At 59.6% G+C, this 115,343-nt stretch carries 101 protein-coding genes, 4 tRNA genes and 1 riboswitch (1 of these 106 only partly in view); of the genes, 49 read left to right on the top strand and 56 right to left on the bottom strand.

All coding sequences use genetic code 11. From position 1 onward, the window contains the following. Positions 1-65 precede the first annotated feature (65 nt). The 4 genes from NF676_RS08945 (at position 66) to NF676_RS08930 (ending at position 7,779) form a co-directional block, all read left to right on the top strand. On the top strand, positions 66-1,415 hold the full coding sequence (locus NF676_RS08945) for an NCS2 family permease (RefSeq protein ID WP_252887547.1): 1,350 nt from the start codon (positions 66-68) through the stop codon (positions 1,413-1,415). Between the two features lie 85 nt (positions 1,416-1,500). Continuing rightward, positions 1,501-2,130 (top strand): LysE family translocator, encoded by a 630-nt coding sequence (locus NF676_RS08940; protein ID WP_041479336.1) that lies wholly within the window; start codon positions 1,501-1,503, stop codon positions 2,128-2,130. 193 nt (positions 2,131-2,323) lie between these two features. Further along, positions 2,324-5,845 (top strand): calcium-binding protein, encoded by a 3,522-nt coding sequence (locus tag NF676_RS08935; RefSeq protein ID WP_252887546.1) that lies wholly within the window; start codon positions 2,324-2,326, stop codon positions 5,843-5,845. Positions 5,846-5,940: 95 nt separating this feature from the next. Then, positions 5,941-7,779: a hypothetical protein gene (locus NF676_RS08930; protein ID WP_252887545.1), complete on the top strand. Its 1,839-nt coding sequence runs from the start codon at positions 5,941-5,943 to the stop codon at positions 7,777-7,779. A gap of 125 nt (positions 7,780-7,904) precedes the next feature. On the opposite strand, the gene uraH is transcribed toward NF676_RS08930, so the two are convergent. Then, positions 7,905-8,258 (bottom strand): hydroxyisourate hydrolase, encoded by a 354-nt coding sequence (uraH, locus tag NF676_RS08925; protein WP_041479332.1) that lies wholly within the window; start codon positions 8,256-8,258, stop codon positions 7,905-7,907. Between the two features lie 420 nt (positions 8,259-8,678). On the opposite strand from uraH, the gene puuE reads away from it, so the two are divergent. The 8 genes from puuE to NF676_RS08885 all read left to right on the top strand — a co-directional run bounded on the left by puuE (position 8,679) and on the right by NF676_RS08885 (position 16,821). Further along, positions 8,679-9,605 (top strand): allantoinase PuuE, encoded by a 927-nt coding sequence (gene puuE, locus NF676_RS08920; protein ID WP_252887544.1) that lies wholly within the window; start codon positions 8,679-8,681, stop codon positions 9,603-9,605. After that, a complete protein-coding gene (uraD, locus tag NF676_RS08915; protein ID WP_016773760.1) occupies positions 9,602-10,117 on the top strand; it encodes a 2-oxo-4-hydroxy-4-carboxy-5-ureidoimidazoline decarboxylase in 516 nt (171 codons plus the stop codon). Before puuE ends, uraD begins: the two co-directional genes overlap by 4 nt. An 87-nt stretch (positions 10,118-10,204) precedes the next feature. Next, a complete protein-coding gene (gene alc, locus NF676_RS08910) occupies positions 10,205-11,206 on the top strand; it encodes an allantoicase (RefSeq protein WP_252887543.1) in 1,002 nt (333 codons plus the stop codon). 120 nt (positions 11,207-11,326) lie between these two features. After that, positions 11,327-11,830, top strand: a complete 504-nt coding sequence (locus NF676_RS08905) for an ureidoglycolate lyase (protein ID WP_016773758.1) — start codon at positions 11,327-11,329, stop codon at positions 11,828-11,830. A gap of 51 nt (positions 11,831-11,881) precedes the next feature. Continuing rightward, positions 11,882-13,195 carry a urate hydroxylase PuuD gene (locus NF676_RS08900; RefSeq protein ID WP_212615652.1) on the top strand — a complete coding sequence of 438 codons (1,314 nt, stop codon included), beginning with the start codon at positions 11,882-11,884 and terminating at the stop codon, positions 13,193-13,195. Positions 13,196-13,363: 168 nt separating this feature from the next. Next, positions 13,364-14,716: a nucleobase:cation symporter-2 family protein gene (locus NF676_RS08895; RefSeq protein ID WP_252887542.1), complete on the top strand. Its 1,353-nt coding sequence runs from the start codon at positions 13,364-13,366 to the stop codon at positions 14,714-14,716. Positions 14,717-14,878: 162 nt separating this feature from the next. Next, positions 14,879-15,664, top strand: a complete 786-nt coding sequence (locus tag NF676_RS08890; protein ID WP_252869054.1) for an outer membrane protein OmpK — start codon at positions 14,879-14,881, stop codon at positions 15,662-15,664. Positions 15,665-16,035: 371 nt separating this feature from the next. Further along, positions 16,036-16,821: an outer membrane protein OmpK gene (locus NF676_RS08885; RefSeq protein WP_095180785.1), complete on the top strand. Its 786-nt coding sequence runs from the start codon at positions 16,036-16,038 to the stop codon at positions 16,819-16,821. A 91-nt stretch (positions 16,822-16,912) separates the two neighbouring features. On the opposite strand, the gene NF676_RS08880 is transcribed toward NF676_RS08885, so the two are convergent. Next, the gene (locus NF676_RS08880; protein WP_041479321.1) at positions 16,913-18,085 is read right to left on the bottom strand and encodes a patatin-like phospholipase family protein; all 1,173 of its coding nucleotides are present in this window, start codon (positions 18,083-18,085) and stop codon (positions 16,913-16,915) included. A gap of 35 nt (positions 18,086-18,120) precedes the next feature. Further along, the gene (locus NF676_RS08875; protein ID WP_041479319.1) at positions 18,121-19,053 is read right to left on the bottom strand and encodes a lipid A biosynthesis lauroyl acyltransferase; all 933 of its coding nucleotides are present in this window, start codon (positions 19,051-19,053) and stop codon (positions 18,121-18,123) included. A 117-nt stretch (positions 19,054-19,170) separates the two neighbouring features. Between NF676_RS08875 and minC the strand changes: the two genes are divergently transcribed. The 9 genes from minC (at position 19,171) to NF676_RS08830 (ending at position 28,101) form a co-directional block, all read left to right on the top strand. Next, the gene (minC, locus tag NF676_RS08870) at positions 19,171-19,908 is read left to right on the top strand and encodes a septum site-determining protein MinC (protein ID WP_041479318.1); all 738 of its coding nucleotides are present in this window, start codon (positions 19,171-19,173) and stop codon (positions 19,906-19,908) included. Between the two features lie 169 nt (positions 19,909-20,077). Continuing rightward, positions 20,078-20,890 (top strand): septum site-determining protein MinD, encoded by an 813-nt coding sequence (gene minD / locus NF676_RS08865; protein ID WP_056784017.1) that lies wholly within the window; start codon positions 20,078-20,080, stop codon positions 20,888-20,890. Continuing rightward, a complete protein-coding gene (minE, locus tag NF676_RS08860) occupies positions 20,890-21,144 on the top strand; it encodes a cell division topological specificity factor MinE (RefSeq protein ID WP_003223146.1) in 255 nt (84 codons plus the stop codon). Before minD ends, minE begins: the two co-directional genes overlap by 1 nt. A 169-nt stretch (positions 21,145-21,313) precedes the next feature. Beyond that, positions 21,314-21,949 (top strand): RluA family pseudouridine synthase, encoded by a 636-nt coding sequence (locus NF676_RS08855; RefSeq protein WP_252879698.1) that lies wholly within the window; start codon positions 21,314-21,316, stop codon positions 21,947-21,949. A 152-nt stretch (positions 21,950-22,101) separates the two neighbouring features. Next, the gene (locus NF676_RS08850) at positions 22,102-22,944 is read left to right on the top strand and encodes a protein kinase family protein (protein ID WP_056784015.1); all 843 of its coding nucleotides are present in this window, start codon (positions 22,102-22,104) and stop codon (positions 22,942-22,944) included. A gap of 94 nt (positions 22,945-23,038) precedes the next feature. Continuing rightward, a complete protein-coding gene (locus NF676_RS08845) occupies positions 23,039-24,133 on the top strand; it encodes a hypothetical protein (RefSeq protein WP_252887541.1) in 1,095 nt (364 codons plus the stop codon). A gap of 78 nt (positions 24,134-24,211) precedes the next feature. After that, the gene (locus NF676_RS08840; protein ID WP_016773748.1) at positions 24,212-25,501 is read left to right on the top strand and encodes a M18 family aminopeptidase; all 1,290 of its coding nucleotides are present in this window, start codon (positions 24,212-24,214) and stop codon (positions 25,499-25,501) included. Between the two features lie 192 nt (positions 25,502-25,693). Next, positions 25,694-25,870 (top strand): hypothetical protein, encoded by a 177-nt coding sequence (locus NF676_RS08835; RefSeq protein WP_016773747.1) that lies wholly within the window; start codon positions 25,694-25,696, stop codon positions 25,868-25,870. 74 nt (positions 25,871-25,944) lie between these two features. Next, positions 25,945-28,101 (top strand): mechanosensitive ion channel family protein, encoded by a 2,157-nt coding sequence (locus NF676_RS08830; protein ID WP_041479310.1) that lies wholly within the window; start codon positions 25,945-25,947, stop codon positions 28,099-28,101. A 47-nt stretch (positions 28,102-28,148) separates the two neighbouring features. On the opposite strand, the gene NF676_RS08825 is transcribed toward NF676_RS08830, so the two are convergent. After that, positions 28,149-28,403, bottom strand: a complete 255-nt coding sequence (locus tag NF676_RS08825) for a bacteriocin immunity protein (RefSeq protein ID WP_076566779.1) — start codon at positions 28,401-28,403, stop codon at positions 28,149-28,151. Beyond that, complete coding sequence (locus NF676_RS08820; protein WP_252887540.1) at positions 28,403-30,313, bottom strand: pyocin-S2/colicin E7-DNase domain-containing protein; 1,911 nt, start codon at positions 30,311-30,313, stop codon at positions 28,403-28,405. The genes NF676_RS08825 and NF676_RS08820 overlap by 1 nt, the downstream gene beginning before the upstream one ends. Positions 30,314-30,617: 304 nt before the next feature. Here NF676_RS08820 and NF676_RS08815 point away from each other — a divergent pair, with 304 nt between their 5' ends. Further along, the gene (locus tag NF676_RS08815; protein WP_041479306.1) at positions 30,618-31,952 is read left to right on the top strand and encodes an amidohydrolase; all 1,335 of its coding nucleotides are present in this window, start codon (positions 30,618-30,620) and stop codon (positions 31,950-31,952) included. A 528-nt stretch (positions 31,953-32,480) separates the two neighbouring features. Here the strand turns inward: NF676_RS08815 and phnR are convergent. Beyond that, positions 32,481-33,194, bottom strand: a complete 714-nt coding sequence (gene phnR / locus NF676_RS08810) for a phosphonate utilization transcriptional regulator PhnR (protein WP_236169468.1) — start codon at positions 33,192-33,194, stop codon at positions 32,481-32,483. A 349-nt stretch (positions 33,195-33,543) separates the two neighbouring features. On the opposite strand from phnR, the gene NF676_RS08805 reads away from it, so the two are divergent. From NF676_RS08805 to NF676_RS08780, 6 genes are all read left to right on the top strand, one after another. Next, positions 33,544-34,611: an ABC transporter substrate-binding protein gene (locus NF676_RS08805; protein ID WP_150638735.1), complete on the top strand. Its 1,068-nt coding sequence runs from the start codon at positions 33,544-33,546 to the stop codon at positions 34,609-34,611. Positions 34,612-34,792: 181 nt separating this feature from the next. After that, complete coding sequence (locus NF676_RS08800) at positions 34,793-35,599, top strand: alkaline phosphatase family protein (RefSeq protein ID WP_252869047.1); 807 nt, start codon at positions 34,793-34,795, stop codon at positions 35,597-35,599. 5 nt (positions 35,600-35,604) lie between these two features. Next, entirely contained in the window at positions 35,605-36,441 is an 837-nt protein-coding gene (locus NF676_RS08795) for an ABC transporter permease (RefSeq protein ID WP_162245414.1), read from the top strand. Continuing rightward, positions 36,428-37,228: an ABC transporter permease gene (locus NF676_RS08790; protein WP_016773742.1), complete on the top strand. Its 801-nt coding sequence runs from the start codon at positions 36,428-36,430 to the stop codon at positions 37,226-37,228. The genes NF676_RS08795 and NF676_RS08790 overlap by 14 nt, the downstream gene beginning before the upstream one ends. After that, on the top strand, positions 37,225-38,214 hold the full coding sequence (locus NF676_RS08785; RefSeq protein ID WP_073472631.1) for an ABC transporter ATP-binding protein: 990 nt from the start codon (positions 37,225-37,227) through the stop codon (positions 38,212-38,214). The genes NF676_RS08790 and NF676_RS08785 overlap by 4 nt, the downstream gene beginning before the upstream one ends. Positions 38,215-38,248: 34 nt before the next feature. After that, complete coding sequence (locus NF676_RS08780; protein ID WP_095180777.1) at positions 38,249-38,902, top strand: HAD family hydrolase; 654 nt, start codon at positions 38,249-38,251, stop codon at positions 38,900-38,902. 96 nt (positions 38,903-38,998) lie between these two features. Here the strand turns inward: NF676_RS08780 and NF676_RS08775 are convergent, their stop codons facing one another. After that, complete coding sequence (locus NF676_RS08775) at positions 38,999-39,961, bottom strand: zinc-binding dehydrogenase (RefSeq protein ID WP_252887539.1); 963 nt, start codon at positions 39,959-39,961, stop codon at positions 38,999-39,001. Positions 39,962-40,099: 138 nt separating this feature from the next. On the opposite strand from NF676_RS08775, the gene NF676_RS08770 reads away from it, so the two are divergent. Further along, positions 40,100-42,184 carry a carboxy terminal-processing peptidase gene (locus tag NF676_RS08770; RefSeq protein WP_177434207.1) on the top strand — a complete coding sequence of 695 codons (2,085 nt, stop codon included), beginning with the start codon at positions 40,100-40,102 and terminating at the stop codon, positions 42,182-42,184. A 119-nt stretch (positions 42,185-42,303) separates the two neighbouring features. Continuing rightward, entirely contained in the window at positions 42,304-44,082 is a 1,779-nt protein-coding gene (locus NF676_RS08765) for a bifunctional diguanylate cyclase/phosphodiesterase (RefSeq protein WP_252887538.1), read from the top strand. Between the two features lie 57 nt (positions 44,083-44,139). On the opposite strand, the gene NF676_RS08760 is transcribed toward NF676_RS08765, so the two are convergent. From NF676_RS08760 to bamJ, 7 genes are all read right to left on the bottom strand, one after another. Further along, positions 44,140-44,496 carry a hypothetical protein gene (locus NF676_RS08760; protein ID WP_252887537.1) on the bottom strand — a complete coding sequence of 119 codons (357 nt, stop codon included), beginning with the start codon at positions 44,494-44,496 and terminating at the stop codon, positions 44,140-44,142. After that, complete coding sequence (locus tag NF676_RS08755) at positions 44,496-49,262, bottom strand: RHS repeat-associated core domain-containing protein (protein ID WP_252887536.1); 4,767 nt, start codon at positions 49,260-49,262, stop codon at positions 44,496-44,498. Before NF676_RS08755 ends, NF676_RS08760 begins: the two co-directional genes overlap by 1 nt. 239 nt (positions 49,263-49,501) lie before the next feature. Then, positions 49,502-49,909 carry an SEL1-like repeat protein gene (locus NF676_RS08750; RefSeq protein WP_150741333.1) on the bottom strand — a complete coding sequence of 136 codons (408 nt, stop codon included), beginning with the start codon at positions 49,907-49,909 and terminating at the stop codon, positions 49,502-49,504. Continuing rightward, entirely contained in the window at positions 49,910-50,281 is a 372-nt protein-coding gene (locus NF676_RS08745) for a hypothetical protein (protein ID WP_003223109.1), read from the bottom strand. Then, complete coding sequence (locus tag NF676_RS08740; RefSeq protein WP_056783977.1) at positions 50,278-50,619, bottom strand: helix-turn-helix domain-containing protein; 342 nt, start codon at positions 50,617-50,619, stop codon at positions 50,278-50,280. The genes NF676_RS08745 and NF676_RS08740 overlap by 4 nt, the downstream gene beginning before the upstream one ends. A gap of 112 nt (positions 50,620-50,731) precedes the next feature. Next, the gene (locus NF676_RS08735; protein ID WP_016773733.1) at positions 50,732-51,187 is read right to left on the bottom strand and encodes a YkvA family protein; all 456 of its coding nucleotides are present in this window, start codon (positions 51,185-51,187) and stop codon (positions 50,732-50,734) included. 292 nt (positions 51,188-51,479) lie between these two features. Further along, positions 51,480-52,196 carry a BamJ family beta-barrel-assembly machinery protein gene (gene bamJ, locus NF676_RS08730; RefSeq protein ID WP_016773732.1) on the bottom strand — a complete coding sequence of 239 codons (717 nt, stop codon included), beginning with the start codon at positions 52,194-52,196 and terminating at the stop codon, positions 51,480-51,482. A gap of 269 nt (positions 52,197-52,465) precedes the next feature. Between bamJ and NF676_RS08725 the strand changes: the two genes are divergently transcribed. Both NF676_RS08725 and NF676_RS08720 read left to right on the top strand, forming a co-directional pair. Beyond that, complete coding sequence (locus NF676_RS08725) at positions 52,466-54,277, top strand: di-heme-cytochrome C peroxidase (protein ID WP_252887535.1); 1,812 nt, start codon at positions 52,466-52,468, stop codon at positions 54,275-54,277. Further along, complete coding sequence (locus NF676_RS08720; RefSeq protein ID WP_236169113.1) at positions 54,274-55,443, top strand: catalase family protein; 1,170 nt, start codon at positions 54,274-54,276, stop codon at positions 55,441-55,443. Before NF676_RS08725 ends, NF676_RS08720 begins: the two co-directional genes overlap by 4 nt. A gap of 89 nt (positions 55,444-55,532) precedes the next feature. On the opposite strand, the gene NF676_RS08715 is transcribed toward NF676_RS08720, so the two are convergent. The 4 genes from NF676_RS08715 to NF676_RS08700 all read right to left on the bottom strand — a co-directional run bounded on the left by NF676_RS08715 (position 55,533) and on the right by NF676_RS08700 (position 56,066). Next, positions 55,533-55,609: transfer RNA gene (locus NF676_RS08715), tRNA-Asp, on the bottom strand. Between the two features lie 19 nt (positions 55,610-55,628). Beyond that, a tRNA-Val gene (locus tag NF676_RS08710) sits at positions 55,629-55,704 on the bottom strand. A 190-nt stretch (positions 55,705-55,894) separates the two neighbouring features. Then, positions 55,895-55,971, bottom strand: a tRNA-Asp gene (locus tag NF676_RS08705). Positions 55,972-55,990: 19 nt separating this feature from the next. Next, positions 55,991-56,066, bottom strand: a tRNA-Val gene (locus NF676_RS08700). Positions 56,067-56,225: 159 nt separating this feature from the next. Here NF676_RS08700 and rdgC point away from each other — a divergent pair. The 3 genes from rdgC to sugE all read left to right on the top strand — a co-directional run bounded on the left by rdgC (position 56,226) and on the right by sugE (position 58,689). After that, positions 56,226-57,146, top strand: a complete 921-nt coding sequence (rdgC, locus tag NF676_RS08695; protein WP_024012190.1) for a recombination-associated protein RdgC — start codon at positions 56,226-56,228, stop codon at positions 57,144-57,146. A gap of 143 nt (positions 57,147-57,289) precedes the next feature. Further along, on the top strand, positions 57,290-58,255 hold the full coding sequence (locus NF676_RS08690; protein ID WP_041479525.1) for a bile acid:sodium symporter family protein: 966 nt from the start codon (positions 57,290-57,292) through the stop codon (positions 58,253-58,255). A 119-nt stretch (positions 58,256-58,374) separates the two neighbouring features. Next, positions 58,375-58,689 carry a quaternary ammonium compound efflux SMR transporter SugE gene (gene sugE / locus NF676_RS08685; RefSeq protein ID WP_041479526.1) on the top strand — a complete coding sequence of 105 codons (315 nt, stop codon included), beginning with the start codon at positions 58,375-58,377 and terminating at the stop codon, positions 58,687-58,689. A 103-nt stretch (positions 58,690-58,792) separates the two neighbouring features. Here the strand turns inward: sugE and NF676_RS08680 are convergent, their stop codons facing one another. The 3 genes from NF676_RS08680 to NF676_RS08670 form a co-directional block, all read right to left on the bottom strand. Further along, positions 58,793-60,664 (bottom strand): MFS transporter, encoded by a 1,872-nt coding sequence (locus NF676_RS08680; RefSeq protein ID WP_252887534.1) that lies wholly within the window; start codon positions 60,662-60,664, stop codon positions 58,793-58,795. A gap of 96 nt (positions 60,665-60,760) precedes the next feature. Next, positions 60,761-61,912 carry a TDT family transporter gene (locus tag NF676_RS08675; protein WP_252887533.1) on the bottom strand — a complete coding sequence of 384 codons (1,152 nt, stop codon included), beginning with the start codon at positions 61,910-61,912 and terminating at the stop codon, positions 60,761-60,763. A 115-nt stretch (positions 61,913-62,027) separates the two neighbouring features. Continuing rightward, positions 62,028-63,215, bottom strand: a complete 1,188-nt coding sequence (locus NF676_RS08670) for an MFS transporter (protein WP_236169163.1) — start codon at positions 63,213-63,215, stop codon at positions 62,028-62,030. Positions 63,216-63,318: 103 nt separating this feature from the next. Between NF676_RS08670 and NF676_RS08665 the strand changes: the two genes are divergently transcribed. After that, positions 63,319-63,861 (top strand): TetR/AcrR family transcriptional regulator, encoded by a 543-nt coding sequence (locus NF676_RS08665; RefSeq protein ID WP_252887532.1) that lies wholly within the window; start codon positions 63,319-63,321, stop codon positions 63,859-63,861. A 223-nt stretch (positions 63,862-64,084) separates the two neighbouring features. Continuing rightward, on the top strand, positions 64,085-67,555 hold the full coding sequence (locus NF676_RS08660) for a hybrid sensor histidine kinase/response regulator (protein ID WP_252887531.1): 3,471 nt from the start codon (positions 64,085-64,087) through the stop codon (positions 67,553-67,555). A 589-nt stretch (positions 67,556-68,144) separates the two neighbouring features. Here the strand turns inward: NF676_RS08660 and NF676_RS08655 are convergent. Together NF676_RS08655 and NF676_RS08650 are read right to left on the bottom strand one after the other, a co-directional pair. Then, positions 68,145-69,509 carry a DNA recombination protein RmuC gene (locus NF676_RS08655; RefSeq protein WP_252887952.1) on the bottom strand — a complete coding sequence of 455 codons (1,365 nt, stop codon included), beginning with the start codon at positions 69,507-69,509 and terminating at the stop codon, positions 68,145-68,147. 175 nt (positions 69,510-69,684) lie between these two features. After that, on the bottom strand, positions 69,685-70,008 hold the full coding sequence (locus NF676_RS08650) for an SEL1-like repeat protein (RefSeq protein ID WP_024012181.1): 324 nt from the start codon (positions 70,006-70,008) through the stop codon (positions 69,685-69,687). A gap of 909 nt (positions 70,009-70,917) precedes the next feature. Here NF676_RS08650 and NF676_RS08645 point away from each other — a divergent pair. The 3 genes from NF676_RS08645 to NF676_RS08635 all read left to right on the top strand — a co-directional run bounded on the left by NF676_RS08645 (position 70,918) and on the right by NF676_RS08635 (position 73,314). Next, positions 70,918-71,142, top strand: coding sequence for a hypothetical protein (locus NF676_RS08645; RefSeq protein WP_016773719.1), 225 nt, complete (start codon positions 70,918-70,920; stop codon positions 71,140-71,142). Positions 71,143-71,413: 271 nt separating this feature from the next. Next, positions 71,414-71,896: a hypothetical protein gene (locus tag NF676_RS08640; protein ID WP_041479533.1), complete on the top strand. Its 483-nt coding sequence runs from the start codon at positions 71,414-71,416 to the stop codon at positions 71,894-71,896. Positions 71,897-72,042: 146 nt separating this feature from the next. Beyond that, positions 72,043-73,314: an OmpP1/FadL family transporter gene (locus NF676_RS08635; protein WP_056783953.1), complete on the top strand. Its 1,272-nt coding sequence runs from the start codon at positions 72,043-72,045 to the stop codon at positions 73,312-73,314. A 204-nt stretch (positions 73,315-73,518) separates the two neighbouring features. Here NF676_RS08635 and NF676_RS08630 read toward each other — a convergent pair whose 3' ends face one another. The 14 genes from NF676_RS08630 to cobO form a co-directional block, all read right to left on the bottom strand. Then, the gene (locus NF676_RS08630; RefSeq protein WP_041479535.1) at positions 73,519-74,079 is read right to left on the bottom strand and encodes a glutathione peroxidase; all 561 of its coding nucleotides are present in this window, start codon (positions 74,077-74,079) and stop codon (positions 73,519-73,521) included. A gap of 54 nt (positions 74,080-74,133) precedes the next feature. Next, a complete protein-coding gene (locus NF676_RS27580) occupies positions 74,134-74,256 on the bottom strand; it encodes a hypothetical protein (protein ID WP_256584315.1) in 123 nt (40 codons plus the stop codon). Then, positions 74,253-75,461, bottom strand: a complete 1,209-nt coding sequence (locus tag NF676_RS08625) for an MFS transporter (protein WP_056783951.1) — start codon at positions 75,459-75,461, stop codon at positions 74,253-74,255. The genes NF676_RS27580 and NF676_RS08625 overlap by 4 nt, the downstream gene beginning before the upstream one ends. A 52-nt stretch (positions 75,462-75,513) precedes the next feature. Then, complete coding sequence (locus tag NF676_RS08620; protein WP_252887530.1) at positions 75,514-75,918, bottom strand: MarR family winged helix-turn-helix transcriptional regulator; 405 nt, start codon at positions 75,916-75,918, stop codon at positions 75,514-75,516. A 175-nt stretch (positions 75,919-76,093) separates the two neighbouring features. After that, a complete protein-coding gene (locus NF676_RS08615) occupies positions 76,094-76,816 on the bottom strand; it encodes an adenosylcobinamide-GDP ribazoletransferase (RefSeq protein ID WP_252887529.1) in 723 nt (240 codons plus the stop codon). A gap of 1 nt (position 76,817) precedes the next feature. After that, positions 76,818-77,393, bottom strand: a complete 576-nt coding sequence (cobC, locus tag NF676_RS08610; RefSeq protein WP_236169118.1) for an alpha-ribazole phosphatase family protein — start codon at positions 77,391-77,393, stop codon at positions 76,818-76,820. Further along, positions 77,390-78,445 (bottom strand): nicotinate-nucleotide--dimethylbenzimidazole phosphoribosyltransferase, encoded by a 1,056-nt coding sequence (gene cobT, locus NF676_RS08605; protein ID WP_252887528.1) that lies wholly within the window; start codon positions 78,443-78,445, stop codon positions 77,390-77,392. The genes cobC and cobT overlap by 4 nt, the downstream gene beginning before the upstream one ends. Beyond that, complete coding sequence (gene cobU, locus NF676_RS08600) at positions 78,442-78,963, bottom strand: bifunctional adenosylcobinamide kinase/adenosylcobinamide-phosphate guanylyltransferase (protein ID WP_041479540.1); 522 nt, start codon at positions 78,961-78,963, stop codon at positions 78,442-78,444. Before cobU ends, cobT begins: the two co-directional genes overlap by 4 nt. 120 nt (positions 78,964-79,083) lie before the next feature. Beyond that, complete coding sequence (locus tag NF676_RS08595; protein ID WP_252887527.1) at positions 79,084-80,535, bottom strand: cobyric acid synthase; 1,452 nt, start codon at positions 80,533-80,535, stop codon at positions 79,084-79,086. Beyond that, positions 80,532-81,524, bottom strand: coding sequence for a threonine-phosphate decarboxylase CobD (gene cobD / locus NF676_RS08590; protein ID WP_150741320.1), 993 nt, complete (start codon positions 81,522-81,524; stop codon positions 80,532-80,534). The genes NF676_RS08595 and cobD overlap by 4 nt, the downstream gene beginning before the upstream one ends. Continuing rightward, entirely contained in the window at positions 81,517-82,425 is a 909-nt protein-coding gene (cbiB, locus tag NF676_RS08585; RefSeq protein ID WP_056783933.1) for an adenosylcobinamide-phosphate synthase CbiB, read from the bottom strand. Before cbiB ends, cobD begins: the two co-directional genes overlap by 8 nt. Beyond that, complete coding sequence (bluB, locus tag NF676_RS08580; protein ID WP_024012169.1) at positions 82,422-83,072, bottom strand: 5,6-dimethylbenzimidazole synthase; 651 nt, start codon at positions 83,070-83,072, stop codon at positions 82,422-82,424. The genes cbiB and bluB overlap by 4 nt, the downstream gene beginning before the upstream one ends. Beyond that, entirely contained in the window at positions 83,069-84,451 is a 1,383-nt protein-coding gene (locus tag NF676_RS08575) for a cobyrinic acid a,c-diamide synthase CobB (protein ID WP_252887526.1), read from the bottom strand. Before NF676_RS08575 ends, bluB begins: the two co-directional genes overlap by 4 nt. After that, the gene (gene cobO, locus NF676_RS08570) at positions 84,448-85,059 is read right to left on the bottom strand and encodes a cob(I)yrinic acid a,c-diamide adenosyltransferase (RefSeq protein ID WP_150636720.1); all 612 of its coding nucleotides are present in this window, start codon (positions 85,057-85,059) and stop codon (positions 84,448-84,450) included. Before cobO ends, NF676_RS08575 begins: the two co-directional genes overlap by 4 nt. 83 nt (positions 85,060-85,142) lie before the next feature. After that, a riboswitch (cobalamin riboswitch) is annotated at positions 85,143-85,372 on the bottom strand. A gap of 161 nt (positions 85,373-85,533) precedes the next feature. Between cobO and NF676_RS08565 the strand changes: the two genes are divergently transcribed. Both NF676_RS08565 and NF676_RS08560 read left to right on the top strand, forming a co-directional pair. Continuing rightward, positions 85,534-86,118 (top strand): hypothetical protein, encoded by a 585-nt coding sequence (locus tag NF676_RS08565; protein ID WP_252887525.1) that lies wholly within the window; start codon positions 85,534-85,536, stop codon positions 86,116-86,118. 66 nt (positions 86,119-86,184) lie between these two features. Further along, entirely contained in the window at positions 86,185-87,498 is a 1,314-nt protein-coding gene (locus tag NF676_RS08560; RefSeq protein WP_095180757.1) for a PQQ-dependent sugar dehydrogenase, read from the top strand. A gap of 127 nt (positions 87,499-87,625) precedes the next feature. Here NF676_RS08560 and NF676_RS08555 read toward each other — a convergent pair whose 3' ends face one another. From NF676_RS08555 to NF676_RS08535, 5 genes are all read right to left on the bottom strand, one after another. Further along, a complete protein-coding gene (locus tag NF676_RS08555; RefSeq protein WP_041479547.1) occupies positions 87,626-88,162 on the bottom strand; it encodes a C40 family peptidase in 537 nt (178 codons plus the stop codon). 215 nt (positions 88,163-88,377) lie between these two features. Next, complete coding sequence (locus NF676_RS08550; RefSeq protein ID WP_016773699.1) at positions 88,378-88,995, bottom strand: C40 family peptidase; 618 nt, start codon at positions 88,993-88,995, stop codon at positions 88,378-88,380. 191 nt (positions 88,996-89,186) lie between these two features. Beyond that, complete coding sequence (hda, locus tag NF676_RS08545) at positions 89,187-89,891, bottom strand: DnaA regulatory inactivator Hda (RefSeq protein WP_007919828.1); 705 nt, start codon at positions 89,889-89,891, stop codon at positions 89,187-89,189. A gap of 206 nt (positions 89,892-90,097) precedes the next feature. Beyond that, positions 90,098-91,171: an AI-2E family transporter gene (locus NF676_RS08540; protein WP_095180755.1), complete on the bottom strand. Its 1,074-nt coding sequence runs from the start codon at positions 91,169-91,171 to the stop codon at positions 90,098-90,100. Positions 91,172-91,205: 34 nt separating this feature from the next. Further along, positions 91,206-92,264, bottom strand: a complete 1,059-nt coding sequence (locus NF676_RS08535) for a DUF2066 domain-containing protein (protein ID WP_252887524.1) — start codon at positions 92,262-92,264, stop codon at positions 91,206-91,208. A gap of 373 nt (positions 92,265-92,637) precedes the next feature. Here NF676_RS08535 and purM point away from each other — a divergent pair, with 373 nt between their 5' ends. The 3 genes from purM to NF676_RS08520 are packed head-to-tail and all read left to right on the top strand — an operon-like array spanning position 92,638 to position 95,068. After that, the gene (gene purM, locus NF676_RS08530; protein ID WP_016773695.1) at positions 92,638-93,696 is read left to right on the top strand and encodes a phosphoribosylformylglycinamidine cyclo-ligase; all 1,059 of its coding nucleotides are present in this window, start codon (positions 92,638-92,640) and stop codon (positions 93,694-93,696) included. Further along, positions 93,696-94,346: a phosphoribosylglycinamide formyltransferase gene (gene purN, locus NF676_RS08525; RefSeq protein WP_150741314.1), complete on the top strand. Its 651-nt coding sequence runs from the start codon at positions 93,696-93,698 to the stop codon at positions 94,344-94,346. The genes purM and purN overlap by 1 nt, the downstream gene beginning before the upstream one ends. Before the next feature lie 8 nt (positions 94,347-94,354). Beyond that, positions 94,355-95,068 carry a DUF3108 domain-containing protein gene (locus NF676_RS08520; RefSeq protein WP_056783915.1) on the top strand — a complete coding sequence of 238 codons (714 nt, stop codon included), beginning with the start codon at positions 94,355-94,357 and terminating at the stop codon, positions 95,066-95,068. Between the two features lie 240 nt (positions 95,069-95,308). On the opposite strand, the gene NF676_RS08515 is transcribed toward NF676_RS08520, so the two are convergent. Together NF676_RS08515 and NF676_RS08510 are read right to left on the bottom strand one after the other, a co-directional pair. After that, positions 95,309-96,934: a methyl-accepting chemotaxis protein gene (locus tag NF676_RS08515; protein ID WP_024012161.1), complete on the bottom strand. Its 1,626-nt coding sequence runs from the start codon at positions 96,932-96,934 to the stop codon at positions 95,309-95,311. Positions 96,935-97,072: 138 nt separating this feature from the next. Then, positions 97,073-98,119, bottom strand: a complete 1,047-nt coding sequence (locus tag NF676_RS08510; protein ID WP_435406593.1) for an amidohydrolase family protein — start codon at positions 98,117-98,119, stop codon at positions 97,073-97,075. Positions 98,120-98,248: 129 nt separating this feature from the next. Between NF676_RS08510 and NF676_RS08505 the strand changes: the two genes are divergently transcribed. After that, positions 98,249-98,665 carry an OsmC family protein gene (locus NF676_RS08505; protein WP_122505959.1) on the top strand — a complete coding sequence of 139 codons (417 nt, stop codon included), beginning with the start codon at positions 98,249-98,251 and terminating at the stop codon, positions 98,663-98,665. A 61-nt stretch (positions 98,666-98,726) separates the two neighbouring features. Next, positions 98,727-99,593 carry a pirin family protein gene (locus tag NF676_RS08500; RefSeq protein ID WP_095180750.1) on the top strand — a complete coding sequence of 289 codons (867 nt, stop codon included), beginning with the start codon at positions 98,727-98,729 and terminating at the stop codon, positions 99,591-99,593. Between the two features lie 457 nt (positions 99,594-100,050). Here NF676_RS08500 and NF676_RS08495 read toward each other — a convergent pair whose 3' ends face one another. From NF676_RS08495 to NF676_RS08480, 4 genes are all read right to left on the bottom strand, one after another. After that, entirely contained in the window at positions 100,051-100,779 is a 729-nt protein-coding gene (locus tag NF676_RS08495) for a dienelactone hydrolase family protein (protein ID WP_095180749.1), read from the bottom strand. Positions 100,780-100,848: 69 nt separating this feature from the next. Continuing rightward, positions 100,849-102,753, bottom strand: a complete 1,905-nt coding sequence (htpG, locus tag NF676_RS08490) for a molecular chaperone HtpG (protein ID WP_056786759.1) — start codon at positions 102,751-102,753, stop codon at positions 100,849-100,851. A gap of 82 nt (positions 102,754-102,835) precedes the next feature. After that, positions 102,836-103,288, bottom strand: a complete 453-nt coding sequence (locus tag NF676_RS08485; RefSeq protein ID WP_236169132.1) for a PaaI family thioesterase — start codon at positions 103,286-103,288, stop codon at positions 102,836-102,838. Beyond that, positions 103,285-103,761 carry a PaaI family thioesterase gene (locus NF676_RS08480; protein ID WP_024012154.1) on the bottom strand — a complete coding sequence of 159 codons (477 nt, stop codon included), beginning with the start codon at positions 103,759-103,761 and terminating at the stop codon, positions 103,285-103,287. The genes NF676_RS08485 and NF676_RS08480 overlap by 4 nt, the downstream gene beginning before the upstream one ends. A 158-nt stretch (positions 103,762-103,919) precedes the next feature. On the opposite strand from NF676_RS08480, the gene NF676_RS08475 reads away from it, so the two are divergent. After that, positions 103,920-104,156, top strand: coding sequence for a hypothetical protein (locus tag NF676_RS08475; RefSeq protein ID WP_007959016.1), 237 nt, complete (start codon positions 103,920-103,922; stop codon positions 104,154-104,156). A 62-nt stretch (positions 104,157-104,218) separates the two neighbouring features. Here NF676_RS08475 and NF676_RS08470 read toward each other — a convergent pair whose 3' ends face one another. Both NF676_RS08470 and NF676_RS08465 read right to left on the bottom strand, forming a co-directional pair. Continuing rightward, complete coding sequence (locus tag NF676_RS08470) at positions 104,219-104,620, bottom strand: MAPEG family protein (protein WP_056783897.1); 402 nt, start codon at positions 104,618-104,620, stop codon at positions 104,219-104,221. Continuing rightward, positions 104,620-105,357: a DUF599 domain-containing protein gene (locus tag NF676_RS08465; protein WP_016773682.1), complete on the bottom strand. Its 738-nt coding sequence runs from the start codon at positions 105,355-105,357 to the stop codon at positions 104,620-104,622. Before NF676_RS08465 ends, NF676_RS08470 begins: the two co-directional genes overlap by 1 nt. A gap of 232 nt (positions 105,358-105,589) precedes the next feature. Here NF676_RS08465 and NF676_RS08460 point away from each other — a divergent pair, with 232 nt between their 5' ends. Continuing rightward, on the top strand, positions 105,590-106,819 hold the full coding sequence (locus tag NF676_RS08460) for an NHL repeat-containing protein (protein ID WP_252887522.1): 1,230 nt from the start codon (positions 105,590-105,592) through the stop codon (positions 106,817-106,819). Between the two features lie 95 nt (positions 106,820-106,914). Here NF676_RS08460 and brnQ read toward each other — a convergent pair whose 3' ends face one another. From brnQ to NF676_RS08430, 6 genes are all read right to left on the bottom strand, one after another. Further along, a complete protein-coding gene (gene brnQ / locus NF676_RS08455) occupies positions 106,915-108,228 on the bottom strand; it encodes a branched-chain amino acid transport system II carrier protein (RefSeq protein ID WP_016773681.1) in 1,314 nt (437 codons plus the stop codon). 482 nt (positions 108,229-108,710) lie between these two features. Then, positions 108,711-109,595, bottom strand: coding sequence for a succinate--CoA ligase subunit alpha (sucD, locus tag NF676_RS08450; protein ID WP_016773680.1), 885 nt, complete (start codon positions 109,593-109,595; stop codon positions 108,711-108,713). Further along, positions 109,595-110,761 carry an ADP-forming succinate--CoA ligase subunit beta gene (sucC, locus tag NF676_RS08445; protein WP_016773679.1) on the bottom strand — a complete coding sequence of 389 codons (1,167 nt, stop codon included), beginning with the start codon at positions 110,759-110,761 and terminating at the stop codon, positions 109,595-109,597. The genes sucD and sucC overlap by 1 nt, the downstream gene beginning before the upstream one ends. A gap of 182 nt (positions 110,762-110,943) precedes the next feature. Beyond that, entirely contained in the window at positions 110,944-112,380 is a 1,437-nt protein-coding gene (gene lpdA, locus NF676_RS08440; RefSeq protein WP_016773678.1) for a dihydrolipoyl dehydrogenase, read from the bottom strand. A gap of 108 nt (positions 112,381-112,488) precedes the next feature. Further along, positions 112,489-113,715, bottom strand: a complete 1,227-nt coding sequence (gene odhB / locus NF676_RS08435) for a 2-oxoglutarate dehydrogenase complex dihydrolipoyllysine-residue succinyltransferase (RefSeq protein ID WP_252887521.1) — start codon at positions 113,713-113,715, stop codon at positions 112,489-112,491. A 44-nt stretch (positions 113,716-113,759) separates the two neighbouring features. Continuing rightward, positions 113,760-115,343 carry the 3' portion of a 2-oxoglutarate dehydrogenase E1 component gene (locus tag NF676_RS08430; protein WP_041479560.1) on the bottom strand. It continues 1,248 nt past the right edge of the window, so the window shows 1,584 of its 2,832 coding nt (coding positions 1,249-2,832); its start codon lies off the right edge, out of view; the stop codon is at positions 113,760-113,762.

The raw sequence follows: 115,343 nt of genomic DNA, 5'->3' as shown, positions 1-115,343 counted from the left end.
GCCGCTGCCACCCCTCATGGGTCCGGCCCTGGAAATAACAATAAAACTCTTGAGGAGTACTCGCTGTGGAAAGCCGCAAATCCGAAGCACCGCCGCTCGAGCTCACGCCGCCATTACGCAATGGCCTGCTGGAGCGTCTGTTCAAACTCAGCTTGCATGGCACCACGGTGAAGACCGAGCTGATTGCCGGTCTGACAACCTTCATCACCATGGCTTACATCATTTTCGTCAACCCGAACATCATGGCCGACGCAGGCATCGATCACGGTGCGGCCTTCGTCGCCACCTGCATCGCCGCTGCGCTCGGTTGCCTGTTGATGGGGCTCTATGCCAATTGGCCGGTCGGCCTGGCGCCGGGCATGGGCCTCAATGCTTTCTTCACCTACACCGTGGTCGGCACCATGGGCTACAACTGGGAAACCGCCCTCGGCGCGGTGTTCGTCTCGGGCGTGCTGTTCATGTTCCTGACCTTTTCGCGGATCCGCGAGTGGCTGCTCAACAGTATCCCGGTCAGCCTGCGGTTCGCGATGGGCGCCGGTGTCGGTCTGTTTCTGGGCCTGATCGGTCTGAATACGGCCGGTATCGTCGTCGACAGCCCGGCGACGCTGATCAAGCTGGGTTCGCTGCGTGAACCTGGCCCGCTGCTCGCTGCGATCTGCTTCCTGATGATCGCGATCCTCAGTTACCACCGCGTGTTCGGTGCGATCCTGATCAGCATCATCACCGTCACCCTCGCCGGCTGGGGCCTGGGTCTGGTGCACTACGAGGGCATCATGTCCGCGCCGCCGAGCCTGGCACCGACCTGGATGGCAATGAACGTCGCCGGCGTGTTCAACGTCAGCATGATCAGCGTGGTGCTCGCGTTCCTCTTCGTGCACATGTTCGACACCGCCGGTACGCTGATGGGCGTGGCCCAGCGCGCCAACCTTGTCGCCGCTGACGGTCGCATCGAGAATCTTTCCCGAGCCATGAAGGCTGACAGCGCATCCAGCGTATTTGGCGCCGTGGTGGGGGTTCCACCCGTGACAAGTTACGTGGAAAGTGCCGCTGGCGTAGCCGCTGGTGGTCGGACTGGTCTTACCGCCGTCACCGTGGGTGTGCTATTTATAGCGGCCATGTTTTTCGCACCGCTGGCTGGCATGATTCCCGCTTATGCCACGGCAGGTGCACTGATCTACGTGGCGATGCTGATGATGGGCGGTATGGCCCACATCGAATGGGACGAAGCGACCGACGCCATTCCGGCGATCGTCACGGCGATCATGATGCCGCTGACCTTTTCGGTCGCCGACGGCATCGCCCTGGGCTTCATCACTTACGTCGCGTTGAAGGCCGGCACCGGCAAGTACAAGGAAATTTCCGTCAGCCTGTGGGTGCTCTGCGCGATCTTCATCGCCAAGTTCATCTTCCTGTAAACGCTGCGCGGTTCAGGCTTCAAACCAGCCTCACCCTCACCGGTGGGGCTTTTGCACATCCCGATAACAACAAAGGAGCAATACGATGAGTCTGGAAACCTGGCTGCTGTTCAGTGGCGCTGCGCTGGTGGTGATCCTGATCCCGGGACCGCTGTCATTGCTGATGATCAGCAACAGTCTGAATTACGGTTTGCGCCGGTCGTACCCCGCATTCCTGGGTGGCGTGATCGCCTCGATCTGCCTGCTCAGCGCGTCGGCACTTGGCCTCGGCGCATTGCTAATGGCTTCGGAGCAGTTGTTCAGCGCACTGAAAATAGTCGGTGCGCTGTACCTGTTCTACCTCGCCTGGCAGAGCTGGCAGCAGTCGCGGCAGCCATCGACGGGCGCCGAAGTACCTGAGGCTGCACCGGTGCCGCGCTTTCGCACATTGTTCGGACGCGCCTTTGTACTGGGTGCGAGCAATCCGAAGGACATCCTGTTTTTCGCCGCGTTTCTGCCGCAGTTCCTCCGCGCTGAGCAACCTTTTCTGCCGCAATTGCTGATCATGATCGCGACCTGGGTAGTGCTCGATCTGTGCTGCAAGCTGGCCTATGGCCTGGGCGCCCATGGCGCCGCACGTTATCTGCGCAGCGGCAAGGGCCAGAGTTGGTTCAATCGGGTCAGTGCCGGACTATTTGGTGGTGCTGGCGCCGCGTCGTTGCTTGGCAGCCACTGAAAAGCGCCACTATTGATCATCCTGCCGGAACGGACCTCGGGCGGGATGATGTGTTGTTTTGAATCAATTCAACTCGAACAACATTCAATCTTTGATATGCAATAGATAGCAACAACCCCCCGATATACAGCTCTGGAAAAGCCAACGTAATATTCTTCGCCTTAACGACAATTGCCGGAACAAGGAAGTTCTAATGGCCACACTGATAAGCGAAGCAACAGCACAAACCGACCCTTCAATACATGCGGACCTGCAACCTGTTTCCGATACCGTAATAATCATGGATCTGGGCTATGAAGCCAACGAATACAAGCCCTCAACCATCGATCAGAGCCGAACTAACGAAAAATCGAGTCAGTTGCAAATGGTGGACGAAGTTTTCGGCCCTTTCGAAATTGGCGACATTTCGATTACCCGTACTGCACTCGACGGATTAGGCGCGACCATTGATGGTCATCCGTTGAATGGCGAGAACAGTTTCTTTCGCCGCCCCAAACGCTCTTTTATCAATAGCCTGCAGTTCGACGCCAATAAAGTTGAACACTACCTGAAAACTTCAACGGGCAGCGATAGCTACTTGTTGCCCACGCTCCTGTTTGAAATGGCCAGCCAGCGCCCGCTCACCGCTCCCCGGCTCTTGAGGGAGAGTGCTGCAGATACTGTATCCGGCAATTACCGCGACAAACTTGTCAAACTTCTGAGTGCCGCACAGTCGCTTGATCTGCAACACGTGCACGTCCCCAAACATCATCCCCGCTGGGCCGCATTGACCAAAAGTTACGCGACGCTGGGCTCCAGCGTGGGCATCCAGGGCTTCGGCATCTTTATGGGAATTCGCGGCGTTGTCGATGCGATCAAAGCCGAAAACACTGCTGAAATAGCGATAAACAGCGCAGGCATTGTATCGGAGCTGGGCTCCATCGCGGCCGATGTCGCGGTGAGCAAGATAGCCACGCAGATGCTCACAGCCGGGCAAAGTGCTTATCGGGACTTCGCCAAAACCCGCTTTGCACTCAGATTGGGTCGATCGGGAGGGTTGGTCGGCGGCATGCTGACGCTGCCCTTCGACATCTTTACCGCCGTGAGGTCGATGAACGCCGCTCAGAATGCCACCGGCAAAGAAGCGATGGATCATTACGTCAGCGCTGGCCTGAGCATTACCAGTGCAGCCATGACTGTCATCCTCGGGTCCGCCGCGATGGCCGGGTTCTCGTTTGCCGGCCCTGTCGGACTTGCAGCCGGCGCGATCCTCGCCATTGGCTCACAGGTCTACGGTGCGGTGCGTATCGTTGACGATATAGATGACTACATTGAATTGACTGTCGATGAACGGTGGCGTAGCGGTTGGTTTTCGTTCTGCATGATGGAGGTCGATCAAAGCGTTCAAAACCGCTATATCAAGGCAAAGACGCTGTTGCAGCACTCTCTGCAACTGAAAAAGTCCGCCAGAACGCTGCTCGATGGCCCCTTGAAAGAGACCACCGAAGCCATCGTCAACGGCAAGTTCGATGTGCGTCTGAAACCAACGCGGGTCTGGAAACGAAACTGGTGGACCAAACAGGATGCGTGGGAATCGGTCAATGTCCCTGAAGTGGTAGGCACCGATGACATCATTGATGCACGCGCAGGGGTTACAAAAGATACACCCGGCGCGGAGTTGGGGGTCGCCGCAGAGGGCAAGAACGTTCTCTGGTTCATCAGCGAGGGCAACGACTCGATCAAAGGGGTAGAAAAAAAACCCAACACCTTCCATTACAAGTCAGGAAAAAAACAACTTTCGGGCGGCGAAGAAAATGACCAGTTCCTGTTTGAGAACGCAGCGGACTTCCTTGAAAGGGGTCGCCATGTCGCAGATCATTCGACGCTGAGCGGCGGCGCAGGAAATGACACACTGGTACTCGGCGGCAGCTACTCCTCCCGTAATACCAACAGAACTGGCTATGACGTAGATCTGCTGGCTGGAACATTGCAGATCATCACGAGCGATGTCGATGCCGACAATAACCGGATATTTATCCTGCACAGTTTGCTGGACAGCATCGAAAACGTTGAGACAGTCCATCGCGCGGCAAGCGTGGTAACGGGCTCCGCGCAAAACAACATCATCAAATCCCGGGGCTGCGACAGCATTGAAGCTGGCGCTGGGGACGACCAGATATTTCTCTCCCACGAAAAAGCAAAAGCGTCGGGAGGCGCCGGCACCGATCAATATTACATTGCGCATGTGGCTGGCCGTTTTTCCATTGTCGATGATGGTGAACAGACCAGCTACATCGTCATGAACTGGCGCAAGGAGTTGATTGAATCCTTTGATATCGAGGGTAACGACCTGGTCATCCGCTCAGGTTTCGAAACGTCTGACCACCTCAAAAACGTGTTGACCATTCATGACGCTTATACGAACACCGAACACACTAGAAAGTTGAGCAACAAAAACCTGGTTTTCGTAACCAGCGATGATTTCCATTTCAGACTTGATCTGCCAGACACAATCCCGGACGGCAGCACCGTAGAAATATCGGAAATCTTCCTCAAACGTGGCAAACCAGTAAACCCGATCATTATTTATGCAGCGGAATGCTGGATCCGCCACCGTAAACCCGCTGCCTATTACGTCCCGAGAACCGGCAAGACAACCACTTTTTACGCAGTTTTACGTTCTGATGTCATTACCCGGATATATCTGGATTTCCGCAGCGATGAGCTGACAAAAGCGGAGGCGCATTTTTTCTCGGACAAACCCAAGCCATATCACCTGACTGTTGGTTGCCATCTCGTCTATCACTTCGGCGCGAAAAGCATCAAGCTCAATTATTACTCCGCTGCGCGTAACGAAGACGATCACGACAATATTACGAAGATCCTGCGCACCATGGCTGTTCGTCCGTTCAGCCGTTACGTATTGATTTTCAAGGACGGTGTCGTTGCAGATGCCGAGCTTACAGCGCAAACCGAAATCGCACCTGCCTTTACGGATTTCACGGTATCGCGGGATTGGGTGACCCAGATGAAACTGCCGCTCGAGGTCCGCTCTCAGCGTTACTTTCACAATCTGGCTGAAAAAGCAGCTGAACCGATGGGCCGTACAAGAGTTTGCGCAACGCCGATTCGACTGGCCGTGCAAACCGACATGGACAACTACGAAGGAGAGGGTTCGAGTTATCTCATCCACGTACTCCCGGACATGACCATCAAACTCTCGACTCCCGGCGCACTTGCCGATGCCAAAGTTCGCCTGCCCTATTCATCCACTTGGGAACTTGATGCAACGCAGCTCGGCAAGGTCGAAATAAGGCTGGAAGAAAACCGGCTCTCCATCGGCACCACCACTTTTTATCTGCCGGTCTATGGAAGCGAAGATCTGATAGATCAAATCCGCGTTATTACCACCGGTGGAGTTGTGCACACGGTCGATCTGGTCTTTGATCGCATTTATCTGGATGGGCTTGATGCACGTTTTTTCGAAGAGCCAGACGCCTCAAAAGCGCTCCCGCCATATCTTGCCGCATTGGCCAACGACGAAGTCAAAGTCTGGAACGTTATCTGCGTCAACGACGAAACCGCACGCGTGGGCTACAACCTGGCCGCCCATGGCTGGGTATTGCGTGCCGACAAATCCCGCATCGAAAAGTCTGCGTTAAGAGTAGTGAATCGCTGCAGTCACCAGACCAACATTTTCCGCCCTGTTTCGCTGATGAAAGTGCCTCCCGCGTAATTCGCGGTAACCCGTCAACAAACACCCTTTTTTATCAGCGTACTGTCTACGCGGCACCCGCACGCGTCTGCGCGCTCCTTTTCCGAGTATTTCCCATGGCCAAATCACCCAAAAAAATCCCGACCATAAAATCGCCCGATTCGCCCGATGCCACACATCCCGGATCACCGCCCCTCGTCAAAAATGTGGGCCTGGACATGCCTGACGCCCTGCTCCTGGGCATCGATTCGCCGGCGATCAGCCAAGCGCCAGCCACCTCTGCCGCAGCCAACGCAGTGCCCACGGTCAGCCTTCATGCCTTGCCAGATGCAGCGCATGATTTCAGCGCCACTCGGAACGCAATCGCCTGGCCGCAAGAGCGTTTCCACGAATTAGTGCCGGTGACGCAAAACGATGGCTTGTTCACTGGACCGGATCAGCGCACCTACGCTCAAATCGCCAATGAAGGCCAGTTTGTCGTCGAGCAGGACGGGCAAGGCAACTACCATGTGCCACTGACCTTCGCGCCCGGCGTGCCCGGCCTGCCTCTGACGCGAACCGAGGGTCAGGCGATCTGGCAAATCCAGCGGCCCGCGAGGCCCTCCAACCGGCCTGCGTCCTCCACGCCACACTTGCCCTCATACATCTCGCCGGCCGACGCCATGACGTTGACCAAGCCGGAAATGGCGACAGAAGGCCTTCGTTACAACAGACTCAGGCAGACCTTCGTAACCACGGTAGACGGCACCGTCATGGTGCGCAAAAACCAGGACGGTGAATATCAACAAGCGTTTGCCTCAACGACCAATGCACCCGACGTTTTCTTCGAGCAAATCCCCGGCACCGTGTTCTGGCGGCGAAAAACACCCGGGACGAAGCCATCAGGTACCAAGCCCGAAGCCAGCCAGTCCGACAACGCAGTACCCGGCCCGAGCAAGCGTCCACGACTTGCCGAGGCCACAGAAACGCTAACCGCGTCGAAAGCCACGACTCCGCCTGAGGAGCTGACCCCGTATTTCTGGCTTCCGTGGGGGCACCTGAACAAACCTGTGCACATCGAATCGGTACAGCTTGGCTGGCTGCATTATCCAATCGTCCCTGTCGGCTCGAACACGACACCCAAAGTGTATTTCGTATGTCATCCCGAGTTTGTCCCGACAGATTTCAATACTTTCGAAAGCATGCTGATAAACATGCCCGAGCGACAGCCGGTAGCGACTTTTCGCATCGGCAGTGATCCGGGTGAGGTCCATCCGGGCAAACGCTTTTTTGAAGAGCCGATATCAACGTCCGTCGCTCGCGCGTTCCCCGATTTCTCTGAAGCAACAGCAAGGGCCGTCGCCCGCAGGTTGTTCGAACTCGCTGATCACTCCGAGACGATTACCGGCACCGGATTGATCAATGTCCAGGCCGTTCTGCATCAGTGGAAACAACTGCCGTTTTCCACAGCTCCCGATTTTGCCGACCCGCTGAACATGCTGGCCGTTGCGCCGGACATCGACCTGGGAAGCAAACGGCTTATTCCGATGCCTTCCCAGACCGACAGCGAATTGCAACGCCTGAGCTTCGATCCGCAGCATTTCCCCTCTGCCTGGAATCATTACAAGACCTATCCCTCGGATCTGAATCTGCGGCGATTGCTCGGCGCGTTGCTGGTCGGCTGTGGTTACGAGCTGTTTCCACTGACTTATGAGCACAGAATGCCGACGCTGGTCTTCAAACGAGCCGGTCACGATCAGATCTTCTTTTTGAAACTGGGAGCGATCAGTCAGGCCGGCCTGACTCATGTGCCTGGCAACGAACTGGCGGAACCGGGCTTGCCCGCCAGAATCGGTCAGGACGCCTTCAAGGCACTGACCGATGCAGCCGCGCAGAACAAAGTGGTATGGCTGATCGGGGGCGTATTGAAGGTCGCGTCCACGCCAGATTCGGTATTCATTATCCGCGAGCGCTGAGCCGCTACCCGCCTGCACCGGCAGATGAGCTGTAAACAGGCATAAAAAAAGCCCGCAGTGTGAGCGGGCGAAAGACCAAAGAAGCTATATGCGCAGTCGCTTCCCGGTGGGCAGCTGCTTGGGGGTCAGCTGCCCCGATACGTGGAATAGCTGTAAGGCGAAATCAGCAGGGGCACGTGATAGTGCTCCTGCTCGGCGGAGATGCCGAAACGCAGCACCACCACGTCCAGGAAGGCCGGCTCGGGCAGTTGCACGCCCCGGGCGCGGTAGTAATCGCCGGCATGGAACTGCACCTGATAAACCCCGGTGCGGTAATCATCGCCTTGCAGCAACGGCGCATCGACCCGGCCATCGCTGTTGGTTGTCGCACTGGCGACCAATTCCAGGTGCGAACCTTCAACGCGGTACAGCTCGACCTTGATCGAACTGCCCGGGCAACCGTGTGCAGCGTCCAAAACGTGTGTTGTCAAACGTCCCATTGATTCTGCGCGCCCGGCCGCAACAAGCGGTCAGACCTCGCGCCTCCCGAAGTCAGTTGAAAAGGAGACCGCACCGATTCGGAGCACGAAACGCTGCGGCGAGCGATTGATTAAGACACTTTTCAAAAAAATTGTACACAATAAAAACGACATTTTTCACATCACCCCCGCCATTCGGGGGTTTCCTCGTGTTCTGCCAGCAACACGCCTATTCATTGAACCTCCTATCCATTAGCTGACTGGTCAGGCAGGTTTCTTGCAGGCTTACGCCAATAGCAGCAAAAGATGACAGTCGGTGAAAAATGCGAAAATTCAGGCTTACAAATTGCGAATAAAGTTGTATACAATCAGCCCATCGCTGTGACGCCAGCCTGCCAGGCCGCCACACCAATCTGTCAACGAACAAGAAGGAAGACTGCAGTGAGCGCTGACTACCCACGCGACCTGATCGGTTACGGCAGTAACCCTCCTCACCCACACTGGCCGGGTAATGCCCGCATCGCCCTGTCGTTCGTGCTCAATTACGAAGAAGGCGGCGAGCGCAATATTCTGCACGGCGACAAAGAATCCGAAGCCTTCCTGTCTGAAATGGTTGCCGCTCAGCCGCTGCAAGGCGCGCGCAACATGAGCATGGAATCGCTTTACGAGTATGGCAGCCGTGCCGGCGTCTGGCGGATCCTGAAACTGTTCAAGGAATTCGACATTCCGTTGACCATCTTCGCCGTCGCCATGGCCGCCCAGCGCCATCCGGACGTGATCCGTGCGATGGTCGATGCCGGCCACGAAATCTGCAGCCACGGCTATCGCTGGATCGACTACCAGTACATGGACGAAGCGCAGGAACGCGAGCACATGCTCGAAGCGATCCGCGTTCTCACCGAAATCACCGGCGAGCGCCCGCTGGGCTGGTACACCGGCCGCACCGGGCCGAACACCCGTCGTCTGGTCATGGAAGAAGGTGGTTTCCTCTACGACTGCGACACCTACGACGATGACCTGCCCTACTGGGAACCGAACAACCCGACCGGCAAGCCGCATCTGGTGATCCCGTACACCCTCGACACCAACGACATGCGCTTCACGCAAGTGCAGGGTTTCAACAAGGGTGACGATTTCTTCGAATACCTCAAAGACGCGTTCGACGTGCTCTACGCCGAAGGTGCCGAGGCGCCGAAAATGCTCTCGATCGGTCTGCACTGCCGCCTGATCGGCCGTCCTGGTCGCCTCGCTTCGCTAAAGCGCTTTATCGAATACGCCAAAAGTCATGAACAGGTGTGGTTCAGCCGTCGCGTCGACATCGCGCGTCACTGGCAAGAAACCCACCCGTACCAAGGGACTGCAAAATGAGCCGCTTTCAAACCCTGCAACCGTCGACCCTGAGCCGCGACGCTTTCGTCAAAGCCTTCGCCGACATCTACGAACATTCGCCATGGGTGGCCGAAAAGGCCTACGACCTCGGTGCGGACGCTTCGATCGACGAGATCGAAACCCTGCACCAGCGCATGAGCGATATCCTGTTGAGCGCCGATCATGCCAGCCAGCTGGCCCTGATCAACGCTCACCCGGACCTGGCCGGCAAAGCTGCCGTCCAGGGCCAACTGACCGAAGCCAGCACCAATGAACAGGCTGGCGCCGGTATTCACCAATGCACGGCCGAAGAGTTCCAGCGCTTCACCGAGCTGAACGACGCCTACAAAGCCAAGTTCAAGTTTCCCTTCATCATGGCGGTAAAAGGCAGCAACCGGCATCAGATCCTCGCGGCGTTCGAAACGCGCATCAACAATTCGGTGGAAGCCGAGTTCAAATGCGCGCTGGCGGAGATCAACAAGATTGCCCTGTTCCGTTTACTGACTCTTTAGCAAGCCTGGCCCGAGCGTGAATGAACGCGCAAACGCCCAGGGCCCTGCGAGCATCCCCAGCCAACTTATCAAAGGCAGACAAGAAGAATGAAAGCTTACGCCGTACCTTTCGAAAAATACGTCAACCTGGCCGACGCCCGTCTGGGCACCAAAATCATCTCGGTCACCGATGACTGGTTCGCAGACGCCAATCGTCTGTTCCAACCGACCCCGGCCGTATGGAAGGAGGGCGTGTTCGATGACAACGGCAAGTGGATGGACGGCTGGGAGTCGCGCCGCAAGCGCTTCGAAGGTTTCGACAGCGCGGTGATCCGTCTGGGCGTACCGGGCTCGATCAAAGGCGTGGACATCGACACTTCATTCTTCACCGGCAACTACCCGCCATCGGCCTCGCTGGAAGCGTGCTTCCTGGCCTCGGGCGAGCCGGATGAAAACACCCAGTGGACCGAAGTGCTGTCGGCCGTCGAGTTGCAGGGCAACAGCCACCACTACCATGAAATCAGCAACGACAAAGCGTTCAGCCACCTGCGCTTCAACATCTACCCGGACGGCGGTGTTGCCCGTCTGCGCGTGTACGGCATTCCGTTCCGCGACTGGTCCGCTGTGGGCGACAACGAGCAGGTCGATCTGGCCGCAGCCCTTAACGGTGGCCGCGCCCTCGCCTGCTCCGACGAACACTTCGGCCGCATGAGCAACATCCTCAACCCGGGCCGCGGCATCAACATGGGCGACGGCTGGGAAACCGCACGTCGTCGCACGCCGGGCAATGACTGGGTGATCGTCGCCCTGGGTCATCCGGGCGAGATCGAGAAGATCGTCGTCGACACCCTGCACTTCAAAGGCAACTACCCGGACACCTGCTCGATCCAGGGCGCCTTCGTCAAGGGCGGCACCGACGGCCAGATCGAAACCCAGTCGCTGTTCTGGCGCGAACTGCTGCCAAGCCAGAAGCTGGAAATGCACGCCGAACACACCTTCGTCGAGCAGATCAAGGCACTCGGCCCGATCACCCACATCCGCCTGAACGTGTTCCCGGATGGTGGCGTGAGTCGCCTGCGTGTATTGGGCAAGGTCGCTAAACAAGGTTGAACCCAATCGCTGGCAAGCCAGCTCCCACAGGTTTTGTGAACGCCACAGTCCACTGTGGGAGCGGGCTTGCCCGCGATGGCGATAGATCTAACAACACAGAATCCGGATAAGAAGAACAGCATGCGCACACTGACGATTGAACCGCTGACCAAAGAAGCCTTCGCCCCTTTCGGTGACGTGATCGAAACCGACGGCAGCGATCACTTCATGATCAACAACGGTTCGACCATGCGCTTCCACAAACTGGCGACGGTCGAAACCGCTACGCCTGAGGACAACGCGATCATCAGCATTTTCCGCGCCGACGCGCAGGACATGCCGCTGACCGTTTGCATGCTGGAACGCCATCCGCTGGGCAGCCAGGCTTTCATACCGCTGCTCGGCAACCCCTTTCTGATCGTGGTCGCGCCAGTTGGCGATGAACCTGTATCAGGCTTGGTCCGCGCCTTCGTCACCAACGGCAGGCAGGGCATTAATTACCATCGCGGCGTTTGGCACCACCCGGTGCTGACGATCGAAAAGCGGGATGACTTCCTGGTGGTTGATCGCAGTGGCACAGGCAATAACTGCGATGAGCATTTTTTCAAAGAGGATGAGCGGTTGATCCTCGCCCCCCACCAATAAGAGAAGGTCTGATCACTCGACAACAAGAGTGACAGGCGAGAGGTAAAGACTGTGGAAGCACATCTGTTGGAATGGCTGAACCTGAGCGTGCGCTGGGTTCACATGATCACTGGCGTGGCCTGGATCGGCGCGTCGTTCTACTTCGTCTGGCTGGAGAACAACCTCAACCGCGTCAACCCGAAAACCGGTCTGGCCGGTGATCTGTGGGCGATCCACGGCGGCGGCATCTACCACCTGGAAAAATACAAACTGGCCCCACCGTCCATGCCGGACAACCTGCACTGGTTCAAGTGGGAAGCCTACTTCACCTGGATGTCGGGGATCGCGCTGCTGTGCGTGGTGTTCTACTCCAATCCGGTGCTCTACCTCGTGGCACCCGGCAGTGGCCTCAGCGGTCCTGAAGGCGTGGCCATCGGTATCGGCTCGCTGATCGTCGGCTGGTTTGTCTACGACTTCCTCTGCGATTCGGCCCTGGGCAAGAAACCCGCCCTGCTCGGCTTCATCCTGTTCGTGCTGATCATTGCCGCCGCCTATGGCTTCAGCAAAGTGTTCAGTGGTCGGGGTGCGTACCTGCACGTCGGCGCGATCATCGGCACCATCATGGTCGGTAACGTGTTCCGCATCATCATGCCGGCGCAACGGGCACTGGTCGCGGCGATCGCCGAGAACCGCACGCCGGATCCGGCACTGCCGGCCAAAGGCTTGCTGCGTTCGCGACACAACAACTACTTCACCCTGCCAGTGCTGTTCATCATGATCAGCAACCACTTCCCGAGCACTTACGGCAGCCAGTACAACTGGTTGATCCTCGCCGGGATCGCGGTGTTGGCGGTGTTGGTGCGTCACTACTTCAACACCCGTCACGACAGCCACAAGTTTGCCTGGACCCTGCCGGTGGCAGCGGTGGGCATGATCTGCCTGGCCTACGTCACTGGCCCGGCGCCGATGTCGACTGCACCTGAAGTGGCCAAGGCGCCAGCGAAAATCGAGTACCAACCGCTGCCGGAAACGGCACTGGGCGGTGGCGCGAAACCGGCCGAAGCGGCGCAACCTGCGGCACCCGCAGCTCCTGCGGCGGCACCCGCGCAAGCCTCGAATGCCGGCCCCGGTTTCGACAAGGTGCACAACGTGATTCAAGAGCGTTGCACGGTGTGCCATTCGTCCAAGCCGACCAGCCCGTTGTTCAGCGCAGCCCCGGCCGGTGTGATGTTCGACACCCCCGAGCAGATCCGCCAGAACGCCGCGCGCATTCAGGCGCAAGCCATCACCACGCAGATCATGCCACTGGGCAACATCACCCAGATGACCCAGCAGGAACGTGACCTGATCGGTGCCTGGATTGCCCAGGGAGCGCAAACCAATTAATCGTTAAAAGCATCGCTGGCAAGCCAGCTCCCACAGGGTTTTGCATAGCCTGTGTGGGAGCGGGCTTGCCCGCGAATGGCCGCTCCGCGGTCTGCCTGATGCAAAGAAACAGCTGCAAGCAACCCGGCAGCTGTTAATCACAAGAATAAAAAAGATCCGAGGTGTTGCATGTCCGAGCTGTCCAAAGCGCGCATCCCCGACGCACCCGCCATTCAGCGTTTGCCCCTTTTGCAACTGATCCTGGTCGGTCTGCAACATGTTCTGCTGATGTACGGCGGTGCCATCGCGGTGCCGCTGATCATCGGACAGGCCGCTGGCCTGAGTCGTGAAGAAATCGCCTTCCTGATCAACGCCGACCTGCTGGTCGCCGGCATCGCCACCATCGTGCAGTCGCTCGGCATCGGCCCGATGGGCATTCGCATGCCGGTGATGATGGGCGCCAGTTTCGCTGCGGTCGGCAGCATGGTGGCCATGGCCGGCATGCCCGGCATCGGTCTGCAAGGGATCTTCGGTGCGACGATAGCTGCCGGTTTCTTCGGCATGCTGATCGCGCCGTTCATGTCCAAGGTCGTGCGTTTCTTCCCGCCACTGGTGACCGGCACGGTCATCACCTCGATCGGTTTATCGCTGTTCCCCGTGGCCGTGAACTGGGCCGGTGGCGGTGTCGACGCCGCGCAATTCGGTTCGCCGATTTATCTGGCCATCGCTGCGCTGGTGCTGGCGACCATTCTGTTGGTTCACCGCTTCATGCGCGGATTCTGGGTCAATATTTCGGTACTGATCGGCATGTGCCTGGGCTATGTATTGTGCGGCGTGATCGGCATGGTCGACCTCAGCGGCATGGCCAGCGCACCGTGGATTCAGTTCGTCACCCCGTTGCATTTCGGCATGCCCAAGTTCGAGCTGGCGCCGATTCTGTCGATGTGTCTGGTGGTGGTGATCATCTTCGTCGAGTCCACCGGGATGTTTCTCGCGCTGGGCAAGATCACCGGCCAGGAAGTCTGCCCGCGCATGCTCCGTCGTGGCTTGTTGTGCGATGCCGGCGCGTCGTTCTTCGCCGGTTTCTTCAACACCTTCACCCACTCCTCGTTCGCGCAGAATATCGGCCTGGTGCAGATGACCGGTGTGCGCTGCCGTTCGGTGACCATCGTTGCCGGCGGCCTGCTGATCGTCCTCAGCCTGTTGCCGAAAGCGGCGTTTCTGGTGGCATCGATTCCACCGGCAGTGCTGGGCGGCGCGGCGATTGCGATGTTCGGCATGGTCGCGGCCACTGGCATCAAGATCCTCCAAGAGGCCGACATCGGTGACCGCCGCAATCAGTTGCTGGTCGCGGTAAGCATCGGCATGGGCCTGATCCCGGTGGTACGTCCGGAATTCTTCGCCCACTTGCCCATGTGGATGAGCCCGATCACCCACAGCGGCATCGCCATGGCCACCCTCAGCGCGCTGACGCTGAACCTGCTGTTCAACATCCTCGGCGGCGAGGAGCGTGCGGCGATCAACGATTGCCATGCGCACTGATTGAAACCACCACGCCACCTGTGGGAGCGAGCCTGCTCGCGAAAGCGCTGTGTCATTCAACATTGATGGCGACTGACACAACCGCTTCGCGAGCAGGCTCGCTCCCACAGGGACTACGCAACTGCTTGTGCCTCAAACAATAAAAACAACAGGAAGCAACAGATGATCCGCACGCAAAGCAACGTTCTGTTGAGTGGCGGCCTGCTGGCCGCGAGTCAGGCCATGGCCGGCGATCTGCTGCTGTGGCAGAGCAACAGCCTCAGCTATCTGTACGGCAAGAATTTCGCGATCAACCCGTCGTATCAGCAGACGGTCACCTTCGAGCACGCCGACAAGTGGAAGTACGGTGACAACTTTCTGTTCGTCGACAAGATCTTCTACAACGGCAAGGAAGACCCGAACAAAGGGCCGCATACCTTCTACGGCGAGTTCACCCCGCGTCTGTCCTTCGGCAAGATCCTCGACCGCAAGATCGAGTTCGGCCCGATCAAGGATGTGCTGTTGGCGATGACCTACGAGTACGGCGAAGGCGAAACGGAGGCCTATCTGATCGGCCCCGGCTTCGACCTGAAAGTGCCCGGCTTCAACTACGTCACCCTGAACATTTTCCGCCGCCAGACCGAAGGCCCGCGGCCCGGCGATGGTGTCTGGCAGATCACCCCCGCGTGGTCCTACAGCTTTGCGCTGGGCAATTCCGATGTGCTGATCGACGGCTACCTCGACTGGGTCGTCGACAACGACGAAAACTCGCGCGGCACCTACCATGCCAACCTGCACATCAATCCGCAGATCAAATACGACCTCGGCAAAGCCATGGGCTGGAGCCAGAAACAGCTGTACGTCGGCACCGAGTACAGCTACTGGAAGAACAAATACGGCATCGAAAACAGCCACGCGTTCGATACCAACCAGAACACCGCCAGCCTGCTGCTGAAGGTGCACTTCTGAGATGGCCCGCAACCGTGCGCCATGCCTGCCGTCGGTGCTCTGTTGCGGGGCACTTGAGCGTTGGCCGAGGAGTCAGTATTCTCCGCGGCCTTCCGAATTCGCTCTAAAAAAAAGCCTGAATTCAATTTCTGACCGAAAAGCCAACTTATCCCGGCTGCGGTCAGTCCTGAGGCATCCCGAAAACACGCTCGTCGACTGTTTTTCAGCAGCCGAACGGGCGTTTTTTGGTTTTTCAAAAGCCTTGGCGCAGCTTTTGCTACCAGCATTCAAAGCTGACCGATCGGATGAAATTTGCGGTACGAAAAAAGGCGCCACATCAGAGCGCCGATCTTAAAAAAATAACGTGGAACACCTACTTTGGGAGCAACCGAATGAAACGTATGTGCACCAGCCTGATGCTGGCCGGATCGATGTTCGCCGGCGGCCAGGCGATGGCCGAAGGCCTGCTGCAGTGGCAGAACAACAGCCTGACCTACCTGTATGGCAAGGACTTCCAGGTCAACCCGCGCATTCAGCAGACCGTGACCTTCGAGCACGCCGATGCCTGGAAGTATGGGGACAACTTCCTGTTCATCGACAAGATCTTCTACAACGGCAAGGATGATGGCGGCGTCGGCTCCAACACCTACTACGGCGAGCTCAGCCCGCGCCTGTCGTTCGGCAAGATCCTCGATCAGAAACTGGCCTTTGGTCCGGTGACTGACGTGTTGCTGGCCATGACCTACGAGTTCGGTGAAGGCGATACCGAGTCGTACCTGATCGGTCCGGGCTTCGACCTGGCGATTCCAGGCTTCGATTACTTCCAGCTGAACTTCTACCAGCGTCACACCCAGGGCGCACGCGCCGGTGACAATGTCTGGCAGATCACCCCGGTGTGGTCCTACACCATCCCGGTGGGCAAATCGAACATCCTCATCGACGGCTTCATGGACTGGGTGGTCGACAACGACTCCAATTCCAAGGGCGACTACCACGCCAACCTGCACTTCAACCCGCAGGTCAAATACGACTTGGGCAAGGCGCTGAATTTCGGCGAGAAGCAGTTGTATGTCGGTGTCGAGTACGACTACTGGTCGGACAAGTACGGGATCAAGGACAGCCAGTACTTCAAGACCGATCAGAGCACCACAAGCTTCCTGGTCAAGTTCCACTTCTGACCCTGAAAGCTTCGCGAGCAGGCTCGCTCCCACATTCAGACCGAGTTCCAATGTGGGAGCGAGCCTGCTCGCGAAGGCCTCACCGCAGATTTCAGGCAGGAGCCACCGCTTCAGATATCCGCAAAAACCGGCACAGCTCCTCGCGCTTGGCCAACGCATCGCGCCGCCCCAACTCGATCAACTCGCTGCAATACCCCGCCTCGAACAGCAGGTAACTGAGCACCCCCGCCCCGCTCGTCTTCGTCGCCCCCGGCCCGCGCAGAAACAGGCGCAACGCCGCCGGTAACTCCTGGCGATGCCGCGCGGCGATTTCGTCGATCGGCTGACTCGGCGCAATCACCAGCACTTCCACGGGCGCCACACCCAGCGCGCGAGTGGGTGTGCCGGCCGGGAGCAAATGACTGAACTGATTCAGACGCTGCAGCAACTCGATATCGCTCTCCAGACTGTCGATGAACGTGCTGTTGAGCATGTGCCCGCCAATCTGCGCCAGAGTCGGTTGCTGGCCGCTGTAGGCGCGCTCCAGCGGCTGCTGCGGATCGACGCCGCGCGGGTTGCCGCTGACGCCCACCACCAGCACGCGACTGGCCCCCAGATGCAGCGCCGGGCTGATCGGCGCCGACTGGCGCACTGCGCCGTCACCGAAATATTCCTCGCCGATTTTCACTGGCGCGAACAACAGCGGAATCGCCGAACTGGCCAACAGGTGATCGACCGACAATTGCGTCGGCACGCCAATACGACGGTGCCGCAGCCAGGCGTCGATGGTGCCGCCGCCCTGATAGAACGTCACCGCTTGCCCCGATTCGTAGCCAAACGCGGTCACCGCTACCGCGTGCAATTGCTTGCGCGCGATGGATTCGGCGATGCCAGGCAGGTGCAGTTTTTCCTCGAGCAGCTCGCGCAGCGGCGAACTGTTGAGCAACGCCACCGGCATCTGCCGACCGAGGCCGAGCAGGCTGTGGCTGACGAAACGGCTGGCCTGATGGATCACGCCCGGCCAGTCGCTGCGCAACACGCGGTGGCTGCGAAAGCCCTGCCAGAACTGGGTCAGGCGTTCGATGGCAGCGCGAAAATCCATGGCACCACTGGCCAGGCTGACCGCATTGATCGCCCCGGCCGAGGTGCCGACGATCACCGGAAACGGATTGTCCGCGCCGACCGGCAGCAACTCGGCAATCGCCGCCAGCACCCCGACCTGATAAGCCGCCCGAGCCCCGCCGCCGGAAAGAATCAAACCTGTGACCGGTTCAGCAGGACTCATCGCAACACTCCACAGTGCTTGTCAGTACGGGTGAATCAACGACGCTTGGGATAAAGCTTCGGCTCGCCCGGTGGGCGACTCTTGAAGCGCCGATGCGCCCACAGATACTGCTCGGGGCAGGCACGCAAAGCACTCTCGACCCACTGATTGATGCGGATGCAATCGGCCTCCTCGCTCTCGCCGGGGAAATCTTCCAGCGGCGGATGAATCACCAGACGATAACCACTGCCGTCGGCCAGACGTTCCTGAGTGAACGGCACCACCAGCGCTTTGCCCAGCCGTGCAAACTTGGTCGTCGCAGTGACGGTGGCGGCCTGAATGCCGAACAGCGGCACGAAGATGCTCTGCTTGGCGCCGTAATCCTGATCCGGCGCATACCAGATCGCCCGTCCCGAGCGCAGCAGTTTGAGCATGCCGCGCACGTCATCGCGCTCCACCGCCAGCGAATCGAGATTGTGCCGCTCGCGGCCACGGCGCTGGACGAAGTCGAACAAGGGGTTTTTGTGTTCGCGGTACATGCCGTCGATGGTGTGCTGCTGGCCGAGCAGTGCCGCGCCGATTTCCAGGGTGGTGAAATGCGCGGCCATGAGAATCACGCCTTTGCCTTCGCGCTGGGCCTTCTGCAGATGTTCAAGGCCTTCGACGTGGGCCAGTTTCGCCAGACGTTCGCGCGACCACCACCAGCTCATCGCCATTTCAAAAAAGGCGATGCCGGTGGAGGCGAAGTTTTCCTTGAGCAGGCGTTTGCGTTCGGCGGCGGATTTTTCCGGGAAGCACAATTCCAGATTGCGCCGGGCGATGGTTCGCCGGTCGCTGGCGACGCGATACATCAACGCGCCCAAAACTCGACCGATGGTCAGCAGCGCCGGATACGGCAACTGCACGATCAGCCACAAAAGCCCCAGGCCGCACCAGAGCGGCCAGAAGCGCGGAGCAAGATATGCTTTTCGAAAACGCGGGCGATCCATTAAAGCTTCCGTAAATACAGTGGCCGCGCATTCTACATCGTTCGACCCGGCTTGCGGCTCGCGGGCGTTCTCGTTATAAGTCTCGGCACTTTTAGTGACAAGCCGTTGTATGCCGACATGAGCCAAACCGACCCGTTAGACCAAGATCCCGTATTCCAGCTCAAGGGCAGCATGCTGGCCATCACTGTGCTGGAACTGGCCCGTAACGACCTCGAAAGCCTCGATCGGCAATTGGCCGCCAAAGTCGCCCAGGCGCCGAATTTTTTCAGCAATGCACCGCTGGTTCTGGCGCTGGACAAACTACCGCCGAATCAGGGCGCGGTTGACCTGCCGGGGCTGATGCGCGTCTGCCGTCAGCACGGTCTGCGTACCCTGGCCATTCGTGCCAGCCGCATCGAAGACATCGCCGCCGCCATCGCCATCGACATCCCCGTGCTACCGCCCTCCGGCGCCCGCGAGCGTCCGCTGGAGACGCCGGAAGCCGAAGTCAAAAAGAAGCCGGAAAAGCCGCCTGAGCCGACCGTCAAACCGACCCGCGTAATCACCACGCCAGTACGTGGTGGCCAGCAGATATATGCCCAGGGTGGCGATCTGGTCGTGGTCTCATCGGTCAGTCCGGGGGCGGAACTTCTCGCCGATGGCAACATCCATGTATACGGCCCGATGCGCGGCCGTGCGCTGGCCGGCGTCAAAGGTGACACCAAGGCACGGATTTTCTGTCAGCAATTGAGCGCTGAACTGATCTCCATCGCCGGTCATTACAAGGTCTCCGAGGATTTGCGTCGTGATCCGATGTGGGGCTCGGGCGTCCAGGTCAGCCTGTCAGGCGACGTGTTGAACATCATTCGGCTTTAACGGATACTGCCGCATTTTCCAAGCATCTCTAAAACGTAGCGAAAACGGCTCAAACGAAGTAGGAAAAAGGCTCAAAGCCAAATTCCAGCCAAGGCTGTCCGACTGCAGTAGTTTTCAAGAGATGTTTTTCAGGGGCTGAACAGTCCTTCTTCCTTAGGGGTGAAACACCTTGGCCAAGATTCTCGTGGTTACATCCGGCAAGGGTGGTGTGGGTAAGACCACCACCAGCGCCGCTATCGGTACCGGTCTCGCTCTGCGCGGCCACAAAACAGTGATCGTCGACTTCGACGTGGGCTTGCGTAACCTCGACCTGATCATGGGTTGCGAGCGCCGCGTGGTGTATGACTTCGTCAACGTGGTAAACGGCGAAGCCAACCTGCAACAGGCACTGATCAAAGACAAGCGCCTGGAAAACCTGTACGTACTGGCGGCCAGCCAGACCCGCGACAAAGACGCGCTGACCGTCGAAGGCGTGGAAAAAGTCCTGATGGAGCTCAAGGAACAATTCGAGTTCGTCGTCTGCGACTCCCCGGCGGGCATCGAGAAAGGTGCGCACCTGGCCATGTATTTCGCCGATGAAGCGATCGTCGTGACCAACCCGGAAGTCTCCTCGGTACGTGACTCGGACCGCATGCTCGGCCTGCTGGCGAGCAAATCGCGCCGCGCCGAACGTGGCGAAGAGCCGATCAAGGAACACCTGCTGATCACCCGCTACCACCCGGAGCGTGTCGAGAAGGGCGAGATGCTTGGCGTTGAAGACGTCAAGGAGATCCTCTCGGTGACCCTGCTCGGCGTCATCCCGGAATCCCAGGCGGTACTCAAGGCTTCCAACCAGGGCGTGCCAGTGATTCTCGACGACCAGAGCGATGCCGGTCAGGCTTACAGCGATACCGTCGACCGCCTGCTGGGCAAAGAAAAAGCCCACCGATTCCTCGATGTCGAGAAGAAGGGATTCTTCGAGCGCCTGTTTGGAGGTAGGTAATGAACCTTTTTGACTTCTTTCGTGCCAACAAAAAGCCAAGTACCGCCTCGGTAGCGAAAGAGCGTCTACAGATCATCGTGGCGCATGAGCGCGGCCAGCGCAGCACGCCGGATTACCTGCCAGCCTTGCAGAAGGAACTGGTCGACGTGATCCGCAAGTACGTCAACATCGGCAACGACGACGTACATGTTGCACTGGAAAGCCAGGGCAGTTGCTCGATTCTGGAACTCAACATCACCCTGCCCGATCGCTGAGTCGATTTGGCAGTCGCTACGGCGGCTCGGGCTGTTGATGCTCGTGTAGGAGCTGCCGAAGGCTGCGATCTTTTGATCTTCAAAGTCAAAAGATCGCAGCCTTCGGCAGCTCCTACAGAGTTATCAGCAGTCCCGAGCCGCCGTTGGCATTTGTTACGAGGCTGTTTTAATGCCGCTGTCCAACATCCGCATCATCCACGAGGACGCCGCCGTTCTTGTGGTCGACAAACCGACCTTGCTGCTCTCGGTGCCCGGTCGCGCTGACGACAACAAGGACTGCCTGATTACCCGCTTGCAGGAAAACGGCTACCCGGAAGCGCGCATCGTTCATCGCCTGGACTGGGAAACCTCCGGGATCATCCTGCTGGCCCGTGACGCCGACACTCATCGCGAACTGTCGCGGCAGTTTCACGATCGCGAAACCGAAAAGGCCTACACCGCTTTGGCCTGGGGTCAGCCGGAGCTGGACAGCGGCAGCATCGATCTGCCCCTGCGCTACGACCCACCGACCAAGCCACGGCATGTGGTCGATCACGAATTCGGCAAGCATGCGCTGACCTTCTGGAAGGTGCTGGAACGTTGCGGCGACTGGTGCCGTGTCGAACTGACACCGATTACCGGTCGCTCCCATCAACTGCGCGTACACATGTTGTCGATCGGCCATCCGTTGCTGGGTGACGGGCTCTACGCCCACGAGCAGGCGCTGACCGCCTGGCCACGTTTGTGCCTGCACGCGAGCATGCTCAGCTTCACCCACCCGCAGACCGGGGAGCGCCTGCGCTTCGAGTGCCCGGCTCCGTTCTGAATTGCGTGAATACTTTTAAAGCCCTTCCTGGTGAAGGGCTTTTTTTGTCCTGCCAGAATTCCACCGGCAATAGATTGACGTAAAGAACTGTCATAAAATTGTAATCAAATATAAAATCATGGCACTTCGATATCAGGCAGGAGGCCTTTCCCGTGTTCTGCAGCAAAACACTTCAATCCGAATACCCGATCATCTACGCATTCGGTAACACGACCCTGCACTTGAGCGAAGCACCCAGCATCCAGGCACGCCAGGCCCTGGAGCAGCTCATTAAAAAACGCCGCGCGCACAAACTGACCCGAGCCAGCGCACCGTTATCGTCCTGTGAAACACCACTATTTGCCAAGGTCCAGCCATTGGACACGTTCAAGGCAAAGGTGCGGGTGAGCCTGAACAAACCGCAACGCAACGGGCGCTTCGACTGGCCTCTTGAAGAACTGATGAATTCCCTCGAAGCTCAGCGCCGGGGCGTGGAGATGCCTCCACTGAAGGGCTATGGCTATACCCGCAGCAGACTAGGCCTGACCGAGGAGTTCTTCCTGCTGACTCACCTGCTCGAAGGCCATATGGATGGGGCCGAGTGCATCAGACGCAATCCCGAAAACATCGAAGCCTTTATCCTCGACGCGTTTCAACTGCTCAGCTCGCTCGCCAGCAAGAACATCACCCACATGGATTTCTGGGTGGGCAACATCATGGTGCCCGAGCAAACGCAAAGGCCACTCAAAGCCATCGACTTTGAAAACTGCTTCGCAGGCCCGACCGCGCACGCAAGTGAAACACTCGGTTTTCAACTCGGCTTCTTCTATCGTCGGGATATCTACAAATTCATCACCGAAGCCGCCTACGATCGCCTGGTAGATCAATACCTCAGTGCACTGCCTGGCTTATCGAGAGACAGGTTCGAGGCTGTCTATCAGTTGAGCAAACATGAATACGTCGGTCGCAAGCAACGCCGTGAAGTCTTCCTCTCTGGCAGATTGATCACCGGTTGACGCCCTCCCTGGCAACACTTTGAAGCAAGTGCCCGGCCTGCAAATCAGCGGAGCAATACGGTAAACTCGCGCCCCCCGCCGTATGGAGCCGCTTATGCGCGAAGCCTTCCCCCCCCTGGAAAAAGTACCGCACCAGCTGCTCTACCTGATCTATGGCGACAAAGACGTTTATCGGCGCGAGGCAAAATTCAGCATCCTCACCGCCCTGGCACAACTGCAGCCAGGTGAATCATTGTGCATCCGAGTCCTGACCGATCGTCCGCAGGACTATGCCGGCTGGCCGGTCGATACCGTCCCTTTGAGCGAGCAGACCCTGATCCAGTGGCAGGGCGAGAACGGCTACCACCACCGCCGCAAAGCGTGCGCCATTGCGCTGGGCCTGACACTCGCCGAAAAAACCCTGTTTGTCGACACCGATACGCTGTTTCTCGGTTCGCCGCACCGGCTGTTCAGCATGATCACGCCCGGCCGTTACGTGATGGACCGCTTCGAATATGACTGGAGTTACGTCTGTAACCGGGCGGACTACGAAAAACTCGCGCGCTGCCTGCAAGTCCACGGCATCTCGTCGACGAACAGCTTCAAGCTCTACAACAGCGGCTTGTGCGGCGTCACCGATGGCGATGCAGCGCTGCTGGAGAAATCGGTCCGGCTGATCGATGAGTGGACGCAGGACCCGTTCGACATCCATACGATCGAACAGATTGCACTGTCGTTTGCCATGCGCGACCAGCCGATCCAGGAAGCGAAGAAATTCATCTATCACTACTTCGCCGACAAAAACTTCTTCCACGCCATGCAGAAACATTTTTTCGCCCGTTACGGCGAGGCCTTCCACCACGAACTGCCAGAGCTGTGCTCCGAGGTTCCGCGCAGCAAACCCGTTCCCTCAACCTGGGAGCGCCTGCGCATCAAGTGGAAGCTGCGCAAAAAGCGCGGCGGCATGAAGAAAGTCGGCCGGGCGTTGCTGTTCGGCAGTGCTGCACCTGCCCACCCGTATTACGAGATCTGCCGTCACGAATGGTGGGAATCGGCGTCGCGGGAAATCCTGCGTTGGGACAGCGTCACGCAAAAGGCCTTCTTCGGCAGCGGCAAGGGCTGGCCGAAGCACCTGCCGAAACCCGCCAGAAAGGATGATCAACAAGCCATCATTGCCTACCTGCGCAAGCGCATCGATCAGCACTCCTGAGCGTGCTTGCGCAAACCACTTGCCCAATGGCGCTGAGTGATGCGTTAAACTGCCGCCCATTGCTGTCTGGAGTTTCTTATGCGCGCAGAGTTGAACCAGGGCCTGATCGACTTTCTCAAGGCCTCCCCTACCCCGTTCCACGCCACCGCCAGCCTCGTGCAGCGTCTGGAGGCCGCCGGCTATGTGCGCCTCGACGAGCGCGAGCCATGGTCCACCGAGGCCAACGGCCGCTATTACGTCACCCGTAACGACTCCTCGATCGTCGCGATCAAAATGGGCCGCAACTCGCCACTGCACGACGGTATTCGTCTGGTCGGCGCGCACACCGACAGCCCGTGTCTGCGGGTCAAGCCGCAACCGGAACTGCAACGTCAGGGCTTCTGGCAACTGGGCGTCGAAGTCTACGGCGGCGCGCTGCTGGCGCCATGGTTCGACCGCGATCTGTCGCTGGCCGGCCGCGTGACCTTCCGCCGTGACGGCAAGGTCGAGAGTCAGTTGATCGACTTCAAGGCACCCATCGCGATCATTCCCAACCTGGCCATTCACCTCAACCGTGAAGCCAACCAGGGCTGGGCGATCAACGCGCAGACCGAACTACCGCCGATCCTGGCGCAATTCGCCGGTGACGAGCGCGTCGATTTCCGCGCCGTGCTCACCGACCAACTGGCCCGCGAACACGGTTTGAACGCCGATGTAGTGCTGGATTACGAGCTGAGTTTTTACGACACGCAAAGCGCTGCGGTGATCGGCCTGAACGGTGATTTCATTGCCGGTGCGCGTCTGGATAACCTGCTGTCGTGCTACGCCGGCCTGCAAGCGTTGCTCACCGCCGAGACCGACGAAACCTGCGTGCTGGTCTGTAATGACCACGAAGAAGTCGGCTCCTGCTCGGCATGCGGTGCCGACGGCCCGATGCTCGAACAGACCCTGCGCCGCCTGCTGCCGGAAGGTGACGAGTTCGTCCGCACCATTCAGAAATCCCTGCTCGTGTCGGCCGATAACGCCCACGGCGTGCATCCCAACTACGCAGACAAGCACGACGCCAACCACGGCCCGAAACTCAACGCCGGCCCGGTGATCAAGGTCAACAGCAACCAGCGCTACGCCACCAATAGCGAAACTGCCGGTTTCTTCCGCCATCTGTGCATGGCCGAAGAAGTCCCGGTGCAAAGCTTCGTGGTGCGCAGCGACATGGGCTGCGGCTCGACGATTGGCCCGATCACCGCCAGCCATCTGGGCGTGCGCACCGTCGACATCGGCCTGCCGACCTTCGCCATGCATTCGATTCGCGAACTGTGCGGCAGCCATGACCTGGCGCATCTGGTGAAAGTGCTCAGTGCGTTCTATGCCAGCCGTGAATTGCCGTAACGGCTGACAAGCTTCGCGAGCAGGCTCGCTCCCACAATGGAATGCCATTCACCTGTGGGAGCGAGCCTGCTCGCGAAATCGCCTGTGCAGACAGCAGAATCCTCCCGGCCTGATGCATTCCTGAGCCACATCACACCCCGCCTCGAAAACCCGCCTAGACTGCAAACATCCCCCACAGACAAGGCAGTCTTCATGATCTCGATGTCCTCCTTCCACGCCATGCTCATTCCCATCCTCAGCGGAATGATCCTGCTGGCCATCGGCTTCAACTTCCGCGACAAGAACGCCGGGGTGTTCGCCATGTGGATCGGTATGCTGATGATCCTCGCCACGGTGGTCTACAAGATCCTCGCCAAACTCAACGAATGACCGCGCCCGGCTCGCATTGAGCCAAAGGGCCTCGTACACTCCAGCGCATCCGCCTATCGCGAGGTTGTCTTCTGGTGTTCGCTCGTCTTTTTGCTTTGCCCGGTCTGCTGCTTGTCTGCCTGATGACGCTGCTGCCGCTGGCGCCCGCCCAAGCGGTCGGTCTGCCCGGCCTGCTCAACACTTCCAAACCGCAGCCTGAAGCCGTAGAACCTCTTGGCCAGTCACTGGACGAAGTGATCAAGTCGCTGGAAAACGACAAGCAACGCGCGCAGTTGCTCAGCGATCTGAAGAAGCTGCGCGACGCTACGAAGAAAGCTCAAGCCACCCCGGAAGAAGGCGTGCTGGGCCTGATCGGCGGCACCCTCGCCAGCTTCGAAAAACAGTTTTCCGGCGCCGACAGCCCGCTCACCCGCTGGTCCAACGAATTCGATCTGGCCAAGGACGAACTGACCAGCAAGCTGCTGCCGGCCAATGAATGGCTGCCGATCATCTTCGGTTTCGCAGTGATCCTGATGGTCTGGAGCCTGCTCGCCGCCGCGCTGATCTGGCTCAGCCACCGCGTGCGTCTGCGCTTCGGCCTCACCGAAGAACTGCCGCAACACCCCAAGGCCCTCGACATGCTGCGCTTTGCCCTGCGCAAGCTCGGGCCGTGGCTGATCGCGTTGGTAATGACGGTGTACATGAGCTACGTGCTGCCGTCTTCCCTGGGCAAAAGCCTGGCGATGGTGCTGGCCTATGCCTTGGTGGTCGGCACCTGTTTCTCGGCGATCTGCGTGATCGCCTTCTCCCTGCTCGACGGCCCGCACCGCCATCGCGCGCTGTACATCCTGCGTCATCAGGCGTTTCGGCCGCTGTGGCTGATCGGCAGCTTCGCCGCGTTTGGTGAAGCGCTGAGCGATCCGCGTCTGGTCGAGAGCCTGGGCGTACATCTGGCGCACACCGCCGCGACCACCGCCAATGTCCTCGCTGCGCTGTCGACCGGCCTGTTCATCCTGCGATTCCGCCGACCGATCGCGCACCTGATCCGCAACCAACCGCTGTCACGCCGCCTGACCCGCCGCGCCCTCAGCGACACCATCGAGATCCTCGGCACCTTCTGGTACGTGCCGGCACTGGTGCTGGTCGGCATCTCACTGTTCGCCACGTTTGTCTCCGCCGGCGACACCAGCACCGCGCTGCGCCAGTCGCTGATCTGCACGGTGCTGCTGGTGTTGTGCATGGTTATCAACGGCCTCGTGCGCCGCCATTCGCTGAAACCGCAACGCGGGCCGAAACGCCATGCGCTGTATTCGGAGCGACTGAAAAACTTCTTCTACACCCTGACGCATTTGCTGGTGTGGCTGATCTTCATCGAACTGGGCCTGCGCGTCTGGGGCCATTCGCTGATCGCGTTCGCCGAAGGCGATGGCCATGACATCAGCGTCAAACTGTTCAGCCTGATCGGCACGCTGATTTTCTCCTGGCTGATCTGGATCCTCGCCGACACCGCCGTGCACCACGCCCTCACCCGCTCGCGCAAAGGCCTGGCGAATGCACGGGCGCAGACGATGATGCCGTTGATCCGCAACGTGCTGTTCGTGGCGATTTTCATCATCGCGCTGATCGTCGCGTTGGCGAACATGGGCATGAACGTCACACCGCTGCTGGCCGGTGCCGGCGTGATCGGTCTGGCCATCGGCTTCGGCGCGCAGTCGCTCGTCGCTGACCTGATCACCGGCCTGTTCATCATCATCGAAGACTCGCTGGCCATCGACGACTACGTCGACGTTGGCGGCCACCTCGGCACCGTCGAAGGCCTGACCATCCGCACCGTACGCCTGCGCGATATCGACGGCATCGTCCACACCATCCCGTTCAGCGAAATCAAAAGCATCAAGAACTACTCGCGGGAATTCGGCTACGCGATCTTCCGCGTCGCCGTGCCATACAACATGGAAATCGACGACGCGATCAAACTGATGCGCGACGTCGGCCAGAAGATGCGCAGCGATCCGTTGCAGCGCCGCAATATTTGGTCGCCGCTGGAGATTCAGGGTGTGGAAAGTTTCGAGTCCGGCAGCGCGATTTTGCGCGCACGGTTCAAGACTGCGCCGATCAAGCAGTGGGAAGTTTCCCGGGCGTTCAATTTGTCGCTGAAAAGGCAACTGGATGAGGCGGGGCTGGATCTGGCGACACCAAGGATGAGTGTGCAGGTGATTACGCCTGGGGTGGAAATCAAAAAGGAAAGCTGAACAGAGATGGCCCCCTATTGGCAGGTAATACCAATAGGGGGCTAGTTTTATCTGGCTTTGAAACCAGGTTTTCCTTCGGCGGCCCGCCACCTTTTGACTTCCGCCACAATATTTTCCGGACCGCTTTTTCCCGATTCTGGGTAGTAGATTAAATCGGAACCCGCTGGATGTTCGCTCAGTCGTTCAAACTCCATTACAGCTGAGGTTTGCCCCTTCTCAGTCGCGTAATCCGATTGGTATATCTTTTGTACGAAATGCAAGAATTGCTCTTCGGACATTTCATTGATCATTAATTTTTTCATTACTCGCCTCCCTTATGAACTGCCAAATGCTGTTTCGGAGTTAGCAACCGCAGGTTGTCAATATCGTACAACTGCCCACCATCCGATAACGATGAGACGTGGTGCAACTCAAACTTCACTCGTTTACCAACCCGATCGCCCGCTTTCACATACGGTGATCGGCCTTTGCTCATTGCACTGAGACTACCTGGATCAAACGACATCGCCAGTTCCGCATCAGCGGCCACCGCTTTCCAGAAAGTCTCCCTGAATGCCCTGAAATCCTTGAAATTCTTGCCTCGCAATTGATCTGCAATTTTTGAGGGAATTGCCGCCCCCTCACCTTGCGTAGCCGCCTCCAGCCATCCACCCGCAACCGGCGCTCCATGACCACTCGCCACCCCTGGATCATTGCGTCGATCCCGGAACATGACGTACTGCGGTGGCAGGCCCGATTCCGACGGGAAGACCAGAATGAAGTCGTCGAAACGAATGCTGCCCCGCCCTGGGTGAGCGTCGATCCGTCCTTCAATCGGCACGAGGTTGCCGCCGATATATCGAGGTGGGGACGGATTCTCGATGGGGAACAGCGTTGAACTGTCTGCCGGCGTTACTGCGGGAGTCCAGACCGCGGTTGTCGGCGGGATGTCAGTGAGCGTCGCGCTGTAAGTGTTGTTCCCCGCGTTGAAATCAGCTGCAACCACGCGAACGCCGGAAGGCCGTTTTGTCCCCGCTACCGGAACGACAAGCAGTTCGGCGAGAGAGCCCGTCAGCGGCCGGGCGCTCAAACGTACCGGCAGATTCAGTCGTGCTCTTTCGCTTGCCAGCCTGTCCAGATCAGGCAGTTGACCGGGCAGCAGATCTGCCAGTGGGAGGCTGAGCAGAAAGCGTTCAGGCAATTCCCCATTACCCAACACCGGGGAGTAGACAAACGCACTTACCCCCACCATCAGACCGGACGCCGTGCCGGCAGCCAGCCCCGATAAACCGGCCACCGCCGCGCGAATCGAAGCGGTAAAACCCGCCATCAGGTTGTCGGCAATCGCGACCGCACCAGCGGACGTCGCAAATACCAGTTGGGCGTGGCTGGTATTGCCCTGAAAGCGCAACAGGCTACTGTGCCCACCGGAGGTGTCCTGCCGGCGCTTTTCCTCAGCAACCCTGCGTGCTTCGGCCTCAGCCTCAAGCGCTGCCTGTTCCTCGGCACGCTTGCGCTCTAGTGCCTCAGCCGCCAAACGGGCCTGTTCCTCTTCGAGCCGCCTGATTTCATCGGCCGCGGCCTGCCGCGCCAACTCCTCCGCCTGCCGCCGCGCCTGCTCCTGAGCGACGCGGGCCTGTTCCTGTGCAACCTGCCTGGCGTATTCCGCCGCCAACCGCGCCTGCTCCTGAGCGATCCGCTCGGCTTCCTGCGCTTGCACCACGGCAATCATGCCCTTGACCGTGGCCGACTGGCTGTTCAACACGCCAATGCCTTCAACCAGTAACTTGGCGTTGAACAGAGCGCTATAAGCCTGCCGTACGCTGACGCTGGCGCTTCGCCGATTGACTTGCGGTAAGCGGCCTCCGTTGAAAAAGGTTTCAACCTGGGCGTGGCCGAAACGTTCGATGGCCACGTCCTTGGCCACCAAAAGCGCACCAAACTTCCTGGCGATCAGGGAATCCCTGAATTGCATCTCCCGCGCCAGCGCATCCAAAGGCGGCAAGACACTTTGATCACCTGCCGCCCGCGCTTCTGCAAGTTCATTTTCAATGACCTGAGCAATATTCCTGGAAGTATCTTTATAGATACTTTCCATATCGAGTATTTCACCCAACGGCGCAAAGTTAATGCCTGGTCCCGAGCCGTCCCCTGCACCTAAATAATGTAAATATTCATCTTGTTTATCCGGACGCACAACAATCGGCGGAAGCGTTATTCCATTACGCTGCATTTATAAGTCCTCCATGGACAATAGTTTTGTCGCACTGACGCGTTACCCTCAAACAGCCAATAACGTGACCGGCACCTGGAGAAATTTATGGAAATAGATGTTGTGCGGTGCGGTACATGGTTATCGCCCGCGTTTTATCTGTCACGCCGGACGAAACTGATAAAGCGGTAGGAGTTTTCGCTGATAACTTATGCTCAAACGTAAATCTGTCGGAGCGCATAGCGCTTTCCGGACCCGATCGCACTTGCGTGCAAAGCCTTTGTCACAGGCAAGGAAGCCAACAACAATAATCAAGGAGAAGCCCATGCAACTGACGCGCATTGCCCAGACCCTTTTGCTCACCCTGGTCGCCAGCCACGCCAGCGCCGCGACGATGGACAGCGCCCGCACACGCATCGCCGAGCAGGCGCAGAAGCTCGAACCGGAGCTGCTGGAAACCCGCCGCGACCTTCACGCTCATCCGGAGCTCGGCAACACCGAAAAACGCACCGCTGAACTGGTCGCCAAACAGCTGCAAGCCATGGGTCTGGAAGTGAAAACCGGCGTCGCCCGCACCGGCGTGGTCGCCATTCTCAAAGGCGCCCTGCCCGGACCGACCGTGGCCCTGCGCGCCGACATGGACGCGCTGCCGGTCAAGGAAGTCTCCGACTTGCCGTTCGCTTCGAAAGCCAAAGGCACGTATCTCGACAAGGAAGTCGACGTCATGCACGCCTGCGGCCACGACGCCCACACCGCAATCCTGCTCAGCGCAGCGAAAATTCTGACGGGCATGCGCGACACCCTGCCCGGCACCGTGGTGTTCTACTTCCAACCCGCCGAAGAAGGCCCGAGCGACTTCATTCCCGACGGCAAAAACACCTGGGGCGCGAAGATGATGGTCGAGGAAGGCGTAATGAAATCGCCGAAACCAGACGCAGTGTTCGGGCTGCACGTCTGGGCCGGCGTCCCCGCCGGCCAGATCGCCTACCGCCCCGGCCCGACCCTGGCCAGCTCCGACGACCTGCGCATCAAGATCCACGGCAAACAAACCCACGCCGGCCGCCCCTGGGATGGCATCGACCCAATCACCGTCGGCGCACAAACCATCGTCGGCCTGCAAACCGTGGTCAGCCGCCGCACCGACATTTCCTCTTACCCGTCGGTGGTCAGCATCGGCACCATCAACGGCGGCACCCGCTACAACATCATCCCCGAATCACTCGACATGACCGGCACCATCCGCTCCTACGACTACGGCATCCGCCAGAAACTGCACAGCGACGTACGCCAGACCATCGAGAAAATCGCCGAAAGCGGCGGCGCCAAAGCCGACGTCACCATCATCGAAAAATACGACCCGACGATTAACAACCCGGCACTGACCGAGAAAATGCTGCCGACATTGAAGTGGGCGGCCAAGGATGATGTGGTGCAGGGACCGCTGGTGGGTGGGGCGGAAGATTTCTCGTTCTTCGCCAAGGAAGCACCGGGACTGTTTGTGTTTCTTGGAGTGACCCCGCGGGACCAGGACATGAGCAAAGCCGCGCCGAATCACAATCCGGGGTTCTTTGTGGATGAGTCGGCGCTGGTGGTTGGGGTGAGAACATTGGCGTCGTTGGCGACGGATTATCTGTATGGGAATGCGGCGGTGGGCAAGTAGGAAGGGGTGACTGTGGGGGCGCTTTCGCGAGCAGACTCGCTCCCACAGGGATTAAGTACATCCGACAGAGATTGGTCGGCTGACAGGCCGCCTTCGCGAGCAGGCTCGCTTCCCACAGAAAAGCGAAAGCAAAAACAAAAGATCGCAGCCTTCGGCAGCTCCTACACACGATGAGCGTTAGCTCGAGCACCGCTTTTGATCTTGATCTCGGAGCCCGTCGGCAGGCTGAGTGGAGGGATTGATCCGGGCGTGGGAGCGCAGCGACCGTACGACGCAGTCGTACACAGCGAGTGTAGGTGCAGCGAAGCAAACCGGAGCCGCTGCGCCAGGATCGATCCCGCAGCGAAGGAACCCCGAGCCCCAGCGAGCGGGCCGAACGTCAGGGCGCAGCCTTTTGGTTACTTTTTGGCGTTTGAAAAAGTGACCCGCCGTAAGGGCGGAACCATAAGAAGCCGTTACCGCAGCAACGGATATTCACCCAAACCCCCAAAACCTGGTCGGCCCAAAGGCCGCCAAGGTCAAAAAAGATCAAACCACATCAACCCCTACGTGAATCGCATCATGCCGCCAAAACTCCAGATCACAATCAATCAGCCGCCCATGCTGATCATAATTGACCCGAGCAATCCTCAATCCCGGACTCCCCACCGACACCCGCAAAGCCGCCGCCGCATCGACAGATAAAGACGTAGGCACAATCTCAAACCGCACCCGCCCATAGTGCAAATCGAAATGCCGCGCATACAACTCAGTGATCGACTGATTCAAATCAAACTCAAGAATCCCCGGAAAAAACTGCGGATTCAGGTAGTGCTCGACATACAACACCAGTCGGCCATCAATCCGCCGCGAGCGGCAAATCTGGATCACGCTCGACAACGCCGGCAGCTGCAACCACGCACACACCGCCGCCGACGCCGGCTGCAACCGCGCCGAAATCACCTCGGTCGACGGCTCACGCCCCTGCGCACTGACCATCGCGTGAAAATGACTGCGCTGCATCAGGTTGTACGCCAGACGCGGCGGCGACACGAACCAGCCGCGCCGCTCCTCACGATAAATCTGCCCTTGCGCCTCCAATTGCAACAGCGCTTCACGCACAGTGATCCGCGTCGTCCCGAACAACTCGCTGAGCTTGCGTTCAGCGGGCAACTTGCTCCCGGCCCCCAACAAACCATGATCGATCTGCTCCTGCAGCACCTGGCCAATCGCTGTCACCGCTTTCGTTGCCTCATCGCGCATCAACGTTACCTATCTGGACTAGACCAGCACTGTTTCGGGGCAAATCCGGGCGCTGCTCAGAGCGCTTTCGTGTGTTGCAAGCCTAGGCAGTGCAGATGACCGACAGATGACAAAACTACCCAACGGTCGTTTTCACGGCTTGCAATACATCGGCCAAGTCCCTTGCTTATCGGGCCTGCGTCATGGTCTACGCTTGTTTGGCAACGGCCAATCCCGGGCGGAGAAAAGATCAGCCATAAGGCCATCGACATCAAAATGTCATCCAGCCCGCCTAAATTGGCTCAGGTATTGCTGACCTAGACCAACACAACCGCAATCGCAGCGTTGAACACGACCAAGGAGCTTCGGAATGAAACAGCTTTTCCTGGCAACACTGTTAGGCTCGACCATTGCAATGTGCAGCGCCGCCATGGCGGCCGACACCGATCTGAAAACCCTAGAAGCCGCTGCGAAAGCGGAAGGCGCCGTCAACAGCGTCGGCATGCCCGATGACTGGGCCAACTGGAAAGGCACCTGGGAAGACCTGGCCAAGAAATACGGCCTGAAACATATCGACACCGACATGAGCTCGGCCCAGGAAATCGCCAAATTCGCAGCTGAAAAAGACAACGCCACCGCCGACATCGGTGACGTCGGCGCCGCCTTCGGCCCGATCGCGGTCAAGCAAGGTGTGGTGCAACCGTACAAGCCAAGCACCTGGGATCAGATTCCGGACTGGGCCAAGGACAAGGACGGCAACTGGGCACTGGCCTACACCGGCACCATCGCCTTCATCGTCAACAAGAAGCTGCTGAACGGCTCCGACGTGCCGACCAAATGGGCTGACCTGAAAACCGGTAAATACAAAGTCTCCATCGGCGACGTGAGCACGGCTGCCCAGGCCGCCAACGGTGTCCTCGCTGCCGCACTGGCCAATGGCGGTGACGAGAAAAACATCAAGCCTGCCTTGCTGCTGTTCGCCGACCTCGCCAAACAGGGTCGTCTGTCGATGGCCAACCCGACCATCGCCACCATGGAAAAAGGCGAGATTGAAGTCGGCGTGGTCTGGGACTTCAATGGCCTGAGCTACAAAGCCAAGATGGCCAACCCGGATGATTACGTAGTGCTGATTCCATCCGACGGCTCGGTGATTTCCGGCTACACCACGATCATCAACAAGTACGCGAAAAACCCCAATGCCGCCAAGCTGACGCGCGAATACATCTTCAGCGACGCCGGCCAGACCAACCTCGCCCGCGGCAACGCCCGGCCGATCCGCGCCGAACACCTGCAACTGCCGGAAGACGTGAAAGCCAAACTGCTGCCGAACGAGCAGTACAAAAACGTTACGCCAGTCAAGGACGCCGACGCGTGGGAAAAGACCTCCAAAGCCCTGCCGCAGCAGTGGAACGAAGAAGTCATCGTAGAGATGAAGTAATCCTGTGATCCCCCTGTTCGGGATCCGCTGAAGATCCGAATGTGGGAGCGAGCCTGCTCGCGAAGGCGGCGCGTCAGTCGACATCACTGTTGAATGATGTATTGCATTCGCGAGCGGGTTCGCTCCCACAGGGGATCGGGTTGATTTCGGAATATCTGAATTTCGCGGAGTTCTCGCCCCTATGAAGCACAACGTCATCCTTGTCGTGCTCGACGGCCTCAACTACGAGGTTGCGTGTCACGCCATGGGGCATCTGCAGGCTTATGTTGGCGCAGGACGCGCGGCGCTCTATCAACTGGAGTGCGAATTGCCCGCCCTGTCCCGACCGCTTTACGAATGTATCCTCACCGGCGTGCCGCCGATCGACAGCGGCATCGTCCACAACAATGTCTCGCGCTTGTCCAACCAGCGCAGCATCTATCACTACGCCCGTGATGCCGGATTGAAAACCGCCGCTGCGGCGTATCACTGGGTCAGCGAGTTGTATAACCGCTCACCGTTCGTGGCTGCGCGCGACCGCCACACCGACGATCCGACATTGCCGATCCAGCACGGCCATTTCTACTGGAACGACCATTATCCGGATTCGCACCTGTTCGCCGACGCGGAGAACCTGCGCCTGCGTCATGCGCCGGATTTCCTCCTGATCCACCCGATGAACATCGACGACGCCGGGCACAAGCACGGCCTCGACAGCGCGCAATACCGCAACAGCGCGCGCTCGGCTGACGTCATCCTCGCCGACTATCTGCAGACCTGGCTCGACGCTGGTTATCAGGTGCTGGTGACCGCCGACCACGGCATGAACAACGATCGCTCGCACAACGGCCTGCTGGCGGAAGAACGTCAGGTGCCGCTGTTCGTCCTCGGCGAGGCGTTCAGCCTCAACCCTGATGTCACACCGAAGCAGACCGAGCTCTGTGGCACGGTTTGCGAGCTGCTCGGCGTGCCCCACGACAAACCTGTGTGCCGGGAGCTGCTCAAGTGAATGCCATGACTCGCGGCAAATGGCTCGCGGCGCTGTGTCTGGTGCCTTTCGCGCTGTTCTTTATCGTCTTCGAAATCGCCCCGCTGGTCTGGGTGATGATCAACAGCCTGCAATCGGAAGAGTCCGGGTGGGGCCTGGCCAATTTCAGCAAGATCTTCGGTTCGAAGTTCTATCGGCAGGCAATCCAGTACAGCCTGGAGATCAGTTTCTGGTCGAGCGTATTCGGCATCATCATCGCCGTGCTTGGTGCGTATTCGCTACGCCGCGTCGATTCGAAGCTGCGCAACTTCGTGAATGCCTTCGCCAACATGACCAGCAATTTTGCCGGCGTGCCGCTGGCGTTCGCCTTCATCATCCTGCTCGGGTTCAACGGCAGCATCACCATCATGCTCAAGCAGTCGGGGATCATCCAGGACTTCAACCTGTATTCGAAAACCGGCCTGATCATCCTCTACACCTATTTCCAGATTCCCCTCGGCGTGCTGCTGCTCTATCCGGCTTTCGACGCTCTGCGTGAAGACTGGCGCGAGTCCGCCGCACTGCTCGGCGCCAACGGCTGGCAGTTCTGGCGGCACATCGGCCTGCCGGTGTTGACCCCGGCGTTGCTCGGCACGTTCGTGATCCTGCTGGCCAACGCCCTCGGCGCCTACGCCACGGTTTATGCGCTGACCACCGGCAACTTCAACGTTCTGCCGATCCGTATTGCGGCAATGGTCTCCGGCGACATTTCCCTTGACCCGAACCTGGCCAGCGCCCTGGCCGTGGTGCTCGTGGCGCTGATGACCATCGTCACCGTCGTGCATCAATTGCTGTTGAAGAGGAGCTACCATGTCTCGCGCTGAATCCGGCCCGGCCGGCCTCTACCACCGCGTCGTGGTCTATCTGCTGTTCGCCATCCTGTTGTTGCCGCTGCTGGGCACGCTGGTCTACTCGATCGCCAGCAGCTGGTCGGCGACCATTCTGCCGAGCGGCTTCACCTTCAAGTGGTACATCCAGCTATGGAGCGATCCGCGCTTTCTCCACGCATTCGGGCAGTCGCTGATCGTCTGTGTCGGCGCGCTGGTGTTATCGGTGGTGCTGATCCTGCCGCTGCTGTTTGTCGTGCATTACTACTTTCCGAAACTCGATGCGCTGATGAACATCCTCATCCTGCTGCCCTTCGCGGTGCCGCCGGTGGTGTCCTCGGTGGGGCTGCTGCAGCTCTACGGTTCCGGGCCGATGGCGATGGTCGGCACACCGTGGATTCTGATCGGCTGCTACTTCACCGTAGCGCTGCCGTTCATGTACCGCGCGATCACCAACAACCTGCAAGCGATCAACCTGCGCGACCTGATGGACGCCGCGCAACTGCTCGGCGCCAGCACCTTTCAAGCGGCGTTTCTGGTGGTGCTGCCGAACTTGCGCAAAGGCCTGATGGTGGCGCTGCTACTGTCTTTCTCGTTCCTCTTCGGTGAGTTCGTGTTCGCCAACATTCTCGTCGGCACCCGCTACGAAACCTTGCAGGTGTACCTGAACAACATGCGCAACAGCAGCGGTCACTTCACCAGTGCGCTGGTCATTTCGTATTTCTTTTTCGTGCTGGTCCTGACCTGGATCGCCAACATCTTGAACAAGGACAAAAGCGAATGAGCTACGTCAGCGTCCAACACCTGCAGAAAAGTTATGCCGGCACCACGGTGTTCAGCGACATCGATTGCGAAATCAACAAAGGCGAGTTCGTCACCCTGCTCGGCCCGTCCGGTTGCGGCAAGTCGACTTTGCTGCGTTGCATCGCCGGCCTGACCCCGGTGGATGGCGGCAAGATCCTCCTCGACGGTGTCGACCTCGTGCCGTTGAGCCCACAGAAACGTGGCATCGGTATGGTCTTTCAAAGCTACGCGCTATTCCCCAACATGACCGTCGAACAGAACGTCGCCTTCGGCCTGCGCATGCAAAAGGTCAACGCCGATGACAGCCACAAGCGCGTCTCTGAAGTGTTGAAACTGGTTGAACTGCACGACTTCGCCAGCCGCTATCCGCATCAACTGTCAGGTGGGCAGTGCCAGCGTGTCGCCCTCGCCCGGTCGCTGGTGACCCGCCCGCGCTTGTTGCTGCTGGATGAGCCGCTGTCGGCGCTCGACGCACGGATTCGCAAACACCTGCGCGAACAGATTCGTCAGATCCAGCGCGAACTCGGCCTGACCACGATCTTCGTCACCCACGATCAGGAAGAAGCGCTGACCATGTCGGACCGGATTTTCCTGATGAACCAGGGAAAGATCGTCCAGAGCGGCGACGCCGAAACCCTCTACACCGCTCCGGTCGATGTATTCGCCGCCGGCTTCATCGGCAACTACAACCTGCTCGACGCAGATGCCGCCTCGAAGCTGTTGCAACGGCCGGTCAACCATCGCATCGCCATCCGCCCGGAAGCCATCGAACTGAGCCTTGACGGCGAACTCGACGCGCAGATCCGCAGCCACAGCCTGCTCGGCAACGTCATTCGCTATCGCGTCGAAGCGCGCGGGGTGGAACTGGTGGTCGACGTACTCAACCGCTCCGCCGCCGATCTGCATCCCGACGGACAACGCCTGGCACTTTCCATCGATCCGACGGCCCTGTGTGAGGTAGCCTGATGACTTTGCTGACGTTGAAGAGAGAACTGCACTGATGGCCCTGGCAATTTTTGATCTGGACGAAACGTTGATCCACGGCGACTGCGCCACCCTCTGGAGCGAGCAGATGGGGCGCCTGGGCTGGGTCGATCCCGAGTCGTTCATGCGCAAGAACAACGAACTGATGGACGCCTACAGCCATGGCAAATTACGCATGGAAGATTACATGGCGTTCAGCCTCGAACCGCTGATCGGCCGTACGCCAGAAGAAGTCGAGCACCTGGTCGGGCCGTGGGTTGAAGACTTTATCGAACCGATCATCTTCAGCGACGCGACCAAAACCATCGCCGCGCACCGCAAGGCCGGCGACCGGATTCTGGTGATCTCGGCGTCGGGCACGCACCTGGTCAGACCGATTGCCGATCGACTCGGCATCGACGAGATTCTAGGGATTGAACTGGAAGTCGCGCACGGCGTTTACAGCGGCCATACCGTGGGCACGTTGACCTACCGCGAAGGCAAGATCACTCGCCTGCTGGAATGGCTGGACGCCGAAGAAGAAAACCTCGAGGGCGCGAGTTTCTATTCCGATTCGCGCAATGACTTGCCGCTGCTGTTGAAAGTGGATTTTCCACACGTGGTCAATCCGGATCCGGTGCTACTCGAGCACGCGGAAAAATCCGGCTGGCCGATCCACCTCTGGAAATAAAAGCAAAAGATCGCAGCCTTCGGCAGCTCCTACTTTTGGAATGCGTGCCTCTGTAGGAGCTGCCGAAGGCTGCGATCTTTTGACCTTGCTTTGCTGTCAGCTCAAACCCTCATTGATCACCAACACCAACTTGCCCGCCACCGTATTGCTCGCCAGTTGGGCAAACGCTGCTTCGGCATCCTTCACCGCAAAGGCTCTGGCCAATTGCGGACGCAAGCGGCCCTCGGCAAACAGCGGCCACACATGCTGGCCCAGATCACTGAGAAGATCGGCCTTGAATTGATCGCTACGGCTGCGCAACGTCGAGCCGAGCAGTTGCACACGCTTGGCCAACACCTGCGCCAGATCCAGTTTCGCCTCGCGCCCGCCCATCAAACCGATCAGCACCCAACGTCCGTCCAGCGCCATCAGCTTGAGGTTCAGCGCCGCATAATTGCCGCCCACCGGGTCGAGAATCACATCGAACGGCCCGAAGTCGCGCAGGCTTTCAATTTCATCGGTGCGCACCACGCCGCCCTGCGCACCCAACGCTTCGCAGTAAGCCAGGCGTTCGGCGGAACCGACGCTGACCCAGCACGGGTTGCCGAAGGCTTTGCACAGCTGAATGGCGGCTGAACCGATTCCACTTGCGCCGGCGTGCAGGAGAATTTTCTCACCGGGTTTCAGCGCTGCAAGTTGAAACACATTCAGCCAGACGGTGGCGTACACCTCGGGCAATGCCGCCGCCTCGATCAGCGAAATACCTTCGGGCACCGGCAGCACATGCCGTCCGTCGACGACCACCTCTTCAGCCATGCCGCCCCCGGCCAGCAAGGCGCAGACCCGGTCACCGACTTGCCAGGACGAGCCCGCGCCGACCTCGCTGATCACCCCGGAGCACTCAAGACCAAGCACTTGGCTGGCCCCGGCTGGCGGCGGATAAAGCCCTGCTTTCTGTAATAAATCGGCGCGATTGAGGCCGGCTGCCGCCACCCGGATGCGGACTTGTCCTACATCGCACGTCGGACTCGGCTCTTCAACCCATGCCACTTGACCTTCAACGCCTTGCAATGCCTTCACACTGCCTCCATAGTGAGTCTGGACTGAGCCCGAAGCTGTAGCGCCGGGCTTTTTGCATTATGCGACCGGCTCTCAAAGAACCGGCGACTTCAAAGACGGCCTAATATGCGTTATCAATTGTCCCCGCGTCGAATCAGCATGAAGCATCTGCTCCCCAGCACCGCCCTCGCTCTTTTCATCGGTATCGGCCTGTTGCCGGTGTCGGGCACCACATTCGCAGCCAACAGCTGGGACAAGTTGCAGCCTGATCGCGATGAAGTCATCGCCAGCCTGAACGTCGTCGAGTTGCTCAAGCGTCACCACTACAGCAAGCCGCCGCTCGACGATGCGCGCTCGGTGATCATCTACGACAGCTACATCAAGCTGCTCGACCCGTCGCGCAGCTATTTCATGGCCAGCGACATCGCCGAATTCGACAAGTGGAAGACCCAGTTCGACGACTTCCTCAAAAGCGGCGACCTCAACGCCGGGTTCACCATCTACAAGCGCTACCTGGACCGCGTCAAAGCGCGTCTGGACTTCGCCCTTGCCGAGCTGAACAAAGGCGTCGACAAGATGGACTTCAACACCAAGGAGACCTTGCTGATCGATCGCAAGGACGCGCCTTGGCTCAAGTCCACCGCGGAACTCGACGACCTCTGGCGCAAACGCGTCAAGGACGAAGTGCTGCGCCAGAAGATCGCCGGCAAAGACCCGAAGCAGATCCAGGAAACCCTGACCAAGCGCTACAAGAATCAGCTGGCGCGCCTCGACCAGACCCGTGCCGAGGACATTTTCCAGGCGTACATCAACACCTTCGCCATGTCCTACGACCCGCACACCAACTATCTGTCGCCGGATAACGCGGAAAACTTCGACATCAACATGAGTCTGTCCCTTGAGGGCATCGGTGCCGTGTTGCAGAGCGACAATGATCAAGTGAAGGTCGTGCGTCTGGTGCCGGCTGGCCCGGCGGACAAGACCAAGCAGGTCGCTCCGGCCGACAAGATCATCGGCGTTGCCCAGGGCAACAAGGAAATGGTCGACGTGGTCGGCTGGCGTCTGGACGAAGTGGTCAAATTGATTCGCGGTCCTAAAGGCACCGTGGTGCGTCTGGAAGTCATTCCGGCGAGCAATGCGCCGAACGACCAGACCACCAAGATCGTGCCGATCACCCGTGAAGCGGTGAAGCTCGAAGATCAGGCCGTGAAGAAGTCGATTCTCAGCCTGAAACAGGACGGCAAGGACTACAAACTTGGCGTGATCGAGATCCCGGCCTTCTACCTCGACTTCAAGGCATTCCGTGCCGGCGATCCGGACTACAAGAGCACCACTCGCGACGTCAAGAAGCTGCTGACCGAGCTGCAGAAGGACAAAGTCGACGGCGTGGTCATCGACCTGCGCAACAACGGCGGCGGCTCCCTGCAGGAAGCCACCGAGCTGACCAGCCTGTTCATCGACAAAGGTCCGACCGTACTCGTGCGTAACGCCGACGGCCGTGTCGACGTGCTCGAAGATGAAAACCCGGGCGCGTTCTACAAAGGCCCGATGGCGCTGTTGGTCAACCGCCTGTCCGCCTCGGCCTCGGAGATCTTCGCCGGCGCCATGCAGGACTACCATCGCGCATTGATCATCGGCGGGCAGACTTTCGGTAAAGGCACTGTGCAAACCATTCAGCCGCTGAACCACGGCGAACTGAAACTGACCCTGGCCAAGTTCTACCGTGTCTCCGGGCAGAGCACCCAGCATCAGGGTGTACTGCCGGACATCGACTACCCGTCGCTGATCGACACCAAGGAAATCGGCGAAAGTGCCCTGCCGGAAGCCATGCCGTGGGACACCATTCGCGCGGCGATCAAGCCGGCGGCCGATCCGTTCAAGCCGTTCCTCGCCCAGTTGAAGTCCGAACATGACTCGCGCACCAACAAGGATGCCGAGTTCGTGTTCATCCGCGACAAGCTGGCCCTGGCGCAGAAACTGATGGAAGAAAAAACCGTCAGCCTCAACGAAGCCGATCGTCGTGCCCAGCACGCCGACATCGACGCCAAGCAACTGGCGATGGAGAACATCCGTCGCAAGGCCAAAGGCGAAGAACCGCTCAAAGAGCTGAAGAAAGAAGACGAAGACGCACTGGCCGCTGCCGAGCCGGACAAGGTCAAACCGGAAGACGATGCCTACCTGAGCGAAACCGGGCGCGTACTGCTGGATTACCTGAAACTGAGCAATCAGGTGGCCAAGAAGTAAGTGATGGCAATTTAGTGCTGGCGATCCACGGATCGTCATCAAACAGTCATCATTCTGTCGTGCAATAAAGGACCGGGAGCAAGCGCTCCCGGTCCTTTTTTTTATCGCCAGAGACTGCCATGACCACGACCGAACAGCTGAGCGCCTTGAGCTCGATCCTGACTCAAAGCGGTTTGCACAGTCTGTTCCAGCCGATCATCTGTCTCTCCGAACGCCGCATTCTCGGTTACGAAGCCCTCACCCGTGGGCCGTCCAACAGCCCTCTTCACTCGCCGATTGCCCTGTTCGCCGTTGCACGACAGGCTGGTCGATTGAGTGAACTGGAAATCGCCTGCCGACAAAGCGCCTGCCGCCGCTTCAACGAACAGCAACTGCCGGGCAAGCTGTTCCTCAATGTCTCACCCGAGTCTTTGCTCGAAGCCGCGCACCAACCGGGCCGCACATTGCAGCTGCTGCAAGACTTGGGGATTGCGCCGAGCCAAGTGGTGATCGAACTCACCGAACAGACGCCGATTGACGACTTTCAGTTACTGCAAACCGCCCTGCACCACTACCGGGCGATGGGCTTTTCCATTGCTCTGGACGATCTCGGTGCCGGCTATTCAAGCCTGCGTTTATGGTCAGAATTGCGTCCGGACTACGTGAAGATCGACCGACACTTCATTGATGGCATTCATCAGGACGCCTTGAAAAGAGAGTTTGTCGGTTCGATTCTGCAAATCGCCAAAGCGTCCCGCGCGCAGGTCATTGCTGAAGGCATCGAGCTACCGGAAGAACTCGCGGTGCTGACTGAAATGGGCGTCGACCTGGTGCAGGGCTACCTGCTCGGCCGCCCTCAGGAACATCCGTCCCGCGACGCTCGCGCGATGATGCCCAAACACGACAGCAGCGCCGTCGCGCTGAATGACGAAGGCAGCGACCTCAGCGCCCTGCTCAACGACCAGCCCGCCGTGCAACGCGATACGCCCACCGCGACGGTACTGGAAGCCTTTCGCCGCCAGGCCAACCTCAATTCGCTCGCGGTGCTCGACGAACAAGGCCAGCCCTGCGGCATCGTCCATCGCCACTCGCTGTCGGACGCACTGCTCAAACCGTTTGCCACCGATCTTTTCGCGCGCAAACCGATCAGCCGCCTGATGAACGATGATTTCCTCGCCGTGGAAATCAGCCAGTCGCTGCAGCAAGTCAGCCGCCTGATCACCAGCCGCGCACGCCAGCGCATCGAAGAAGACTTCATCATCACCCTCAACGGCGGTTATCTAGGCCTCGGCCGAGTGATCGACGTGCTGAAACTGATCACCGAACTGAAAATCCAGCAGGCGCGCTACGCCAATCCCCTCACCCTGCTGCCGGGCAACGTACCGATCCAGCAGTGCCTCACCCGCCTGCTGCAACAGGCCCGCGAATCGATCATCTGCTACGTCGACATTGACAGCTTCAAACCCTTCAACGACATCTACGGCTACGGTCGCGGCGACGAAGTCCTGCTCTGCCTCGCGCAATGCCTCAACGAACGCATCGACCCCACCCGCGACTTTGTCGGTCACATCGGCGGCGACGACTTCCTCCTCGTCCTCGGCCCCGAAGACTGGCGCAAACGCCTCAACCAACTGCTCGACGATTTCCGAAGCCAATGCCGCCGCTTCTATCGGCCTGAACACCTTGAGGCGGGATGTTTTATTGCGCCGAATCGCCAGGGTGTGCGGCAGGAGTTTGCGTTGTTGTCGTTATCGATTGGGGTGGTGCATTTGCGACCTGAAGCTTGTGCAACGCTTGATGCCAGCCAGCTTGCGGAGATGGCTTCGCAGGCTAAGCATCATGCGAAGGGGGTTGTGGGGTTTAGTGTGTATTTGCTCGATCCTACTGCGTCTCCAAAGGCATCACAGTTAGTCGGTTAAACTCGACGTAGTAGAGTGCGTGCTTACTTGCCAGGCGCCACTCCAGAATGCAGATTTTTAGCCACAGCCCGTTTCATCCCGATACCTTGTTAAGCACTCCAATAGAAGTCTCATAAAACTAGACCTATCGGTAATTTCTTCGTCAAAATAAGTTGTCATTCGGTTAAATACACGGTCGAAATTGTCGTTTCTCTCCAAAAAATGTTCGACAGTATTTATTAGCGATTCTTGTTCTGCATCTGTGTATTCACAAAATTCAGGCCTTAACACAGTATCGAAAAGCTCTTTTAACTGACGCGAATCGTTTACATTTTTTTCAACTATTAATCGCTCCCTCTCGACATCAGTAGTATTTTCTATATCAAAAACAAACAATAAGTTTTTTATATCTACAATTTCATACGTTTTTTTCATCATTCAAAATCCGCATATGAAGTCACGGTATCGCCATTAGCTCTCAGAATAACCACGGCTTTCCTCTGCTGCCCATAAATGCCGTCTCTGGTATAACCTTCCCCAATTATCTTTCCCATGTCCATAGGCCTTCTAGATGTTTGAAGATTAGTCTGACGGAATATAAGTTTTGCTCTATAGATAGCGTTCAGCTGATCTCTATGGCTGAAAAAATGAGTAGCCGCGCTTGGAATTTTAGGTTCTCCATGGTGTGATCCACCGGTGTAGGTCTCTATAACGCCAGTCGTTGGATTTTTTCCTGTCATGATCCTTTCAAATTGCGACCGTAGTGTTGTTTGGGCGCCGTGCTTTTCCAGAAAATGCTCTCCATTTTGTGGATTCTCCATTTCATGCAAACGTCGGTATGCGTTTTCTTCAGCTAATTCATCAATCCTCGCCCGACGCTCCTGAGCCGTCATCTTCGGCAGCGCAGGTTCACCATCATCCACTTTAGCCCCACCAATCCCACCCGGAACCTCACACCCAGGCTTCTTCGGCGGCGGGCAATTGGACGTCAACCCCAACGGATCCACCCACCCCGTCGGATTCGGCACGTACTGGTACTGATTCAACCCACCCGCGAGCTTCACCGGATCCGGTGTCAGATACCGCCCCAATCTCGGGTCGTAATACCGATGGCGGTTGTAATGCAGGCCACTTTCAACATCGAAGTACTGCCCCTGAAAACGCAGCGGTTGGTCGAGGTAGTCTTCGCCGGCCAAGGTCACAGCGGCGACTTTGCCGTAGGCGTCGTATTGCGCGGACCAGACGATTTCGCCGCTGTAGTCGGTGAGTTCCTGCGGGGTGCCGAGGTGGTCGAGTTGGTAGTAGAACGGGCAGGCTTTTTTCGGGCCTTTGCCGTCGAGCATCGCCAACGGGCGGAAGGTGCCGGGTTCGTAGAGGAAGCTGCGGTATTGGCTGGCGCTGCTTTCGGCGACGAGGTGTTCGCCTTGCCAGAAGAACTCGGTGACGGCGCCGTCTACGCTTTTGCGGATGCGCCGGCCGAAGGCGTCGTAGTGATAAGTGGCGGTCTGGCCGTCGGGGCGGGTCAGGCCGATCAGGCGGTGCTGGCAGTCGTAGCGGTATTCGGTGACCAGGGTCTGGCCGTGGCCTCGGCGTTCGCGGATCAGGTTGCCGAAGGCGTCGTAGTCGTAATGACGGTCGCCCTGCATCAGCAGGCGATTGCCCTTGATCTGCGCAGGGCCGGGACGATCCTGCATCAGCAGGTTGCCGGCCGGGTCGTGGGCGAAGGATTCGGGCAGCTCGTCGCGTGAGTGACGTACGCGGATCAACCGGTCGAGGGCGTCGTAGCCATAAGTGCGCTGGCCGTGGCGGCTGTCGACAATGTGCTCGAGATTGCCGTTGGCGCTGTAGGCATAATCGCGGCGGTACAGCGAAGCGTGGCGATGACCTACAGCGTGGGCAAGCAAGCGGCCCTGATCGTCGTAAGAATATTCGCTGAGCAGCAAACCTTGCTGGCGTTGCTGTTCGCGACCGGACTGGTAGACGTGGCGCGTGAGCGGCGTGCCATTAAGGTCGATGGCCGACAGCGCACCGCCCTTGGCGTAGTGGTAATCGAGCTTGCTGTTGTCCGGCAGGCGCAGGCGCTTGAGCTGACCGCAGGCGTCATAGGCGTAGCGCAAGGTGCCCCAGCCCTGATGCTCGGTGATCAGCCGGTCCTGACGGTCGTACTCGAAGGCCAGCGGATGGTTTTGCCCGTCATCGACGCCGATCAACCGACCGAGGCGATCGTAGTCGTAGCGGACTTTGAGCCCATCGGGCAGGGTTTTGACCAGCAAACGCCCGGCCTTGTCGCGCTCATAGTGGGTGACCAGACTGGGGCCGAAATCACCAAACTCGGTCTTCTCCAGCAAATGACCATTAAGGTCGTAGGCATAAGCCGTGCGCCGCCCATCAAACCCGGTTTCCTGTCGGATCAATCCGGTCGGCGTGTAATCCAGTCGGTACTTTTCTCCGGACTCGTTTTCAATCTCGGTCAGCAACAGCCGCGCATGGTCATAGCGGTACTGCACGCGGGTGCCGTCAGGATTGATCCGCCGCGAGACCAGGTGCAGGTCGTCGTCATATTCGTAGCGGGTGATGCGCCCGAGCTCGTCGCGCTCAGCGGTGATCTGGCCGTAGGCGCCGTAGCTGTAGGCGCGCGTGCTGCCCGTAGGAGAAGTCGTCAGGATCAGTCGGCCGGCCGCGTCCCACTGCTGACGACTGACAACACCAAATTCGTCCTGGGTGGTAATCCGCCGTCCCAGCGCATCGTAGGAAAAGCGCCGCACGCCGCCATCGGGCAGGGTTTCTTCGATGAGCTGACCGAGCTCGTTCCACACCCAGCGGTGGCGGCTGCTGTCCGGATAACGCAGCGACAGCAATTGCCCGCGCAGGTTGTAGTAGTAATGGGTGACCTGGCCGTGGGGATCGACCGCTTCGGTGACGGCGCCTTCAGCGTTGCGCCGGTAGATCCACACCGCATCACCACGGCAACGCTTGTAGAGAAAACCGTTGCGGTACTCGTAGGACGTTGGTGCATCGTCCGGCGGAATCAGCGCGATCAGCCGTCCGAGTTCGTCGTAGCGATATTCGGTGACCGCGCCCAACGCATCCTGCTCGGCGATCAATCGCCCCTGCTGGTCATAGGCCTTGAGCTGCTCGCCGCCATCGGCCGCAACCTGGCGCACCAGTCGCGCGCGCTCGTCGTGGACGTAGACTTCTTCGGTACCGTCGACGTAATGCACGGTCACGCTGGCGTCGTCATCGTTCCAGACGTAACGGGTGTTCATCTGCGAGAACGAAGCCCAGTGCCTCACGCAGCGCGCCGCTTTGCCCTCGCGCTGCCACTCCCAGAAGAAGCTCGCGCCGCCGGTCAGCTGGCGCTGGAGGATGACGTGATGGTCGTCGTAGTCGTAGCGTTCGCTGTCGCCGACCGCGTTGGTCGCGGTCAGCAGGCGTTGCCGGGCATCGAAGCTGTAGGTGGCGAGGGTTTGCTCGGTGGTCCACTCGCCTTGGACGAACACCTGATAATCGATCGCCACCAGTTGCGCGCGGTCATAACGCAACAGCAGGGCGCGGCCGGCGCCGTTGTCCAGACGCTGAATGCGGTCGGAGCGATCGCGTTGCAGGGTCAGACGATTGCCGTAGACGTCGCTGATCGCCGTCAGCCGGCCGGCGCGAAAGTGATAAAAGCGCGCGCTGTCGCCGGCCAAAACCAGAATCAGTTCTTCCGGCTCATCGCCGAGAAAGATCGCCGCCCGCGACAGGCTGTTGTGAATCGCTGGGCGCGCGACGTTGGGCAGGGGAAAACGAGTGCGGCGGTTTTCGTGGTCGATCCAGATCACGCCATCGCCGTCGAAGGACAGGCGATGGGCCAGCGTGTGGCTCCAGCCAAAACCCAGGCCGATGTCGATCTCGACCGCGCTGCTGCGGTACAAGCGGGTGAACTCGAAGGGCAGCACGCCATCGAGCACCGCGTCGGTCAGGGTCAGCAGTTCCTCGCCGGTGACCATCGACACCGGACAGCCGTTTTTGCAGGTATTGGGGACGCAATCGGCGGCGTCGCCGTTGGGGTTTTTTGCCTGGTCGGGGACGTCGTCGTGCTGTTCGTCTTTCTTCAACATGGCGTTGCGCTGGGCATCCCAGCGCAATTGCATCCGGCCCTTTTTCACCCCGGCGGCGATGCCGCGCGCGGCAACGGCTTTGTAGCGGTCGACGTATTCAATGAAGGCGCTGACGATGCTGAACAGCGCCTTGACCAGACGCTTGGCGACGTTGAACAGCTGCGTTGCACGGTCAGCCAGACGCAGCGTCAGATAAGCGATCCCCGCCCCCGCTCCGACAAACGTCAGCACCACGCTGATCAACACATCGATGATCAGTTGCACGATCATCATCGACGCCACTTCAGCAGATTTGCCGGCAATCTCGCTGGGCGGCAGCATGTCCAGCCACAGGCTTGCCGACCGCAGCAGCAAGCACATCGCCGCTTCGTCACTGACCAGCAACTGCAGCTTTTCCATGAGATTTGGCGCGGTCTGTGCCAGCTCGATCAGCTCAGCCGCGCCACTGCCCAAACGCTCGGCAAACTTGCCGGGGTCCTGGAGAATTTCCGAGAGCAGTCCGAGGCTGTCCCATACCCCCTCGATGGCCGCCCAACTGCCGGCGAGCATGCCGTTGCTGGCTGCGGTCGCCACCGACTGTGACCACTGCGGCTTGAAACCCTGCCACTCGCTACGCAGCCAGCGTTTCAGTTCGCCGGTCAAACCGTTGTAGGATTTGAACAGCTCGTCGACTTGACTGGAGGTGACAGCGCTGTGGACCAGAACGCGGTAGAACTTGCCCTCTTCGCCTCTGAATTCAGCCTTGCCCTGCTGATCAAGGGTGACCGGGCTGGTTTTGCCGCTATCCACGTCGACCACATCGACGGAAATGTTGCCCAGCGGGATGTCGTAGACCGATTCGAACTTGCTCTCGATCTGCATGAGCCCGCCCTGCGGGCACTGGACAACGCTGGAAGAAAACTCCTCGTCGCTGCTACTGACCGCCGTGCGGCTATCGCCGAAGCGGATGATCCGCTCCATGCCCACCAGCGATGGCAGGTCTGCTGCCTCGCTGATCTGGTCCACCCTGCGACTGAGCCAGTGATCGAGCTGTTTGCGGTAGAGGCTGAGCGTTTGCGGGAAACTGTCGAGTTCCTGCTCGATGCGAGCGATGGCTTCCATCAACACACGCAGGCAGACAAGGTGGGCTGAAAAACGGGCTGAAGCATGAGCGGTCCCTCGCGCAAGAAATTAGTCGCGGGAACTGTGCGGGGGATCAGAAAGGAAAGAAGTCAGGCGAGTAGGCAAAGGATGTAGGACTAATCTGCAATCCAGCATCAAGCGAAAAACGTGCAGGCAGAAACGTAAACGCGCCGTGAGGAAAACCTCACGCCGCGTTTACTTAGAAGACATACATGGAATTACTGCATTGAATCATCAGCCATCAGCTGTTGCAGCTTAAGCTCGGCCAACGGGTGGCCGGCTTTGGCGGCCATGCTCCACCAACGAGCGGCCTCAGCGGGATCCGGCGCCTTGCTCGGGGTACCGGCGAGGCTGATCACGCCGACTTGATACGCCGCTTTACCATCACCAGCCAACGCCGCCAGACGCAGTAAGCGCACGCCTTCTTCACGCGCGCCTAACCCGACGCCGCGAAAAGTCAGAATGTGCCCATAAAAGCTTTGCGCACCGACATCGCCGAGGTTGGCCATGCGTGCAAACTGGCCTTCGAGCCAGCGCCAGCCACGCGGCTGGCGAACGAACCACGACCAATGAAACAGCCTGCGGGCCAGCCAGTAACCGGCCCGCGCCTTGAGGCGCAGAAACACTCAGGCCTCCGCCGACTCCGGGTATTCGTATTCGAAGACGCGCACCACTTCCGACGCATGCCAGGACGCCGCTGCAACGCCATCCGAAGGCCCGGAAAAGCGCCCCAGACGCTCGACACATTCAAAAAAACCGGTACGCGGCAAACGACTGGCGCCCTGACTGATGACCAGCGAACTGCGCAACGGCTGCTCGGCTTTGGCGTCCAGTGCGGCCAGATGCTCCAGCGCAGCCGTCAGTGTCTGCATCGCCGGCGTCGGCAGCTGCAAACGCTCAAGCAAGGCTCGATAAGTGAGAAGATGGCGCTGACGACGCGCCTGGTCCAGTTCCCCCAGCAATCCGTCCCAATGTTGACGGCTGATTCGTACGCTCACGATTCGTCCCTCCAACCCGGCACCGTCAGTTCCCAGGCCAGGCTGCGGCGAATCGCGGCGTCGGGCTGACGCTCACCACTTTCGATCATGGCCAGATAAGACGGGCTGATACCTACCGTGCGGGCCAGCGCCTCGATGGCGATGCCCTTCCCTTCGCGCAAACTGCGTAATTGATCCAGACCCGGAAGAATCGGCTCCGGCGAGGCGGCGAGCGGCGCTGCTGGCTGCTGCACCGGTGTTGCGTTGATCCCTGCTGCTTTCAGTAAAGCCTGATATTGAGCCCACGGCAGAACCGCGTATTCGGGTTCGCCATCGCGTGCAATTATCTGAATATCCATGACTACCCCGTAGGACAACACCACTTAGCGAGTCGGCACTTTTCCCTAGAAGTGTAATCCTAACAGCGGCCAAGGTCGCGAGTGGTATCTATCTGTAGGCAGTCTTCGTCAGTCAGGGCTTTTTCGGGCCTTGCAGCTGCAATTGTTCAGGGGTATCAGGAAGGCGCTCAACCACCGCCAGCTTCTCCGGTTGCTGGCGCTTGCGCCACAGGCGGAAGGCGTTGAGCTCGTCATCGAGGGTTTTCATCAGCCAGGCGAGGACAGCGATGTCATCGAGCATGCCGAACATGGGAATGAAATCCGGAATGGCATCGACCGGGCTGAGGAAATACATCAGGCCGGCCACCACCGAAATCAGCGACTTGGCACTGATCGCGCGATACTCGCCACGCCAGTAGGCCAGGCACAGCGACTGCAGCAAGCGCAGATCATCCTTGAGTTTGCCCAGGCGATTGCCTTGCGCGGCGCCTTTGCTGGCCACGGCAAACAACAGGGTCGGCAAGCGTCCACGGGCCAGCAGGCGACCGGCCAACGGCAGGAATCGAGCGAAATTCCACGGAGCTTTCATCTATTCTTCCCGTTGAAATGTTATCCACACAAATTGTGGATAACCTTGTGAACAGAGCTGCATTTCAGCGCTGAGAGCCCCGTTTCATAAGGGCTGCGCTCAGATCGGGCGTTTTTTACTCACATAAAAAAGCCCAATATTTCATTGACTTGGCAGCTCAGGGCGTCTAGCGCGGGCAGCCTCAAAGCTATGACTGTGCTGATCGCTGTCAGTTCGCTCTGTTTACCTTCCCTGACCTGCAGATGCAACAACGCCCCGCATGTGCGAGGCGTTGTTTTCGAGCCGTTGCGTGTTACTTGGCAGCGGCGTCTTCTTTGGCTGGATCCTTGATGGCCAGCAGTTCCAGGTCGAAAACCAGAACCGAGTTGGCCGGGATTGCCGGGCTTGGCGACTGAGCGCCGTAAGCCAGATCGCTAGGGATGTACAGTTTGTACTTCTCGCCAACGTGCATCAGTTGCAGACCTTCAACCCAACCCGGGATCACGCCACTGACTGGCAGATCGATCGGGCTGCCGCGCTCTACGGAGCTGTCGAACACGGTGCCGTTGGTCAGCTTGCCGGTGTAGTGAACAGTTACGACGTCGGTCGGCTTAGGCTGTGGGCCGTCGGCTTTCTTCACTACTTCGTACTGCAGGCCGGAAGCGGTGGTGGTCACACCGGCTTTCTTGCCGTTCTCTTCGAGGAATTTCTTGCCGGCGGCTGCCGACTCTTCACTCATCTTGGCCATACGCTCTTCAGCACGTTTTTGCAGCGAGGCGAAGGCTTCGACCAGTTCTTCATCTTTCAGCTTCTGTTCTTTCTTGCCAACGGCATCTTCGATGCCCTGGGCTACCGCTTTGGAGTCCAGATCATCCATGCCTTCCTGGGCAAGGCTTTTGCCCATGTTCAGGCCGATGCCGTAGGAAGCTTTTTGCGCCGGGGTTTTCAGCTCTACGCTGGTCTGCGAGTCACAACCCGCGAGTACCAGGCTAACCAGGGCTACCGCCGCCGCCAACCGATGCTGTTTCATGCTATTTCCTTGTTCATGCGCCGAATGGGCAATCGAGTAAAGCCGCGAGCTTATCAGGCCGCCACGACCAATGGCTACCGGCATGAGAGCAGGAATCTTCCGATAAGTTCAGGGATTAAAACGCATTTGGGCAACGGCTGGATGAAGCTTCTGTCATCCACGGACGACAAGCGTCATCGGAGCTTGCCTCAGCGTCTGGCGTAATGGCCACTTGCCCAGCAGTCATGGCTCAGGCATAACAGCGCAACAATTCGACAAGGATGTTTAACTTGCGCCTTCTATTCCGCGCTCTCACTCTGGTGATCGTGCTGGCGATAATCGCCCTCGCGGTGATCGTCTATTACGTCGCCAGCCCGAAATTGCCCTTCTACACCCCTCCGCAACAGGTACGTTACCTGGATCAATGGAGCGAAGAGCAACGGCAGACCTACTACTTCACGCCCCAAGGTACGCAAGTCAAAGGCCTGCGTTACGAGTGGTTCCAGGCATTGGAATTGCCCTTCTCCGAGCAGCGCTTCGCCTCCCCTGAATATCTCGCCCGTTTCGGCTTCCTGGTCGACCCGCAGCAGAAAGCGAGCGCGAACAACCCCGGCAACCTTCCCGTCGGTTTTGCCCGGCACCAGAATCCCGGCAACGCCTCGGAGCATTATCTGGACATCACCTGCGCCGCTTGCCACACCGGCGAGTTGCGCGTCAAAGGCCAGGCCGTACGTATCGATGGCGGCAGCGCACAGCACGTGCTGCCTTCCAGCGTTCCTACGTTGCGCGGTGGCAGTTTCGGACAGGCCCTGGTCGCCAGTCTCGCCTCGACTTACTACAACCCGTGGAAGTTCGAGCGCTTCGCCCGCCAGGTGCTCGGAGATGATTACGAAGCGCGCCGCGAACAATTGCGCAGCGAGTTCAAGACCTCGCTGAACACCTTCGTCAAAGTGGCGTGGAACGACACCCATCGCGGCCTGTACCCGACCGAGGAAGGCCCGGGGCGCACCGATGCGTTCGGCCGGATTGCCAACGCGACGTTTGGCGATGCGATTTCCCCTGCCAACTACCGCGTAGCCGATGCCCCGGTGGATTATCCGCAGCTGTGGGACATGTGGACGTTCGATTGGGTGCAGTGGAATGGCTCGGCCCAGCAACCGATGGCGCGCAATATCGGCGAAGCGCTCGGCGTCGGAGCCACATTGAATTTCTTCGACGGCAACGGCCAGCCGCTGCAAGGTGCTGAGCGCTACCCCTCCAGCGTGCGCGTGCGCGATCTGCACGCCATCGAAGAAACCTTGCAGCAGTTGAAGCCGCCGACCTGGCCGGAAGATCTGTTCGGTGCGATCGACAAGCCGCTGGCCGCCAAAGGCCGCGCGCTGTTCGCGGAAAACTGCGTCGGCTGCCATGTCCCGCGCCAATCGCAGGAAGGCGAACGCTGGGTGCAGCACTTGCACATGCTGCCCGTAGACGTGATCGGTACCGATCCCAATGCGGCCAACAACGTTGCCAGCCATCGTTTCGACCTGAGCGCGCTGCAATGGGATGTCAAAGAGTTGGAAAAAATGGACGTCAGACTGCACCCCGAACCTAAAGCGCCGCTTGATCTGAGCCAATTGTCGGTGGCCAAGGGCCTGGCTTACGTCACCGCGTTCGTGGAAAACCGTGCCTATCGCGACGCGCAGATCACGCCGGAAGAAAAACCGCGCATGGACGGTTTCGGCCTGCCGATCGGCGTGCGCGAGAAGGTCGCTTACAAGGCTCGACCGCTGGCTGGCGTGTGGGCGACTGCGCCGTTTCTGCACAACGGTTCGGTGCCAAGCATCTATCAGTTGCTGTCACCGCAGGATGAGCGCGCCACCACCTTCTATAAAGGCACGCTCGAATACGACCCGCGCCACCTCGGCTATCGCACCGAGCCTTTCACCAACGGTTTTCTGTTCGACACGCGCATCAGCGGCAACCACAACAGCGGCCACGAATTCCGCGCTGGCGCTCGCGGCAACGGGGTGATCGGCCGCCTCCTGCAACCAGAGGAGCGCTGGGCGCTGCTCGAATACCTGAAAGTGCTGGGCGGATCACTGGAGGCGCAGTTGCCATGATCATGCCGACATTCAAAAAAGAACTGCCGCCACTGGCTCGCTTCTGGCTCTGGTTGGGGCGTTTGCTTGGCAAGACGCTGCTGATCCTGCTGATCATCGGCCTGCTCGGCTGGGCCATCGCCGCCGCGTGGTTCGCTTGGCAGCATCGTGGGCCGGTGTCGGCGCAGGAACAGATTCCACCAGGCGAAGCGGCGATGACCCAGGACATCATTCAAACCGCTGTGCGCATCGTCGACCAGCATCGCGAAAGCACGCGTTATCTGCGCGATGCCCACGCCAAAGCGCATGGCTGCGTGAAGGCGCAAGTGCAGGTTTTACCGGAACTGGCGCAATCGCTGCGACAGGGTGTGTTCAGCGAGCCGGGCAAGACCTGGCAGGCGCTGATCCGGTTGTCCAACGGCAATGCCTACCCGCAATTCGACAGCATTCGCGACGCGCGCGGAATGGCGATCAAGTTGCTTGAGGTTCCTGGCACGCAACTGCTAGGCAACCGCCAGGACCAGCATGAACAGGATTTCGTGATGTTCAGCCATCCGAATTTCTTTGTCAGCGATGTCGCCGAGTATCGTCAGAATGTGGCGGCGCAGGCTGACGGCAAGAAGGTAATGGCGTTTTTTCCGACATGGGATCCGCGCACCTGGCAAGTCCGTCATCTGTCTATCGCGCTGGCTACGCTGTCAGCGCCGCCGGACAGTCCGACCGAGACTACATATTTCTCGGTATCGCCCTACAAGTTCGGTGAGGCCAATGCGAAATTCCGCGTCGTGCCGGATCCGGAGCGTTGCCCGGCGTATACCTTGCCCAAACAGAATCACGACTTGCCGAATTTTCTGCGCAGTGCACTGAATCAACAGTTATCCACGGATCGGGTGCCGGCGTGTTTTGCCCTGCAGATCCAGCGCCAGGACGCGAACAAGTACATGCCGATCGAGGACACCAGCATTGAGTGGCGTGAGCAAGATGCACCGTTTGAAACCGTGGCGCGGATCACTCTGCCCGCGCAGGACTTCGATACGCCGGCGCTGAATCTGCAATGCGACAACCTGTCGTTCAACCCGTGGTTCGGCATCGAGGCGCATCGGCCGATTGGCGGGATCAATCGCTTGCGCAAGGCAGTGTACGAGGCGGTGAGCGATTATCGGCATGCCCGCAATGCGGCGCAGTAGCGCGGCGATTTCATAAATCGCAGACAGCAAAAAGCCCGCACAAGGCGGGCTTTTTGTGGTGTCTGGCGTTCAGTTCCAGATACCGAATATGGCGCAGCGGACGGGACTCGAACCCGCGACCCCCGGCGTGACAGGCCGGTATTCTAACCGACTGAACTACCGCTGCGCGAAACGCTTGAAACGAATGGTGGGTGATGACGGGATCGAACCGCCGACATTCTGCTTGTAAGGCAGACGCTCTCCCAGCTGAGCTAATCACCCTTCGCTTCGTTACGGGGCGCATTATGCCACAAGTTTTCGTAAAGTGTTGATTTAATTGAATATTTTTCAAAAAAATCTGAAAACCGGTGAAACGATACATCCCGCGGGTACAACCTTGAGACAGAAAAAAACCCGCCTCAGCGGGTTTTTCCGTGGTGACCTGGCGTTCAGTGGTCCAGGTTACCGAATATGGCGCAGCGGACGGGACTCGAACCCGCGACCCCCGGCGTGACAGGCCGGTATTCTAACCGACTGAACTACCGCTGCGCTAAACACTTGAAACGAATGGTGGGTGATGACGGGATCGAACCGCCGACATTCTGCTTGTAAGGCAGACGCTCTCCCAGCTGAGCTAATCACCCTTCGCTTCGGTGTGGCGCGCATTCTACGGAGCACCCCAACCTCTGGCAAGCACTTTTTTAAATAATTTTCCGAGGCCTTCCAAAGGCTTAGAGAAGGGTTGGCCTACGCCCCGGCGAAGACAATAATGCCCCCCTTTGTATAAAGGAGTGACTCGCCCCATGTGGTTCAAGAACCTGCTGATCTATCGCCTGACCCAAGACCTGCCTGTCGATGCCGAGGCGCTGGAAACTGCACTGGCGACCAAACTGGCGCGGCCGTGTGCAAGCCAGGAGCTGACCACTTACGGTTTCGTCGCACCATTCGGCAAGGGCGAAGATGCGCCGCTGGTGCATGTCAGCGGCGATTTCCTGCTGATCTCTGCGCGCAAGGAAGAACGTATTCTGCCGGGCAGCGTTGTGCGTGACGCGGTCAAGGAAAAGGTCGAAGAGATCGAAGCCGAGCAGATGCGCAAGGTCTATAAGAAGGAACGCGACCAGATCAAGGATGAAATTATCCAGGCGTTTCTGCCGCGCGCGTTCATCCGTCGTTCGTCGACCTTCGCCGCGATCGCGCCGAAACAGGGCTTGATCCTGGTCAACTCGGCCAGCCCGAAACGCGCCGAAGACCTGCTGTCGACGCTGCGCGAAGTGATCGGCACCCTGCCCGTGCGTCCGCTGACCGTGAAAATGGCACCGACTGCGGTGATGACCGAGTGGGTCACCACACAGAAAGCCGCCGACGATTTCTATGTACTGGACGAGTGCGAACTGCGCGACACCCACGAAGACGGCGGCATCGTCCGTTGCAAGCGTCAGGACCTGACCAGCGAAGAAATCCAACTGCACCTGAGCACCGGCAAAGTCGTCACTCAGCTGTCGCTGGCCTGGCAGGACAAACTGTCGTTCATGCTCGACGACAAGATGACCGTCAAGCGCCTGAAATTCGAAGATCTGCTGCAGGATCAGGCGGAACAGGACGGTGGCGACGAAGCCCTGGGCCAACTGGATGCCAGCTTCACCCTGATGATGCTGACCTTCGGCGACTTCCTGCCGGCGCTGGTTGAAGCGTTGGGTGGGGAAGAGATGCCGCAGGGGATCTGACTCTGACGAGCATCTAACCTGTGGGAGCGAGCCTGCTCGCGAATGCGGTGCGCCAGCAACATTAATGTATCTGGCTCACCGCTTTCGCGAGCAGGCTCGCTCCCACAATGTTTTGTGGTGTAACCAATAATAAGGATCAAGCCATGCGCGCACTGGCTGCACTCAGCCGCTTTGTCGGCAATACCTTCGCTTACTGGGTTCTGATATTCGCCGTCGTGGCCTTCCTGCAACCGGCGTGGTTCATCGGCCTGAAAAGCGCGATCGTACCGCTGCTGGGTCTGGTGATGTTCGGCATGGGCCTGACCCTCAAACTCGACGACTTCGCTGCCGTTGCTCGCCATCCATGGCGGGTGGCGCTGGGCGTGGTTGCGCATTTCGTGATCATGCCCGGTGTGGCGTGGTTGCTCTGCCAGGTGTTTCACCTGCCGCCGGAAATCGCCGTCGGGGTGATTCTGGTCGGCTGCTGCCCGAGCGGCACCTCTTCGAACGTGATGACCTGGCTGGCACGCGGTGATCTGGCGCTTTCAGTGGCGATTGCCGCGGTCACTACCCTCCTCGCCCCACTGTTGACCCCGGCACTGATCTGGCTGCTGGCCTCGGCGTGGCTGCCGGTATCGTTCATGGAGCTGTTCTGGTCAATCCTGCAAGTGGTGCTGTTGCCGATCGTTCTCGGCGTGGTCGCGCAGCGTTTACTCGGCGACAAGGTGCGGCATGCGGTGGATGTGTTACCGCTGGTGTCGGTGGTCAGCATCGTGATTATCGTCACCGCCGTGGTCGCGGCGAGTCAGGCGAAAATCGCCGAGTCCGGCCTGCTGATCATGGCGGTGGTGATGCTGCACAACAGCTTCGGCTATCTGCTCGGCTACTTCACCGGGCGCCTGTTCGGCTTGCCGCTGGCTCAGCGCAAGTCGCTGGCACTGGAGGTCGGCATGCAGAATTCGGGACTGGGCGCGGCATTGGCCAGTGCGCACTTCTCGCCACTGGCGGCGGTGCCGAGCGCGCTGTTCAGCGTCTGGCACAATATTTCCGGGGCGCTGCTGTCGACGTACTTCCGGCGCATGAGCGAAAAAGAAGATCGCGACAACCTCGCGCAAAGGGCTGCCGACTGAGCTGAAAACTTGATCCCCGGGTTAATGCTCGTCAGTATATTGCGCAACGCGGGGACGACCCTGCGGCTCGATCGAGTCATTCATCTGGGGACGACCCCGTCAATCGATGGAGGTCCTGCATGTCCTGGATCATTCTGTTTTGCGCCGGCCTGTTCGAAGTCGGCTGGGCCGTCGGCCTGAAATACACCGACGGCTTCACCCGCCCGCTTCCCACCGCCCTGACCGTTGCCGCCATGGCCATCAGTCTGGGTCTATTGGGCTTGGCGATGAAGGAATTGCCATTGGGTACGGCGTATGCGATCTGGACCGGCGTAGGTGCGGTGGGTACGGTGATCGCCGGGATCATTCTGTTCGGTGAGTCGATGGCATTGATTCGGCTGGCCAGTGTGGCGTTGATCGTTACCGGGTTGATCGGGCTCAAGGTCAGCGCTTAAGCCACCGGCCCCATCGCTGGCAAGCCAGCTCCCACAAGATTGGTGTACACCATCGAACCTGTGGGAGCTGGCTTGCCAGCGATGAGGGCCGTCCAGTCAACAACTATCTGACGGATCCGCGCAATTCCCCCACCAACACCTGCAACTTCGCCGGCTCGGTCCCTTCGGTAATCGCCGGCCCCGCCACCAGCGTCACCCGCGACCACAAGCGATGGAACAAGCCCTTGTTCGGATCGCGACTGAAGAAACTCCCCCACAATCCTTGCAGCGCCAGCGGAATCACCGGCACCGGGGTCTCTTCGAGAATCCGCGTCACGCCGCCGCGAAACTCGTTGATCTCGCCATCGGCGGTCAATTTGCCTTCCGGGAAAATGCACACCAGCTCACCGTCCTTCAGATACTGAGCGATGCGTGTGAAGGCTTTTTCGTAGATCTGGATATCTTCCTGGCGTCCGGCAATCGGAATCGCGCCCGCCGTGCGGAAAATAAAGTTCAGCACCGGCAAGTTGTAGATCTTGTAGTACATGACAAAGCGAATCGGCCTACGCACCGCCCCGCCGATGAGCAAGGCGTCAACGAACGACACGTGGTTGCACACCAACAGCGCCGCGCCCTCGTCCGGGATCGCTTCAAGGTTGCGATGTTCGACGCGGTACATGGAATGGCTGAGCAGCCAGATCATGAAGCGCATGCTGAATTCCGGAACGATCTTGAAGATGTAGGCGTTGACGCCGATGTTCAGCAGCGACACCACCAGGAACAGTTGCGGGATCGACAGCTTGACGACGCTCAACAACGCGATCGAAACAATCGCCGACACCACCATAAACAGCGCGTTGAGAATGTTGTTGGCGGCAATCACCCGCGCGCGTTCGTTTTCAGCCGTGCGCGACTGGATCAGTGCGTACAGCGGGACAATATAGAAGCCACCGAAAATGCCGAGGCCAAGGATGTCGATCAACACCGCCCAGGTGTGCACGAAGCCCAGCACGGCAATCCAGCTATGGCCGCTGACGCTGTCCGGGATCCCACCGGAATGCCACCACAGCAACAGGCCGAACACGGTCAGGCCAAACGAGCCAAACGGCACCAGACCGATCTCGACTTTGCGCCCGGAGAGCTTCTCGCAGAGCATCGAACCCAGCGCGATCCCTACCGAGAACACCGTCAAAATCAACGTGACCACGGTTTCGTCACCGTGCATCCATTCCTTGGCGTAGGCCGGGATCTGCGTCAGGTAAATCGCCCCGACAAACCAGAACCACGAGTTACCGACAATCGAGCGTGACACCGCAGGCGTCTGGCCCAGACCGAGTTTCAACGTCGCCCAGGACTGACTGAAGATATTCCAGTTCAGGCGCATTTCCGGCGACGAGGCCGCCGCGCGCGGAATGCTGCGGCTGGCCAGATAACCCAGCACGGCAATGCCGACGATTGCTGCGGAGACTACCGGCGCGTAGTGCTCGGACGACATCATGATCCCGGCGCCGATGGTGCCAGCGAGAATCGCCAGAAACGTGCCCATTTCCACCAGACCGTTGCCACCGACCAGTTCATCGTCGCGCAAGGCCTGCGGCAGGATCGAATACTTCACCGGGCCGAACAGCGCCGAATGCGTGCCCATGGCGAACAGCGCCACCAGCATCAACGACAGATGATCGAAGAGAAAGCCGATCGATCCTACGGCCATGATGGCGATTTCCGCGAGCTTGATCAGACGGATCAGCGCGTCCTTGGCGAATTTTTCCCCGAACTGCCCGGCCAGCGCCGAGAACAGGAAAAACGGCAGGATAAACAGCAGCGCGCAGAGGTTGACCCAGATTGAGCGATCGCCCTCGATGGTCAGCCGATAGAGGATGGCGAGGATCAACGACTGCTTGAACACGTTGTCGTTGAACGCGCCGAGCGACTGCGTAATAAAGAAGGGCAAAAAGCGCCGGGTGCGCAACAGGTTGAACTGTGAGGGGTGACTCATCTTCCGTGTTTCCTGATGTTAGGTAGTGAGGCCTGGGTGCTTGTTATTGGAATCCCGCACCACGATCCAGGCCACACCTTACCTAAACTTTTCGGATTATTTCTTCAAACCTGCAATACACGGCGAGACAAACAGCTCGCCACGCCACGCGCCCTGCACGGTGCGCTTGCCGACGATCAGCCACATTGCCGCCAACAAAATCACCAGCGCCGTACCGAACACACTGAAAAACGTGAGGCTGAGGACGCTTGCCAGTTTCAGCGTTGCCAGCGAATACACGCCCAATGGGAAGGTGAAGCCCCACCAGCCGAGGTTGAACGGAATGCCGTCACGCAGATAACGCACGGTGATCAGCAGCGCCATCAACATCCACCACAGACCAAACCCCCACAGCGTAATCCCCGCCACCAGGCCCAGGCCCGAAGCGATTTCACCGACGCCAGCCAGGCCATTGGCGGCAAAAATCGCTGGCGCCTCACCGCCCAACAGCAACATGCCCAGCGCACCGGTGCCGATCGGACCGAGGGCGAGCCAGCTCGACGCGGCCATGTTTTCGTGGGGCAGTTTGTGCAAGGCCATACGCAACAACAGGATGGTCAGAATGCTGAACGCCACCGGCAGGGAGAAAGCCCAGAGCACATAGCTGGTGGTCAGTACGACGAGTTGCGCATGGGCGTCGGTCAGATGCGGGGCGAGCAAACCGCCGCTGGCCGCTGCCACTTCCGCCGCCACCACCGGCAGCAACCAGACCGCAGTCATCTGATCGATGCTGTGTTCCTGACGGGTAAACATCATGTACGGAATCAACACACCGCAGGCCAGCGACATCGCTACATCGATCCACCACAACACTTCAACGAGCTGAATGACACCGTCGCCGCAGCGCGGCAGCCCGAACAACAGAAAGCCGTTGATGATCGTCGCCAGGCCCATGGGAATGGTGCCGAAGAACATCGATACAGTCGAATGACCGAAAATCCGCTGCGCCTCGTCAAAGAACAAAATCCAGCGCGCGGCGTAGGCAGCAGTAAACAAGCTGAACAATAGAATGTTGAACAGCCACAGCCCTTCGGCCACAGCGCGCAATCCGGGAATGGCCAGCGGCAACTGGGCCAGCGCCAATGCCAGCACACCGGTGCCCATGGTCGCGGCGAACCAGTTCGGCGTGAACTGGCGGATCACTTCGCGCGGATGCTGAAGCTGGCTGAAAGGTTTGTAGCCGGGCGTGACACTATTAGGGCAAATCATCATGAACTCCTGTCCTCTGGTGAGGTGGAGTCCATGGTAGATCCGAATCGAATATCGATATAACGGGTAATATCTCTAACTGTTATCTGTTTTGCAGATAAGTGCCTACACGCGCTCAAGGAGCGCTGCAAACTCTGCCTGTCTGCGGACGCAGACTGAGCAGCAGCGCAGCCACGGCCAGCACGATCAATACAACGCCGTAACCATCAGTGGTCGCCAGCAACCCGAAACTGCGAGCGAGATGCCCGGCCAGCAGCGCCGGCAGACAGAACGCCAGATAACTGAGCACGTAATAAGCCGACATCAACCCGGCTCGTTCATGCGGCAAAGCCAGCGACACCAGACTGCGCACCGCACCGAGGAAACCGGAACCGAAGCCGCAACCGGCGACCAGGGTGCCGAAGAAAAACAACGACAGACTGGCGCCATGCACACCGAGCAGCATCAGGACCAGCCCGATTGGCAGCAAGCTCGCACCCAGCCGCAACGCCTGAGCGGCCGGACGATTGCGCATCATGAAAATCATCAACGCACCGGTCACGGTGAGCGCCGCGACCGTAGCGCCGCCGATCAGATTGGAGGAAGAGCCAGTGGCCGTGCGCACCAACGACGGTGCCAGCGAGGCATAAAAACCTCCGAGCGCCCAGGTTGCGGTGTTCAGCGGCAGCACTCGCCACAACGTTGAACGCGCTTGCACCGGCACGTGCAGGGTCGGCCGCAACGACGCCAGCGCCCCACCTTGCCGCGAGACACTTTCCGGCAGGCGCCAGACATACACGCCTTGCAACACAAACAGTGCCAACAGTAACCAATAGGTCAGCTGCAACGGCGCCGGTGCGAATTCTGCCAGCAAGCCACAGCCCAAACCGCCCAGAGCCATCCCGAGTAACGGCGCAACACTGTTGATCAGCGGCCCCTGCTGACGGTCGGTGTCGAGCAGCGTTGCACTCAATACGGCAGTGGCCATGCCGGTGGCGAAACCTTGCAGCACCCGTGCGCTGATCAACCACGACACACTGTCGGCATAAATGAACAGCAGCATCGCCAGCGCATTGAGCAGCACGGCACTGAAGATCACCGGTTTGCGTCCGAGATGGTCGGAAAGCGAACCAACCGTCAGCAACGCCGCCAACAGACTGAAAGCGTAAACGGCGAAGATCAGCGTCAACATCGCTGCCGAGAAATGCAGCTGATCCTGATACAAGTGATACAACGGCGTCGGCGCGGTGGAAGCGGCGAGAAAACTGAGTAAGGTGATCGCCAGAAACCACAAGCTGGACCGGTGGGAAGCGACACTATTCAAGGGGCTGGTCATGGGCATACTCCGCAAAAGCTAATTTTTTGCTTTTGCGCAGTGTGCTACCGCCCAGCGCTTAAAGCAAATTCTTTGTGTTAAGGTCTGCCGCATGGCTATTAAAGAAGGTTTACGCCCCGGTGGCCGCAGTGCCCGGGTGCAGGAGTCGATTCATTCGGCGGTCAATGCGCTGCTGCAAGAGCAGGAACGCTCCACCGTGACCGTCCCGCAGATTGCCGCCCGCGCGGGGGTTACGCCGTCGACGATCTACCGCCGCTGGGGTGATCTTGCGGCGCTGCTGGCGGACGTCGCCCTCGCCCGCATGCGCCCGGACAGCGAGCCGGCGAACACTGGCAGCCTGCGCGGCGATATCCGCGCCTGGGCCGAGCAATATCTCGACGAGATGAGCTCGGAGGTCGGGCGCAACATGATGCGCGACGTGCAGGCCAGCGCTACGCCGGGCTATTGCGTGGCGATCATTGGTGCGCAGTTGCAGACCATTGTCGATCGCTATCCGCATGAGAAGGCGCCGAGTGTCGATCGCTTGATCAATCTGATGGTGGCGCCGGTTGTGTTCCGGATTCTGTTTTCGGCCACGGCGCTGGAGGTGGATGAGTTGCATCGGTTGATCGATATTGCATTGCGGCAGGACTGACGCCTTCGCGAGCAGGCTCGCTCCCACAAGGGAATGCATTCCAGAAAGTGGGAGCGAGCCTGCTCGCGAAGAGGCACGCCCGGGCACCACAAAAACCACCCGGTACCCCGCCTGCGACACCCCGCCACGCCACGACCTTGGTCGACACTGACTAACCGCCGCGCGCGTGCGAGACTGTCCGCCCGGGCAGGAGTGCCGGGGAGTCTTTTGTCGGGAGTGCTGCATGTCGTTGTCCACCGGGCTGATCGCCGTCGTTGCCCTGGCCTACATGGCCATCATGTTCGCCATCGCCTTCTACGGCGACCGTCGCAGCACGCCGTTGCCGCCACGGGTGCGCGCTTGGGTGTACAGCCTGTCGCTGGCGGTTTACTGCACCAGTTGGACGTTCTTCGGCGCGGTCGGTCAGGCGGCGGAACAACTGTGGTCATTCCTGCCGATCTACCTCGGGCCGATCCTGCTGCTGGTCGGCGCGCCGTGGGTCCTGCAGAAAATGGTGATGATCAGCAAACAGGAGAACATCACCTCCATCGCCGACTTCATCGCCGCGCGCTACGGCAAATCACAATCGCTGGCGGTGGTTGTGGCGCTGATCTGTCTGGTCGGCGTGTTGCCCTATATTGCCCTGCAACTCAAAGGCATTGTCCTTGGCGTGAACCTGCTGATCGGCGCCGGCGCCGATGCCATGGGCACCCGCGCTCAAGACACGGCGCTGATCGTGTCGCTGGTGCTGGCGTTGTTCACCATCGTTTTCGGCACGCGCAACCTCGACGCCACCGAACACCACCGTGGCATGGTGCTGGCGATTGCCTTCGAATCACTGGTCAAGCTGTTCGCCTTTCTCGCCGTCGGCGCCTTCGTCACGTACGGCCTGTATGACGGTTTCGACGACCTGTTCAATCAGGCGATGCTCGCCCCGCGCCTTGAGGCGTACTGGAAGGAAACGATTAATTGGCCGTCGATGGTGGTGCAGACCGGCGTGGCGATGATGGCGATCATCTGCCTGCCCCGGCAATTTCACGTGACCGTGGTGGAGAACATCGACCCGCAGGATCTGCGACTGGCGAAATGGGTCTTCCCCGCCTATCTGGCTTTGGCCGCACTGTTTGTAGTCCCGATCGCCCTTGCCGGTCAGATGATGCTGCCCAGCCACGTGCTGCCCGACTCGTTCGTGATCAGCCTGCCGCTGGCCCAGGCCCATCCGGCGCTGGCGATGCTGGCGTTTATCGGTGGCGCATCGGCAGCGACCGGCATGGTGATTGTCGCCAGCGTCGCACTGTCGACCATGGTCTCCAACGACATGCTGCTGCCGTGGCTGTTGCGCCGCAACAACGCCGAGCGCCCGTTCGAGGTGTTCCGCCAGTGGATGCTCTCGGTGCGCCGCGTGAGCATCGTGGTGATTCTGCTGCTGGCCTACGTCAGTTATCGCTTGCTCGGCTCGACCGCGAGCCTGGCGACCATCGGCCAGATCGCCTTCGCGGCGGTGACGCAACTGGCGCCGGCCATGCTTGGCGCGCTGTACTGGAAACAGGCCAACCGCCGTGGCGTGTTCGCCGGGCTCGCTACCGGGACGTTTCTGTGGTTTTACACGCTGGTGCTGCCGATTGCCGCGCACAGTCTCGGCTGGTCACTGGCGAGCTTCCCCGGCTTGGCGTGGCTGCACAGCAATCCGCTGAACCTGCCGATCACCCCGTTGACCCAAGGCGTGGTGCTGTCGCTGGCCGGTAATTTCACCCTGTTCGCCTGGGTCTCGGTGCTGTCGCGCACGCGGGTTTCCGAGCACTGGCAGGCCGGGCGTTTCATCGGTCAGGAAATCAGCGCGCGGCCTAATGCTCGTTCAATGCTGGCGGTGCAGATCGACGATCTGCTGCAACTGGCGGCGCGTTTTGTCGGCGAAGAACGCGCGCGGCAGAGCTTCATTCGCTTCGCCTACCGTCAGGGCAAGGGCTTCAACCCCAACCAGAACGCCGACAGTGAATGGATCGCCCATACCGAACGTTTGCTCGCCGGTGTCCTCGGCGCTTCTTCGACGCGCGCTGTAGTAAAAGCCGCCATCGAAGGTCGGGAAATGCAGCTGGAGGACGTAGTCCGAATCGCTGACGAAGCCTCGGAAGTGCTGCAGTTCAACCGAGCGCTGCTGCAAGGCGCGATCGAGAACATCACCCAGGGCATCAGCGTGGTCGACCAGTCGCTGAAACTGGTGGCGTGGAACCGGCGTTATCTGGAGCTGTTCAACTACCCCGACGGCCTGATCAGCGTCGGCCGGCCGATTGCCGACATCATTCGCTACAACGCCGAACGCGGCTTGTGCGGCCCCGGCGAAGCGGAAGTGCACGTCGCGCGACGCTTGCACTGGATGCGTCAAGGCCGCGCGCACACTTCCGAACGGCTGTTCCCCAATGGCCGGGTGATCGAGCTGATCGGCAACCCGATGCCCGGCGGCGGATTTGTCATGAGCTTCACCGACATTACCGCGTTCCGCGAAGCCGAACAGGCGCTGACCGAGGCCAACGAAGGGCTGGAACAACGGGTCAGCGAGCGTACCCAGGAACTGTCGCAACTCAACGTCGCGCTCACCGAAGCCAAGGGCAATGCCGAGGCGGCCAACCAGTCGAAAACCCGCTTCCTCGCCGCTGTCAGCCATGACTTGATGCAACCGCTGAACGCCGCACGGCTGTTCTCCGCCGCCCTCTCCCACCAGAACGAAGGCTTGAGCGCAGAGGCGCAGCAGCTGGTGCAACACCTCGACAGCTCGCTGCGCTCGGCGGAAGACCTGATCAGCGATCTGCTGGACATCTCCCGCCTGGAAAACGGCAAGATCAACCCGGATCGCAAAGCCTTCGCCGTCAACGAACTGTTCGACACCCTCGGCGCGGAATTCAAGGCACTGGCCCAAGAGCAAAAACTCACGTTCCGGGTGCGTGGCAGTCAATTGCGCATCGACAGCGACATCAAACTGCTGCGGCGGATTCTGCAAAACTTCCTCACCAACGCGTTCCGCTACGCCAAAGGCCCGGTGCTGCTGGGCGTGCGTCGGCGCGGTGGTGAGTTATGTCTGGAAGTCTGGGATCGCGGCCCGGGCATTCCGGAAGACAAGCAGCAGGTAATTTTTGAAGAATTCAAACGCCTCGACAGCCACCAGACCCGCGCCGAAAAAGGCCTGGGCCTGGGTCTGGCGATCGCTGACGGCTTGTGCCGCGTGCTCGGGCATACCTTGCGCGTTCGTTCCTGGCCGGGGCGCGGCAGTGTATTCAGCGTGACGGTACCGCTGGCGCGCACGCAAACACCTGCGGCGAGCGCCTCGGTCGAACCGAACAGCAAAATGCTCAGCGGCGCGCAGGTGCTGTGCATCGATAACGAAGACAGCATCCTGATCGGCATGAACAGCCTGTTGAGCCGCTGGGGCTGCCAAGTGTGGACGGCGCGCAATCGCGAAGAATGCGCAGCGATATTGAATGAAGGTGTGCGGCCGCAACTGGCGCTGGTCGACTATCACCTCGACCACGGCGATACCGGCACAGAGCTGATGGCGTGGTTGCGCACGCGCCTGGGTGAACCCGTGCCCGGCGTGGTCATCAGCGCGGATGGACGCCCGGAGACCGTAGCGCAAGTGCATGCGGCGGGCCTGGATTATCTGGCCAAACCGGTGAAGCCGGCGGCGTTGCGGGCACTGCTGAGTCGGTATTTGCCGTTGTAGAAGGTAACCTTGCAGACGCCTTCGCGAGCAGGCTCGCTCCCACAGAACAGCAAAAGCAAGAGCAAGAGCAAGAGCAAGAGCAAGAGCAAGAGCAAGAGCAAGAGCAAGAGCAAAAGATCGCAGCCTTCGGCAGCTCCTACAGTTGGACCGTCGATATCTGAGTGAAATGGTTGGTCGGCAGATTGCCTTCGCGAGCAGGCTCGCTCCCACAAAAGCAAAAGCAAGGCAGCGCAGCTGCCCGCGGCGAAGCCGCCCCACTCAACAATGAGCGCAAGCTCGAGTGCTTTTGATCTTGATCCACCGGCGACGTCGGAAGGCTGAGTGGAGGGATTGATCCGGGCGTGGGAGCGCAGCGACCGTCTGGCGCAGCCAGACACAGCGGAAGGAGGTGCAGCGAAGCAAACCGTAGCCGCTGCGCCCGGATCGATCCCGGAGCGAAGGGACCCGAGCCTGCGAGGGCCGAACGTAGGAGCAAGCCTTTTGGGTTACCTTTTTGGCGTTTGAAAAAGGTGACTCGCCGTAAGGGCGAAACCGCCAGCCGCCACGCCCGCAGCAACGGATATGCCCCCAATCAGCCCAAAAACGACGCCTACTCAGGCAACTCAACCAACCCATCAACATCCGTCATCGCCCGCTCCAGCAAATCCGCCGGCAAGCTCTTGCTCGCCCGCGCCCCAAGCAACTTCAACTGCTCACTGCGGCTGACCAGATTACCGCGCCCCTCTGTCAGCTTGTTGCGCGCTGAGCTGTAAGCCTTGTCCAGTTGCTGCAGACGATTGCCCACTTCGTCCAGATCCTGAATAAACAACACGAACTTGTCGTACAGCCAACCCGCCCGCTCAGCGATTTCCCGGGCATTCTGGGTCTGCCGTTCCTGCTTCCACAGACTGTCAATCACCCGCAGCGTAGCCAACAGCGTAGTCGGACTGACAATCACGATATTGCGGTCGAAAGCATCCTGAAACAGCGAAGGCTCAGCCTGCAACGCAGCGGAAAATGCCGCTTCGATCGGTACGAACAACAAAACGAAATCGAGGCTGTGCAGGCCTTCCAGACGCTTGTAATCCTTGCCGGCCAAACCTTTGACATGATTGCGCAGCGACAATACATGCTGCTTGATCGCGATCTGTCCGAGGGTGTCGTCATCGGCCGCAACATATTGTTGATAGGCCGTGAGGCTGACTTTCGAGTCGACCACGACTTGCTTGTCGCCGGGCAGATAAATGATCACATCGGGCTGGAAGCGTTCACCGTCCGGGCCTTTGAGATTGACCTGGGTCTGGTACTCGCGGCCCTTCTCCAGACCTGCATGCTCAAGAACGCGCTCGAGGATCAGTTCGCCCCAATTGCCTTGGGTTTTCTGGCCCTTGAGCGCGCGAGTCAGGTTGGTCGCTTCGTCGCTCAGGCGCAGGTTCAATGCCTGCAAACGCTCCAGCTCCTTGGCCAGCGAGAAGCGCTCGCGGGCTTCGGCCTGATAGCTTTCTTCCACGCGTTTTTCAAAGGACTGGATGCGTTCTTTCAACGGATCGAGTAACTGCCCGAGCCGCTGCTGGCTGGTTTCGGCAAAGCGCTGCTCACGCTCATCGAAGATCTTGCCGGCCAGCTCGGCGAATTGCGCACGCAACTCATCGCGCGAGCCTTGCAGGTCGTTGAGACGTTGTTGATGGCTTTCCTGTTGCTCTCGCAGTTCGGCACTCAGCGAGGCAGCGTGGGCGTCGAGGCGGCGCAACTCAGCGTCCTTGTTGGCGCGTTCGAGGTTCCAGGCGTGGGAGGCATCGCGGGCGTCATCGCGCTCGATCTGCAGCAATTCAACTTCGCGGCGCAGGGCGGCGAGGTCTGCCTGTTTGGCAGCGTTGGCCTGGCCGAGGTCGGCGATCTCGTCGCGGCTCGCTTCAAGCTGCGCGGTGAGGCCGTCCTGGGCCAGTTGCGCCATGGCCAGGCGCTCTTCGAGCAAGGCCAGATCGGCTTGGGCATTGCTGGCCCGGCGTTGCAGTTGCCAAGCCAGCGCCAGCAGCGGCACCCCTGCTGCCGCAAGACCAAGCAATATGCTGGTCAAGTCCATAGCCATAGCGACTCCTGCCAATCGGATAAAGCCTGAAGGTTAACCAAGGTGTCTGGGCTTGGACAGCTCAGTCTTCGATCAGACCGAGTTCCTGCTGTGCGCGACGGTCGCCGGCGCGGGCGGCCTGACGCAGCAGCTCCTGGCCGATACGCCGGTCACGGGCATTGCCGCACTCACGGCAGATCAATTGGCCGAGACGGCTTTGCGCAGCGACTACACCTTCACGGGCCGGTTGCTTGAGCAGGCGGCCCGCGAGGTGTTTGGCGCTGGGGCTGTCGCTCAGGCGCGGCGCATCTAGCAGCCACTCAGCCACACGTACGGAAAAACGCTTGGGAGCGGTAACAGAGGTCGGATTGGAGGTAACAGAGTCTGATACTGAGCGAAACTTCATAAAGCACTGCGGGACAGATCGGAAGGCGCGCCACTTTACTCTCTTTTTCTTACAGGTAAAGTCGAAAAAAACCCGGCACGCCCGTCCTAGAGCAAGCGCTAGGGACAATCCACAGAAGCTGTGGATAAGTCAGTGGACAACCGCTCTGTGATCCTCGCAAAGCCTTATGGAATGGGGCTCGCAGTCAAACTGACGATTTTTTCACCAACAAAAAAAGACGATATTTTTCATTGACTTAAACTTTTGATACAGGCAGCGACTGGAGTCAGGATCGATGTGACAGTTGCGTTACGCTCTGCGCAACTAATGTGTACAAGTACCTGTGCGCCGGTTATATACGTGCGCTTTTTCGGGTCATTTTGCGCAGCTGCGAACGACCGAAAGGCTCTGCGAAAAGCATGCACGCCGACGGACGGTGTGACACGACCATTCCGTGCGAAGCTTTTTTCGTCATGGGGTTTGCTTCGCCCGAACGAATCCGTTACTATCCGCAGCGTTAGTACCAAGCTGAAAGTCAATTCCGGTCGAACATCTCCCACGGTCAACTTCCAACAGGAAGACACTGCCGAAAAAAGCGGGAACGACCCCTCGATGGTTTCCAGGTAACTCTTGCGACGACGCTGCCTTTGAACGAAAGCAAAGGGCGTTGCGAAGAACACTTACTCTGACCGAACCAACCTGCAAATTGATCAGGATCTTCACCCCGGGCCCAGAACCTTTGCCCTCGCTGTGATGCCTGTCCTCCTAAGTACCTACCTGCCAGCCCAAGCGCGCTCACTTATCAGCGCTTCAAACTGGCTGCTTTGTTCCAGTCGGGTTCTTCGTTCGATCAATGGTGATCAACGTTACTGGAACGTTTTAACGTTGCACGGTTCTTATCCGTGTCATTTGTAGGAACACCTAATAACTATGTCTACTCAAATCCAGACTCAGGATGCCATTCGCACCCTAACCAACGCTTTTGCTCCAATGAACTGCCTGATCATGGCCGCTCGTAAAGGCTGCTTCAGCTTCACCGTGGTCAATGAACACGGCATCGCTCGTCACAGCGAGCGTCTGTACCCCGATCAATACTCCAGCGCCGAACCGCTGCAGGCCGTGATTGAGCGTACCCGTCAGGCACTGGTTGCCTGAAAGCCGGACAGGCTGCAAAAGCAAAGCCCTGCTGAAAAGCGGGGCTTTTTATTGCCTGATATTTCACTTTTAGCGCTGCGCTTCTAAGCATGTTCCGATCTAACGCCTGGGATGCGATGGCGGAAATATTTTAAAAACAGACCTTTACACGCTGAATATGACACTACACTTCAACTCAAGCGGCTTGACCCGCTTGCGGCGAGCCTGAGTCGATCCACTGCTGCCAAGGCCCCTTCAGGACTCGCCCTCAACAACAAGAACCGAGGGTGTTATGGGTATCGCTGCCAGCGAACTGTGCCGCTATGTGATCCGTCCCACGCTGATTTATCTGGGACGCCACTGCGCAACTGCCGAATCCCTGCTGCTGGGTATCGCCGCCAGCCAGTCCGCCCTCGGGTCTGCCCTGCATGACCGCCGTGGCCATGGCCTCTACCGGATTGCCGAGCATCGGCATCAGGCCCTCTGGGATGATTATCTGGCGCTCGATCCGGAGCGCGCCAGCCTGGTGCGCGGCCTTGCCAGTCAGCATGCGTTCCTCAGCGGCCCGCATCTGGAACTGACCGTCAACCTGCGTTACGCCACGGCCATCGCCTGGCTGCTGGTAGAAGAACAAAACCCCACCCTCCCCGCTCCGACCGACCTGCTCGGCATGGCGCGCATCTGGCGCCAGACCTTTCAACCGCAAGGCCGTTTGCGCGACTTCACCTGCGCTTGGCAAACCTGTGTTTCACCGCTGAATCAGGTCGCTTGCTGACCGGGCGGTTTCACAAGTTCTCGCAACAAGTCGCCATTTTGGTCGGATTGTCCTACAAAACCGCTCTAACTCAAGGCATACAGGCTATAGCGCTGGGACGAAAATGTTGGTAATTTTCGCCCCGGTGATCACCAGGAGTTCTAATAATGAAAAAAGTCATGCTCAAAACCACCCTTAGCCTCGCCGTTACCCTTGCCTCCACACAAATCTTCGCGGCAGGTTTTGCCCTCAACGAACAAAGCATCAGTGGGATGGGGACTGGTTTTGCCGGGCGATCTTCTTCTGCCGACGACGCAAGCACTGTTTATGGCAACCCGGCCGGCATGGCGCGCATCAAGCGCGAACAAGTCACCGGCGGCGTCGCCCTGGTCGACGCGCATACCGATATCAGCGATACCAGCTCCAGCCCGAACGGCGGCAGCAACAAAGGCGACATGGTGCCCCTCACTGCCGTACCGATGGGCTTCTATGTAAAACCGATCGATGATCACTGGGCATTCGGCCTCGGTGTGTACGTACCGTTCGGCCTGATCACGGATTACGAAAACGGCTTCGCCGGTCGTTACTTCGGCAGCAAGTCCGAAGTGCAAGTCATCACTTTCCAGCCAACCGTCAGCTACGCCTTCAACGACAAGGTGTCGATCGGTTTCGGCCCGACCATCAACCGCATCGACGGCTCGCTGGAATCCAACCTGTCGATCACCCAGGCACTGCCGGACGGCAAGGTCAAGATCAAGGGTGACGACACCGCGCTGGGCTACAACGTCGGCTTGCTGGTCCAGGCCACCGACACCACCCGTGTCGGCCTGACCTATCACTCCAAGGTCGACTACAAGCTCGAAGGCGACACCAAGGTCAACTACAACGCTCTGGCGCTGGTGGGCGTTGGCGCCAACCAGAAGTACGACGCTTCGTTGAAGATCACCACGCCGGAATCCGTGGACCTGTCGGTCACCCAGGCGATCAACGATCGCTGGAACGTCTACGCCGGCACCACCTGGACCCGCTGGAGCCAGCTGGACAAGATCACCGTGAAGAACTCCGGCGTGCAGCCTCTGCTGGCCGGTCAGTTCGGTTCGATCAACGAAGACCAGAACTGGCATGACTCCTGGGCCTATGCCGTGGGTACCTCGTACCAGTTGAACAAGGAATGGGTCCTGCGTACCGGTCTGACCTTCGACCAGTCGCCAACCAATAACGAAGACCGCTCGCCGCGTATCCCGACTGGCGACCGCACCATCTTCAGTATCGGTGCCGGCTGGAGCCCGACCGACGACCTGACCATCGACGTCGCGTACTCGTACCTGAAAGAAGAGTCGGTCAACATCCGCAACGAAAACGCGCGTGGCCAGACTTACGATGCCAAGTATGAAAACTCGGCAAACGGCTTCGGTGTCGGCGCGACATACCGCTTCTGATGCACCGTGGCGAGGCTAACCCCTCGCCCAAGAAAAAGCCCCGCTCTCTTTACAGAGGCGGGGCTTTTTCATGCCTGGGCATCGAACAAACCTGTAGGAGCTGACGAGTGCAACGAGGCTGCGATCTTTTGATCCTGGAATTTCAAGAACAAAAGATCGCAGCCTCGTTGCACTCGTCAGCTCCTACAGGACCATCACAAGGCTTCAGGGCTTCAGCGGTTTGGAGGCAATCGCCTTTTCGATCGCGGCAATAAACTCGGGGTCATCCGGTTTGGTCAAGCTGGAAAAACTCGCCACGACCTTGCCCTGCCGGTCGACCACATACTTGTAGAAGTTCCACTTCGGCGCATTGCTCTGCGCGGCCAGCACCTGAAACAGATGCGTGGCGTCATCGCCGCGGACCTTCTGCGGCTCGGTCATGTTGAAGGTCACGCCATAATTGGCGTAGCAGACCTTGGCGGTTTCCGCGCTGTCCTTGGACTCCTGCTTGAAGTCATTCGACGGCACACCGAGCATTTCCAGCCCCTGATCCTTATAGCGCTTGTTCAGCGCCTCGAGGCCTTCGAACTGCGGCGCGAAACCGCAGAAGCTGGCGGTATTGACCACCACCAGCGGCTTGTCGGCGTACTGCTTGCACAGATCGATGGATTCCTTGGCGCGCAGCTTGGGCAGCGAGCCTTGCAGCAGCTCAGGACAGTCGGCGGCCTGGGCCAGACCAGTCAACGCCATCAGCAACGCGGGAACAGCACACCAGCGCATCAACATGTCGAATTTCCTTGGGCAGTCATCAGGCTTCGACGTTACTCGCCACGCTGCGATCTAGCAAATGCTCATGCCCAACTGCATCAGCGCCAGACCGCCGCGTTGCCAGCCCCACCACACCAGCGCCAACAGCGCTGCAGCCAGTGCGGTCAGCGCGAATCGCGCGCAGATCCGGCTCATGCTGCGCTCGCCGCAGCTTGCAGGCGCGCCACCGGACGCTCGCGCACCGGCCAGTTCAACGCCGCCGCGAGCAGGCTCAAGAGAACCGCCACTTGCCAGATCAAGTCATAACTCCCGGTTCGGTCGTACACCACCCCGCCCAGCCAGCCACCAAGGAATGAGCCGAGCTGATGGAACAGAAAGACGATGCCACCGAGCATGGACAAATTGCGCACGCCGAACAAGGTCGCCACCGTACCGTTGGTCAACGGCACTGTCGACAGCCACAGGAAGCCCATGGCCATGCCGAACAGATACGCTGTGGTGGTGGTCACCGGCAACCACAGGAACAGCACGATCACCACCGCGCGCAGCAGATACAGCGCAGTCAACAGACGCGGTTTGGACATGCGTCCGCCAAGCCAACCAGCGGTGTAAGTGCCGAAGATATTGAACAGCCCGATCAATGCCAGCACCGTGGTGCCGACGCTCGCTGGCAGATGCTGATCGACCAGATACGCCGGCAAGTGCACGCCAATGAACACCACTTGAAACCCGCAGACAAAAAAGCCGAACGCCAGCAGCCAGAATCCCGAATGCGAGCAGGCCTCACGCAGCGCTTCGGAGAGGGTTTGTTCGTGGCCGAGAACCGGCAGTGGCTTGTCTTTTAACATGCTCACCAGCGGCACAATCATCGCCACCAGCAGGCCCAGCACCAATAGCGCGGCCGACCAGCCGAGCCAGCCGATCAACCCGAGCGTGCCCGGCAACATCGCAAACTGGCCGAAAGAACCGGCGGCGCTGGCGATACCCATGCCCATGCTGCGTTTCTCTGGCGGCACAGCGCGACCCACAACACCAAGAATGACCGAAAACGAAGTGCCCGAAAGACCGATACCGATCAGCAGACCGGCACTGAGTGACAGAGTCACTGCCGAATCAGACAGGCCCATGCACACCAGGCCCGCCGCGTAGAGGATCCCACCGACCAGCACCACTTTCGCCGCGCCGAAGCGGTCAGCCAGCGCGCCGGTGAACGGCTGCGCCAGGCCCCAGATCAGGTTTTGCAGGGCTATGGCGAAGGCAAACACTTCGCGACCCCAGCCGAACTGCGCGCTCATTGGCGACAGGAACAAGCCGAACCCGTGACGCACGCCCAATGACAACGCCAGGATCAGCGCACTCCCCAGCAACACCCAACCGCACGTACGCCACATCGATGTCATTGTTATTCTCCAGTCGCGGGTATATACCCGCTTGAGCGCGAAGAAACCGGCGTCAGGCCAGTTCGTCGAGCAATTTGAGCAAGGTTTCGCGCTTCTCGGCACCGAGCCGGTCGATCAGCCGCTGTTGCGCCGCCTCCCACGCCGGCAATGCCGCTGCCAGCCGCTGCACGCCGGTTTCAGTGAGGCGCACGATGCGGTTGCGCATGTCCTCGCCTTCGGCCAGCGCCACCAGACCTTCGCCCTCCAGCACACGTAGATTGCGTCCGAGCGTGCTGCGATCCAGGCCCATGGCCTCAGCCAGTTCGGAAATGCTCGGTTGCTCCAGCCGCTGCAGATTGCACAGCAGAGAATACTGGGCAACGTTGATCCCGAAGCCATCGAGAGCGCCGTCGTAATGCCTGCTGACGCCACGCGCGGCGCGACGCAGGTTGGTGCACAAACACTTAGAAGGAAGCATGATGCGTGTATATACCCGCGAGTGTGTTAAATCAAGTTACAGATGAGGTTACTCTGAACATCATTGTTGCCGGTGAGGCCGCCTTCGCGAGCAGGCTCGCTCCCACAGAGGATTGCATTTCGAAGGTGGGAGCGAGCCTGCTCGCGAAGGGGCCGGCATCATCTACGCAAATCCTTCAGACCAAAGCGAGCCCCACCAACACCCCCATCTCCAGCAATTCCAGCAACGCCCCTGCCGTATCCCCGGTAGCCCCGCCCAACCGCCGCATCATCAATCGCCGCAGCCAGACAAACCCAACCAGCGAAATCAGCACCGCGCCGATACCCGCGATCAACACGCAGCCCAGCGCACTCAACCCCAGCACCCACCACCCCGCTTTGCGCGGCAGATGATCGGCCAGCGCCTGACCCAAGCCACCCGCACGCACATACGGCGTAGTCAGAAACAACCCCAACAGCGCCGCTCGCCCGAGCACCGGGACGATGATCAGCGCCAGGGTATGCCCTTGCTCGATCAGCGCCAGCAGCGCGGCGAATTTCAGCAACAACACCAGCACCAGCGTGACCACCGCGATCGGCCCGCTGCGCGGATCTTTCATGATCGTCAGCGTGCGCTCGCGATCACCGAAGCCGCCGAGCCAGGCATCAGCGCTGTCGGCCAGGCCATCGAGATGCAGCGCGCCGCTGAGCAATACCCACACGGTCAACAACAGCGCCGCATGCAGCAACATCGGCGCGCCGACCAATAACAGATTCAACGCATAGAGGATCAACCCGAACAGCAATCCCACCAGCGGATAAAACAGCAGCGAACGGCCGAGCTGTTGCGGCTCGGGCATGCCCGGCAGGCGAATCGGCAGGCTGCTGAGAAACTGCAAGGCGATCCACAGCGGCAACATCTCAGTGACCTTCCTTGAGCGCGCCATCAGCCTCGACCGTCAGCGCAAACAGCGCGCCGTGGCCGACTTCGACATTGAGCAACTGTTCGCGCGGCAGACCACGTGCCTGCGCGAGCAACAAGCGCATCACGCCGCCGTGGCTGACCAGCAGAATCCGTTCGCCGGCGTAAGCCGCCTGCAACCGCGCGACCGCCGCCAACACCCGCGCGGAAAACGCGCTGACCGGCTCCCCCTGCGGTGGCGTGAAGCCATAGGGATCAGCCCAGAACAGCCCCAGCGCTTCGGCGTCCGTTTCCATCAACGCCGCCGCGCTCTGCCCTTCCCACGCGCCGAAATGCAGCTCTTGCAGATCCTTGTCCAGATGCACGGACAGGTTCAATTGCTCACCGAGTTCGGCGGCGAAGCGCGCACAGCGCTGCAATGGCGAACTGACGATACGATCCCACGGCCCGCCGCCGACCACCGCAGCACGCATCTGCGTCCAGCCGTTTGCGGTCAGCGCATCGTCGAGGCTGCCGCGCAAGCCGCCGCCGAGTTCCGTTTCGCCGTGGCGCAGCAGATCCAGACGCAGACTCATGCCGGGCGATCCGCGACAGCCGCTTCGGCGAACGTCGCCATTTGCCCGTGCAGGTCACAGGCCAGACGCAACAACGGCACCGCCAACGCTGCGCCACTGCCCTCGCCCAAGCGCAGGTCGAGTTCCAGCAACGGTTCGGCGTTCAAGGTTTCCAGCACATGACGATGGCCCGGCTCGGCACCGCGATGGCCGAACAACAGCCACTGGCGACAGGCCGGATTCAAGCGCACTGCGACCAGCGCGGCGACCGTGCAGATAAAGCCGTCAACCAGCACCGCGATGCCTTCCTGCGCGCACGCCAGATAGGCACCAATCAACGCGGCAATCTCGAACCCGCCGAGATTGAACAGTGTCTGCAAGGCATCGCCACGCTGTGCGGCATGCAGCGCCAGCGCGCGTTCGATGACGTGCGCCTTGTGGCTGACGCCAGCGGCATTCAGCCCGGTGCCGGGACCGGTCAGGTGCGCCACCGGGCAATCGAGCAAGGCACAGGCCAGCGCACTGGCCGCCGTGGTATTGCCGATGCCCATCTCGCCGCCGATGAATAACTGGGTGCCGGCGGCTTTCGCGCGCAAGACGCTGTCGCGACCGGCCTGCAAGGCCGATTCGCCCTGCGCCTGAGTCATCGCTGCGCCCTGAGCGAAGTTCGCCGTTCCCGCGCCGATGTTCAGATGGCGCACGCCGGGCAGATTCAGCGTCGGATTCACCGTGCCCAGATCGACCACTTCCAGCTGCGCACCGAGCTGACGCGCCAGCACGCTGATCGCCGCGCCGCCGCTGACAAAGTTGAGCAGCATCTGCCCGGTAACTTCCTGCGGATAAGCCGATACGCCTTCGGCTACCACACCATGGTCGCCAGCGAAAATCGCGATCCAGACTTGATCCAGCGTGGGCTTGAGCTGACCTTGCAGACCGGCCAGTTGCACGGCCACCGATTCAAGGCGCCCCAGCGAACCGGCCGGTTTGGTCAGTTGCTGCTGGCGCTCGGTCGCTTGCGCGATGATGTCCGAGTTGACGGTTTTGCACGGGTTCAGCCACCAGGTCGGGCTCATAACGCAGGTCCTTTCAAAGTCAGGGGCAGGCCGGCGACGGTCAGGACAACTCGCTGACAACGCTCGGCCAGAGCTTGATGCAGCCAACCGGCTTCATCGACATAGCGGCGAGTCAATTCGCCCAGCGGCACGACACCCATTCCGGTCTCGTTGCTGACAAAAATGATTTCACCCGGCAACGACGCCAGGCAGTCGAGCAGCGCTTCACGCTCGGCGGCGAGACGTTCGGCGTCGTCGAGCATGAGCAGATTGGTCAGCCACAGGGTCAGGCAATCGACCAGCAGGCAGCGCTCGGCGCCGGCGGATTCGCGCAGCACGCGGGCCAGTTCCAGTGGCTCTTCGATCAACGCCCATTCGACCGGGCGGCGCGCGCGGTGATGGGCGACGCGCTGGTTCATTTCGCCGTCGAGCGGTTGGCTGGTGGCGATGTAGGTGACCGCCAGATGGCTGTCGCTGGCGAGTTTTTCCGCCAGACGACTCTTGCCGGAGCGGGCGCCGCCGAGGATCAGTTGGAGCATGGGTTCATCCAAAAAAGTGTGGTAAGGCAGCCGGCCCCTTCGCGAGCAGGCTCGCTCCCACCGTTGATCGCAGTTCCCTGTGGGAGCGAGCCTGCTCGCGAAGAGGCCAGTCCAGACAACTCAAATCCCGCAGAGCTGCCGCAACAGCCCGGTATCCAGATGCTTCTCCACCAGATCCGCCAGCCGCTCGATGTCGCGTTCGCGCAAGCCGTGGTAATCGACTTCCTGCACATCACTCAACCCGGCCCAGCGCAGCAACGCCGCGCTCGCCTCGGGGGATTCGAACAAGCCATGCAGATAGGTGCCGAACACCTGACCATCGGCACTTTGCGCACCATCGCAACGACCGTCGTCCAAATGTACCGCCGGGTTTTCCAGTGCCGGTCCGCTGGTTACGCCAGCATGAATTTCGTAACCGCTGACTGCGGCGCTTTCCAACGCCAGCCGCCCGCGCACGTTGCGCAATTGCTTCTCGGCTTCGAGTTGCGTTTCGAACGCCAGCAGCCCCAGACCGGCGCTGGAGCCGGCAGCGCCTTCCAGCCCAAGCGGATCGTGTACTTGCTCACCGAGCATCTGCAGACCGCCGCAAATCCCCAGCACCTTGCCGCCGTAGCGCAGATGCCGATTGATCGCAGCGTCCCAGCCGTTGGCGCGTAGATAAGTCAAATCACTGCGCACGCTCTTCGAGCCCGGCAGGATGATCAGATCGGCGGCGGGAATTGCCTGGCCCGGGCCGACAAATTGCAGATCCACCTGCGGATGCAGACGCAGCGGGTCGAAGTCGGTGTGATTGCTGATGCGCGGCAGCACCGGCACCACCACTTTCAATACCTGCTCGGCCTTGTCGGCCTGGCGTTGGTCGATGCCGTCCTCGGCCTCAAGGTGCAGGTCCATCACGTAGGGCAAGACGCCGACCACCGGTTTGCCAGTGCGCTGCTCCAGCCAGTCGAGGCCCGGTTGCAACAAGGCGATATCGCCGCGAAAGCGGTTGATGATGAAGCCTTTGACCCGCGCCTGTTCACTCGGTGAAAGCAATTCCAGCGTGCCGACCAAATGCGCAAACACGCCGCCGCGATTGATGTCGGCGATCAGCAAAACCGGGCAATCCACCGCCTCGGCAAAGCCCATGTTGGCAATGTCGCCGGCGCGCAGATTGATCTCCGCCGGCGAACCGGCGCCTTCGACCATTACCAACGAGTACGCAGCGCTGAGTCGCTCGTGCGAGGCGAGCACCGCTTGCATCGCGATGGCCTTGTAATCGTGATAGGCGACGGCGTTCATCGTCGTCACCGCGCGGCCATGAATGATCACTTGCGCGCCGGTGTCGCTGTTGGGTTTGAGCAGCACCGGGTTCATGTCTGTGTGCGGTTCAAGACCGGCCGCTTGCGCCTGCACTGCCTGCGCGCGGCCGATCTCGCCGCCGTCAGCGGTGACTGCGCTGTTGAGCGCCATGTTCTGCGGTTTGAACGGCACCACCGCCACGCCCTGGCGAGTGGCCCAGCGGCACAACGCCGTCACCAACGTGCTTTTGCCGGCATCAGACGTGGTGCCTTGCACCATCAGAGTGGTCATGGGTGGTCCTTGGCGAATGCTTGCAAAGCCTGTTCGAGACGCAGCGCTTGCGCGGCATCCGCTGGCAGGCCGAAACGCACACTGCTGTTGTGGCTGAACAGGCGCAGGAGGATGCCGCGCCGGGCGAGGAATTCGTGCAGCGCTTCGGCGTGCTCGGTGATCAACCACTGAAACAGCGCGCAGCCGCCCTGCGGTGCAAAACCGCAACGGGTCAGCAACGCCGCCAGCCGTTCGCTCGCTTCATCGCTGCGAATCCGCTGACGGGTATGGCCCTCGGTGTCTTGCAGGCACGCCGTACCGAGTACCCGCGTCGGCCCGCTCACCGCCCACGGCCCGACCTGTTCGGCGAGCAGTTTGAGCAACTTGCGCTCGGCCAGAACGAAACCGAGGCGCACCCCGGCCAGACCGAAAAACTTGCCGAACGAACGCAACACCACCAGCCCGACCTGATGCGCATAGGGCGCCAGGCTCAGCTGCGGCGTGTTGTCCATAAACGCCTCGTCGACCACCAGCCAGCCACCGCGTTGCGCCAGCCGCGCATGCCAGTCGAGCAGGCGTGCCGGGGTCAGGCTGAGGCCGGTCGGATTGTTCGGATTGACCACCACCAATACATCGAGGCTGTCGAGAAAGAACTCGACTTCCTGCTCGAGCACTTCACGGACGATGTAACCGCTGCGCCGCCAGGCTTCGGCATGCTCGGCATAGCACGGCGACAACACGCCGACCTTGCCGGCCCGGCGCAGACGCGGCAGCAACTGGATGGCCATTTGCGAGCCGGCCACCGGCAACACCTGCGCGGCGCCGTAGTAATCGCAGGCGGCCTGTTCCAGACCGTCGTCGGTTTCCGGCAAGCGCGCCCAGGCGCGCAGCGGGATTTCCGGGATCGGGAATGGCCATGGCGCGAGGCCGCTGGACAGGTCGAGCCAGTCGGCTTCGGCAATCCCGTAATCGAGTGCAGCCTTGCGCAACCGGCCACCGTGCTCAAGCATAAAATTCCGCCCCCAGGCAAAGCATCAGCAGCCATAACCATACGCCGCGCTGGACCAATTGCCAGCCACGGTCAATGGAATCGGCATCCGCCGGCGCACCTTCGCCCAGTTGTGGGCGCTCATGCAGTTCGCCGTGATAGATCGCCGGTCCACCCAACTCGACGCCGAGCGCACCGGCACCGGCCGCCATCACCGGGCCGGCGTTAGGGCTGTCCCACTGCGGCGCCTGGGTGCGCCAGCACTTCAGCGCGAGGCGGGTCTTGCCGAGCAGCGCGTAGGTCAATGCCACCAGACGCGCAGGAATGTAGTTCAACACGTCGTCGATTTTCGCCGCCGCCCAGCCGAAACGTTCGAAGCGTTCGTTGCGATAACCCCACATCGCATCGAGGGTATTGCTCAAGCGATACAGGACCACGCCCGGCGCGCCGGCGACGGCAAACCAGAACAGCGCAGCGAACACTGCATCGCTGCCGTTCTCCAGCACCGATTCAGTGGCGGCACGGGCCACGGCAGTGCTATCGAGTTCATCGGTCTGGCGGCTGACCAGATAACCGACACGCTTGCGCGCCTCGTCCAGATCATCGGCGCGCAACGCAGCCGCGACCGGCGCGACATGTTCGCCGAGGCTGCGCATGCCGAGTGCGCAATACAGCGCGAGAATCTCGACAATCCAGCCGACATAGGGCGCCCAGGAAAATGCGGTGGCGAGCAGAGTCAGCGGCAGCACCGCGAGCACCCACGCGGTCACGCCATGGCTGCGCCAGCCACGACCGCCGGCGTTGAAGCGTTGCTCGATGCGCCCGGCAAAATTGCCGAACGCCACCAGCGGATGCCAGCGTTTCGGTTCACCGAGCAGCGCATCCAGCGCTACCGCGGCGACACTCAGCAACGCCACACTCATTGACTCACTCCCCAATAATTTTCGTACAGCAACTCGTTGAGCGGCCGCGCCTGCGCCCAGCCTTCAAGTACCAGCATCGGCGCCGGATAGAATTCCTTGACCGGGCCGAGACACAACACCGCCAGCGGCTTGGCACCGGCCGGCAACTTGAGCAAATCCGCCAAGGCTTGCGGTTCGAACAGCGAGACCCAGCCCATGCCCAGGCCTTCAGCGCGGGAGGCCAGCCACAAATTCTGGATCGCGCAGGACAACGAGGCCATGTCCATTTCCGGCAACGTGCGCCGACCGAAAATGTGTTTTTCGCGATCGTCCATCAGCGCTGCGACCAGCACTTCGGCGCAGTCGTTGATGCCTTCGACCTTGAGTTGCATGAACTCATCGCTGCGCTCGCCAAGGGCTTCGGCGGTGCGGATGCGCTCTTCTTCCACCAGATCGCGGATCTGCCCGCGCAGAGCACGATCGCTGATACGAATGAAGCGCCAGGGCTGCATCAGGCCGACGCTCGGCGCTTGATGAGCGGCTTCAAGCAGACGACGCAGCAACTGCGGCTCGACGCTGCCGCCGGTGAAGTGGCGCATGTCGCGGCGCTCGGCGATGGCCTTGTAGACCGCTGCGCGCTCGGCTTCGGAGAATGTGTTGTCGGTCATGGCCCTTTCGCGAGCAGGCTCGCTCCCACAGGGTTCAGGTCATCCATTGTGGGAGCGAGCCTGCTCGCGAAGGCGGCCTCACGATCTGGCGCAAACAATGCCGCAATCGCAGTCGGATTCGACGGGAAATAAAAGTGCACATATGACGCCGTCATCCGCCCCTCGCGATAAACCGCCTCAGCGCCGCGCCCGCCATTGGGACTCAGCCCACGGGCAATCGGCGTCAGCTCGGTTGTAGTCAGCGAATGGTGATACGTATGCCCCCGCAAGGAACCTTCCGGCAGCTCAACCGCCTGCAACGCCAGCGCCGCCAGACGCTTCTGCATCACCGCCTCGCCCTTGAGCAAACCGACCAGCTCAGCACGGGTGCCTTCCACGTCGGTCAGCGAATCAAGCAGATAAAGCATGCCGCCACACTCGGCGAGCAACGGCTTGCCCGCCGCATGGTGCGCGCGGATCGCCGCCAGCATTGAGGCGTTTTGCGCCAGCGCGACGTGATGCAACTCTGGATAGCCGCCCGGCAGATACAGGCTGTCCGCCTCGGGCAATTGCGTGTCGCGAATCGGCGAGAAGAAGCGCAATTCGGCGCCCATCGCCCGCAGCAGATCGAGACTGGCGCCATAGGTGAAGGCAAAGGCTTCATCGCGGGCAACGGCGATGCGCACACCTTTTAATAGAGGCTCGGCGGCGATGACGTCAGGCCCGGCGAATTCAACGGCCGGTGGCAGCGCGACCTCGCAACTGCTGGCCAGCGCATCGGCGGCCGCGTCGAGGCGCAGATCCAGATCATTCAATTCGCTGGCCTGAACCAGGCCGAGGTGGCGGCTCGGCAATTCGATACCGGTTTCGCGGGACAGCGCACCGTACCAGCGCAGACCTTCGGTGAGGCTGCCTTCGAGTAATTGCGCATGGCGCAAGGTGCCGACGCGGTTGGCCAGCACGCCAGCGAACGGCAAGTCCGGCTGATACTTGGCCAGGCCCAGCGCCAAGGCGCCAAAGGTCTGCGCCATGGCGGTGCCATCGATCACGCCGAGCACCGGCACACCGAAGTGGCGCGCCAGATCAGCGCTGGATGGCGTGCCGTCGAAAAGGCCCATCACGCCCTCGATCAGAATCAGGTCAGCCTCGGCGGCGGCTTCCCACAACAGCCGGCGACTTTCCTGCTCGCCGACCATCCACATGTCCAGTTGATACACCGGCGCACCGCTCGCGCGCTCGAGGATCATCGGGTCGAGAAAGTCCGGACCGCATTTGAACACGCGCACCTTGCGCCCTTGGTTGCGATGCAAACGGGCGAGTGCGGCGGTGACGGTGGTCTTGCCCTGACCGGAGGCCGGCGCGGCGATCAACACCGCCGGGCAGTGACGTGGTTGCTTCAAAGTTCGACGCCTTTCTGCGCTTTGATCCCGGCCTGAAAGGCGTGCTTGAGCATGCCCATCTCGGTGACCGTGTCGCCCATCTCGATCATTTCCGGCTTGGCGCCGCGCCCGGTGACCACCACGTGCTGCATCGGCGGGCGCGCTTGCAGATCGCTGAGCACCTGATCGAGATCGAGGTAGCCGTGCTTGAGGGCGATGTTCAATTCATCGAGCACCACCAGACCGATCGAAGGGTCGCGCAACAATTCGCGCGAGACTTCCCAAGCGGCGGTCGCAGCGGCGATGTCGCGCTGACGATCCTGGGTTTCCCAGGTGAAGCCTTCGCCCATGACGTGGAAACGCACCTGCTCGGGGAAGCGGCGGAAAAACAATTCCTCGCCAGTGCTGTTGCGGCCCTTGATGAACTGCACCACGCCGCACTGCATGCCGTGGCCCATCGCGCGGGCGAGCATGCCGAACGCCGAGCTGCTCTTGCCTTTGCCATTGCCGGTCAGCACCAGCACCAGGCCACATTCGTCGGGCGAGCTGGCGATGCGTTCGTCGATCACGGCCTTCTTGCGCTGCATGCGCGCCAGATGGCGTTCGTCACGCTCGGGGGAATCAGTCATGGGGGGAGCTCTCCGTTGAGGCTGGATAACGGCGGGCAGGCACAAGAATAGACGGCAAAAAGCCTGGCATCGCCCACCGTGATGCCGCTGAGATGGATCAGGCCGGTCTCCGGGCTCATGAGCGGCGTTTCGCCGGACTGCGCGCCTTCCCGCTTCTTTCGAGGCAGTGGCTCAAGGCGCAGTTTTCACTCATTTACCGTTGCGGGGGCAGCGCCGGGATCGTCGTGGCTTCGCTTGAAGACCACCCTCACCGGCTTCCCTGTTTCACTCTGTCGACGCGGGGCCACAGAGCACCTGAAACAAGCGGCGAAGGTTAGAGGGTTGGGGGTGGAGCGTCAATTGAAGAGGCGCTTTGCGCGCGAATAACTGCCGCTGATCCATTGTGCAGCGGCAATCTTGTGCCAGACTGCGACAAGTGATATCAAAGAGCCATGCTTTTTTCGAAAGCCCACTACAACAATAAGGATGACGACGATGCAAGGCATGATCATCAGCAACCCGCGCCTGGAATTTCTGCGCCCGGTGCTGGAACGCTGGTTTGACTGTATCGATCGCTACAACACTGTACGCGGCGACAACGACACGCCGTACTGGCACGACGAGAAAGCCAATCTCGGCCTGCTCGCGGCAGCGGCGTGGATGGCTGAAATGGTCACGCTGAACGACACGGCCACGCGCAAACAGAACGAAGAAGGCGAACGCAATGCTCGCGCCGACCTGCTGATTGCCGGCGCCGAAGACCGCGCGTTCATTCAGGCCACGCAACGCTGGCCACGGGTCAACAACCTCAACCTGACCCAGGCCCTGCTCGACATCACCGTTGATGCCAAGCGCATCAGCTACGCCAGCGATCTCAAGCTCGGCTGCCTCTTTGTTGCTCCGCAAAAACCTCAGCACAGCGCCAGCCCCGAAGAATTGCAGGACATGGTCGACGACCTGCAAAAGGAACACACCTGCGCCGTGGCCTGGTATTTCCCCTACGCCTATCGCAAATTGCACAGCGACGCGGGCAACTATCATCCGGGCATCGCCGTGCTGTTAAAGGAAGCCCGCGGTTGAGCAGTTGAACCATCGGGCCTGCGCCCTCCTCTATGTTTAGGAATGCATTCATAGGGAAGATCAGCAATGCGCAAGGCCCAACTCGCTCTTATCATCGCCGTCGCTGGCGGGCTCGCCGCCTGCGGTGAAACCTCCAGCCTGCAAGTCTCCGACGGCACCGGCCCGTCACCGAAACTGCCCGAACCGAACAAGACGCTGATCCCGACAGTCAACATCGCCCCGGCGGTGGGCTGGCCGGACGGCGCGAAACCGACCGCAGCGGCCGGCACCCAGGTCGCCGCGTTTGCCGAAGGCCTCGATCACCCGCGCTGGCTCTACGTGCTGCCCAACGGCGATGTGCTGGTGGCGGAGACCAATGCGCCGCCCAAGCCCGATGACAGCAAAGGCATTCGTGGCTGGGTGATGAAGAAAGTCATGGGCAAGGCCGGTGCCGGCGTGCCCAGCCCGAACCGCATCACCCTGTTGCGTGATGCCGACCACGATGGCGTCGCAGAAACCCGCACGGTATTTCTGCAGAACCTCAATTCGCCGTTTGGCATGACGCTGGTCGGCAACGATTTGTACGTAGCCGACACCGACCGCCTGCTGCGCTTCAACTACGAGCCGGGCGCCACCGAGATCAAGACCCAACCGATCAAAGTCGTCGACTTGCCTGGCGGCACGCTGAATCACCACTGGACCAAAAACGTCATCGCCAGCAAGGACGGCAACAAGCTCTACGTCACCGTCGGCTCGAACAGTAACGTCGGCGAAAACGGTCTGGATCAGGAAGAAGGCCGCGCGGCGATCTGGGAAGTCGATCGTGCGACCGGCAACCACCGCATCTTCGCCTCGGGCATTCGCAACCCCAACGGCCTCGCCTGGGAACCTACCAGCGGCGCCTTGTGGACAGCGGTCAACGAGCGTGACGAAATCGGCAGCGATCTGGTGCCGGACTACATCACCTCGGTCAAGGACGGCGGCTTCTATGGCTGGCCGTTCAGCTACTACGGCCAGCACGTCGATGTGCGGGTCAAACCGCAGAATCCTGATCTGGTGGCCAAGGCCATCGCTCCGGATTACGCGGTCGGTCCGCACACCGCTTCGCTGGGCCTGACCTTCGCCGAGGGCAACCGCTTGCCGGCGCAATTCAAGGAAGGCGCATTCATTGGCCAACACGGCTCGTGGAACCGCAAACCGCACAGTGGCTACAAGGTGATTTTCGTGCCGTTCAGTGGTGGCAAACCGACCGGGCAGCCGGTGGATGTGCTGACCGGCTTCCTCGACAAGGACGAGAACGCGCTGGGCCGCCCAGTTGGCGTGGTCATCGATCAGCAAGGCGGCTTGCTGGTGGCGGATGATGTCGGGAACAAAGTGTGGCGCGTGTCGGCAAGCAAATAAGCTAAGCGCAACGCAAAAAAAGTGGGAGCGAGCCTGCTCGCGAAAGCGGTTTATCAGTCAAATCATTGTCGACTGACACTCCGCCTTCGCGAGCAGGCTCGCTCCCACATTTAGTTATGCATACGCACTAGGGGTTATGCGCCAGCTGCCCCGGCTGCAACACCCGCTTGGCGCTCAGATACGCCTTCTGCCAATACGCCTTCGACAGGCTATCGAGCTTGACCGTGCCGCCCGTGGCCGGCGCATGCACGAAGCGCCCCTCGCCGACGTAAATCCCCGCATGACTGACCTGCGAGCCGCCATTGGTGGCGAAGAAAATCAGGTCGCCGGTCTGCAAGCCTTCCTTGCCGACATTCGGCGCCTGCATGACGATCATTTCGCGGGTCGAGCGTGGCAGCGAAATTCCCGCCGCGTCGCGGTAGACAAACCCGATCAGACCACTGCAATCAAAACCCGAATCCGGCGTATTGCCGCCCCAACGATACGGCGTACCGACCAGGCCGAGGGCACGGAACAGCACGTCTTCAGCAACGGGGGAAAAAGCCTGGGAGGGAGCGAACACGATCGGCGCGCGAACCACGGGGGCTGGCGGCGGTGTGCGGCTGGCGCAGGCGCTGAGCAGCGCGGCGCAAAGGATCAAGGTGAGGCGGGCCGACATCGTCATAAGCAGAACATCCTGATCTGGCTGCGGCTTTCTCTGCCGAATGGACAGAAACAAAACCGCCTGCGTCATCACGCAGGCGGTTTGCCATCAATATAGATTCAGGATTCTAGCGGCTACGCGGCAAACTTCAAGTAAGACTTTAACTTCACCTTGTAAAGTTTAGGTCTACTCCGTTGCCGTGCCGTTTTGTCGCCGCGAACGCAGCGACATCGCGCTTACTTGCGAGCGGTGACCACGGTCGGCGCCATGGCGAGTGCACGCTTGGCTTCGATGAAGGTCTTGCTCCAGTAGCTGTCACCCAGGCTGTCGATGCGAACACCGCCGCTGCGACGACTGCTGGAGTGAATGAACTGGTTGTCACCCAGGTAGATGCCGGCGTGACTGACACGACCGCGACGACCATTGGTGGCGAAGAACAGCAGATCACCCGGCTCAAGGTTGCTGCGCGAAACCAGCGGCGCATCAACGTTGATCATTTCGCGAGTGGAGCGCGGCAGGTTCATGCCCGCCTCTTCGCGGAACAGGTAACCGATGAAACCGCTGCAATCGAAACCGGCTTCAGAGGTACCGCCGAAACGGTAACGAGTACCGATCAGGGACATGCCGCGTTCGAGGATGCTGTCAGCCAGTACAGGAAGCTGATAAGGCTTGCTGCCGTTGAACTGGTTGAGTTCTTTTTCGGTGTCCAGCTCTTCCTGGTAAATAACGGAAGACTGGGCGGTAGCAGAATTCTTGACCTGTTGCGGCGGCTCTTGAACCGGAGAATGAGCAGCACAACCGAATAACAGGGTAACGAGTGCGAGAGGCACGAGGGGTGCGAAGCGCTTTAGCATGGGCACGACCGTGGCTGATAGTTGTAAAGAAGCCGAGACTATGCCCGCTATCGTCCTCATTTGCAAATTCAATCGAACTTTATGTGACTTCCCGGTTTCGCGTTTACATCTAAGCGCTTAATCCGCCAGGCCGCTCAATCGCCGCAGGCACGGAGGTTTTCTGGCGCCTGAAAGCTGGCAAAAGCCCACTACTACCAGCCCAGAGTTTCCTTGAGGAAGGGAATGGTCAGCTTGCGTTGCGCTTGCAGGGACGCCTGATCAAGCTGCTCGAGGAGATCGAACAGCGCGCTCATGCTCCGCGTGCCGCGAGTGAGAATGAAGTGCCCGACTTCATCGGTCAGGTGCAGACCGCGACGGGATGCGCGCAATTGCAGCGCACGCAATTTGTCTTCATCGGAGAGTGGGCGCATCTGGAAGATCAGCGCCAGGGTCAGGCGCGATTTCAGGTCGGCCAGCTTCACTGGCAATTCGCGCGGCGAAGTGGACGCGGCGATCAGCAGGCGCCGGCCGCTGTCACGCAGACGATTGAACAGATGAAACATCGCCTCTTCCCAGTCGGCCTTGCCGGCAATCACCTGCAAGTCATCCAGACAGACCAGTTCGTACTGCTCAAGGTTGTCGAGGATTTCCACGCCACGATCCATCAACTCGGCCAGCGGCAGATACACCGCCGGTTCGCCCATCTGCTCGAAGCGCAGGCACGCGGCCTGCAACAGATGCGTGCGCCCGACGCCGTGTTTGCCCCACAGGTAGATCAGGCTCTCCGTCCACCCGGCGTCGGCTTCGCAAAGACGCTCGACATAGCCGAGTGCAGCGGCATTGGCGCCTGGGTAGTAGTTGATGAAGGTGGCGTCGTCACGCAGACGCACACCTAGGGGCAGCTGAATCGGTTTCATGCTGACTGAACAGTTCTCAAAGGAACCGTTAGTGGCCTCTGTGTAAAGTTGGCGAAGTTTATACCCGTGAGGCTGAGCGCACAATGCGACAGACCCCAAGCAAAATCAAAGGTTTGCGTTGACGCAGCGGTTTGATGACAGATTCTCTGGCGCCCTCGCTCGAACGAAACGGGCCAGCCCGGCCAAGCGCCGGGCGGCCCGCGCCATCACAACTCAGGTTCGTCAACGCCGCTGTAGATCCCGGAATCCTTATACAAGTCGTGGACATGACGCACCAGCACCATGATCACCGCCGCCACTGGCAACGCCAGCAGCACGCCGGTAAAACCGAACAGCTCGCCACCCGCGAGAATCGCGAAGATCACCGCCACCGGGTGCAGGCCGATCCGATCCCCGACCAGCAGCGGCGTCAGCACCATGCCTTCCAGTGCCTGACCGACCATGAACACTGCGACGATCCCGACCATCGGGTACAGATCGCCCCCGAACTGGAACAATCCGGCGATCAATGCCGCACCGATGCCGATGACAAAACCCATGTACGGCACAATCGCCGCGAGCCCGGCAATCAGGCCGATCAACAGCCCCAGTTCCAGACCGACGATCATCAGGCCGGCGGCATAAATCACCCCCAACGCAACCATCACCAGCAACTGCCCGCGCACGAACGCGCCGAGCACTTCGTGGCACTCGCCCGCCAGCGCAACCACGCGCTCTTCGCGATCACGTGGGAGCAGGCTGCGGATCTTGCCCATCATCACGTCCCAGTCGCGCAGCAGATAGAAGCTCACCACCGGAATCAGCACCAGGTTTGCCAGCCAGCCGATCAGCGCCAGGCTCGAGGCCGTCGCCTGACTCAGCACCACACCGACGATGTCGGTGGTCTGGCCCATGTGCTCGCTGATCGCGGCTTTGACTTTATCGAACTTCCAGAAGCCGTCCGACAAACCAAGCTTCGCTTGCGCCCACGGCACAGCGGTGTGCTGCAACCAGTCGAGCATCTGCGGCGCCAGCTCGTACAGACGCAGCAACTGCTTGGCGAGCATCGGTACCAGCACCAGCATCAACGCCGTGACGATCAAGGTGAACAAGGCAAACACGGCAATCACGCCCCAGGTTCGCGACAGCCCGAGCCGCTCCAGACGATCCACCAGCGGATCGAACAGATAAGCCAGCAACAACGCGACCAGAAACGGCGTGAGGATCGGATGCAGCAACCATACAAACGCGCAAAGCAGGACTACCCCACCGAGCCAGAACCAACGCCGCGTATCGGCCATTTACCACTCCTGATGCTTCTATATAAGGAAAGACTTACCAGCGAAACCGCAACGACGGCGCCGCCGCTGCCGGGGCTGGCGCTGCAACCGCAGGCGTACCATCCGCCGCTGGCTGGGCAGGCGCCACCGGGGCCGGCGCTTCGGCCGGCAGCTCCTGCAACTTCGCCAGCGACAATTGCGCGCGCAATTGATCGGCGCTGCCATTGACCCGATAGACGATCCGATCGCCCTGCACGCTTTGCAGACGCACGCCGAACGGTTCGAGTAACCGCAGCAGCGCCGCGTAATGTTCCAGATTCATGCCCTGCACTTCCAGGGTCTGCTGACCCGACGCGCCGGGCTTGGCGACAAATCGCGGCGCCAGACGCTCGGCCACCGCCAGCATCACCGCATCGGCGACAGCTGCCTGATCGGCGCCCTGCACGCTGCCGGCCTCTTTCTGATCACCGAGCCACAAGCGCCATTTTGCCTGCCACTGCCCGCCCTCTTCGCGCGCATGCACCGCCAGCAAGGCGTCGGCGTTGTAGCGCTCCGAAGCACTGCGCAAGGGCGCGGGGTCAGCGCTTTCCAGCGCGGGTGCGGTGGCAACCAATTGCTCGCTGAGATCAGCCAGCGGCAAGCGCAGTGGCAAACCGCGATGTTGTGCGGCCGTGCGCAATGCTGAGGCTGCGGTTTGACCGTCACCGACCAGGCTCGCACCTTCAGTTGAATCGTTCAGCCACCAGCCGAGGATCGACGGCCGACTGGTGCCCCACACCGGCAACCCGGCCCGGCGCAAGGCCTGCTCGGTGGTTGCCGGATCGAAATCGACTTTCAGCACTTCCGGTGGCCCGGCATCGAAACCGAACTGGCTGATGATCTGCTGCGGGTCCTTGCGGATCGGCGCCAGCCCCGGGTTCTGCGCGGCTTTCGGGTCGCCGGTCAGGCGCAGCACCAGGGTATCGAGCGCCGCCTGCGTGGCGCGATCGCGCTCTTCCGGCGCCTGGCCGTTGACCGGCTGACGCACCTGATACAGACCTTTGAGGTTTTCGGCATGGCTCGCCAGGCTGACCAGCGTCAGGCAGCCTACAAATAACAATTTACAAAAACGCATGGAAAATTCCCGTCGACAGGAGCGGCTGGAACACGCCGCGTGAACCGGTTGAGCAAGGCTGTGACCCCCACCTCTTGCAAAACATTCACACGGTGGCGGTAAGTTTTTGCACAGTCCTAACGATAGACGGTTAATCGCCACACCTTATACAGGCAGTCATACCCTGCGATTGCAAAAAATTTCCGCCGATATGGCCCTGCCCGTCGGTGCGAGGATGGCCGCTGCCCCTCAAGCCTGATAAAATCGCGCGCCTTCGCAGACCGGCAACAGCCGGGCCCCTCGAAACTCGCGTGAGGCGATCGCCCATCGAGTTCGATGTTCCCGCTGAACTCGGTCGTTACCCCCTGAATCCCCTCCCCTAAAGGCCTGGATCATGAGCAAGCAACCCTCCCTGAGCTACAAGGACGCCGGTGTAGACATCGACGCCGGTGAAGCATTGGTCGAACGCATCAAGAGCGTCGCCAAGCGCACTGCGCGCCCGGAAGTCATGGGCGGCCTGGGCGGTTTCGGCGCCCTCTGCGAAATCCCGGCCGGCTACAAGCAGCCAGTGCTGGTCTCCGGCACCGACGGCGTCGGCACCAAGCTGCGTCTGGCGCTGAACCTGAACAAGCACGACAGCATCGGCATCGACCTGGTCGCCATGTGCGTCAACGATCTGGTGGTGTGCGGCGCCGAGCCGCTGTTCTTCCTCGACTACTACGCCACCGGCAAACTGAACGTCGACACCGCTGCCCAGGTTGTCACCGGCATCGGCGCTGGTTGCGAACTGTCGGGTTGCTCGCTGGTCGGCGGCGAAACCGCTGAAATGCCAGGCATGTACGAAGGCGAAGACTACGACCTGGCCGGCTTCTGCGTCGGCGTCGTGGAAAAAGCGGAAATCATCGACGGCTCGAAAGTCGCCACCGGTGACGCCCTGATCGCCCTGCCATCGTCCGGCCCGCACTCCAACGGCTACTCGCTGATCCGCAAGATCATCGAAGTCTCCGGTGCCGACATCGAGAACACCCAGCTCGACGGCAAACCGCTGACCGACCTGCTGATGGCCCCGACCCGCATCTACGTCAAGCCACTGCTCAAGCTGATCAAGGACACTGGCGCTGTGAAGGCCATGGCCCACATCACCGGTGGCGGCCTGCTCGACAACATTCCGCGCGTACTGCCAAAAGGCGCGCAAGCAGTGGTTGACGTGGCCAGCTGGACTCGCCCGGCCGTATTCGACTGGCTGCAGGAGAAAGGCAACGTTGATGAAACCGAGATGCACCGCGTATTGAACTGCGGCGTCGGCATGGTCATCTGCGTGGCTCAGGAGCACGTCGAAGTGGCCCTGAACACCCTGCGTGACGCCGGCGAGCAGCCTTGGGTCATCGGTCAGATCGCCGTGGCCGCCGAAGGCGCTGCGCAGGTCGAGCTGAAGAACCTCAAGGCTCACTGATGCCAAAGCCCTGTGATGTCGTGGTGCTGTTGTCCGGCACCGGCAGTAACTTGCAGGCTCTGATCGACAGCACGCGGACCGGCGACAGCCCGGTCCGCATCGCTGCGGTGATTTCCAACCGCGCCGACGCCTACGGCCTGCAACGCGCCCGCGACGCGGGTATCGCCACCCGCTCGCTGGATCACAAGGCATTCGAGGGCCGCGAGGCCTTCGATGCCGCGCTGATCGAACTGATCGACCAATTCAACCCCGAACTCGTGGTGCTGGCCGGCTTCATGCGCATTCTCAGCGCTGATTTCGTGCGTCATTACCAGGGTCGCCTGCTCAACATCCACCCGTCGCTGCTGCCCAAATACAAAGGGTTACACACTCATCAGCGCGCGCTGGAGGCCGGCGATACGGAACATGGCTGCTCCGTGCACTTCGTCACCGAGGAACTCGATGGCGGACCACTGGTCGTACAAGCAGTATTACCGGTAGAGTTGCACGACACGCCGCAGAGTCTGGCGCAACGAGTCCACGCCCAGGAACACCTGATCTATCCGATGGCAGTACGCTGGTTTGCCGAAGGCAGGCTGACACTCGGTGACCAGGGTGCTTTACTCGACGGTCAGCCACTCGCCGCCAGCGGCCACTTGATTCGACACTAGGAGATATTATGCGTCGCGCCCTGCTCTTCGCTTGCGCTCTGCTCGCCCTGCCCTTCGCGCAGGCAGCGGACCTTCAACCGTTCTCCGCCAGCTACACCGCCGACTGGAAGCAGCTGCCCATGAGCGGCACCGCCGAACGCAGCCTGACCAAGGAAGCCGACGGCGTCTGGAAGCTCAGCTTCAAGGCCTCGATGATGATCGCCAGCCTGACTGAAGAAAGCACCCTGAAGCTGGACAAGGACACGCTGCTGCCGCAGTCCTACCACTTTGAACGTGGTGGTCTGGGCAAAGCGAAAAAAGCTGATCTGGACTTCGACTGGGCCAATAAACTGGTGACCGGCACCGACCGTGGCGACGCGGTGAAGATCCCGCTGAACCGCGGCATGGTCGACAAGTCGACCTATCAACTGGCGCTGCAGCACGACGTTGCCGCCGGCAAGAAAAGCATGAGCTATCAGGTGGTTGATGATGGCGAAGTCGATACCTACGACTTCCGCGTGCTGGGTTCGGAAAAGGTCGACACCAAGGCCGGCCAGATCGATGCGATCAAGGTCGAGCGCGTGCGCGATCCGACACAAAGCAAACGCATCACCGTGCTGTGGTTCGCCAAGGATTGGGATTACCTGCTGGTGCGCCTGCAACAGGTCGAGACTGACGGCAAGGAGTACAACATCATGCTCCAGGACGGTACTGTCAACGGCAAGACTGTCAAAGGCAGCTGATCCGTCGCAAGAACAGAGAGCCCCGCGAATGCGGGGCTTTTGTTTATCTGTTCGATGATACTGCGCGGCGGCCCTACCCCTCACCCCAGCCCTCTCCCGAGGGAGAGGGAGCCGACCGAGGTGTCTGCCGCTAACCATCGACCTGAGAAACCGAGTCGAATATGGATTCCAAAGCATCGCACGATTAGTCCCCTCTCCCTCCGGGAGAGGGTTAGGTTGAGGGGCTTTTGAAGGTCAAACTCACACCGAAAACCGCGCCACCATCCCGTTCAGATCCACCGCCAACTTCGACAACTCCTGACTCGCCGCACTGGTCTGATTGGCCCCAGCCGATGTCTGCATTGCCAGATCACGAATATTCATCAGATTGCGATCCACCTCCCGCGCCACCGCTGCCTGCTCTTCCGAGGCACTGGCGATGACCAGATTGCGCTCGTTGATCAAGGTAAACGCCGAGGCAATTTCCTCCAGGGCCGAGCCTGCGCTCTTCGCCAGCTCGAGGGTCGAGCGCGCCCTTGAGTTGCTTTGCTGCATCGAACTGACCGCTGAATCGGTGCCCTGCTGGATCCCGCCGATCATTTGCTCGATTTCCTGGGTCGACTGCTGGGTGCGATGCGCCAGCGCCCGCACTTCATCTGCCACTACTGCAAAGCCACGCCCGGCATCACCGGCGCGCGCGGCTTCGATCGCGGCGTTGAGGGCGAGCAGATTGGTTTGTTCAGCGATCGAGCGAATCACGTCCAGCACTTTGCTGATGCCATGAACCTTTTGCGCCAGCGCCTCGACCTGCGCGGCATTATTGGTGACATCGCCAGCGAGAAACTCGATCGACGTCACCGTCTGCTGCACTTGCTCGCGCCCTTGCCGGGCGATGCGGTCGGACTCGCGGGAGGCTTCGGACGTGGCCACGGCGTTGTTCGCCACCTCTTCCACCGCTGCTGTCATCTGGTTGACCGCAGTGGCGGCCTGTTCGATTTCCTGGCTCTGCTGATGCAGGCCGCGAGTGGCGTCTTCGGTGACACTGCTAAGTTCTTCGGCTGCCGAGGCCAACTGCGTTGACGACTCGGAGATGCGCCGGATCGTGTCGCGCAGATTGTGCTGCATGCTTTTCAACGCTTGCAGCAGACGCGCCGGCTCGTCTTTGCCAGTGATGTGAATGTCACCGGTCAAATCCCCACCGGCCACCACCTCGGCCACGCTGAGCGATTGCGACAATGGCACGACAATGCTGCGCGTCAGCAGCAACGCCAGGCCGACGGTAATCAGCGCAGCCATGGCGATCATTACTGCGACCCATAGCCGCGATTGCTTGAACACCAGCCGCGCGGCCTCAGTGGCCAGACCGGCATTCTGTTTATTCAACTCGACCAGCTCACGCAAAGTGGCGGCGATTTCATCGGCCAGCGGGCTCATCTGATCATTGAGAATCGTCGCAGCCTCAGCGACCCGATTCTGCGCCGACAGCTGTAGGACTTGTGCCTGAAGCTCAAGGTATTTGTGCTCGGTGCCCTTGAAGCGTTCGAACAATACGCGCTCTTCAGGCAGCACGATCAGACCGTCATAACGCTGCTGCGCTTCGCTCAAGCCACTGCGCAGCTCGTCGAGCTTGGCGACATTCTGCTCCAGTGCCTTGGGGTCACGGTTGAGCAACAGGCGCATGGTCAGCGCACGCAGGCGCAGCATGTCCTGACTCATTTCACCGACCGCCATCACGCTTGGCAGCCAGTTGTTGTCGACTTCATCGGACTGCGCACGCATGTTCGACATTTGCAGCAAGGCGAACGCGCCGAGGGCAAACACCATCAGGGCCAGCAGGCCGAAACCGAGACCGGCGCGCGGGGCAATATTGAGACTACGGATATTCATCACTCTGGCTCCTTCCAAAAGCGCTGCATCAGCCTGCAGCGGGTTGCTTTAGAAGGTATCGGCATTGCCGTGAAATTGCGTAAGACGAAAAAGCGATAGGCAGACGAGCGGCTAGTCCGAACTCATGGCTTTGACGTTTCAGCGCGGACCGGCGGGTTTACCAGTGTTGCGCGGCAATATCGCCAGGAAGTTATCCCGTGCGACTTTGTTCGCCACCGTCTCCGGAAGCGCATCGAGAAACGGCTTGTAGCTGTGCATTTCCTGACCGAGCTTGTTGAACCGTCCTACCACGTCAGAGCCGAGCATGAAGCGCTCGGGATACTTTTCCACCAGCGCCAGCCATTCGGCGCGCGGCTTGCCCTGCTCGTCGAGCAGATACGGCGTGAGCATGCTCCACGACAGGTCGATAAACAGATTCGGATAAGCCTCAAGCATGCGCGTCAGGGTTGGCAGGAGAAACGGCAACTGGATCTGATGCCGATGGATCTCGGCGCTGGTGCCGGCATGCGCCCAGATGAATCGCGTATGCGGATGATTGCGCAGCGGCTCTTCGACTTCCTTCAGGTACAGCGGATTTTTCTCACGCTTGGAAGTGATGTTGGAATGCAGCATCACCGGCAGATCGTTTTCCGCAGCGAGGTGATAGATCTTGGTCATTGCCTCGTTGTTCGCTCGAGGCGTGTCGCCGGAGGTCAGCGCGGTCAGGTCATCGTGTCGGGTGAACACCTCGCCGATGCCCTGCCACAACCCCGGATACAGATCGAGCATGCGCTGGATGTGCGCGGCGGAATTCTTGTCATTGGGATTGAAGCCGGACAGGAACGGATGAAAGTACTGGCGCTGCTCCGGCGCAAGTTTTTCCACCGCATCGGCAATGATCACATCGGTGGCGCTGTACCAATAGGCATCGGCGTCATCACCGGCGTAATAACGCGGGCGCTTGGGTTCGTCTTCGTGCCATTTCTTCGCCACGGGAATGCCGGAAATCATGACGTGCTCGATGGAATTGTCCTTCATGGCCGTGAGCAATTTCTGCATGCCGGCGCTTTCCTGGAAAAAATCCACGTAATGCAGGTGCGCATCGCTGTAGGTGTATTCGCGGGCACTGGCGCTGCCAGCGAACAGCAGCAGACAGGCAAGACTCAGACGAGACAAGGACACAAGTAATCTCCGGCAGATGGGCATAGCCTAGACCGCGCCCGAACGACAAGGGTTCATCCCTGCCGAAAAGCGGAACGCCCACTGCCGCGAATGCTCTATAACTGCAAGGTCTGTTTTGATCGAACTATTTTTCCTGCCGCCTGTGAGGTTTCCATGACTGTTACCGTCAATACCGTCTCTGCCGAAGGTTTTCGTCACACCGTCCAGATCGACGACCACGAATTGTTTGCCGATGTACCGAAATCCGCCGGAGGTGAAGGCACCGCGCCAGAGCCACACGATTACTTCGACGCTGCGCTGGGCGCCTGCAAAGCGCTGACCGTGAAAATGTATGCTAAGAAAAAAGACATCCCGCTGACCGGCGTGGGAGTCGAAGTGAAGCGCGACAACAGCCAGGAACAGAAAGGCAAATACGCCCTGCATGTCACCCTGACGCTCAAAGGCGTGCTGACTGACGCCCAGCGCGAGGAACTGCTGCGTGTGGCCGATCGCTGCCCGATTCACAAATTGATGACCACCAGCGAAGTCAGCATCGAAACCCACGCACCACAAGGCTTCGACAGCCAATAACCCTCCTGATGCCAGCGGCGGGTTATGCTTCTGGCGTCACCCGCTCAGCCTGGAATGCACCATGGACACGCCACTCCTGATCATCCGCCCGCGCGCCGAAGACGTCGAAGGCCAGCCGATTCTGCGCCCGCTGCCGTCAGCCAAATGCCGCAACGTCGGGCCTTTCGTGTTTTTCGACCACATGCTCGAAACGATTTATCCGACGGGCAAAGGTATGGACATCCGACAGCATCCGCACATTGGTCTGTCGACGCTTACCTATCTGTTCGAAGGGCAATTGCAGCACAAGGACAGCCTGGGCTCCGATCAGGTGGTCGGTGCCGGCGATGTCAGCTGGATGACCGCTGGCAGCGCCATCGCCCACGTCGAGCGTACGCCTGCGCCACTGCTTGCCGAGACCTTCACCCTGCACGGCCTGCAAGTCTGGCTGGCCTCGCCCAAGGCACACGAAGAAGGCCCGGGGCATTACAGTCATCACCCGGCAGCGACGTTGCCGGTCAGCGATAACCTCGGCGTGCAGATTCGCATGATTGCCGGGTCAGGCTTTTGCCTGGAATCGCCGGTCCCGGTGCTTTCTCCTACGTTGTATGCGGAAGTGAAGATGCAGACCGCGACCACATTGCTGATTCCGGCCGAGCATGAAGAACGCGCGGTGTATGTGTTGAGCGGGGATGCGCAGTTGAATGGCGAGGCGATCGAGCCGCATGCGCTGGTGGTGTTGCCGGTTGGCGAAGAGATGAGCCTGTTTGCCGAAACCGATGTACACGCCGTGGTGTTCGGCGGCGCGGCGCTGGACGGGCCGAGACGGATCAACTGGAATTTTGTTGCCAGTGATCCGGCGGCCATCGATGAGGCGCGGCGCAAGTGGGCGGCCGGGGATTGGCCGACGGTGCCGGGGGAAGTCGAGCGGATCGAACTGCCGCGCTAGGCCGCTTACCCTCACCCCAGCCCTCTCCCAGAGGGAGAGGGAGCCGACCGAGGCGTCTTGCGTTATACATCGACCTGAAAAGTCTCGGCGATTATGGATTCGCCTATTCACGTTCAGGTCGACGCCACTCCCGAGCAACCCCCAATCAGTCCCCTCTCCCAGAGGGATAGGGAGCCGACCGAGGCGCCTTGCTTTATACATCGACCTGAAAAATCCCGGCGATTATGGATTCGCCTATTCAAGTTCAGGTCGACGTCACTCCCGAGCAACCCTCAATCAGTCGCCTATCCCAGAGGGATAGGGAGCCGACCGAGGCGTCTTGCGTTATACATCGACCTGAAAAGTCTCGGCGATTATGGATTCGCCTATTCACGTTCAGGTCGACGCCACTCCCCAGCAACCCCCAATCAGTCCCCTCTCCCTCCGGGAGAGGGCTAGGGTGAGGGGCTTTTCGCTTTTAGCCGTTGAACACTTCATCCAGCAAATCATGCATCGACTTGAACGCGCGCTTGGCGGTCTTTTCGTCGTACATCATCTTGCCCGGCACATTGGCGTGCGGATCGGTAAACGAGTGCACCGCGCCGCCGTAGCTCAGCAGTTGCCAGTCGACTTTCGCCGCGTTCATTTCATCTTCGAACGCTGGCAGTTGCTCTTTCGGCACCAATGGATCGGACGCGCCATGCAGCACCAGCACCGAGCCCTTGATGTTCTGCGCATCCGCCGGGTTCGGCGAATCCAGCGTGCCGTGGAACGACACCGCCGCTTTTACCGGCGCGCCGGTGCGGGCCAGATCCAGCGCACAGCAACCACCGAAGCAGAAACCGAACACCGCCAGTTTCGAGGTATCCACTGCCGCTTCGCCCTGGCTCTGCAATTGCTCAAATGCCACTTGCAGACGTTTGCGCAACAGCGCGCGGTCGTCCTTGAGCGGCATCATCGCTGCCAGCGCCTCATCAGCGTTCTGCGGACGCACGCTCTGGCCGTAGACATCCGCGATCAGCACCACGTAGCCCTCGGCCGCCACCGTTTTGGCAATGTCTTCAGCACCGGCGCTGACGCCCATCCAGTTCGGCGCCATCAGCAAACCCGGGCGCGCGCCCTTGTGCTCGGCGTCGAACGCCAGGCGACCTTCGTAGGTCTGGCCGTCAATCTGATAGACCACGGAACGTACAGTGACTTGGCTCATTTCTGACTCCTGATTGTGTAAACACCAGAATGAAAAAACCCGCCGAAGCGGGTTTTTCCTACAACGTGATCAAACCGACAGTTCAACCAGCAGCTTGTTCAGACGGCGCACATAAGCGGCCGGATCCTTCAAGCTGTCGCCCGCCGCCAGGGCGGCCTGATCGAAGAGGATGTGCGACAGATCGCCAAAACGCTCTTCGCTCTGCTCGCCATCGAGTTTCTCGATCAGCGGGTGGCTCGGGTTGAACTCGAAGATCGGCTTCGAATCCGGGACTTTCTGCCCGCTGGCTTCGAGAATCTGGCGCATTTGCAGACCCAGGTCCTGTTCGCCGATAGCCAGAATGGCCGGCGAGTCGGTCAGACGATGGGATACGCGAACTTCAGCCACGGAATCACCCAGCGCAGTTTTCAGGCGCTCGACCAGACCCTCTTTGGACTTGGCGACTTCTTCAGCGGCTTTCTTGTCCTCTTCCGAGTCCAGATTGCCCAGATCGAGGTCACCGCGCGCCACGTCGACAAAAGTCTTGCCGTCGAATTCGCTGAGGTAGCTCATCAGCCACTCGTCGATGCGATCGGTGAGCAGCAGCACTTCGATGCCTTTCTTGCGGAAGACTTCCAGGTGCGGGCTGTTCTTGACCTGCGCGTAGGTTTCGCCGGTGAGGTAGTAGATCTTGTCCTGACCTTCCTTGGCGCGGGCCAGGTAGTCAGCCAGACCGACAATCTGCTCGCCGTCGTCGCCCTGGGTCGATGCAAAACGCAGCAGACCGGCAATTTTCTCTTTGTTGGCGAAATCTTCTGCCGGGCCTTCTTTCATGACCTGACCGAAGTTTTTCCAGAAGCCCTTGTATTGCTCAGGTTCGTTCTTCGCCAGTTTTTCCAGCATGTCGAGCACACGCTTGGTCAGCGCGGTTTTCATCGAATCGATGATCGGGTCTTTCTGCAGGATCTCACGCGACACGTTCAGCGACAGGTCGTTGGAATCGACCACGCCTTTGATGAAGCGCAGGTACAGCGGCAGGAACGACTCGGCCTGATCCATTACAAACACACGCTGCACGTACAGCTTCAGGCCCTTCGGCGCTTCACGCTGGTACAGGTCGAACGGCGCGCGGGCCGGCACGTACAGCAGCGAGCTGTACTCAAGCTTGCCTTCAACCTTGTTGTGGCTCCACGACAGCGGATTCTCGAAGTCGTGAGCGATGTGTTTGTAGAACTCCTGGTATTCCTCGTCTTTGACTTCAGTGCGCGGACGGGTCCACAGGGCGCTGGCACGGTTGACGGTTTCCCATTCAACGGCTGGAGCCTCTTCGCCTTCGGCCGGAGTGACTTCCTTCGGCAGTTCGATCGGCAAAGCGATGTGGTCGGAGTACTTCTTGATGATGTTGCGCAGACGCCAGCCATCCGCGAATTCGTCTTCACCGGATTTCAGGTGCAGGACGATGCGGGTACCGCGCTCTGGCTTGTCAATGGTGGCGACTTCGAACTCGCCCTCGCCTTTCGACGACCAGTGCACGCCTTCGCTGGCATCGGTGCCGGCGCGACGGCTGTATACATCAACCTTGTCGGCGACGATAAAGGCCGAATAGAAGCCGACACCGAACTGGCCGATCAGGTGCGAATCTTTCTTCTGATCGCCGGACAGGTTTTTCATGAAATCGGCGGTGCCGGATTTGGCGATGGTACCCAGGTGGGTGATCACATCGTCACGGTTCATACCGATACCGTTGTCTTCGAGGGTGACGGTCTTGGCGTCCTTGTCGAAGCTCACACGGATTTTCAGGTCAGCGCCACCTTCGAGCAACTCAGGCTTGGCCAGGGCTTCGAAGCGCAGCTTGTCGACAGCGTCAGAGGCGTTCGAGATCAATTCGCGAAGGAAAATTTCCTTATTCGAATACAGCGAATGGATCATGAGGTGCAGCAGCTGCTTTACCTCGGTCTGGAAGCCCAGGGTTTCCTTTTGAGTTTCCACACTCATGGTCATCAAACTCCAATCAGATGGCAGTGGCCGCGACCCGAAATGGTCTGCGGCGGGTTGTCATCTGAGTTGGGGGCGCTGTTCAGGATTTCAAGGGCTCATCAATTTTGAAGTGCGCGCGGGCGGTGGCGATCGGTTCGCCCTCGGTACTCTGCCACGCCGTGACCGCAACGTTGGCCACGCGACGCCCCTGACGGCAGACCTGACACCTGGCCCACGTGTCGCGAAACTGCCCGGCGCGCAGGTAATCGAGGGAAAAATCGATGATCTTCGGCACGCCCGGCGTGCCGGTAAAAATCAGCAGATGCAGGGCCGCGGCCAGCTCCATGAAGCCGGCAATCACCCCGCCATGGATCGCCGGCAATAAAGGGTTACCAATGTTGTCCTTGTTCGCCGGCAGCTTGAACAGCAACTCATCGCCGACTCGCGAGCACTCGATACCGATCAGCCCGGCATAAGGAATCAGTGCCAGCAGCGGCGTGTAATCGCCGTGCGCGTGGGCCTGCTGCAGCTGCTCCCTGAGATCGTTGCTCATTGGCTCGCTCCCTTGATCGCGCCCGCGAAGCCTTTGCTGCCCTTCAGACCAATGCCCATGCGCATGAATGTGCCGACGACGTGGGCAATCGGTTGCTCGGGATCGTCCTGGTAGGCAAAACCACGGGCAAAGATCACGTCGGTGGTGACGCGGTAGCACTGGGCAAAGCCGTACACCGCTTTGTTCGGTTCAGCGGCGTGCATGTAGTCGATGCGCAGATCGAGGGTCGGACAGACTTCGAACTCCGGCAGCACGCACAGGGTCGACATGCCGCATGCAGTGTCCATCAGTGAAGTGATGGCACCGCCGTGGATGACTCCGGTTTCGGGATTGCCGACGATTTTTTCGCTGTACGGCAGGATCACCGTCAGCCCTTCGCTGGAGGCACTGTGCACCTGCAGACCGAGGACCTGACAGTGCCGCAATGCCGATAAAAAGCGCGTCGCGCGCTCAAAAACGGGGTTTTCGGCCATGTGATAATTACTCGCGTTTGGGCCTTGTGCCAGTATTGAGAAAAGCGGCAAAAGTTCCGTGATAAAACAAACTTATATATCTGAAACAATTGAGGAACTTAACCCGTAGCGCCGAGTTCTTAAGGCCAGTAGTTATTTTCCATAAGGAGATACACCCCATGCGTAAGACTTTAGCTATTGCCTTGATGTTGACCGCTTCCCTCGGTCTCGCTGCCTGCGATAAAAAATCCGAGGACAAAGCTCAAGATGCAAACCAACATGCTGAGCAAGCTCAGCAAGACATGAACAAAGCTCAGGATAAAGTGAACGACGCAGCAAAAGAAAACGCCGAAGCTGCCAAAGCTCAGGCTGAATCGAACGCCGCTGCTCAAGAAGAAGCCGCCAAAAAGCAATAAGCTTTGTGGTGTGAAAGGAAAACCCGCCAAGTGCGGGTTTTCTTTTGCCTGCGATTTACCGGTTAGAGCAACACGGTTCTAAAAGTCGGACTAATCATCAGCAACAGCGAACAGATGAAGCCAACTAGCCACATCAGGCTGCGCAACTTCGCCAGATCGGCCAGATAGAACCACAGATAGAAAATCCGCGAGATCACGAAGATGATCGCCAGCGCATCGATCAGCCAACCCGCGGTTTGCGTGGTATGCGCCATCAGCACGCCGACGGCGAAGAGGATGAAGGCTTCGATGCTGTTCTGATGGGCCGCCAGCGCCCTCGCACCGAAGCCAGTCAACTGCGCCTGCTGCTGCCGCGGCAAGTGATTGTCATACCCGCCCTGCTCTTTCATGGCCTTGGCCACCGGCATACGCGCCACATAGATCAATAAAGCACTGATAAACACACACCAGAACGGAATACTCATCAAACAGCCTCTTTGTTCGCCTCAGGGACGGGCGCCTCTGTAGGGGTATAGACCATGACATCGAGAACGTCGGAATGAAACTCGCGGCGATACAAAACCACCACGACTCCCGCGCTCATGATCATGAACAGCCACGGGCTGACGAACCACGCCAGCATACTCATGCCGAAGTAATAAGAACGCAGGCCGAAGTTGAACTGGTTGGCCGCCATCGAAATCACCCGCGCCGCCCGCGAAGCGAACGCCTTGCGTTCTTGCTCAGTCACTTGGCGCTCACCGATCATCGGCGCTGAACCGACCAGAATCGCAGCGAAGTTGTATTGGCGCATGCACCAGCTGAAAGTAAAGAACGCATAGACGAACACCAGTGCCAGACACAGCAACTTGATCTCCGACATGCCCTGCGACGCCTGCTGCACCATCGGAATATCCGCCAACAACGACACGGCTCGGTCGGACGCACCGAGCACGGTGAGGATACCGGCGAGGATGATCAGCGTGCTGGACGCGAAGAACGACGCGTTGCGTTCCAGATTGCCGATCACGCTGGCATCGGCGATGCGGTTGTCACGCAGCAGCATGCGGCGCATCCAGTCTTCGCGGTACAGGTGCAACACGCTGGCCAGACATGCCGTATCACGGGCCTTCCAGGTGGCATAACGGGTGTAACCGCCCCAGCAGACGACGAACCAGACGGCGGCGAGCAAGTGGATCAGATTGGCTTGGATGAACGACATTCGTTGTCCTGAGCAAGAGGAATGATGGAGGGAACCCTTCGTTTCGACGTGTTGGCTCGTAAAAAGACACGCTCATTGAAGAGTCAAATTTATTCAAAATAGACCGCAGCTATCAGTTTTTAGAGGCTTATACCTGTCAACTCTGACAGTAGCGCCGAGGGTATGGCGAGGCATAAGGTCGTTTTCTCAAACGGGAACACTGACCGCTCCCCTATCAGACAAGGATTTGAGCATGAGACCTTTGAACGCTGCGCTGCCCATTGACACAACGTTTGGCAACCGGGGGTACGCCGAGTCATTTGCTACGGGAAGCCAGGCTTTGAAAATCGCAGGCTTGCGCCCGGATGGAAAGATCCTTCTCGTGGGACAAACTGTTGTAGAGGGCAAAGTCAGTTTTCATTTGGCGCAATTACTCGCGGACGGTACTAACGATACTGGCTTCAACGAAAACGGTTTGATCGTAGGTACGTTTACAGGTTCGGGACAAGCCAGCGGAACTGGCGCCTGTCTTTATAAAGACGGCAAGGCGCTGCTTTTTGGGTATCAATATGATGAGGACCAAGGAACCCGATTTGCGCTTGCCAGATTCTTCGCTGATGGTGAAAGAGATCGCGATTTCGGTCCCGATGGGACGGTTTACGTCCCTTTCCTGCCACAGTCCGAATCGCAATTGCCAAAACCGGAAGCTTCCATCAAGTCGCAATCCAGAACCAGGTTAGTACTGACTGCTGATGAAAAAATACTCGTCGGTCAAAGCGACCGACTGTTCAGACTTGATCAGAATGGAGATTTCGATACCGCTTTCAACAACAAAGGCTGGCTGGATCTTGCAATGAGCATTGCTTCGATTTCAGTAGCAGAGGATGGAGTAATCACAGTTGCAGGTTCGAGCGCTGGAGAAGGAAAGATTGTGCGCCTGAACGTCGATGGAACGCCCCATAAAGACTTCGGCGATGATGGCACCGGGACCGTCTACATTCCATCGGATTACCCGGTCAGCGTACGAAGCCTGATGTTACGTGCTGACGGCAGCTTCTTTGTTGCTGGCCAGGTCGACACATCTCCCAACGACGTTTGGGGGAAAGGACGCAAAGCAATGATGGCCGCGTACAACCCGAACGGTAGACCAAATCTCGCATTCAATCAGGGTCAGCCTGTTGTCACTGATCTTGGATTAACCGACGGTTGCACTTTGTTCGATCTAAGTGGGGAGCCTGAGGATGGTTTGGTTGTGGTGGGGAGTACAGGGCAAATAACCAGGGAGCAAATGCTTGCCTGCCGCTATCTGGCAACGGGTGAACTGGACACAACCTTTGGGGACGGCAAGGGATACGTTACTCACTCTATGGGGCCCGGTATGCAATGGATCTCGGTGGCAGTGCAGCCCGACAAGCGAATACTCCTGAGCCGTGACAGCGACAACGTCAATGTGGGAGCTCTGGTCGTACGTTATCTGGGTTGAGGATTATCAGCTCTGATAAAAAATGCCCCGTATCGATTGATACGGGCCATTTCTGTTTAACCGTGCCTGACCCGCTTGTGGCGGGTCACATCACGTCAGGCAGTGACTTCGCTGCGCTTGCCCAGCAGGCGATCACAGACCACGGCGACCACCAGGGTCATCACGCATGGCACCAGCCATGCCAGCCCTTGCTCGCTCAGCGGCAGATGGGTCAGCTGAGTTGGCATCCAGTCGGCCAGACCAGCGCCTTTCAGGGCGTCGATGGTGCCGAAAACGAAGGAAACCAGCATCACCGGGCCAAGAATGCGCCCGTGCTCATGCCAGAAATCCTTGCAGAAGCTCAGTGCGACCAGAACGATGCACGGCGGGTAGATCGCGGTGAGTACCGGAATCGAGAAAGCAATGAGCTTGGTCAGACCGAGGTTGGAGACCAGCAGCGAGAACGCCGCGAGGATAATCACCAGCGTCTTGTAGGACAGTGGCAGCACACGGCTGAAGTATTCAGCACAGGCACAGGTCAGACCGACCGCCGTGACCAGACACGCCAGCGAGATCAGCACCGCAAGGAAACCGCTACCCAGCGAACCGAAGGTGTGTTGCACGTAGGCATGCAACACCGCCGCGCCGTTGGTGGCGCCGACCGCGACTTCATGGCTGCCGGAACCGAGACGGAACAGGCTGACGTAGACCAGTGCCAGCCCCACGCCAGCAATCAGCCCGGCGATGATCGCATAACGGGTGATCAGCGCCGGCGACTCGACGCCACGGGAGCGGATCGCGTTGACGATAACGATGCCGAATACCAGTGCGCCGAGGGTATCCATGGTCAGGTAACCATTGATGAAGCCCTGAGAGAACGGTGCCGCCACATATTCCGGTGTGCCGTGACCGATGTCACCCGCCGGCAAGGCGAACGCGGCGATGCCCAGTACTGCCAGCGCAATGATTTTCAGCGGTGCGAGGAAGCGGCCAACGGTATCCAGCAACCGCCCAGGATAGAGCGAAATGAAGAACACCAGCAGGAAGTACACCGAGCTGTAGAGGAACAACGCCAGCGGGCTTTCGCCGGTCAACGGCGCCAGACCTACCTCGAAGGATACGGTCGCGGTACGCGGGGTGGCGAACAGCGGACCCACGGCCAGGTAGCATGCCGCCGCGAGGATACCGCCAGCGATCTTGCCGATAGGGCTGCTCAACGCATCCATCGCACCGCCGACCTTGGCCAGCGCCACCACGGTGACCACCGGCAAACCAACGGCGGTAATCAGGAAACCCAGTGCGGCCATCCAGACGTGAGGTCCGGCCTGCAAGCCGACGATCGGCGGGAAAATGATGTTACCGGCCCCGACAAACAGGGCAAACGTCATAAAACCAAGTGCCAGGATGTCCTGACCTTTCAAAACTTTCATTAAGGTAATACCACACTACTGAAATCGGAATTTAGAGGGGGATTGCCCTGTTGGATTAGGGAAATGCTGTCGATCCGTATGGGACTGACCCTTAAAGCGCGTAGCTGCCTTGTGGGCGGCGGACGCAAAAATGGCGGCCAGCCTAACGAATTTGGCTGACAAACGCACTGTTAGAGGGCGAACTATCCGATACGCGACGTTTCCGTGTCGCGTTTACATATCTATTTTTCATACAGAGAACCTGTATTCATCACAACGAACCTGTGGCGAGGGGATTTATCCCCGTTGGACTGCGCAGCAGTCCCAAAGAATCCGAGCTGGAACTGCCTGACTGATCATGGTCGCTAGCATGGGGGCCGCTTCGCAGCCCAGCGGGGATAAATCCCCTCGCCACTACAGCTCTCAAAATTCTCATACGCCAGGAACGACAAAGGCCACCCGAAGGTGGCCTTTGTTGCTGGAGCTAAAAAGTCAGCCGAAGCTTACTTCTTCACTTCCCAGCCAGTCAGCTCGGCCAGGGCCTTGCCGATGTCTGCCAGCGAACGCACGGTTTTTACGCCTGCGTCTTGCAGCGCAGCGAATTTCTCGTCTGCAGTGCCTTTGCCGCCAGAGATGATTGCGCCAGCATGGCCCATGCGCTTGCCCGGAGGAGCAGTCACACCAGCGATGTAGGAAACAACCGGCTTGGTCACGTTAGCCTTGATGTAGGCAGCCGCTTCTTCTTCAGCCGAACCGCCGATCTCGCCGATCATCACGATCGCTTCGGTCTTCGGGTCTTCCTGGAACAGTTTCAGGATGTCGATGAAGTTCGAACCCGGGATCGGGTCACCGCCGATGCCGACGCAAGTCGACTGACCGAAACCGGCGTCAGTGGTCTGCTTCACAGCTTCGTAGGTCAGGGTGCCGGAACGCGAAACGATACCGACCTTGCCTGGCAAGTGAATGTGACCTGGCATGATGCCGATCTTGCATTCGCCTGGGGTGATCACGCCTGGGCAGTTAGGGCCGATCAGGACTACGCCCAGTTCGTCGCACTTAACTTTGGCGTCCAGCATGTCCAGGGTAGGAATGCCTTCGGTGATGCAGACGATCAGCTTGATGCCGCCGAATGCCGCTTCCAGGATCGAGTCCTTGCAGAACGGAGCAGGAACGTAGATCACGCTGGCGGTAGCGCCGGTGGCAGCTACTGCGTCTTTGACGGTGTTGAACACTGGCAGACCCAGGTGCTCGGTGCCGCCTTTGCCAGGAGTTACGCCACCAACCATCTTGGTGCCGTATTCGATGGCTTGCTGGGTGTGGAAACTACCTTGCGAACCGGTAATACCCTGGCAGATAACTTTGGTGTCTTTATTGATCAGGACGCTCATTACTTGCCCTCCGCAGCTTTGACAACTTGTTGAGCAGCGTCGGTCAGGCTGGTAGCAGCGATGATGTTCAAACCGCTTTCTGCCAGTACTTTAGCGCCCAGCTCAGCGTTGTTGCCTTCAAGGCGAACAACAACCGGGATTTTCACGCCGACTTCTTTCACGGCGCCGATGATGCCTTCGGCAATCATGTCGCAGCGAACGATGCCGCCGAAGATGTTGACCAGTACTGCCGCGACGTTCTGGTCGGACAGGATGATCTTGAACGCTTCAGTAACGCGTTCCTTGGTAGCGCCACCACCTACGTCGAGGAAGTTGGCTGGCTTGCCGCCATGCAGGTTGACGATGTCCATGGTGCCCATGGCCAGACCGGCACCGTTGACCATGCAACCGATGTTGCCTTCCAGCGCTACGTAGTTCAGTTCGAACTTGGCAGCGTGCGCTTCGCGCGGATCGTCCTGCGACGGATCGTGGAAAGCCTTCAGCTTAGGCTGACGGTACATGGCGTTGGCGTCGATGTTGATCTTCGCGTCGAGGCAGTGCAGATCGCCGTCAGCCTTGATCACCAGCGGGTTTACTTCCAGCAGAGCCAGGTCGTGGTCTTTGAACAGCTTGGCCAGACCTACGAAGATCTTGGCGAACTGAGTGACCTGCTTGCCTTCCAGACCCAGCTGGAATGCCAGCTCGCGACCCTGGGATGGCTGAGCGCCAACCAGTGGATCGATAGTGGCCTTGAGAATTTTTTCTGGAGTGTCGTGAGCGATTTTCTCGATGTCCACGCCACCTTCGGTGGAAGCCATGAACACGATGCGACGGCTCGAACGGTCAACGACAGCGCCCAGGTACAGCTCTTTAGCGATATCAGTGCACGATTCAACCAGGATCTTGGTGACTGGCTGGCCATTGGCGTCAGTCTGGTAAGTCACCAGACGCTTGCCCAGCCACTGCTGTGCGAAGGCTTTGGCGTCTTCTTTGCTGCGAACCAGCTTTACGCCGCCCGCTTTACCGCGACCACCGGCGTGAACCTGGGCTTTGACGACCCACTCGTTGCCGCCGATTTTGTCGCAAGCTTCTGCTGCTGCTTCCGGGGTGTCTACTGCGTAACCAGTGGAAACTGGCAGGCCGTATTCAGCGAACAGCTGCTTACCCTGATACTCGTGAAGATTCATGCTTTTTACCGTCTTCGTTAGGTACTGCGCATTCGGCGCTGCGCTCGTTTGAGTGCCGCGCCACCTGTGACTGCTGCTTGCGTAGCTGGGCTACGCAAGACTGCGTCCGGCGGACATTCCGCGGTGAGTCTTGCTCGCAAGGCTCACGACGGGCCGTTGCCGCCGTGGTTTCTTATTATGTCTTAACGCTTCTTGCGGTTGGCAATGTGAATGGCGCCGCCATTCACTGCCAGAGCAGCTTCGTGCAAGGCTTCGGACAGGGTCGGATGGGAGAAAACCATCATGCCCAGGTCTTCAGCGCTGGTGCCGAACTCCATACCGATCGCGCCCTGCTGAACCAGTTCTGCAGCGCTCGGGCCAATCACGTGCACGCCCAATACGCGGTCGGTCTTGGCATCGGCGATGACCTTGACGAAACCACCGGTATCGTTGGCAGCCATGGCACGGCCGGAAGCGGCGAACGGGAAGGTGCCGACGTTGACTTCAACGCCTTCGGCCTTCAGCGCCTGCTCGGTTTTGCCAACCCACGCGATTTCCGGGTGAGTATAAATAACCGAAGGGATCAAATCATAGTTCATCTGAGCCTTGTGGCCCTTGATGCGCTCGACAACCATGATGCCTTCTTCCGAAGCCTTGTGGGCCAGCATCATGCCGCGAACCACGTCACCGATGGCGAAGACGCCCGGTACAGCTGTGACGCAATGGTCATCGACCGCGATGAAACCGCGCTCGTCGATTTCCACGCCGCAGTCGGCAGACAGCAGATCAGTGGTCACCGGACGGCGACCAACGGCTACGATCAGCTTGTCGAAAGTGATGGTCTGTTCGCCGTTGGCATCGGTGTAGTTGACGACGACTTCTTCGCCGTTGACTTTCGAACCGGTAACGCGAGCGCCCAGCTTGATGTCCAGACCCTGTTTGGTCAGGGTTTTCAGCGCTTCCTTGGAAACAGCGGTGTCCGCTGCCATCAGGAAAGTGTCCAGTGCTTCGAGCACAGTCACTTCTGCACCCAGACGCGACCATACCGAACCCAGTTCCAGACCGATCACGCCAGCGCCGATCACGCCCAGACGTTTAGGTACGGACTGGAATTCCAGAGCGCCAGTCGAATCGACGATGACTTTCTGGTCAACCGGAGCCGGTGGAATGTCGATCGGACGCGAACCTGGCGCGAGAATGACGTTTTCCGCTTCGATGACTTCAACCGAACCGTCCGGCTTGGTGACTTCGACTTTCTTGCCGGCCAGCAGCTTGCCGTGGCCCTGGATCGAAGTAACGCCGTTGGCCTTGAACAGGGTGGCAACGCCGCCGGTCAGGTTCTTGACGATGCCAGCCTTGCGGCCAACCATCGCAGCGACGTCCATTTTGACTTCGCCGGTCGAGATACCGTGAACGTTGAAGCTCTCTTTGGCTTCCTTGTATTTCCACGAGCTGTCGAGCAGCGCCTTGGAAGGAATGCAACCTACGTTCAGGCAGGTACCGCCCAGGGCTTGCTTGCCCTCTGCGTCGGTGTACTTCTCGATGCAGGCAGTGGTCAGGCCCAACTGAGCAGCCTTGATGGCCGCTACATAGCCACCAGGGCCGGCACCGATCACTACTACGTCAAATTTCTGCGACATTCAAAAAATCCTCTTTAGCAATAAAGCTACAAGCCGCAAGCTTCAAGCTGCAAGCCCACCCGCTCGCCTTGAGCTTGAGGCTTGTAGCTGAAAGCTTGCAGCTGCTTTTTAGATATCCAGCAACAGACGAGCCGGATCTTCCAGCAGGTTCTTGATGGTCACCAGGAAGGTCACAGCTTCTTTGCCATCGATCAGGCGGTGATCGTAGGACAGAGCCAGGTACATCATCGGACGGATCACGACCTGACCGTTGATGGCCATCGGACGCTGGATGATGTTGTGCATGCCCAGAATCGCTGCCTGCGGCGGGTTGACGATCGGCGTCGACATCATCGAACCGAAGGTACCACCGTTGGTGATGGTGAAGGTACCACCGGTCATCTCGTCCATCGACAGTTTGCCGTCACGGGCTTTCTTGCCAAATGTTGCGATGCCGCCTTCGATTTCAGCCAGGCTCATCAGCTCGGCGTTACGCAGAACCGGTACCACCAGGCCACGGTCGCTGGAAACGGCAACGCCGATGTCCGCATAGCCGTGGTAAACGATGTCGCCGCCGTCGATCGACGCGTTGACAGCCGGGAAGCGTTTCAGTGCTTCGGTGGCCGCTTTCACGAAGAACGACATGAAGCCCAGGCGTACGCCGTTGTGGGACTTCTCGAACAGGTCCTTGTACTTCGAACGCAGCGCCATGACTTCGGTCATGTCGACTTCGTTGAACGTGGTCAGCATCGCCATGTTCGACTGGGCTTCAACCAGACGCTTGGCCACGGTGGCACGTACGCGAGTCATCGGTACGCGCTTCTCGATGCGGTCGCCGGCAGCGAACACAGGCGCAGCAGCCGAAGGAGCAGCAGCCTTGGCAGGCGCGGCAGCCGGAGCGGCTTTCTTGGCAGCAACCGCTGCTACCACGTCTTCCTTGGTCACACGATCGCCCTTGCCGGTGCCGGCAACGGAAGCGATGTTGATGCCGTTTTCTTCAGCCAGCTTGCGCGCGGCAGGAGCGGCGATCGGGTCATCTTCGCCATCGGCAGCAGCCGGTGCGGCAGCGGCAGTAGCAGCCGGAGCAGCAGCGGCGGCAGGAGCGGCAGCAGCAGCGCCGCCCTCTTCGATCGAGCCCAGGACCTGGTTCGACAGAACGGTAGCGCCCTCTTCGGCAACGATTGCGCCCAGCACGCCGTCTGCTTCAGCCAACACTTCGAGCACGACTTTGTCGGTTTCGATGTCGACGATCAGGTCGTCACGCTTGACGGCCTCACCTGGTTTCTTGTGCCAGGTGGCAACGGTGCCATCGGCAACCGATTCCGGGAATGACGGGGCTTTGATTTCGATAGCCATTATCTGTGGGTCCTTAAAATTCGGTTTCAGTCAGCGCGAAGGCGTTAAACAGTGAAAGCATCTTGCAGCAGTTTTTCCTGCTGCTCGGCGTGCATCGATGCGTAACCACAAGCTGGCGCAGCCGAAGCCTCACGGCCCGCGTACTCAAGTACGAGAGTCTTGTCGAGGTTGGCGATGCTGCGACGCAAGTGATGCTGGCTGCAGTACCAGGCACCCTGGTTCATCGGCTCTTCCTGACACCAAACGGCGTGTTTGACGTTGGTGTATGGAGCCAGGACTTCTTTCAAGTCGTCCTCAGGGAACGGATACAGCTGCTCGATACGCACGATGGCGATATCTTCGCGGCCTTCGGCACGGCGTTTTTCCAGCAGGTCGTAGTAGACCTTGCCGCTGCACAGAACCACGCGCTCGACCTTTTTCGGGTCCAGTGCATCGATTTCCGGGATCACGGTCTGGAACGAACCTTCGGCCAGATCTTCCAGCGTCGAGATGGCCAGCTTGTGGCGCAGCAGCGACTTCGGCGTCAGCACGACCAGCGGCTTGCGCAGCGGACGGATCACCTGACGACGCAGCAAGTGGTAGATCTGCGCTGGCGTGGTCGGCATACACACCTGAATGTTGTGCTCGGCGCACAGCTGCAGGTAACGCTCAAGACGAGCCGAGCTGTGCTCAGGGCCTTGGCCTTCGTAACCGTGTGGCAGCAGCATGGTCAGACCGCAGAGACGGCCCCACTTGTGCTCGCCGCTGGTGATGAACTGGTCGATCACGACCTGAGCACCGTTGGCGAAGTCGCCGAACTGGGCTTCCCAGATCACCAGCGCGTTTGGCGTGGTGGTCGAGTAACCGTATTCGAATGCCAGTACCGCTTCTTCCGAGAGGAACGAGTCGTACAGGTCGAAACGTGGCTGACCGTCGTACAGGTTCTGCAGCGGAATGTAGGTGCCCGCGTCTTTCTGGTTGTGCAACACAGCGTGACGGTGCGAGAACGTACCGCGGCCGATGTCCTGACCGGTCATGCGGATCGGGTGACCTTCGAACGCGAGGGTCGCGTACGCCATGGTTTCAGCGTAACCCCAGTTGATCGGCAGGCCGCCGGCTTGCATCTTCTGACGGTCTTCGTAGATCTTCGCGACCTGGCGCTGAACGACGAAGCCTTCCGGAATTTCCAGCAGCTTGGCGGACAGCTCTTGCAGGGTCTTCAGATCGAAACGCGTGTCGTGACGCGCAGTCCAGGCGTGGCCCAGGTACGGACGCCAGTCGACGAACAGCTCTTTGTTCGGCTCTTTGACCAGCGATTTCACTACGTGCAGACCGTTGTCCAGCGCGTTGCGGTATTCGTCGACCTTGGCCTGAACGCGTTCAGCGTCAAGCACACCGGCCTGAGTCAGGCGATCAGCGTACAGCTCACGGGTGGTGCGCTGCTTGGTGATCTGCTGATACATCAGTGGCTGGGTGCCGCTTGGCTCGTCGGCCTCGTTGTGGCCGCGACGACGGTAGCAGACCAGATCGATCACCACGTCACGCTTGAACTGCATGCGGTAGTCGATGGCCAGTTGGGTCACGAACAGCACGGCTTCCGGATCATCGCCATTCACATGGAGGATCGGCGCCTGGATCATCTTGGCGAC

Source organism: Pseudomonas siliginis, assembly GCF_024072275.1.
GTDB lineage: Bacteria > Pseudomonadota > Gammaproteobacteria > Pseudomonadales > Pseudomonadaceae > Aquipseudomonas > Aquipseudomonas siliginis.
The sequence above is the reverse complement of the archived record's forward strand: the minus strand, read 5'-3'. Positions and strand labels throughout refer to the sequence as shown.

Coding starts and splice junctions, on each gene's coding strand:
- NF676_RS08940 (WP_041479336.1), top strand. CDS start 1,501: ATGAGTCTGGAAACCTGGCTGCTGTTCAGTGGCGCTGCGCTGGTGGTG.
- NF676_RS08935 (WP_252887546.1), top strand. CDS start 2,324: ATGGCCACACTGATAAGCGAAGCAACAGCACAAACCGACCCTTCAATA.
- NF676_RS08930 (WP_252887545.1), top strand. CDS start 5,941: ATGGCCAAATCACCCAAAAAAATCCCGACCATAAAATCGCCCGATTCG.
- uraH (WP_041479332.1), bottom strand. CDS start 8,258: ATGGGACGTTTGACAACACACGTTTTGGACGCTGCACACGGTTGCCCG.
- uraD (WP_016773760.1), top strand. CDS start 9,602: ATGAGCCGCTTTCAAACCCTGCAACCGTCGACCCTGAGCCGCGACGCT.
- alc (WP_252887543.1), top strand. CDS start 10,205: ATGAAAGCTTACGCCGTACCTTTCGAAAAATACGTCAACCTGGCCGAC.
- NF676_RS08905 (WP_016773758.1), top strand. CDS start 11,327: ATGCGCACACTGACGATTGAACCGCTGACCAAAGAAGCCTTCGCCCCT.
- NF676_RS08895 (WP_252887542.1), top strand. CDS start 13,364: ATGTCCGAGCTGTCCAAAGCGCGCATCCCCGACGCACCCGCCATTCAG.
- NF676_RS08890 (WP_252869054.1), top strand. CDS start 14,879: ATGATCCGCACGCAAAGCAACGTTCTGTTGAGTGGCGGCCTGCTGGCC.
- NF676_RS08885 (WP_095180785.1), top strand. CDS start 16,036: ATGAAACGTATGTGCACCAGCCTGATGCTGGCCGGATCGATGTTCGCC.
- NF676_RS08880 (WP_041479321.1), bottom strand. CDS start 18,085: ATGAGTCCTGCTGAACCGGTCACAGGTTTGATTCTTTCCGGCGGCGGG.
- NF676_RS08875 (WP_041479319.1), bottom strand. CDS start 19,053: ATGGATCGCCCGCGTTTTCGAAAAGCATATCTTGCTCCGCGCTTCTGG.
- minC (WP_041479318.1), top strand. CDS start 19,171: ATGAGCCAAACCGACCCGTTAGACCAAGATCCCGTATTCCAGCTCAAG.
- minE (WP_003223146.1), top strand. CDS start 20,890: ATGAACCTTTTTGACTTCTTTCGTGCCAACAAAAAGCCAAGTACCGCC.
- NF676_RS08855 (WP_252879698.1), top strand. CDS start 21,314: ATGCCGCTGTCCAACATCCGCATCATCCACGAGGACGCCGCCGTTCTT.
- NF676_RS08845 (WP_252887541.1), top strand. CDS start 23,039: ATGCGCGAAGCCTTCCCCCCCCTGGAAAAAGTACCGCACCAGCTGCTC.
- NF676_RS08840 (WP_016773748.1), top strand. CDS start 24,212: ATGCGCGCAGAGTTGAACCAGGGCCTGATCGACTTTCTCAAGGCCTCC.
- NF676_RS08835 (WP_016773747.1), top strand. CDS start 25,694: ATGATCTCGATGTCCTCCTTCCACGCCATGCTCATTCCCATCCTCAGC.
- NF676_RS08825 (WP_076566779.1), bottom strand. CDS start 28,403: ATGAAAAAATTAATGATCAATGAAATGTCCGAAGAGCAATTCTTGCAT.
- NF676_RS08820 (WP_252887540.1), bottom strand. CDS start 30,313: ATGCAGCGTAATGGAATAACGCTTCCGCCGATTGTTGTGCGTCCGGAT.
- NF676_RS08815 (WP_041479306.1), top strand. CDS start 30,618: ATGCAACTGACGCGCATTGCCCAGACCCTTTTGCTCACCCTGGTCGCC.
- phnR (WP_236169468.1), bottom strand. CDS start 33,194: ATGCGCGATGAGGCAACGAAAGCGGTGACAGCGATTGGCCAGGTGCTG.
- NF676_RS08805 (WP_150638735.1), top strand. CDS start 33,544: ATGAAACAGCTTTTCCTGGCAACACTGTTAGGCTCGACCATTGCAATG.
- NF676_RS08800 (WP_252869047.1), top strand. CDS start 34,793: ATGAAGCACAACGTCATCCTTGTCGTGCTCGACGGCCTCAACTACGAG.
- NF676_RS08795 (WP_162245414.1), top strand. CDS start 35,605: ATGACTCGCGGCAAATGGCTCGCGGCGCTGTGTCTGGTGCCTTTCGCG.
- NF676_RS08790 (WP_016773742.1), top strand. CDS start 36,428: ATGTCTCGCGCTGAATCCGGCCCGGCCGGCCTCTACCACCGCGTCGTG.
- NF676_RS08785 (WP_073472631.1), top strand. CDS start 37,225: ATGAGCTACGTCAGCGTCCAACACCTGCAGAAAAGTTATGCCGGCACC.
- NF676_RS08780 (WP_095180777.1), top strand. CDS start 38,249: ATGGCCCTGGCAATTTTTGATCTGGACGAAACGTTGATCCACGGCGAC.
- NF676_RS08770 (WP_177434207.1), top strand. CDS start 40,100: ATGAAGCATCTGCTCCCCAGCACCGCCCTCGCTCTTTTCATCGGTATC.
- NF676_RS08765 (WP_252887538.1), top strand. CDS start 42,304: ATGACCACGACCGAACAGCTGAGCGCCTTGAGCTCGATCCTGACTCAA.
- NF676_RS08760 (WP_252887537.1), bottom strand. CDS start 44,496: ATGAAAAAAACGTATGAAATTGTAGATATAAAAAACTTATTGTTTGTT.
- NF676_RS08755 (WP_252887536.1), bottom strand. CDS start 49,262: ATGGAAGCCATCGCTCGCATCGAGCAGGAACTCGACAGTTTCCCGCAA.
- NF676_RS08740 (WP_056783977.1), bottom strand. CDS start 50,619: ATGGATATTCAGATAATTGCACGCGATGGCGAACCCGAATACGCGGTT.
- NF676_RS08735 (WP_016773733.1), bottom strand. CDS start 51,187: ATGAAAGCTCCGTGGAATTTCGCTCGATTCCTGCCGTTGGCCGGTCGC.
- bamJ (WP_016773732.1), bottom strand. CDS start 52,196: ATGAAACAGCATCGGTTGGCGGCGGCGGTAGCCCTGGTTAGCCTGGTA.
- NF676_RS08720 (WP_236169113.1), top strand. CDS start 54,274: ATGATCATGCCGACATTCAAAAAAGAACTGCCGCCACTGGCTCGCTTC.
- rdgC (WP_024012190.1), top strand. CDS start 56,226: ATGTGGTTCAAGAACCTGCTGATCTATCGCCTGACCCAAGACCTGCCT.
- NF676_RS08690 (WP_041479525.1), top strand. CDS start 57,290: ATGCGCGCACTGGCTGCACTCAGCCGCTTTGTCGGCAATACCTTCGCT.
- sugE (WP_041479526.1), top strand. CDS start 58,375: ATGTCCTGGATCATTCTGTTTTGCGCCGGCCTGTTCGAAGTCGGCTGG.
- NF676_RS08680 (WP_252887534.1), bottom strand. CDS start 60,664: ATGAGTCACCCCTCACAGTTCAACCTGTTGCGCACCCGGCGCTTTTTG.
- NF676_RS08675 (WP_252887533.1), bottom strand. CDS start 61,912: ATGATTTGCCCTAATAGTGTCACGCCCGGCTACAAACCTTTCAGCCAG.
- NF676_RS08665 (WP_252887532.1), top strand. CDS start 63,319: ATGGCTATTAAAGAAGGTTTACGCCCCGGTGGCCGCAGTGCCCGGGTG.
- NF676_RS08660 (WP_252887531.1), top strand. CDS start 64,085: ATGTCGTTGTCCACCGGGCTGATCGCCGTCGTTGCCCTGGCCTACATG.
- NF676_RS08650 (WP_024012181.1), bottom strand. CDS start 70,008: ATGAAGTTTCGCTCAGTATCAGACTCTGTTACCTCCAATCCGACCTCT.
- NF676_RS08645 (WP_016773719.1), top strand. CDS start 70,918: ATGTCTACTCAAATCCAGACTCAGGATGCCATTCGCACCCTAACCAAC.
- NF676_RS08640 (WP_041479533.1), top strand. CDS start 71,414: ATGGGTATCGCTGCCAGCGAACTGTGCCGCTATGTGATCCGTCCCACG.
- NF676_RS08635 (WP_056783953.1), top strand. CDS start 72,043: ATGAAAAAAGTCATGCTCAAAACCACCCTTAGCCTCGCCGTTACCCTT.
- NF676_RS08630 (WP_041479535.1), bottom strand. CDS start 74,079: ATGTTGATGCGCTGGTGTGCTGTTCCCGCGTTGCTGATGGCGTTGACT.
- NF676_RS27580 (WP_256584315.1), bottom strand. CDS start 74,256: ATGAGCCGGATCTGCGCGCGATTCGCGCTGACCGCACTGGCTGCAGCG.
- NF676_RS08625 (WP_056783951.1), bottom strand. CDS start 75,461: ATGACATCGATGTGGCGTACGTGCGGTTGGGTGTTGCTGGGGAGTGCG.
- NF676_RS08620 (WP_252887530.1), bottom strand. CDS start 75,918: ATGCTTCCTTCTAAGTGTTTGTGCACCAACCTGCGTCGCGCCGCGCGT.
- NF676_RS08615 (WP_252887529.1), bottom strand. CDS start 76,816: ATGTTGCCGCTGTGGATCGCCTTGCAGTTTCTCAGCAGCCTGCCGATT.
- cobC (WP_236169118.1), bottom strand. CDS start 77,393: ATGAGTCTGCGTCTGGATCTGCTGCGCCACGGCGAAACGGAACTCGGC.
- cobT (WP_252887528.1), bottom strand. CDS start 78,445: ATGAGCCCGACCTGGTGGCTGAACCCGTGCAAAACCGTCAACTCGGAC.
- cobU (WP_041479540.1), bottom strand. CDS start 78,963: ATGCTCCAACTGATCCTCGGCGGCGCCCGCTCCGGCAAGAGTCGTCTG.
- NF676_RS08595 (WP_252887527.1), bottom strand. CDS start 80,535: ATGACCACTCTGATGGTGCAAGGCACCACGTCTGATGCCGGCAAAAGC.
- cobD (WP_150741320.1), bottom strand. CDS start 81,524: ATGCTTGAGCACGGTGGCCGGTTGCGCAAGGCTGCACTCGATTACGGG.
- cbiB (WP_056783933.1), bottom strand. CDS start 82,425: ATGAGTGTGGCGTTGCTGAGTGTCGCCGCGGTAGCGCTGGATGCGCTG.
- bluB (WP_024012169.1), bottom strand. CDS start 83,072: ATGACCGACAACACATTCTCCGAAGCCGAGCGCGCAGCGGTCTACAAG.
- cobO (WP_150636720.1), bottom strand. CDS start 85,059: ATGACTGATTCCCCCGAGCGTGACGAACGCCATCTGGCGCGCATGCAG.
- NF676_RS08565 (WP_252887525.1), top strand. CDS start 85,534: ATGCAAGGCATGATCATCAGCAACCCGCGCCTGGAATTTCTGCGCCCG.
- NF676_RS08560 (WP_095180757.1), top strand. CDS start 86,185: ATGCGCAAGGCCCAACTCGCTCTTATCATCGCCGTCGCTGGCGGGCTC.
- NF676_RS08555 (WP_041479547.1), bottom strand. CDS start 88,162: ATGACGATGTCGGCCCGCCTCACCTTGATCCTTTGCGCCGCGCTGCTC.
- NF676_RS08550 (WP_016773699.1), bottom strand. CDS start 88,995: ATGCTAAAGCGCTTCGCACCCCTCGTGCCTCTCGCACTCGTTACCCTG.
- hda (WP_007919828.1), bottom strand. CDS start 89,891: ATGAAACCGATTCAGCTGCCCCTAGGTGTGCGTCTGCGTGACGACGCC.
- NF676_RS08540 (WP_095180755.1), bottom strand. CDS start 91,171: ATGGCCGATACGCGGCGTTGGTTCTGGCTCGGTGGGGTAGTCCTGCTT.
- NF676_RS08535 (WP_252887524.1), bottom strand. CDS start 92,264: ATGCGTTTTTGTAAATTGTTATTTGTAGGCTGCCTGACGCTGGTCAGC.
- purM (WP_016773695.1), top strand. CDS start 92,638: ATGAGCAAGCAACCCTCCCTGAGCTACAAGGACGCCGGTGTAGACATC.
- purN (WP_150741314.1), top strand. CDS start 93,696: ATGCCAAAGCCCTGTGATGTCGTGGTGCTGTTGTCCGGCACCGGCAGT.
- NF676_RS08520 (WP_056783915.1), top strand. CDS start 94,355: ATGCGTCGCGCCCTGCTCTTCGCTTGCGCTCTGCTCGCCCTGCCCTTC.
- NF676_RS08515 (WP_024012161.1), bottom strand. CDS start 96,934: ATGAATATCCGTAGTCTCAATATTGCCCCGCGCGCCGGTCTCGGTTTC.
- NF676_RS08510 (WP_435406593.1), bottom strand. CDS start 98,119: ATGCCCATCTGCCGGAGATTACTTGTGTCCTTGTCTCGTCTGAGTCTT.
- NF676_RS08505 (WP_122505959.1), top strand. CDS start 98,249: ATGACTGTTACCGTCAATACCGTCTCTGCCGAAGGTTTTCGTCACACC.
- NF676_RS08500 (WP_095180750.1), top strand. CDS start 98,727: ATGGACACGCCACTCCTGATCATCCGCCCGCGCGCCGAAGACGTCGAA.
- NF676_RS08495 (WP_095180749.1), bottom strand. CDS start 100,779: ATGAGCCAAGTCACTGTACGTTCCGTGGTCTATCAGATTGACGGCCAG.
- htpG (WP_056786759.1), bottom strand. CDS start 102,753: ATGAGTGTGGAAACTCAAAAGGAAACCCTGGGCTTCCAGACCGAGGTA.
- NF676_RS08485 (WP_236169132.1), bottom strand. CDS start 103,288: ATGAGCAACGATCTCAGGGAGCAGCTGCAGCAGGCCCACGCGCACGGC.
- NF676_RS08480 (WP_024012154.1), bottom strand. CDS start 103,761: ATGGCCGAAAACCCCGTTTTTGAGCGCGCGACGCGCTTTTTATCGGCA.
- NF676_RS08475 (WP_007959016.1), top strand. CDS start 103,920: ATGCGTAAGACTTTAGCTATTGCCTTGATGTTGACCGCTTCCCTCGGT.
- NF676_RS08470 (WP_056783897.1), bottom strand. CDS start 104,620: ATGAGTATTCCGTTCTGGTGTGTGTTTATCAGTGCTTTATTGATCTAT.
- NF676_RS08465 (WP_016773682.1), bottom strand. CDS start 105,357: ATGTCGTTCATCCAAGCCAATCTGATCCACTTGCTCGCCGCCGTCTGG.
- NF676_RS08460 (WP_252887522.1), top strand. CDS start 105,590: ATGAGACCTTTGAACGCTGCGCTGCCCATTGACACAACGTTTGGCAAC.
- brnQ (WP_016773681.1), bottom strand. CDS start 108,228: ATGAAAGTTTTGAAAGGTCAGGACATCCTGGCACTTGGTTTTATGACG.
- sucD (WP_016773680.1), bottom strand. CDS start 109,595: ATGAGCGTCCTGATCAATAAAGACACCAAAGTTATCTGCCAGGGTATT.
- sucC (WP_016773679.1), bottom strand. CDS start 110,761: ATGAATCTTCACGAGTATCAGGGTAAGCAGCTGTTCGCTGAATACGGC.
- lpdA (WP_016773678.1), bottom strand. CDS start 112,380: ATGTCGCAGAAATTTGACGTAGTAGTGATCGGTGCCGGCCCTGGTGGC.
- odhB (WP_252887521.1), bottom strand. CDS start 113,715: ATGGCTATCGAAATCAAAGCCCCGTCATTCCCGGAATCGGTTGCCGAT.